The following is a 115,343-nucleotide window of genomic DNA, read 5'->3' as shown; positions in this document are numbered from 1 at the left end:
TCAGGCGCGCGCGGAATGAAGCTTCGCCGACAATGACGTCCAGCGGACCGTCGCTGTCACGCAGATGAAGCTTGGTCATCGGCGTGCCGGCTTTGAGAAGTTCCTCGACCAGCGGACGGTCGATAACGGTCTTCTGACGGCTCGTGATCTCCGGCGTGGGATGAACGCCTTCCTGTCCGAGGAAGGTTTTGCCGGAAAGCGTTCTGACGGCCTCTTCAAGATTGCGCTCGTTCTCCGCCGTCAGTTCGTCGATCTCCTTCTGCACGTCGGAAGCCCAGACCAGATCGCCCGCCACCAGCGAAGTGTCGCCTTCGTCGATGACGCGCAGCCGGTTGATCGGAGCGACTTTGCGCAGGATGACCTCGATGTGCTTGTTGTTGATGGAAACGCCCTGCGAACGATACACTTCCTGGATGCTGTCCACCAAGTATTTCTGCACGGCTTCCTGTCCCTCGACTTCGAGCAGCTGCTGAGGGTCGATGTAGCCGTCGGTGATCAGAGTATCCGCTTTGACTTCATCCCCCTCCTCCACCAGAATGCTTTGAGAGGCGGGAATATTGTAGGTAACCTTCTGCACGACGTCGCTGTCGTTAGGGGTGCCTTCGATGATGACCTTGCGCTTGCCCTCGAGCTCGCGCACTTCGGCCACTTTGCCGTTGAGCCCGGCCAGATAGGAGACCTTCTTGGGGCGGCGGGCTTCGAAAAGCTGTTCGATGCGAGGAAGCCCCTGGGTGATGTCCTCTCCGGAAATGCGCACGCCGCCGGTGTGGAACGTGCGCATCGTCAGCTGAGTGCCGGGCTCGCCGATGGACTGCGCCGCGACGACGCCGACCGCTTCGCCGATGTTGACCATCTTGCGGCTGGACAGATCGACGCCATAACACTTCTGGCAGATGCCGTAAGGCGACTCGCAGCTTAACGGGCTGCGAACCCAGATGTGCTCGCGAAGGTTCTCGATTTCAAGGGCCTTGTCCGGCGAGATCAGTTCGTTTTTGCTGATAATACGTTCACCGCTGACGGGATCGTCGATGTCTTCAAGGCTGGTGCGCCCGGCAATGCGTTCGCTCAGCGGGATGACGACCTTGCCGTCGCTCTTCATCGGCTCGATCTTGATGCCCTTGCTGGTGTGACAGTCTTCCTCGAGGACGATGATGTCCTGGGCGACGTCGACCAGACGGCGGGTCAGATATCCCGACTTGGCGGTGCGCAGAGCCGTATCGGCCAGCCCCTTGCGGGCGCCGTGCGTGGAAATGAAGTACTCCAGCATGTTCATGCCTTCGCGGAAGTTCGTGGTGATGGGATAATCGATGATGCGCCCCGTCGGATCGGCCATCAGGCCGCGGATGCCGGCCATCTGCGCCAGCTGCCCTCTGCTGCCTCGGGCGCCGGACTCGACCATCATGCGGATAGGGTTGGTAACAGCCATGTGATCCATGATGGAGTCGCCGATCTTGCCGGCCGCGCCGGACCACAGATCTTCCTTCTGACGCAGATATTCGTCTTCGGTGAGAATGCCCATCTCGTATTGGTCGCGAATGCGTCCGTCGACGTCCAGCGACTCATTGACGAGCTGCTGCTTCTCGGGCGGGATGACGATCGCCTGCATCTGGAAGCTTAGGCCGCTGAGACAGGCCCAGTGATAGCCGAGGTTCTTGATGGAGTCGAGCGTGTCGACCATCTCGATGTGGCTAAGATAATCGTACGCCTTGTCGAGCATGGCGCTGAGGTCTTTCTTGCCCATCTGGAAGTTGACGAAGCGCAGGCGCGGGTTGAGGTGCAGGTTGAACAAAGCGCGTCCGGGCGAAGTGATCAGCCACTTGCGAGTCTTGGGATCGAGGAAATCGCCGTCCTCCATGCCTTTTTTGGTGAGCGGCTTCCATTCGGGATCCCAGCGCAGATAGATGCGCGTGTTGACGTGCACCGCTCCGTGATCGAGAGCGGTCATCACGTCGTCGAGACTGTCGTAGTAAGTGTTCTCCCCCTTGAGGCCGGAGACCATGTTGGTGATGTAGTACACGCCGAGCAGGATATCCTGGGTGGGCGAAACGATCGGCTTGCCGCTGGCGGGCGAAAGCAGATTGTTGGCGGCCAGCATGAGCATACGCGCTTCGGTCTGGGCTTCGATGGACAGCGGCACGTGAACGGCCATCTGGTCTCCGTCGAAGTCGGCATTGAAGGCCGTGCAGGCCATGGGATGGAGGCGGATGGCCTTGCCTTCCATGAGGATCGGTTCGAAAGCCTGAATGCCCAGACGGTGCAGCGTCGGGGCGCGGTTGAGCATGACGGGATGGTCCTTGATGATCTCTTCGAGGATGCCCCAGATCTCTTCGTTGCCGCGCTCGATCATGCGCTTGCCGTTTTTGACGTTGGTGGCGATGCCCTTCTCGACCATCTTCTGGATGACGAACGGCTTGAACAGCTCCAGCGCCATCTGCTTGGGCAGGCCGCACTGATAGAGGCGCAGGAAGGGACCGATGGCGATGACGGAACGGCCGGAATAATCGACGCGCTTGCCCAACAGGTTCTGGCGGAAGCGTCCTTTCTTGCCGCGCAGCAGGTCGGTGAGACTCTTGAGGGGCCGGTTGCCGGCGCCGAGCACGGCTTTGCCCATGCGGCCGTTGTCGATCAGGGCGTCGACGGATTCCTGAAGCATGCGCTTTTCGTTGCGGATGATGATCTCGGGCGCCTTGAGTTCCTTCAGCTTGCTGAGGCGGTTGTTGCGGTTGATGACGCGGCGGTACAGATCGTTCAGGTCGGAGGTGGCGAAGCGGCCGCCGTCGAGCTGGACCATGGGACGCAGATCGGGCGGAATGACGGGCAGCACTTCGAGCACCATGGACTGGGGCGCGCAGTCGCCCTTACGGAAGTCTTCCACGACCTGAAGGCGTTTGACGATCTTGCGGCGCTTCTGTCCCGTCGTTTCGGAAAGTTCCTCGCGCAGCTCCTGGACGAGGTGGTTCAGATCCATGGCGCAGAGTTTTTCGCGCACGCCCTCGGCGCCGATGCCGGCCTTGAACTTGGGATCGTAGGCCGAGCACAGATGCTGTTCGCGCTCGATGATGATGTCGGAATCAGAGAACGGCGATTCGCCCTCGTCGATGACCAGGTAGCAGGGATCCTCGACGACGACGCTCTCGAGCTGCGAGGTGAAGCGGTGCGGATATTTTTCCTGGAACAGGGTGTGTTCCGACTGGGAAAGGATCTGTCCCTTGCCGTAGGGCAGACGGGTCACCGAGGTGACGATGTAGCTGTCCTGAGTGCCGGTCTTGCGGCGCTCGGCCTCCACTTCGCTGCCGCCGCGCAGGGCAGTCAGATCGGATTCGGGAATACTGTCGCCGGGCTTCCATTTCATCTCGCCTGCGGACTCGGCGGCGGGGCCTTCAGCCGTCAACACGGGGACTTCGTCGGCCGTGACGCCGTTGAGAGAAACGATCGTGTAGGCCGGCTCCGCCGAGAAGGATTCCTCCCCCCACTCCGACTGATAGCGGGCCAGTTGATTGGCGCTGATCACGTCGCCGACGGAAAGCGGCACGTCGTCGGTGGAAAGGATGCGGTACGCTTCTTCGGCCTTGAATTTCGGATCGTAATGGGCGTGGACGCGCATCTCTGATTCGGAGATCACGTCGTCCTTGGCGGCCAGGTCGGGACGCTTGCCCTCAATGACGACCTTGTACGCCGCCTCGCGCTTGCGCAGCGGTGCGAAATAGACCACGCGCTCCAGCATTTTGGTGGGCGTGCCCAGCAGCAGGCTGAGACGGCTGGGAATGCCGCGCAGATACCAGATGTGCACGACGGGAGCCGCCAGCTCGATATGCCCCATGCGCTCGCGGCGCACGCGGTTGTCGGTGACTTCGACGCCGCAGCGGTCGCAGACGACGCCCTTGAACTTGGGACCGCTCTTCTTGTATTTGCCGCAGGCGCACTCATAGCTTTTGGTCGGCCCGAAGATGCGCTCGCAGAAAAGGCCGTCGCGTTCGGGACGCAGCGTGCGGTAGTTGATCGTTTCGGGCTTTTTGACTTCGCCGTGGGACAGCTCCCGGATCTGGTCGGGGGTGGCCAGGCGCAGACGGATTCCGACGATTTCTTTATTCATAAGGAGAATCACTCCATTTCTATCCAATAAATGACGAAAAGACGAATACGGGACCGAAAAACGCTCGGAAGCGAAAGAGGCGGCAGCAGCGTCTCTCCCGCTCTTCTTTTTGCCGTTTACTCGTTCAGATTGGGCATTTCCTGAGTTTCGGGATCCGCCGCGTTTTCGCCGCCGGCGTTTTCTTCATCCGCATCCGGCAGCATCTCGGATTCTTCCTCGCCGTCGGATTCTTCAACGTCCCGTTCCGCCGGCTGACCGGGCAGATCCGCTTCGGCGGCGAACATCATGTCGTTGGCGGTAATGTTGTCGATGTCGCTGGGACGACGCGGGCCGTCGTCATCGTCGTCGATCGGCAGGGGACCGGACGTGCCGTCGCTGTAATCGATGGAAACGGTCAGGCCAAGCCCCTCCAGTTCCTTGACGAGAACCTTGAAGCTCTCGGGCACGCCCGGCTTGGTGAGGTTCTGCCCCTTGATGATCTTCTCGTAGGTCTTGAGGCGGCCGCGGATATCGTCGGACTTGACGGTGAGCATCTCCTGAAGCACATGCGCGGCGCCGTAGCCCTGCAGGGCCCAGACTTCCATCTCGCCGAAACGCTGGCCGCCGAACTGGGCCTTTCCGCCCAGAGGCTGCTGCGTGATCAGACTGTACGGCCCGACGGAACGGGCGTGCAGCTTGTCGTCGACGAGGTGGTTCAGCTTGAGCATGTACATGACGCCGACGGTGCTGGGCTCGGCCATCAGATCGCCGGTACGGCCGTCGCGCAGGCGGATCGTGCCGCCCGACGAGAGTTTGCCGCGCAGGTCGGGCTCGCGGTCGGAGATTTCCTGCAGCATCGTGTAGATCTCCTCTTCCGTGGCGCCCTCGAACACGGGAGTGCCGACGTGCCAGCCGTTCTTGAGGGCGACGAAACCGAGGATGACCTCGAGCACCTGGCCGAGGTTCATGCGGCTGGGAACGCCCAGCGGGTTGAGGCAGACGTCGACGGGCGTGCCGTCGGGAAGGTAGGGCATGTCCTCCACGGGGAGGATGCGGGAAACGACGCCCTTGTTGCCGTGACGTCCCGACATCTTGTCGCCGACGGTGATCTTGCGCCACTGGGCCACGTAGACTTTGATGACTTCGTTGACGCCGGGGCTGAGCGACTCGGGATTGTCGACGTGGTTGAGCCGCTTGACGGAGACGACTTTGCCGCGCGTGCCGTGAGGCAGGTGCAGCGACGTGTCGCGCACTTCGCCGGCCTTCTCGCCGAAAATGGCGCGCAGCAGCTTCTCCTCGGGGCTGTGGTCGGCTTCGCCCTTGGGCGTGACCTTGCCGACGAGGATGTCGCCGGGGTTGACCTCGGCGCCGATGCGCACCACGCCGTCTTCGTCGAGGTTGCGCAGCGCGTCTTCGCCGACGTTGGGAATGTCGCGGGTGATCTCTTCCGGCCCAAGCTTGGTGTCACGGGAGTCGATCTCGTACTCTTCGATGTGGATGGAAGAGAAATAATCTTCCTTGACGAGCTTTTCGCTGAGCAGGATCGCGTCCTCGTAGTTGTACCCTTCCCACGGCACGAACGCGATGAGCACGTTGCGCCCCAGCGCCAGCTCGCCGCCGTCGACGGACTGGCCGTCGGCGAGCAGTTCGTCGGCCTTTACCTTGTCGCCCACGTCGACTTTTGGACGCTGATGGATGATCGTGCCCTGATTGGAACGCAGGAACTTGTCGAGCTCGAATTCGTGGCGGCCGCCGCCGTCGTCGGTCACTTCGATACGGTCGGAATCGACGTAGGTGACGGAACCGTCGCAGGAGGAATAGACGCAGCAGCCGGAATCGCGGGCGACGCGCTCTTCGATGCCGGTGCCGACGAAAGGCGCTTTGGGCAGCAGCAGGGGCACCGCCTGGCGCTGCATGTTCGAGCCCATCAGGGCGCGGTTGGCGTCGTCGTGCTCGAGGAACGGGATCAGCGCGGCGGAAGCCGATACGACCTGCTTCGATGACACGTCGAGGAAATCCACCTGTTCGGGAGCGATCTTGACGATGTCGCCCTTGTAGCGGGCATATACGGCGTCTTCCGTCAAGCGTCCCGTTTCCGGATCGAAGGGCGTGTTGGCGCGGCCGACGTAATAGGTGTCCTCCTCGTCGGCGGACAGATAGACGATGTCTTCCGCCTTCATGGAGACCACGCCGTTTTTGACGGGACGGCGCGGCGTGATCAGGAAGCCGTACTCGTTGAGACGCGCGTAGGTTCCCAGCGAAGTCACCAGACCGATGTTCGGGCCTTCGGGCGTCTCGATGGGGCAGATGCGGCCGTAATGCGTATAGTGAACATCGCGGGCTTCGAATCCGGCGCGCTCGCGGCTCAATCCGCCGGGCCCCAGGGCCGAAAGGCGGCGGCGGTGCGTCAGCTCCGAGAGAGGATTGTTCTGATCCATGAACTGCGACAGCTGCCCCGAGCCGAAGAACTCGCGCAGGGCGGCCGCCAGCGGGCGCACGTTGATCAAATCGCGGGCCATGGCCTTGCTGAGGTCGGCCACCGTGGTCATGCGTTCCTTGGCGATACGCTCGAGGCGCAGCATGCCGATGCGCAGCTGGCTCTGCAGCAGTTCGCCGATGGAGCGGACGCGGCGGTTGCCGAGGTGGTCGATGTCGTCGACACGCTCCTCGCCGATCTCGGGGAAGGTCATGTCGTCGCGCTGCTCCTCCGTGTCGCGCAGAGCGACCAGCCCCTTGACGATGCGGATCAGATCGTCGAGCGTGAGCAGATATTCGTCCTTCTTCAGGTCCAGGCCGAGGCGGCGGTTCAGCTTGTAGCGGCCGACGCGCCCCAGCGTGTAGCGGCGCACGTCGAGGAACAGTTCGTCGAAGTATTCGCGCGCGCCCTCGATGCGCACGGGCTCGTTCGGCCTCATACGGCGCAAAATTTCCAGCAGGGCCTCGTCGGTGCTGTTGGTGTTCTCCTTCTCGAGAGCGGAGACGAAGATCGGCGCCACATTCCACACCTTGAGCGACGTGCGTCCCTGTTCCCAGAGCAGCTCGAGCCCGTCTTTGTCAAGTCGGGTCCCTTCGTGGAGCAGCACCTGCCCGCGGGAATCGGTGACCGACTCGGCCAGCAGGCGGCCGGCCGCTTCTTCCGTGACGATGTCCAGATCTTCCACGACGCCGCCGAACGCCTTGAGCAGTTCTTCGTTCGTCCCCAGGCCGAAGGCCTTGAGCAGCAGCGTGGCGGGCAGCTTGCGGCGGCTGTCGATGTTGACCGACAGCGAATCGCCGGTCATGACGAACTCCACCCAGGCGCCGCGCTCGGGAATGATCTTCGCCGAATAGTTCTGTGCGCCCGAGGCGCCGGGTTCGGACTTGAAGTACACGCCGGCGCTGCGGGCCAGCTGATTGACGACGACACGCTCGGTGCCGTTGATGATGAAAGTGCCGCGCGGGGTCATGACGGGGAAGTCGCCGAGGTAGATCTCCTCCTCGCGCACCTCCTGCAAACGATCGTTGTGCAGGCGCACTTTGGCCCTGATAGGACGGTGCCACGTGCAGTCGCGGCGCTTCGCTTCCTCCTGGGACATGGAAGGCTCGTCGATCTCGTAGCCTAGGAATTCAAGACGGAAACTGCCGTCGAAATTGCTGATCGGGGAAATTTCGTCGAGGAGCTCCTGAAGGCCTACGGGCTCGCGATCCTCCGGCGCCACGCCTTCCTGGAAAAAACTGCGGTAGGATTCGCGCTGGACTTCCACCATGTCGGGAAGCGGGATCACATCGTGCCCGCTGCCGAAAATCAGACGCTGACGCCCCTTGCTCACCGGAACAAACTCAGCCATGCGTGTTCAACCTCCACACATTCAGAATAAAAGTCTCACTAGAAAGAAAATTTCGACACGGATTTTTTCACTCTCGGCGTTCAGCGAACTTAAGTGGTTAATCCGTCGCTCACGGGCTTCGCCGCCGTTTACAAAAGGGGGTGAGCGCCGCGAAAAAAGCTGCGCAAAATACAAAAAGGGCTGCACCAAGCACCGCTTGATGCAGCCCTCGCGTATCGGTGACATTGCCATCCCCACAAAAAGGATGGTGCCCGAGGGGAGACTCGAACTCCCACAGGCTAGTGCCCACTAGAACCTGAATCTAGCGCGTCTACCAATTCCGCCACCCGGGCGTTTCTTGAACACGTGGTTATTATACAGATCTTTTCGATTTTGACAAGCCCCCAAAAACTTTTTCGCCGGGGTTTTCTCGAAAAAAATTTCCCTGAAATTCTTCAAGGTAAATGCAACCCAACATCCGGTACCCCGTTGCATTAAATCTGAATTAAAAGAAGCTTGCATTTAGTCTGAATTGATGAAAGACCTTTCTTACGAGACAACAGATCTCGGAAAGGAGTTCATCATCATGAACAAACATTTGACTCTGGCTGAAAGAAAAGCCATTGAAAGCGCCCTCAACCGGCGAGAATCTCTCAGAAGTATTGCCTCAACAGTTCTGAAGTCGCCGAGTACGATCTCCAGAGAGATCAGAAAACATGCAGAGACTGTCTTCAAAGGCTGTTATGGCCGGACAGCAAACTGCTGCCTTCACCGGTATGACTGCTCCGTTACTTCCCTTTGTAACACCTCTCCGAAATGCCGTTCACTGTGTTTCCGGTGCTCAAGATGTAATACGATGTGTCCTGACTTTAAGGAGGAGGTCTGCCCGCAGCTTTCGGTTCCTCCGTATGTCTGTAACGGCTGCCCCAACCGTCACCGCTGCACTTTAAAAAAACGGATCTATTCTGCTAAATCTGCAAATGACTCTTACGAGAAAACTTTGCATGAGGCTCGTGAAGGCTTCAATATCTCCGATGCCGAGCTTGCAGATATTGATTCTTTTTTCTCTCCTCTCATCAAACAGGGGCAGTCTCTCTATCATATTATCCGTAATAATCGAGATACTGTTCCCTGTTCTGAAAGTACCGCCAGACGGCTCCTGCTTTCGGGTATTTTAGAGGCACGGAAAATAGACTTGCCCCGAGCTGTCCGTTTTAAGAAGAGAAAGGGAAAAAGAAATAACATGAAGGTGGATAAAAAATGTCGTGAAGGCCGTACCTACAATGATTTTCTCTCTTTTTCGGAGAAACATCCGGACATGCTTATTACCGAAATCGACAGTGTCGTTGGCACCGCAGGAGGAAAAGTTCTTCTGACTGTCATCTTAAGAAACTGCAACTTTATGCTGGCTTTTTTGAGAGATAAAAATACTGCTCAATCTGTTGAGCAGATTTTTACAATGCTCTTCACTCTTCTGGGCAGGAAACGCTATAAGTCCATGTTTCAGGTCCTTCTTGCTGACAACGGTACAGAGTTTTCCAATCCGACGGCTATCGAAAAAGGTCCGGACGGAGAAAGAAAATCATATATGTTCTATTGCAATCCACAAGCACCGCAGGAAAAAACGAAGGTTGAAAATAATCATACTCTCATTCGAAGGATCCTTCCCAAGGGAACAACTTTCGACAATTTATCCCAAACTGATATCAACCTGATGATGTCTCATATAAACTCATACGGGAGGAAAAAATTTAACGGAAAATCTCCTGCAGAGATCTTTATCAACCTGTATGGCGAGGACGTATTGCATTTACTCGGACTCGAACTTATTCCGCCACAGGATATCTGTTTAAAGCGGACTCTTCTCGCCGGTAAATAACGGCTCCTTTTTAATTTCTTGATTGCATTAACTCTGATACTATTTCATTATAGTATAGCCAAAGTATCCGTACCTCAGTTATAATGCCCCCGAGGTGATGGAGAATGCCCGTAAAATACGAGATCACATCGGAACAGCAAGCGGAAATCGAAGCGGCGCGGAAAAAGAATCGCAACAAGAAGATCGAAGCCAAACTGAGAATCCTCAGCTTGCGCGCCGAAGGGAAAACCCTGAAAGAAATCAGCGAAATCACGGAATACCACTTCACGAACGTCAGCAAGATCATCTCGCAGTTTATCCATCGCGGTCTCTCGTATGTGCTGCAATGCCATTACCTCGGCAACCATCGGAACATGACCTATGAGCAGGAAGAAGCCGTACTTGCTCCTTACCTGGAGAAAGCCGGGAAAGGAGAAATCGTTTCGGTGGCGGAAATAGCCCAAGCCTATCAGACCGCGGTGGGACATACTATCAGTCCGACTCAGATTTACGCGGTCCTGAAACGTCATGGCTGGAGAAAAGTCATGCCGCGCAGCCGTCACCCCAGGAAAGCGAACGAGGAGGCCATCGAGGCCTCAAAAAAATTAACGCTCAAGTTCAGGAATTAAAAGAGTTATCCACAACAGGGAACGTCAGACTGATGGTTCAGGACGAAGCCGGCTTCGGCAGAATCAACACGCCCAAATACTGCTGGTGCAGGAAAGGCATTCGACCGAACGTTCCCTGCCTTCACATCCGCGAATACCGCTATGCTTACGGTGCCGTAGAGCCGCTTACGGGAGAAAGCCTCTTTCTGATCATGCCCAACTGCGACAGCGATTGCATGAACGTTTTCCTGCGGGAACTTTCACACCGATTTCCGGAAGACCATATTCTGCTCTGCTGTGACGGAGCTGCCTGGCACAAGTCCAAAGCGCTTCAGGTTCCTGCCAACATCACCCTGTTCCATATTCCCCCCTATACCCCCGAGATGAACCCCATTGAGCAGATCTGGAGAGAGCTGCGCTGTCAGGGCTTTCGAAACGAGATTTTTTCGACGCTTGAGAACGTTGTCGAGCGTCTGTGCCGCACGATCAGAAATCTCACCGCTCAGACCATAAGGAGTATTACCGCAAGACAATGGATTGTTAGGTGCTTTAAATGAGAAATAGTATGAACTGAAAATTTTGCTTTCAGTTGAGGATCACTTTTGTATGCACTTTTTTCGGACAATTTCCTCGTAACAGCTTTTCATCCCCTTGAATTTGTTCCGTTAGCGCAATCTTGATCGTTATTATGTGTTCGTAATGACTGCTTGCTGCTTTTGTCCTGTTAAAGTAAATGCAACCCCGTCGCATTTACTTTGACGAGGTTGCATTTACTCTGAAAATTTACCAAAAAATTTCCGGCTTCCGAACGGGAAGCCTGAAATTTTTTTTCGTCTCAGGCCAGCCCCGCAGCTCGGGAGATGCGATCGCGCAGCGCCCGGCCGATGCCGACGAGCGGCGGCCATTGAGCGACGATGGGCAGACCGTCTTTTTCCAGCTCGCGCAGCGCCGTGAAAAGGCCGTGGGCATACGCTGCGAAACTGTCGAAACGGATCTGGCGCGCGGGCTCTTCTTCCGCCGCCGCCACGCCCATGTACGTGAAACGCTCCGGCCAGGCGAACGCCGCGCCAGGCTCCCAGACGCGCACTTCCACCGCGGGCGCGTAATGGCGGTAACGGGTCCCCGGCGAGCGTTTGAGTTCGTTGACGCCGACGGGCAGCGCCACTTCGCCGAGAAATTCCCGCAACTCTTCCATGGCAACGCCGCCGGGGCGCAGCAACACCGGCACGGCGCCGCTCACGTCGAGCACGGTCGATTCGACGCCGACGCGGCACTCGCCCGCGTCGAGGATCATCGCCGCGGCAGAGCCGATGTCCTCGGCTACGGTCCGCGCGTTCGTGGGGCTGGGGCGGCCGCTGCGGTTGGCGCTCGGTCCGGCCACGGGCACGCCGCAGGCGGAGAAGAACGCCAGCGCCGCAGGATAATCGGGCATGCGGCAGCCGACCGTCGTCAGCCCGCCGCGCGCCTCCTTCGACACGCAGTCCCGAGCCGGCAGCACCAGCGTCAGCGGCCCCGGCCAAAAGCGCTCCATCAGCCGCCGGGCGCGAGCGTCGACATACGCCGCCGCCTCCACCGCTTCGGGGCTGGGGAAATGCAGGATCAGAGGATTGTCCGAAGGACGCCCTTTGGCGGCGTAAATTTTTTTCACCGCCTCGCCGTCCAGCGCGTTGCCGCCAAGTCCGTAGACCGTCTCGGTGGGAAAGGCCACCAGCTCGCCGGCGCGGATCAGCGCCGCGGCGCGGGCAATCACCGCCGGGTCGGGGTTCCAGAAATCGACGGGGACGATATTGTCATACGTTTTCAAGGTAAGCGCCGCCTTCGTACCGCGTCATGAACTCGCGGCGGTAAGCGCCGAAGCGCCCTTCGACGATGGCCTGCCGCGCGCCGGCCGCGAGCTGGACGAGGAAATGGATGTTGTGCCACGAGAGCAGCCGCACCGCCAGGATCTCGCCCGCCCGATAGAGGTGGCGCACGTAGGCGCGCGTGAAGTTGCGGCAGGCGTAGCAACCGCACTCGGGGTCGATGGGCGAAAAGTCCTCGGCGTAGCGCCGGTTTTTGACGTTCATCTTGCCTTCGCAGGTGAACGCGGTGCCGGTGCGGCCGTTGCGCGTCGGCAGCACGCAGTCGAACATGTCGACGCCGCGGGCGATGCCCTCGATCAGATTGGCGGGATGGCCGACGCCCATCAGATAGCGCGGCTTGCGCTCCGGCAGACGCGGCATCAAGGCGTCGAGGCAGCGGTACATCTCCGCGTGCGACTCGCCCACCGACAGACCGCCGATGGCGTAGCCGGGGAAGTCCATCCGCGCCAGTTCCTCGGCGCAGGCGGCGCGCAGGTCGTCGAACAGCGCTCCCTGCACGATGCCGAACTGCGCCTGACCGGCGCGGGTATGAGAGGCTTTGCAGCGCGCCGCCCAGCGCAGCGTGCGCTGCACCGCGGCCTGCGCCTGCTCTCGCGAACAGGGCAGCTTGACGCACTGGTCGAAGCACATGGCGATGTCGGCGCCCAGCTTCTCCTGAACCTGCGTGGCCAGCTCGGGCGTCATCAGATAGCGCGTGCCGTCCAGATGGGACTGGAATTCGACGCCGTCGTCCATGATCTTGTTGATGCCGGCCAGCGAGAACACCTGAAAGCCGCCGCTGTCGGTGAGGATGGGGCGATCCCAGTTCATGAAGCCGTGCAGCCCGCCGGCCTTGGCGATCAGGTCGGGACCGGGGCGCAAAAACAGATGGTAGGTGTTGGACAGGATGATCTTGGCGCCGATCCGCTTCAGCTCGTCGGGACTCATGGCCTTGACCGTGGCCTGCGTGCCCACGGGCATGAAAACCGGCGTGGGGATCACGCCGTGCGGCGTGACGAACTCGCCGGCGCGCGCCCCCGTCTCGGGATCCTGTGCGATCAATCGATACTCAAACACGTGCGGCTTCCTCCAGACCGAAAAATTCCATATTGTTGCGCCAGACCTGGGCGGTCAGTTCCTCCAGCGCCATGTTTTTCACTTCGGCCACCTTGCGGTAGACCAGCGGCACGCGCGACGGCTCGTTGACCGTGCCGCGGAACGGTTTCGGCGACATCCAGGGCGAATCGGTCTCGCACAGGATCGCTTCCGCCGGCAGCCCGCGCACGACGGCGCGGACGTCCTCCGCTTTGGCAAACGTCACCAGCCCCGTGACGCCGATCTTCCAGCCGCGGTCCAGCGCCCTGCGAGCGTCGTCCATGGAGCCGGTGAAGCAGTGCAACTCCGCCTTTTCCGGCGCGCGTTCCGCCGTCATCAGCGGCCAGAAATCGTCGTAGGCGTCGCGCACGTGGAAGACCACGGGCTTGTTCAGCGTCTTGGCGGCTTCCAACTGCTGCGCCAGCTTTTCGATCTGCACGGCGCGCGGCGACAGGTCGTAATAGTAGTCGAGGCCGATCTCGCCCCAGGCTTTCACTTCGGGAAGCGCGGCCATGTCCAGCAGCTCCCGCGGCAGTTCGCCCGCCGGCAGATCCTTGACTTCGTGCGGATGGATTCCGACCACGGGGAACAAACCGTACGGCTTGTACCGGCGGCAGATTTCCAGCGCCTCGGCGCTGTCGTCCAGCGTGCTGCCGATCACCGCCATGCGGACGACGCCCGCGCCCTTCGCCCGCTCCAGCCCCGCGGGAATGCCGCCGCGCAGCTCCGGCGAGTTGAGATGGCAGTGGCTGTCGACGTAGTTCATGATAAAACCTCCAGCCGGGCAAGCGCCCGTTCTTCCCAGCGATGCATGAAAGCCGTTTGTTCCGGCGTATGGAACCAATGTTCTCCTGTTTCCATCACCGTCACGCGGCCGCCCGAAGCCATCGCGAACTTTTCCACGGCGCCGCGGTCCGTCAATTCGTCACGGCCTGCCAAGAGAATTTCGCACGGCTGACGCCAGACGCTTGCCGGATGCTGCCGCGCGTATTCGTAATACGGCCATGAAAGCGCCTCCCCCGTCGCCGCGCGGACGATTTTTTCGCGGCGCAGACGCTCCTCGCTCACTCTGGCGCGTTGCATCATCCTGCGGATCAAACCGGCCATATCGAGCAGCGGCGAAACGAAAAGGACGCCGGACAGTTTCTCGTCGGCGCAAGCCAGCATGGCAAGCCACGCGCCGATGCTGACCGCGCGTAGGGCGACCGATTCCCACCGGCAACGCGCCCAGCGCGTCACCCTCTTAAGTTCCGGCACAGCATTCCAGGGCACAAGGCCGCTCCGCTCTCCGCGGCGCTCGCCGTGCCCCGGCAGATCGAGCGCCGCCGTCTGCCAGCCCCGGCTCGCCGCCAATCCCGAAAAATCGCGGCACTCTTCTTTGCAGCCGCCCCGACCGTGGATCATCAAAAACGCCTTTTCAGCCGCCTCTCCACGGATCAAAATGGGAATGCCGTCGATCTCGAGCCGTTCTTCTCTCATCCCCGCGTCCATCGTTCCATCCACTTCTTTTCATAAAATGTTCCACTCATGTTCAAGCTTACCCAGCGTCCCAAGGTCGCCAATGAAAGACGGCGGTTGGGCGGCTGGGAAGCCGATACCGTGTGCGGCACAATAGGGAAAGCCTGTCGTGCCGCTCTGGTCGACCGAAAGAGCCGTATGCTTCTGTGCCGCAAGGCGGAGAGCAAGACCGCCGACTGCGTCGCCAGGACCGTCATCGACCTGCTGAAAGACCCGCCGCATAAGAGCGTTGCCCCCGACCGTGGCTGCGAGTTCTCCAACTGCGAACAGATCAGCGCCGGTCTTGAAGGGATCAAGCTCTATTATCCCGAGCCGCATCAACCATGACGGAGAGGAACGAACGAGAACACCGACGGGCTTTTGAGGGGATATTTTCCCAATTAAAGAGGGGTGTTACGGAGATACCCGACGAAATCATCCAAATGTATGTCAACCGCTTAAACATTCGCCCGCGTAAATGTCTTGGCTGGAAATCTCCTGATAAGGTTTTCCACTCGACTTCGTTGCTCTTGGATCGAATATTCGCGCATCGAACATGCCCGGCTCGTCAAAACGCGCGGGCTACACCTTGGTCAGCGGCGCTTTGAAGCTGAGGCGGCGCGGCGTGGCGAGGCGGTCGAAGCGCACCGTGTAGCACAGTTCGCCCGCATCCGCTTCGACGATCACGCCGGGACCGAAAACCGGGTGCGTCACAGCCGTACCTAGCGGCAGCGCCTCGATCCGGCTGTCGCGGCGCAGCTGCTTTTCGCTCTCGGCGATGCGGTATCGGGCCTCTTCGATCAGGCCGGGACGCGGCGGCGTGACGTACTGCAGAAGTCCCTGGTCGATGTCGAGGATGAAGCGGCTCGGATAGCGCGGCGAACCGTCCAGCGTGCGGCCGTCGGCTTCCGTCAGGCAGAGGGCGTCGCGGGCGCGGGTCACGGCGACGAAGGCGAGGCGGCGCTCCTCCTCCATCGCGTGCAGCGTGCGCGTGCGGCGCGTCGGGAACACGCCTTCGTTCATGCCGCACAGGAACACGTGGGGAAATTCCAGTCCCTTGGCCGCGTGCACGGTCATGAAGCGCACCGTGTCGGCCGACTCGGTGCGGTCGCCGTCGGTGAACAGCGCCGCGCGGCGGAGGTAATCGGCGACGCCGCTTTCCTCGCCGCAGGTCGTCTCGTACTCGTGGACGGACTGTTTCAACTCGGCCAGATTGTCGAGGCGCTGCTGAGCTCCCTCGGTGCGCAGCATCGCTTCGTAGCCGCTTTCGTCGAGGAGTCCGGACAGCGCTTCCGACACGGGCAAGGCCGGGCCGGCGGCGGCAAACCGTTCGATCAGGCTCACGAAGGCGGCGGCGCGGGTGCCCTTGAAGATCTCCTCGTCCAGCGTCGCGGTCAGCGCCTCCCACAGCGAGCAGCCGCGAGACGCCGCCTGTTCTTCCAAAAAGGCCATGCGCCGCGCGCCCATGTTGCGCCGCGGCGCGTTGACCACGCGGCGGAAGGCGAGGTCGTCGCGGTAGGCGACCAGGCGCAGGTAGGCGAGCGCGTCCTTGATCTCGGCGCGGTCGTAGAACTGCACGCCGGCGTAGATCGTGTAGGGGATCTTCTCCTTCAAAAACGCCGCTTCCAGGCTGCGCGTCAGGTAATGGGCGCGATACAGCACCGCGCACGACTTGTAGGGCGCGTCCGCTTCGCGGAGCTTTTTGATCTCGGCGGCGATCCAGCGCGCCTCGTCCTCCGCCGTCTCGCCGTGGAAGCAGCGCACCGGGGCGCCGGGGGCGCGCACGGGGAGCAGGTCTTTTTTGACGCGCGTCTCGTTCTTGTCGATCAGGCTGTTGGCGGCCGCGAGGATCTGCGGCGTGGAGCGGTAATTTTCCATCATCATGATCGTGCGCGTGCCCGGGTGGCGGGCGTCGAAATCGAGCAGGTACCTGACGCTGGCGCCGCGCCAGGTGTAGATGGTCTGGTCGGGGTCGCCGACGACGAACAGGTTCTTGTGAAAGCCGCAAAGGGCTTCCATGAGGCGGTACTGGAGCCCGTCGATATCCTGGAACTCGTCGATCATGATATATTCGAGGCGCTGCTGCCACTTGCGGCGGATCTCGGGCTCGCGCTCGAAGATGTGCAGCGTGAAGACGATCAGGTCGTTGTAGTCGAGGCCGAAGCATTTCTTCTGCTGATAGAGATAGCCGTAAAACAAAATGTCCGACGGCTCCGCGGCTTCCTCGTACTTTTTGCGCAGCCGCTCCAGCGGCAGGGCGATCAGGTCGCGGCAGTACAGCGGTTCCTTGAAGAGCTTGCGGATCTCGAACATGTCGCGCGCCTCGGCGAAAGTCATGTCGCGCAGCGTCAGGCCGCGCTCGGCGTAAACGATCCTGAGGATGTCGTCGATGTCGGAGTTGTCGAGGACGATGAAGCTTTTCGGATACTGCACGGCGTGGCTGTCCTCCTGCAGGACGGAGACGCAGAAGCCGTGAAACGTGTTGACGTAGCCCGTGTCGTTGTCGCCGGTGAGCGCGTGGATGCGCTGGCGCATTTCGTTGGCCGACTTGTTGCTGAAGGTGACGCAGAGGATGTGCCCAGGCATCACGCCCAGCCCTTCCACCAGCCAGGCGAAGCGCCGCGACAGGGCGCGCGTCTTGCCCGATCCGGCGCCAGCGATGACGCGCACGTAACCTTCCGTCGCCGTCACGGCCTCGCGCTGGGCCGCGCTCAGCCCTTCGAGAATGTCTTCCAACGCCGCCGCCCCCTTTCTTCCACGAATACCAATCATCATACAGGAAGCGCCGAAGAAATCAAGGCGGCGGCAAAACGAAACGCGGCGGGAAGGAACCGCGCCCCATTTCGCGGCCGGTGGGATATAATGAAAAAAATCTTCGCGGAGGCCAAAGACATGATCCTGATCAGCGGAAAAAGTTATCTGCCGCTCAAGCGGCTTATGGATATCGTCGGATCGTTGGGGGCGCTGCTGATTTTTTCCCCGCTGATGATCCGGGTCGCGCTGCGGGTGAAAAGGGAGCTGGGCTCTCCCGTCGTCTTCGCTCAGCCGCGCCCGGGGCGCGGCGAAAAGATTTTTCTGAACTACAAGTTCCGTTCCATGCGCCAGGCCGTCGACGCTTCGGGACGCCCGCTGCCCGACCGGGAGCGCCTCACGCCGTTCGGCCGCTGGCTGCGCCGTTCGAGCCTCGACGAACTGCCCGAGCTGTGGAACGTCCTCAAGGGCGAGATGAGCCTCGTCGGGCCGCGTCCGCTGCTGGTCGATTTTTTACCGCTCTTCAGCGAAGAGGAAGCGCGCCGCCACTCCGTCCGCCCGGGCCTCACGGGACTGGCCCAGATCAACGGCCGCAACGCCATGAGCTGGGAAAAGCGCCTCCAGTACGATCTCGAATACGTCGACCGCCTCAGCCTGTGGCTCGACCTCAAGATCCTCTGGCGCACCGCCGCCGTCGTCCTGCGCCGCAACGGCATCGACGCCGGCGAAGGGGAAACGATCATCGCGCCGCCAACGGAGATCAAGCGGCCCCGCGCGCTCGAAAAGATCAAAGGCGCGAAGGATTGACCGCCATGAAAAAAATTCTCGTCGCCGGCGCCCGCAGCTTTGTGGGACGCTCTTTCGCCAGATGGCTGGAACGCTTCGGCGGCCGCTACCGGACCGACTTCGTCAGCCTGCGCGGCGCGGAGTGGCGCCGGCACAGCTTCGCCGGTTACGACGCCCTGATTCACTGCGCGGGGATCGCGCACCTGTCCGCCGCGCCCGACGAGTTTTATCGGCGCGTCAACCGCGACCTCGCCGAGGAGACCGCGCTCAAGGCGCGTCGCGAGGGCGTCGGACAGTTCGTCTTCATGAGCAGCATCGCCGTTTACGGCGACAGCGCGCCGCCGGGAGAGGAAAAAATCATCGCGGCCGGGACCGTCCCCGCGCCGTCGAACATTTACGGACAGTCAAAGCTGGAAGCCGAAGGGAGACTCGCCGCGCTCGCCGCGCCGGCGTTCAGGATCGCCGTCGTCCGCGCCCCTCTGATTTACGGCCCGGGCTGCGGGGGGAACTTTCCCGCGCTGATCGGATGCGCGCGCCGCCTGCCGCTTTTTCCCAAAGTGGAAAACCGCCGCAGCATGATCTATATCGGCAACCTCTGCGAACAGCTCCGCCTGATCGTCGACCGGGAGGACTCCGGCACGTTCTTCCCGCAAAACAGCGCTTATGTCGGCACTTCCGATCTGGTGCGCCGTCTGGGCGCGCTCCAGGGGCGGAACATCACTCTCACGAGACTTCTCAATCCCACGCTGTATTTTTTGCGCCGCTTCACGCCGGCGGTCGACAAGGCCTTCGGCTCTCTCTGCTACGCTCGGGAGTTAAGTCGATGCGAAGAGTACGATATCGTGCCGTTCGAGCAATCTCTCGTGGAAACGCTGAACGCATTCGAGAATTTACGATGAAAAAACTTCTTATTGCGACAACGATCCAAAGAACGCTGCGCGACTTCCTGCTTCCTTACGGCGATTATTTCCGCGCCCAAGGCTGGCAGGTCGACGCGATGGCCAACGCGCGCGATCCCTTTCCCGCCGCGGAAAGTCATTTCGATCGTTTTTACGCCGTCGACTGGGGACGCCGCCCTCTCGACCCGCATAATTTCGCGCGCGCCGCGCGCCGTACGCGAACTGGTCGCTCGCGAAAAATACGACATCGTTCACGTCCACACGCCCGTAGCGGCGTTCGTCGCCCGCTTCGCCCTGCGCGGCCTGCGCGCGGCGGGGCAGGTCAAGGTCGTGTACACCGCGCACGGCTTTCATTTCTTCAAGGGCAACTCGAAAATAAAAAACGGCCTGTTCATCGCCCTCGAGAAACTCGCCGGGCGCTGGACAGACCGTTTGGTCGTCATCAACCGCGAAGACTACGACGCCGCGCAGAAACACCGCATCGTTCCGCGCGAAAACGTCGCCTTGATGCCGGGGATCGGCGTCGATCTATCGCGATACAGCAGCGGCGCCGTCAGCGACGCGCAGGTCGCCGCCGCGCGCCGGGAAATGCAGCTGATGCCGCAGGAGCTCTACCTTCTCATGATCGCCGAGTTCAATCCCGGCAAACGCCACCGCGACGCCGTCAGGGCGCTCGCACGAATCGAGGAGCCGCGCCTTCATCTCGCCTTCGCCGGACAGGGGCCGCTGTTCGCGGAAACGCAAGCGCTGGCCCGCCGCTGCGGCGTCGAAAAACGCTGCCACTTCCTCGGCCAGCGCGACGACGTCCCCGCGCTGCTCAAAGGCGCGGCCGCCGCCGTGCTGCCCTCGGAACGCGAAGGTCTGCCCCGTTCGATACTGGAAGCCATGGCCATGGGCACGCCGGCGATCGGCGCCGACGTCCGCGGCACGCGCGACCTGCTCGCCGGCGGCTGCGGCACGCTCGTGCCCGTAGGCGACACGGAAGCGCTGGCACACGCGTTCCACGCCGTTTTCGGCGCGCCCGCGCCTTGCCGAGAGCACGTCAGACGGGCCTCGGAAAAGGTCAAAAACTACGCCATCGAACGCCTCCAAAAAATGCACGAACAACTCTACGCCGGACTTCTCTCTTCAGCTCCCGCGCCTCGGCAAAAGAAACGATAATTCCGTTCCGCGCTGTGCCGCCGCGACGGGGAGGGCAAGTTTCCCGGCGGGACGGGAACTAGGCGTCTTTCCCCCGCACGATCCGCCGCGCCGCATTATACAGATGGACTTTCCGCAGCACTCTCCCCAGCCCGCTCACCAGACGGGCGCCCGGCGGACGCCAGCTGCCCGCGAACCAGTGGACCGTAAAGGCGCCGGCAAAATTTTTTCCGTAATTTTCACCTTTCAGGGTCAGCGGGCAAAAGATCTCCTGCGGATAGATACACAGGCCGTCGTCAAGAAACTGCTTTCGATTGTTCAAAAGCACGCCGTACCGTTCCTGAAGGTCCCGCGTGATCAGTCCCGTATTCGGGGTCAGATCGGGAGCGCCGTTTTCATCGACGAAACGTTTCCGCACGTAGTCATCGAGCAATCCTTCGATCCACGGGTGTCCCGCCTCGGCTCCCATGATCCCGGTCACGGGACAGCCGGGACGCTCGAATCCAGTAAAAGCGCGATGCCGCAAAAAGCCATCGAGCGGCTTCAGCACCTCGACGTCGCTGTCCAGATAAACCCCGCCTTGATGATACAAGGCGTAAATCCGCAGAAAATCCGAGACGAAGGCCCATTTTTTCATGGCCGCCGCTTCCCGTGTAAACCGGAACGCGGAAAGGTCGAAATTCAGCTCGTTCCAAAGAACGATCCTGTAATCGGGCAGATATTTCTTCCATGAAGCAAGACACCGGCGTCCCAGCGCGGGGAATTTCTTTTCGCCGAACCAGCAGTAATGGATGATTTTGGGAATCGCCACGTCTTCTCACCCCTGACGCTGATTTTATACCACCTGAAACAGATAGAACTTGAGGTACTCGGTTTCCGGCACGCCCCAGAGGACGGGATGGTCGGGGGATTGGCCGCGGGCTTCGATCCGGCGCAGGCTGACTTTGGCGTCGGCGGCCGCGGCGGCCAGCGTTTGGCGGAACAGCTCGTCGGTCATGAAGTGGGAGCACGAGGCGGTGGCGAGGTAGCCGCCGCGGGGCAGCAGCCTCATGGCCTTGAGGTTGATCTCCTTGTAGCCGCGGGCGGCGTCGCGCACGCTGCGGCGCGATTTGGCGAAGGCAGGCGGGTCGAGGATGATCATGCCGTACTCGCCGCGGGCGCGGCAGGCCATGTCGGCGAGCAGGTCGAAGACGTCGGCGGCGACGAAGTCCACGCGGTCGAGGCAGCCGTTCAGCGCGGCGTTGCGGCGCGCCATCTCCAGAGCGCTCGCGGAAACGTCCACGGCGGTGACGTGCGCCGCGCCGCCCTTGACGGCGTTGAGCGCGAACGAGCCGGTGTGGGTGAAGCAGTCCAGCACGTTCAGACCGGCGCACAGGCGGGCCGCCGCAGCGCGGTTGAACTTCTGGTCGAGGAAGAAGCCCGTCTTCTGCCCCTCCACGAAGTCGACGTCGTAGAGCACGCCGTTCTCGCAGATGCGCGCCGTGCGGCGCCCGGCCAGCGAGCAGCCGTCCATGGCGAACTCGCCGCTGTGCCGCGGCAGGCCCTCAAGGTCGCGGATTACAGAATCGCTGCGCTCGTACAGGCCGCTGATCTTCTGCCCGCCCTCGCGCAGCAGCCGCACCAGCATGGGGAACAGCAGCTCTTTCAACTTGTCCATGCCGAGCGACAGCACTTCGGCCACCAGCACGTCGTCGAAGCGGTCCACGGTCAGGCCGGGAAAGTTGTCGGCGTCGCCGAAGATCAAACGGCAGCAGTCGTACTGATCGCCCATCACCGTTTTGCGGTAGTTCAGCGCGTAGCGCAGACGGCGCTCGAAGAAAGCGGCGTCGAAGCGGTCGTTGGCGTTGGCGGAGATGAGGCGGACGCGGATCTTGGAACGGTCGTTGACGAACCCCGTGCCGAGGTACGTTCCGCCGCGGCTCACCACGTCGACGAGATCGCCGGGGGCGTATTGTCCCCGAACGTCCGTGACCTCTTCGCCGTAGACCCACGGATGGCCGCTTTTGACGCTGCGCTCCGCCTTGGGCGTGACGGCGAAGCGCGGATAATGTCGTTCCTGTTTCATGATCGCACTCCTCGAAGATCGGCCCGAGCGGCCGCGATTTTTCGCCATTATACCATCATGCGAACCGGCTTTTGCGGCAAAAACAGGGGCGGACGGCCAAATTTTCCCGGTCGTCCGCCCCTGTTTTTCTTTTCGGAAAAGCTTCTCGTTCAGCGGGCCTCCATGCTTCTTTCCGGTTCGAGGATCTCGCGCACGATCAGATACATGAGATTGTGCAGGATCGACGGCTGCTGCCCGGGAGCGCGCAGCAGCTCTCCGCCGGCGCCGAACTGTTCTTCAAGAAGCAGAAAGACCTGACGCGATTCCGCCGCGCGCCCCGCCTGAGCCAGCACGTAAGCGCCCAGCGAAGCGGCCGCCAGCGACGCCTGTTCGCCTTCGACGAAACAGGTCGGCTCGGCGCGAAGCCTTTCCACCAGACGGTCCATGGAATGAAGCGGCACAAGGCCGCCGTCCAGCAGATTGGCCATGATCAACAGCGCGTCGAGAGAACCGTCCTGGCTGTCCACGTAACTGCGCTTGTCCACGTCGTAAGCCAGCCGCAGCGTCTGCGCGCCGCTCCCCGCCAGCAGGATGCCGAGACAGCGCTGCGCCACCGGCTCCCACTGGGAAGAAAAACTTTGCAGCTGCAGCAGCGCCTTCACGTCGACAGCGCCGAGGCTGAGACGGTGGCTGGGCTCGTAAATGCTGAAAATCCCGGACTCCCGTTCTTTCCACGAGGCGCCGTTGATCAGCACGTTGCGGTAGACGTTGAAGCGCAGCATGCGCCCCGCCGTTTTCAGCGCCCGCTCGCGGTAGTGCGGCTCGTCCCATCGTTCCGCCGCGTCGAGCAGCACGCGGCAGAACTGCAGGTCCGTCGCGGTGCGGTCCTCCCACGCTACCGGCTGCAAAGAAGCGTCCAGCTGCCGGTACAGCAGCATCAGCGGCGACTGGAAGTGCTTCACCGCCAAGCGGTAGAGCGCCTCAAAGCGCTCACGGTCGTTCTGCAGCAGACGCAGGCGCAGTTCGCGCACAAGCACTTCCGACGAATAAGTGCTGCCGCCGGGCCGATCGGGCAGCAGGCCGTTTTCGGAGCGGCACGCTTCCAACGCGCTCTCCACGGAGGCCTGCGACGGCGCGGCCGCGAAAGCGAGCGCCAGCAGAGCGCACGCCGCGATTTTCAGAAGACGCTTCTTTTTCACGACGGCGCCACCTCCGTATCGCTCAGAATTTTTTCAGCCGCGCCAAAATCAGCGGCACCAGGATCAGCGCGATCACCATGTTGGCGGCCATGAAGCTGCCGTTGTACAGCAGCGAGTAGACCAGCGGATGCGTGCCCGCCGGCGCGTAGGACGCGAAGAACACCACGCCCGAGGCCACATGGCAGACGATCCGCGCCGCCACGGCGACAAGGATGCCGGCGAAGACGTGTTCCCCGCCCAGCGCCGCCAGCCCCAGCGCCGCGTAGGCCAGCGGATAATCGAGCATCCCTTGCACGGGATGGACCACGTAGCCGCCCATCACGTACTGCAGAAGGCCGGCCACGGCGCCCGCGCCGATCCCCTTCAACAGTCCCCAGCGCATCGCGTACACCAGCAGCGGCACGATCTCCAGCGTCACCGAACCGCCCTGAGGCAGACGGAACAGCCTCAGCCGCGAGAACACCACCGCCAGCGCAATGCACAGCGCCGCCTCCACCACCGACTGCGTTTTGCTGCGTTGATACATCAAAAAGACCTCCCGTAAAATCAAAAGATTTACAGGGGACGGGAAAACCCGCACCTTCCCTGCACCGGTATGAACCGGATCAGGTTCCAAGGGTCGAGACCGTTTCGTCTCCTCTCAGCCGGATACGCCGACGCCCCCGGTTCCTGCTTTTATTATCATCGTTCCGGGCGGACGCGTCAAGACCGTCTCGCCGAAAGGCCCCCGGCTATGGTAGACTTGTGAAAACGAACGCGCCGTCCCAGCGGCACAAAAGGAGAAAAAGACGATGAGACCAGTTCTGTTCTTTGGGGAAGCGCTGATGGACCAGTTTTACGACGCCGCAGGCGAACTGCAAAGCTCCCTGCCCGGCGGTTCCGTGCTCAACGCCGCCGTCGGCGCGGCGCGGCTCGAACTACCGGCGGCCTTCTGCGGCGGCATCGGCGGCGACGAGGAAGGACGCGCGCTGCTGCGGCTGTTCGACCGCGAGCGCATCGACCACCGCTTCACCGTCTACAAAAAAGACCGCGCCACCGCCGCTGCGCAAGTGCGCCTCGCCACCTCGGGGCAACCGAACTTCGCCTTCCGCCGCGCGGGCTGCGCCGACGAATCCGTGACGCCCGACGACGTGGCAGAGATCGACCCGAACGACTTCAGCGGCCTGCACTGCGGCGGCGTCATGCTCGCCTCCGAACCGGGCGCGTCCGCGCAGGAAGCCTTGGCGGAAAAATTCTACGATGCCGGCGTTCCCGTGTCGTTCGATCTCAACGTCCGTCCCGCGCTGATCGCCGACAAGCAAAACTACTGCGAACGGGCGCTGAAATTCATGATCCGCCCGCAGCTCGTCAAATTCAGCCGCGACGACATCGAATGGTTCTTCCCCGGCGAGGACGTCAACGACAGCTTCGCCGCCATGCACCAGGCCCGCCGCGGCGCGCTCACCGTCCTCACCGCCGGCGCGCAAGGTTCGCTGATCGCTTCCGGCCAGGTCTGCGAGCGCCTCTTCGCCTACTCGGTCGCCGTCGCCGACACGACCGGCTGCGGCGACGGCTATGCCGCCGGTCTGCTGCGCGGCCTGTTCAGCCTGCCCGACGCCACCGCTTGGGACGAACTGACCGCGGAACAGGCGCGCTGGATCGGTTCCGGCGCTTCGGCCGTCGCCGCCCGCGTCTGCGAAAAGAGGGGCGCCATCGCCGCCATGCCCCGCTTCCGCGACATTTACGGCGCCAACGGCACGCATCAGTGAGCGTAAGGCGGCGAAGAACGCCAAGAAGAACGAAAAAGCGACAAACGGAAAAAGCCTGCCGATCGCTCGATCGGCAGGCTTTTTCGTGCGGACTGTTCTACGTGGAACAATCCCGATTTATCGTCAATTCTCATTTTTTCCCGCGCCGATGCGCAATATTTTCAACGACGCCTTTCCATTGAAAACCGGTATCAGAAATTCGGTTCGGGCCCCGTGCCGTGAGGCAGATCCCAGTCGCGGCACACACCTTTGGTGAACAGCAGATGGATGCAGGGCACGCCTTTTTCGAGAAAATCCATGATCAGGCCGCGATCCCACGTTTTCGGCTTTACCGGCCAGGGCGGCATGATCAGCCCGTGAGGCAGAACGGCGCCTTCTTCCATGCTGCGCCCAAGGCTCAGCCACGAACCGCCGCAGCTGATGAAGGCTGTGATGGGCTTTGCAGCGAAGAGCATCTGCCGGAAAGCCATGGACATGCGGAGATCTGCCGGGATCATGCAGGTTTCGCGGCGCTCGCTCATGAGCCGGCGCACGAGCGGCAGCACATCCTCATCGAGGACGTTCCGGCGCATGCGGTCGTCCATGCCGCCCGGCGTCAGCGCGTCGATCTTCACGTCCATGACGCCGCGTTCGCGCAGCGCGTCGAGCATCACCGGCACGGTGAACTGCGGCAGCGTGCCGCCATACATGGAAGCGCCGTAGGAGAGCACGAAGACCGTGTTCAGTTTCAGCGTTCGCGCCGCGCAGAGCGCGGCCATCGTGAAACCGGGGTAGGAACTGGTGGCGTTGATGCCGATCCAATCTCCTTCTCTGACGCCGGCGCGGATCAGATAGCCGGCCAGGGCCCCGGCCATTTCCGGCTGGGCGGCCGCGCGCTTGTCGTGCCAGCTGCCGGGGGTCGTGGCCAGCGCGGTGAACTCCTCGCCCACCAAGCCGGTACGATCGGGATCGAGGCGCACGTCGAAATCGGGCACGCGCCTCAACTTTTCTTCCCACAGCACCGCCTCGCAGCGGCGCATCAAATCGACCGCAGCGTTCTGCCTCGCGTCTTCGAAGGCGCAAGCGGAACGTGCCGCCAGCGCCAGAACCAAACACAAGAAAATTCTTTTCATCGTTCCCACCTTCATGACGTCGCGGCGCACGGACAATAAAAACTCAGAAACGGAGCGGCTGTTTCCGAGTTTTTTCTGTCGCGATCTTTCAATGGGCTCTTTTTCCAAAACGTTCCGCCTCGCGTTCGCACCACAGATACAGAGCGGCGCAGAGCGCAAAGAGCCCGGCGTAGAGGATCAGCACGGGCGAGTAACTGCCGGCGAGGCTGTAACCGAAGTTGATCAGCGGGTTGCCGACGGCGATGCCGGCGGACATGAGCGCGAAGAAAACGCCGATCATCGCCGTATACGCCCGAGCCCCCAGAAGATTCGTCACCAGCAGCGGCACCATGATGGTCTCCACCGGCATGGCAAAGCCCAGCAGCACGGCGAACGCGACGGCGGAAAGCTCGCCCGAGGCGCGGGAAAGCGTCAGCAGCGCGGCGACGCCGCACGCGCAGCTCGTCAGGAATACAGGCCGAAGCCCGAAACGGTCGTACAGCGCGCCCCAGAGGACCTTGGCCGCGCCCAGCACGATGAACATCAGCCCCGTCATCTGCCCGGCAAAGACGGGATCGAAACCGCGATCCACCAGATGCGCGGGAGCGATCGTATAGACAGGATTGCACAGCCAGCCGAGCACGAACACGATCGCGAACAGCGCGTAAAAACGGCCCGTACGGCGTAGCTCCGCAAGCGACGGTCCGGCGTCGGAAGGCTCTGCGCGCGCCTTTTGCAAAGCGGCGTTTTCCGGCCTGCGGCGCACGCGCACGAACAACGTCAGACCGAGGCCGATGCCCAGGATCAGGAACGAAGTCAAACGGTAGGAGAAACGCCAGCCGTTCTGCGCGATCCAGCGCGCCACGAGCACGTTGCCGAGGGCGCCGCCGATGCCGCTGGCAGCAAAAACAATGCCCAGCACGGTGCCTTTGCGCTCCGTGAACCAGTTGTCCACCAGATAAGAACAGGACGCGCTGGTGCACAGGGCCAGCGCGGTGCCCTGCAGGATGCCGCCGGCGTAAAACCCGGGCAGCGTGCTGGAAGACGAAAAGATGAAAAACGCCGCCGCGAGGAACAGAAAACCGGCGCCGACCGTCCGGCGGATGCCGATCTTCGTAAAAATTTTCAGCCACAGCAGATTGAAAATCGTCGTGAACAGATACCTCATGCTGAAGGTCAGGGAAAAATCGGCCCGGCTCAGGCCGAACTCCCGCGTCACCGGGGCAAGATACTGCCCGTTGGGAGCGTTGCCCAGCCCCATGGCTACAAACATGAACATAAAACTCACGGCCGCAATGACGTAACGATACGATGAATTCTTTTCCCCCGACTCCGCGTTTCGATTCATTTTCAGCCTCTTCCCCGCTTCGGGAGCGTGGCGCTCCCTTTTTTTCACAAACGGCTACAGCAGCACCATGCTCGCCACGGCGAAGTACAGCGCCAGCCCCAGCACGTCGACGATCGTGGCCAGCAGCGGCCCGGAGATCAGCGCCGGGTCGAAGCCGAGGCGTTTGACGACGAAGGGCATGAGCGCGCCGAGCAGGTCGGACGCCACGACCACGCAGATCATCGCCATGGCGACCACGAACGTGACCTGCGCGCCCGCGCCGATGAAAAGCGACCGTCCCGCCGCCAGCAGGGCCATGGCGCCGCCCAGCAGCAGGGCCGTGACCAATTCGCGCAGCAGCACCCGCCCCAGCACGCTGCTTTCCAGACGCCCCAGCCCCATCGAGCGGATGATCAGCACCGAGATCTGCGCGCCCACGTTGCCGCCCGTGTCGATCAGCAGCGGCACGAAGAACGAGAGCGCCAGCACCTGCGAGAGCATGTCCTCGTAGTTTTCCATGATGCCCGTGGTGAGGATGCCCGTCACCAGACAGAGCAGCAGGCAGGGGAAGCGCCGCAGCGCTTCGCCCCACAGACTGCCCTCGTCGTTGTCGCCGTAAAGTCCGCCGGCGTGGTGGAACAGCTCGGTGTTTTCGTCTTCCATGACGTCGAGCACGTCGTCGAAGGGCAGCGCGCCGAGGAGCCGCCCGTCCTTCACGACCGGCAGCACCTGCACGTCGTAGCGCGACATGATGCGCGCCGCCTCGGCGCGGTCCATTTCGGGCGGCACGGCGTGGCAGTCCTCTTCCGTGAGCTGCTCGACCTTCACTTCCGGCGCGGCGAGAACGAGGTCTTCCAGCGCCGCCGTGCCGGCGAAACGCTCGCCGTCGATGACGAAGCAGTGATAGACCAGATCCTTGCCCGGCGCGTCGCGCCGGATCTTGTCCAGCGCTCCGGCCACCGTGTCCCGCGGCGACAGGACCACGCCGTTGCCGCTCATGATGTAGCCGACGGAATCTTCCGGCCACTCTTTCTTGGGCTGCAAAAGCTTTTGCAGGTTCTTCGGCAGTTTTTCCAGCAACGGATGCTTTTGGCGCGAAGGCAGGGCGTTCAGCAGCTCCGGCAGCAGACGCTCCGGCAGCGACAGGAACAGCCCCCGCAGCTCGGGGATCGAAGCGCTGCTCAGCAGCTTCTGTTTTTCGCGGCGCGACAGGCCTTCGATCAGCACGGCCAGACGGGCCGGTTTCAAAATGCTGCACAGCGCCAGGCCGCTTCGCGGCGGCAGACGCAGCAGTTCCTCCTCCAGCACTTCCGGCGTCATGCCCCGGATCATCAGCCGGGCCTCGTCCAGGCGCCCCTGCTGCAGCAGCGTCTTCAGACGAGAACTGTATCCCATGCGGGCGGACATGGCGGGTCGTCCTCCCGATCCAAAACGCAGATTTTTTTCATGTTCGTCACCTCATCGCGGACACAGACCGCTCAACTCAGGCCGATAAAAACGCCGGCGAGCTCGAAATAGACGATCAGCCCGCAGACGTCGACGACCGTCGTGATCAGCGGCCCGGACATGATCGCCGGATCCAGCCTGACGGCGCGGGCCAGCAGCGGCAGCAGCGTCCCCGCCAGATTGCCCAGCAGTACGATCAGCGTTACCGCCGCCGCCACCGTCCAGGCCACGGCGGTTCCCGTGCCGATCATCCAGGCCCGCGCCATGCCCAACAGGCCCAGCGCGCTTCCGAGCAGAAGCCCGGTCATCGTCTCGCGCAGGATGATCCGCCCCAGGTCGCGCCACTGCACCTCTCCCACGGTCATGCCGCGGATCATCAGCGTCGCCGCCTGGGTGCCGGCGTTGCCGCCGGTGCCGATCAGCAGCGGCACGAAAAAAGTCAACGAAACGACGTGCTGCACGATCGGCGCGTAATGTTTGAGCACCGTCGACGTCAGCGCTTCGGCGACGATGCAGACGATCAGCCAGATGAAACGCTTGCGCGCGACGGTGAAAAGCCCGGCGTCGAGGTAATCTTCCTCGACCGGCTCGATGCCCGCCATGCGCTCGAAGTCTTCCGTAGCCTCCTCTTCGACGACGTCGAGAATGTCGTCGAAGGTGATAATTCCGACCAGGCGGTTTTCCTTGTCCACCACCGGCAACGTGTGCAGGTCGTAGCGGGAGATGATCTGTGCGGCTTCTTCCTGGTCGGCGGTGGTCGGCACGGAGACGGGGCCGCCGTCCATGATGTCGAGCACTTCCGTCTGCGGGTCGGCGAGGATCAGGTCCTCCAGCTCGACCATGCCGAGCAGGTGGCGTCCCTCGTCGGTGACGCAGCACGTGTAGATGGTCTCCTTGCTGCGCGCTTTCTGGCGGATGCGCACGAGCGCCGCTTCGGCCGTCATGTGCGCCTTGAGGTCGATGTACTCGGGCGTCATGATGCGGCCGGCGCTGTCCTGCGGATAGCCCAGCAGCGTGTTGGCCAGCTTTCGTTCCTCGGGCGACAGCTTCTGCAGCAGGCGCTTCACCGTGGTCGCCGGCAGCTCGTCGAACAGTTCCGTGCGGTCGTCGTCGGACATCTCCTCGATGATCTCTTTGACTTCGTCGTCCGTGGCGTGCTGCAAAAAGCGTTCCTGCTCCTCGATGTCCAGCAGCTCGAACACCTCGACGGCCAGATCTTTGGGCAGCAGGCGGAAATAAAATACCAGGCGGGCCGGCGGCAGATCGCGCTCCAGCCCTTCGGCGATGTCGATCGGTTCCATGTCGGAGAGCAGCTCTTTGGCCTCGCGGAAGCGCTTCCGGTCGATACAGTTCTCGATCTGCTCAAAAAGTTTGTTGCGTTCCAAAAAAAACACTCCTTTCGCGTTCCGGCAGCGGCGGCAGCCGACGCGAAAGGAACGTCAGAGCCGAGCGAAAACCGCCGGAGCTAGTGTGCCGAATCGTAAGGGGATACCGTCAGCGTGTTGGTCCATCGGTTTCCGACCGCCTCCTTCTCATGGAAACGCCCCGATACTATTTTTTGCTAAAAAGCGTCACCACGGTTTGCCGGGCGCCGCGAGGAAGTCCAGTCACTCAAAAGGAGCTCGACCGCTGCGCGGGGCGCGCAGCTCGCTTCGTGGATCTTCCTCGCAGCGCCCTTGTGTTTGGCCTTGTCATTGAGGAATAGTATGGCTCTTTTCAGGGCAACGTTTTATTATGATACACACTCGCAAAAAATGAATCAAGTGACCAAAAAGGATTTTTCACGCGCCCGCGTAAAAAAGGGACGGAGTGCGCAAAAAAAATCGCCCGGTCTTCGCGAGACCGGGCGATTTTTTTGCGCGCGCATGAAACGCGCTTATTCCCCTTCAACCGCAGCGGGCTGCGCGGCAGGCGCCGGAGGTTCTGCGGAAACCGAGGGGGCCTCCTCGGGCAGTTCCGGCGGCAGGAACTCCTCCACTTCGCCCGGTTTGGGGTCGAGCCATTCCTTCTGGAACGGCAGGCGGGCCGCCGTGCCTGTGTCCTTCCGGGTCGTACCGGTTTTGCGGTCGCCGGAGCTGGCAAAGGCGAAATCGGTCGTCATGCTCAGCGCCGACACCGGGCAGACGTCGTTGCACTGCGCGCAGAAACAGCAGCGATCGCCGTGCAGCATCACCTTGCGGGGCTTCTGCCCTTCGGTGTCGGGATCGAAGACGATGGCGCGCGCCGGACAGACCTTGGTGCACATGCCGCAGCCGATGCACTTGGCGCGGTCGTAATTCAGGCGCCCGCGGAAGCGCCCCCAACGCGGCACGGCGGGATTGAGAACGACTTTGCCCTCGGCCGCCGCCTGCAGCGCGCCGCTCATGGAATCGGGCATGCGCATGGCGGGGAAGGGACGGGTCAGGCAGTGCATAAAGAACTGACGGAGCACCGTCAGCGACATGGCGTTCAGCATTGCGGATCTCCTCCCTTTCCTTTAATGAAGCATGATCTCGACGGTGATCAGGATCATGCCGGCGAGGGACAGCAGTCCCACGTACCCCCAGTAGAAACGCGCGGCCTGCCAGATCTTGAGCCGTCCGAAGACGCTGCGCAGATACGTGACGCCGATCAGCGCCGCCGCCAGCACTTTCAGCCAGAACCAGAAGAAATCCACGACGTAGACCGCGGCTTTGGGCAGACTGCCGGCGAACAGCGAGCCGGGAAAGAACAGCCCCACGATCAGCGCCGAAAATGCCAGCGAGCGCACAGTGATCGACAGGTTGACCAGCGCCAGGTTGACGCCGCTGAACTCCACCGTCATGCCCTCGAGGATCTCCGTCTTGGCCTCGGCAATGTCCATCAGCCCCGTGCCGCTTTCGCCCGGAGTGATCATCAGCGCCGAGAAAAGGAAGCAGAGCAGGCCGATGAATCCGCTCCAGCCCACCATGCTCCACGGGCTGCTGACGTTGTACGTCGACAGCGCGAAAGGCGCGCCCGGCACGCCGGCCCGACTGGCCAGCCACGCGATCGAGGAGACGATGATCGCCGTGGGGATCTCGAAGCTCATCATCAGCACGATCTCGCGCTGAGCGCCGATCGTGGCGATCGGCGAACCGGAAGCGAAGGCCGCCATGGCCAGACTGATGCTCGACAGCGTGATCAGGTACAGCACGGTGATCATGTCGCCGCGGCCGGAAAGCACCGCCGGCACCGAGCCCATGGGGATGTACAAAAAGATCATCAGCCCCGCCGCCAGCGCGACTACCGGCGCGCCGTTGAAAATCCAGCCCACCGCGCGGCGCGGCGTGATGTTCTCCTTGCCGAGCAGCTTGAAGAAATCGTAAAATCCCTGCAGGAGGGGCGGCCCGAGACGACGCTGCATGCGGGCATGACCGATGCGGTCCAGCGCCTGGAAATACAACGCGAAGAGAACGACAAAGAGCGACAGCAGAAGCGCGAGGATGATTTTCAGAATCAGCATTGGCCCATCTTCCTCCTCAGGTCAGCCGTCTTCTCGCGGCTCATCTTCAAAAGTTCGTCCTTGGTGACCACGCCCTGACGGTTCGCCGCACGGTCGGTCAGCACCATGCGCTCCATGCAGGAGATGCACGGGTCGATGCTGTTGATGATCAGCGCCGCGTCGGCGATCTCGTTGCCGATGAACATCAGCGGCCAGGCCTGGGCGTTTGCGTAGGTGGGGGCGCGGACTTTCCACATGAAGACGTTCTCGTCGCCGGCTTTCAGCTCCACCACGTGCGTGACGTCGCCGCGGGGCGCCTCGATGCAGCCGTAGCCAAAGCCGCCGGCCGCCTTCAGTTTGGCCAGCCCGGCGACCGGCTTCGGAAACGCCGTGATCGGGCCTTCGGGCAGCCCCTCGAGGATGCTTTCGAGCAGATCGAGCGATTGATAGACCTCGAGCAGGCGCACGAGGAAACGGTCGAGCACGTCGCCGTGAACTTCGCCGAAATAGTCCTGAGGCACGATGGCCTTGACGGGAATGTCGCAGTACGCGTCGTAGGGCGACGACTCGCGCACGTCGGCGCGCACGCCGCTGCCGCGCGACGTCGGCCCGAGCGCGTCCAGACGCACGGCGTCGCCCGTGGGGAGCACGCCTACGTCGCGCAGACGGGCCTTGACCACCGGATCGTTGATCACGGCGTCGTAATATTCGTGGAACTCGCTGCGGTAATAAGCGATCATGTCGCGCACGACGCGGTCCACCTTCGGCGTCACGTCCCAGCGCACGCCGCCGATGGCCGTCACGGCGTAGTTGACGCGGTTGCCGGTGAGCGCTTCCAGGACGTCCATGACCTTTTCGCGCAGGGCCATGCCGAGGTGAAAGGCGCTGTCGAAACCGATCGAATAGCAGGCCACGCTCAGCCACAGGATGTGGGAGTGAACGCGCTCCAGTTCCAGCACCAGCGAGCGGATGTATTGACCGCGCACGGGCACCTGGACTTTGGCGGCGTCTTCCACGGCCTTGGCATAGGCGATGGAATGACTGAACGAACAGATGCCGCAGATCCGCTCGGCCAGAAAGATGACCTGGACGGGATTGCGCTCGCGGCTCATGAACTCGATGCCGCGATGGATCGCGCCGGGGCGGACCGTCGCGTCGACGATGCGTTCCCCCTCGATGTCGAGCCACGCCGTGACAGGTTCCTTGAGCCCCACGTGCGCGGGACCGATGGGAAGTTTATAGGTTTTGGTCATCACGGCACCTCCTAATCGAGCTCATTGATGACGCCCTTGCCCTCGGGGCCGGTCTCGTCGCGGCGCCAGGGCAGGATCGCGCGGTCCCAGCCGTCGGGCAGGAAGACGAGATCCGTGTTGGGCTGTCCGTCGTGAGCGACGCCGAGCATCTCGTTCATCTCGCGCTCGCTGAAACCGACGCCGGGATTGCGCCCGTGCAGCGACGGCATGACCAGGTCGGTCTCGGGCACGCGCACCGTGACCGTGACCGTCAGTTCCTTGCCGCGTCCTTCGCGGCGGAACAGCGAGAAGTGGTAGATCTGCCGGATCGCGTCGCCGTCGTCGTTGCCGCTGGTCACGTGAAAATGGGGAAAGTCCAGCTCACCGAGGGCGTCCACGAGATCGAGGAACCTCTCGCGCCTGACGGTAAGCAGCAGATGCCAGCGCGAATACTGGCATACGCCCTCTTTGTACTCGCGCAGCTCCGTTTCCGTCACGGCGTCGCCGAAACGGCTCTGAAGAAATTCGAGCGCTTCCTGAGGCGTTTTGTAATTCACATTTTTATCCGCGTAGATTTCCATCGACGTGGGATATTTTTTCGATTGCGCGCTTGCCAGCATGTCCATCGCGGATTACGCCCCCTCTCCCGCCGCGCTTTTGTCCAGCAGCGCGGCCCGCTTGGCTTCCAACAACGTGACCGCCTTGGCCACGCCCTCGATCAACGCTTCGGGGCGGATGGCGCAGCCGTGCACGTACACGTCTACGGGCACGATGCGATCCACGGGGCCGACGAGATTGTAGGATTTGAAGAACACGTCGCCGGACGTGGCGCAGTTGCCCACGGCGATGACCACCTTGGGGTCGGGGATCTGCGCGTAGATCTGGCGCAGCTTCGGCTCCATGAAGCGCGTCACCGGGCCGGTGACCAGAAGAACGTCGGCATGGCGCGGCGTGCCCGTCAGCTTCAGCCCGAGACGCTCGATGTCGTAACGGGGCGTCAGACTGGCGACGATTTCGATGTCGCAGCCGTTGCAGGAACCGCTGTTGAGCGTAAAAAACCACAGCGACTTGGGCAAGACCTGAAGATAATTTTCCAGCTTCATGACGGCAGCCTCCTAAACGAGCACAAACGTGAGAATCAGGGCGGCCGTGAACACGAACCAGCCCACGTACTCCGTAGCGATGCCGCGGTGCAGCACCGTCAGGTGGGAATAATAGCCCTTCAGCGCTTCGCGGAATCCCCAGTAGGAAGAGCTGGCCGGGACCGTAAAGACCTCCGCGTCGGGGATGACGTTGCCCGAATAGTAAATTTCGTCCTGGTCAGTCCCCTTCTTGTAATCGCTGCGTCCCATCCGGCGGATGAAAAGCGCCGCTCCCCCACGAAGAGGAACGCCAGGATCCACGCCCCCGCATCCCAGAAACCGGCGCCGGAGAAAATGCTGCCGAACATCACAAAGCACCTCCCATCACTGCCGCTCCGTAAGAGGCCTTGTCCACCAGAGCCTCCGCCGCCGGGCGCACCAGCGTGTTCACCGTCCACGAGGGGAACAGCGAAAGCACGAGAATCGCCGCCGCCAGCACCACCATGCCGGCGATCATCGACTTCGGCACCTCGCGGACCGCCGCGAACTGAGAGCGCTCGGGACCGAGGAACGCCGTCTGGTAGACCTTGACGAAGGAAGCCAGCGTCAGCACCGACGAGACCAGCGCCACCACCATCAGGAACGGATGGACCGCGTAGACGCTCTCGTAGATCATCCACTTGGAGACAAAACCGTTGAACGGCGGCAGGCCGGAAATAGCGGCCGCGGCGATCAGGAACAGCACGCTCGTGACCGGCATGCGCCGCGCCAAGCCGCCCATTTTGTCGAGATCGCGGCTGCCCGCGACGTAATACAGAGCGCCGGCGCAGAGGAACAGCAATCCCTTGTAAAGAATGTAGTTGATCATGTGATAAAGTCCGCCGGATACCGCCGCCAGGCCGTAATCGTTCATGGCCGTCGCGTCGCCCAAAGCCAGCAGCCCGACGCCGAACGCCGTGAGCATGTACCCCACCTGCGACACCGAGTGATAGCCCATCAGGCGTTTCACTTCGTGCTGCACCACCGCCATGGACACGCCGCCGAACATGGACAGGCAGCCCATGACGATCAGCGCCCAGGGCACCGCCGCCGAACCGATCGCCGTACCGTACAGCGAGAAGCAGAAGCGGCAGAGCACCACGAGCGAAGCCTGGCTGGTCGCCACCAGCATTACCGTCACGGAAGCGGGGGCCTCGGCGTAGGAATCGGGCATCCACATGTGCATCGGGAACGCGCCGCACTTCATGCCCAGCGCGACGAGAATGAAGACCAGCACCACTTTGCTGATCAGGTCGGGCTGCACGGCGCGGCTGAAAGCGGCCATGTTGAGCACGCCGTAACGCCCGTAGATGAACGCCAGCCCGATCAGCACCAGCTGGGCCGCCAGCTGCGACACCAGCATGTACTTGTAGGAAGCCTCGACCGACTCGGGACGGTCGCGCCAGAACGCGATCAGGCCGAAGGACGCCACCGAACTGATCTCGAGAAACACGAAAAAGTTGAACAGGTCGCCGGTCAGGATCATGCCCATCGTGCCGGCCGTCAACAGCAGAAACAGCGCGCTGTAAAACTCGAGCCCGGTGAATTTCTTCACGAATTTCAGGCCGTAGATCGTGCCCGCCAGCTGCGCCAGAGCCGCCGCGCAGGCCGCCAGCGCGTTGAACGCGTCGACTTCGAGGATGATGCGCACGGGAATGGCAAATCCCGAAGGCAACGAGATGTTCCACGAAGGCGCCCCCATCACGTAGATCTGCGTGCCCTGGACGAGCACGCGATGCAGCAGCGCGAAGACAACCAGCGTCACCAGCGCGGAGACGCACGTCACCCAACGGTTGCGCGCCTTGGCGCTCACCGCGGCGAAAAGCGGCGTCGCAAAAGCGGCCAAAAGAGGCAGAGCCAGCGCCAGCGCCGGAAGATGGTTCATCAGCCTCATCCTCTCAGCCTCCTGATCTCGCGCACGTCAAGCGTGCCGTAATGGCGGTACAGCATGACGATCAGCGACAGCATCAGCGCCGACGTCGCCAGCGCGATGACGATGGCCGTCAGCGTCAGCGCCTGAGGCGTAGGCAGCACAAAGTTCTCCGTGCCGGCCGGCATCAGGAACTTGACCGGGATATAACCGCCCTCGCGGTACCCCAGCACGATCAGGAACATGTTGGCAGCCGATTCCATCACGTCGATGGCAATGCCGATCTTGATCATGTTCGTCTCCAGCAGGACGCCGAGAAGGCCGATCAAGAAAAGCACGGCCACCACGAAATAAGGCAGATTAGCGCTGATCATGACCAGTCTCCTTTCCCATGCCGTCCTCCTGAACCGTGCCCAGACGAATGGCCCGGAACATCGTCATCAGAATCAGGCTCAGTCCGCCGGCGACTTCGATGCCGACGGCGATATCCATCAGCGCGACCGTGCCGGAAGGCGGCCACCAGGGCTTTACCGCCGCCAGTCGGTCGTGAGCTACCGCAGCCCAGTTCAGCATCATCGTGCCGTCCATCGCCCAGCCCAATCCCATCAGGCCGAAACCGATGAACATGAACAGCCCCAGGAACAGGCAGACTTTGTAAAAATTCTCGTTCAGCCACGCCGAGACGTAAGAGCTGCCCTGGGTGACCAGCATCAGCGCCAGGAACGTCGCGCAGATCGCGCCGCCCTGGAAGCCGCCGCCGGGCGTGATGTCGCCGTGGACGATCACATAGGCGCCGAAAGCCACCATGAACCACGCGTACATGTCGCAGGCCGTGCGCGCGATCACGGAAAGCGGGCGCATGCTCCTGCTCTTCATTGTTTTCTGCCCCCCTTGCGGAACAGCATCATCACCGAGAGAAGCGCCGCAAACAACACCGTCGACTCGCCGATCGTGTCGAAACCGCGGTAGTCGAAGACGATGGACGTGACCACGTTTTCGCACGACAGGTCCGCGCCGGCGCGGTCCAGATAGTGTTCGTCCACCGCGCGTCCTTCAGCCGAAGGCACGCCGAAAGGATGCAGCGACGAAACCGCGCCCATCAGCGCGCCGCCCATCACAATGGCCGCAATGACGAAAAGAATCCGCACGGATTTCATCGGCGTCCGCCTCCGTTTCCGCGATGCACGTAACCGATGCCCGTCAGGGCGATGATGAAGATCGCCGTGTCGAGGGCCGCGCCGATGCCCGCCTGAGCGATCGCCACGTCGGGCGCCTGAAGGATGTAAAACTCAAGCGCCAGCAGCAGACTGAAGGCCCCGGCACAGATCACCGAGCAAAGCAGGTCGCGGAACCAGACCGTGAAAAAGCCGGAAACCAGCAAAAGGATCAGAACTATAAAATGTAGCCAGTCCACGCTTACTCACGCTCCTTTTCCTGCGCCAGCTCGGCGGCTTCCTCTTCAAGCTCTTTTTTGCAGAAGCCGTCGAATTCGTCCACCACGGCAAACCGGGGTTTGATGCCGGAACGGTAGGCCGCGCGCGAAAGCACGTGAGCGCTCGTCGAATTGCCGATCAGCAGCCCGAACAGCGCCATAACGATATGAATGATCAGCACGGCAAACCGCAGCTCGCCGCCGGCGACGATCCTCGCTGCGCAGTAGACGATCACCGCCGCCGCGCAGAAAATCGTCCCCAGCGTGCTGCACTTGGTGGCGCCGTGCATGCGCATGTAGACGTCCTTGAAACGGTACAGCGAGATCACGCCGAGAGAGTTGACCAGCATGCCGAGAAACGCGAAAGGAACGATCAGCACGTACATGATCCAGCTCATGAGCGGCTCCTCCTCTCGATATAACGGGCCAGGAACATGGTCGCCACGAAGGACAGCCCGCCGTACACGATGGACAGGTCCACCAGGAGCACCGAATCGTAAGCGGCCGCCAGCAGGATCATGATCGCAATGACCAGCGAATTCATGGTATCCAGAGCTACGGCGCGGTCGGCGTCCGTCGGCCCCCAGACGATGCGCGCCACCGAGCCGAAGGCCAGCACGCCGAGAACCGCGGCCGCAAAACCAAAGAGCGAACGCGCAAACGTCATTGAGTCAGCCTCCTCGCCCAGGCGCCAAAGCTGCCGTAGATCATTTCCTCCGTCGGGCGCACGTCGGTCACGTTGATCCAATGGACGTACAGATCGCCGTTTTCAGGATCGATATCCACCGTCATGGTCCCCGGCGTCAGCGTGATCGAATCGGCCAGCACCGTCTGCCCCAGCCCGCTTTTCAGTCCCGAAGAGACCTTGACGATGCCGGGCTTCACCCGTCCCGTGACGATCCGCAGCGCCACGTCGATATTTGCCCTGATCAAGGCCCAAAGGAACGGCCCGAAGAAATAACAGATGAACAGCCCCCAGCGTTTCGGGCTCAGGCCTTCCCAGCCGTAGCGCCGTGAACGGTTCTTCCGTCCCAGCGACAGGTACAGGATCGCCGCCACCAGCAGCGCGATCGCGTACTCATAAGCGGGCAGCGCCTCCCCTGACCAGGAAAGAAGCAGATAGGTGATAAACGTAAGCACAAAGACAAACAAATCCCTGTTCCCCCCTCCAGCCAAAATCAACGTGCCGGCGCATGCCGGCCGGCTTTCCAGAAAAAACGCAGCGACGTGCGCCCTTTCAAAAATACCCACGGTCCGATCCGTACCGTCACTCACCAACGCTTGCCGCAACGAGCGCACTGGTAACTTGCGGCGCCTTCCGGCATAAAGAGCCCGCCATAAACGATTTTTCCCTCTTCCTTCTTCCGCGCCATGTCAAAGGGCAGATAACCATAGATGACATCTCTTATTTCTTTTGAGCCGCAGTAAGGACATCTCACCCAACTCACCACACTTTGAACAGAAAAAAACAGAATTACTTATTCATTATACGATAAAATTTACATTGTGCAGAGCTTCGCGAATAAAATACAATTTTTGTACAATACTCTTTTTTTGTCCGTCATTTCTCAGTATGGTTCCTCAAGATACTCGCAGATATGATGAAATTTTTGCAGATCATAGCATGATGCCATTCATTCGTGCCCTTCATCTCCGGGAATCCACCCGCGCCCGTCTCGGACGGTAAAAATCCAGGCGCCATATTTTCCGCCGCCGTCAGAATTTTCTGTCCGCTCCGGGGCCTCGGACAAGAAAAAGTGGAAGCGGCTTGCAGGACGAAAGCCGCTTCCACCTTTCTTTTGGCGAACCGCCGAAATCGAACGATTCGTCGACGATCAGATGCTATGCATGAAGTTCTCGAGCACGCGCTCGCACACCTCGCGATCGCTGTCGGAAATTTTCAGAGCCAACTTGCGGACGAGCTCTTTCTGGCGCTTGCGGTGTTCCTCGTAATAAGCGCGCCCTCTTTCGGAAAGGAGAATCTTGTAAGAACGGCGGTCGTTTTCGTTCCGGCAGCGTTCCACAAGTCCCATGACCTGAAGGCGGTCGATCATCACGGTCACCGTTCCCGTGGTCAGCTCCATGCGGTCGGCGATGTCCTTCATGCGGATGTCTTCATTGCGCCCGATCACGCAGATCGTACGCAGCTGCGGCGCGGACAGCCGCCCCAGCTTCGCCACCGACGCCTCCCAGCCGTAAAACCTCTCGCAGAACTCCACGAGGGTCGATGTCATCTTCTCCAGTGCTTCATCACTCATCATTTCCATATCCATTCCCTTCCAGCGCTTCAGAATTTTTAAGGCGCAAGCCTCGTGCAGCGATTTTTACGGGCGCTTATTTTAACACATAATTTTTTGATTTTCCACTGTCTCATTTATCCAGCGCCATGAAAATCCTTAAAGTCCTGCTTCTGTTCCATTTTACCTCATTTCATTAGCCATGGAAACTGACAACACGAGAATAAAACTAATAAATTGTCAAGCAGATTTCTCTTTTTGACAAAACAGCGCCGCGTCTGTCGCGGCGCCGCCATACTCTCGCCGGCCACGATCTTATACTAATTCTTGATAGAAAGTATTAACATAGTTTTCCGGGGGGTGCGGGGGAGATTCACAAAGCGAGCTGTGCAGACCGCGTAGTGGTCGAGTATGTCCAAGCGACTGAACTCCCCCGCAGCCCCCTTGCGTTCGGCCTTTTAATTAAGAAATAGTATTACTTTCGCCCGTGGCACAGCGAGCATAAAAAATGTTTCCCAGCAATCAATGTGACCAGCATCCCGGGGACATATCAGCCGCCAGGCGCTCCTTTTTCCGCAAAAATTCGGGTGGCTCGCGTCAGTTTTTCAAGCGACCTTCGTGAGTATTTTTTATTTCCCACAACTGCGCCGAAAGGTTGCGTCCGAGTCGTCCCCTGTCCTCTAACCGGTTTTGCCCCGCTATAATCATGCCCGCCCGTCAATAAAAACGCCCCGGCCTTTCGCAACAGGAAAGACCGGGACGCGTGTATGAGGGGAATGACTGTGCGTGCCTTTTAGTACAGCCAGTTGAGGACGAGCGGCGCCCAGAGGACGAAGACGACGGTCATGAGCACGCAAGGGAACCAGCCCATCTTGATGTACTCCTTCATCTTGAAGCCCGCCGCCGAATAGGCATAAGCGGGAGCAGGCGCGGCCATGGGCGTGGCGAAGCAGATGATCGAACCGACGCCGACGCCGGCGAGCACGAGGCGAGGATCCATGCCCAGCGACACGGCCATCGAGGCGGCGATGGGGCCGAACACGGCCCACACGGCCAGATTGCTCATGAACTGCGTGACGACCATCGAGATGACGGCGAACGCGGTAGCGAGCACGACGGGATTGGTCATCGAGGGGAACATCTGCTGGACGAGCCCAACCATCCACTCGCTGGTGCCGGAAACGTTGATCGCTGTGGCCAGAGGCAGGGTGCCGGCAACGAGGAACACGGTCTGCCAGCTGATCGACTGGAAGGCTTCCTTCTCAGTCAGGTAGCCCTTGCCCATGATGACGGCGGCGAAGAACAGGCTGACGAGGTAAGAAGCGATGATCTTCGTCATGCTGGCGACGACCATCAGGATGACGTTGAGAAAGAAGATCGTGACGATGACCTTTTCTTCCTTGGGCGCATAGCGTGCCGGCTTGGCCGCTTCGGCCACTTCGGCCACCGATTCGCTCTTCAGTTTCTGTCCGCGGCTCGTGAACAGGTAATAGGCGACAAGGATCAGCCACATCGGGAACTTGATGAACGTAAAGTCGAACAAGCCGTAGCGCAGCGGCGAGCCCGTCTGCTCAAGGTAGGAGTTGAACCACATGAAATAAGCGATCGAGCCGCCGATCGGGAACATCTGCACCGAGGCCCAGTTGCACACGTCGGCCGTGGGCTTGAAGAGCTTCTTCGGGTCCATGCCGGTATCCTTGCAGATCTCAAGAAGCAAAGGGCTGAGCAGAGCGATCGTGCCGCCGGCGCTGGTCATCATGCCGATCACGGAGCAAGCGATCAGCACCATCAGCGTGACGCGCACGGAGCTGCCCTGCGCGTTGCGGTTGACGAAGTGCTTGATCTTGTTGGTAAACGTCGTCTTGACGAACGCGCCGCCGATGATGAACAGGCCGTACCACGTGATAATCGTCGTATTGGCGAAACCGGCCCACGCCTGAGCGGGCTTGAGGATGCCGGTGGCCTGGAGGGCGACGGGGACCATCAGAGCCGTGAACGAGATGGGCAGCAGCTCGGCGAAGAAAGAAACGGACATGGCGGCAAGGATCGCCAGCAGCGTTGCGACTTGTGCGGTCATTGTACAAACAGATCCTTTCTATATTAAAGAATGTGATTGAAATCCGACACAGCGCTTATGCCCGGTCAGGCCAGTCCTTGAGCGCGTTGTAGAGGAAACGCCCCTTGATGAAGGCGGAATCTCCGCCCAGAGAGTCGACGATCGCAAACGCAAACGGCAGCGAGGTGCCCGGACCGCGGCTGGTGATCAAATGCCTGTCGTCGTCAAAAGCCACCGTGTCGGTCACGTAATTGGCGTCGGTAAAAAGCGGCTCCATCTTGGGACCGGGATAGGACGTGAGCGTCTTGCCCCTGCTCACGCCGGCGGCAGCCAGCACGGCAGGCGCAGCGCACATGGCGCACATGTACTTGTTCGGATCGCCCGCGTAATATCTCACAAGATCGAGCACGCGCTTATCGGCCTTCATCGTGTCGGCCGCGCCCCAGCCGCCCGGGAGCACCAGAGCGTCGTAATCCTTGTACGGCTCGACGTCCTCTCCCATCACCTTGTCGGCGAGGATGCGCACTTTGTGCTGTCCCGTGATGATCTCGCCCTCGATGCTCACGCCGTCGGTGTCGAAACCGGCGCGGCGCATCACGTCGATGATCTCGCTCACTTCGCCTTCCTCGCAGTTGTTGGCGAGGATGACGCAGACCTTCTTCGTCATTGCCGACGACCTCCTTTTTCAATATTTTCTGGCGAAAAGTATAGCGGTCAAAAATTTGAATTTCAATAAATTTACCGATGACGAAAACCGTTTCAGGAAATGAAAACGCGCCGCGAAAAAGCCTATTCAGAGCGGACGCGGGCACACAGCGAAAAAACAGCCTCGAACAGGATTACCTGCCTGTTCGAGGCTGTTTTCGCGTTTTTTTTCGGCCAATGCCTATTTCGCTTGCGCGGAATTCTTCAGATGCGCGTAACTCTGCGCGATCAGGTCAGCGGCGATCTGCAGCTGATACGGGTGCGACGCCTGATCCTGCTTCGATTTGAACGTGATCACGCAGTCGAGGTAATCGTTTTCGCGCACGAGCGGATTGCCCGTGACGAACCAGATCTTCGGGCGCTTGATGTTCGGATGGATACGGTTCTGACTGTACTTGTAGCCGAAGTAGATGCCGGAATAGCTGAAGATGATCACAAGGTCGTTCTCATCGGCTTTTTCCAGATAGTCGATCTGTTTTGAATAGCGCAGACTGGTGTTGACCAGCTTGCCGAGCATGAGCAGATTGGTCTGCAGGTTGAGCGCCGCGGTCGCCGCCTTGAGCGGACCGAAGACCGAAATTTTATCGAACTTTTCGATGTCGCGCGCCAGCAGCTCGATCATCCTCATGTCCAGACTGTCGCGCGCCAGCGCGATGGCGTCGATGACCGCGCCGATGTATTCCTTCTTCTGCGCGGCAGGCGAAGGGGCGTTCGAGGCGATCTCGAACTTGAGGTCCGTGTTGTTGATGAGGCGGCGCAGATCGGCAAAGTCAGTCAGGCCGATGTCGCGGCAGAAACGCGACACCGACGCGGTCGAAACGTAGCAGTCAGCGGCCAGCTCTTTGATCGACAGATCGCGCAGCTCGCCCATGTGCGTGAGGATGTAGGACGCGATCCGCGCGTTCGTCGCGTCCGACGGATGCTCCACCAGCTCGGCCAGCAGCAAAATCGGCAGTTTTCCGTAAAACACGATGTGCTCTCCCCTCTTCCTTAATCAAAATATCAGCACACAACCGAATCATGATTGTTCTTGATTTTACGCCTTTTCGGACCGCGCGGCGAAAAAGATCCACAGGATGCACAAAAAAGCAGCCGCAGGCGTATTCACGGTTCCCGCGGCTGCTTTTATTCCGATGGAGACTAAAACCCATACAGCTCAGCGGGATTGTCCACAAGCGCCAGCCTGCGCGCTCTCTCCGTGGGGAACCACGTCGCGATCAGCTCGGCCAGCTCAGTTTCGTCAGGCTTGACCTTTTCTGTGACATGCGGCCAGTCGCTGCCCCAGACGACGCGCTCGGGCGCGAACCCGGCCAGCTCAACGGCCGTGGCGGTAGCGTCGTTCCAGGGGCGGCCAGCGACGGTGTTCAGATAAGCGCCGGACAGTTTGACCCACGTGGCGCCGCGATCGATCATTTCGCAGATAAATCGATACGCGGGATCCTTGACGCCGAGAGCGGGGTCGAGACGACCCATGTGGTCGATGACCACTTTGCCTTTCAGCTTGCGGATCACGTCGGCATGCTCGAGGTACTGTTTCGCGCTCATGTGCAGCTGCATGTTCCAGCCCATGTCAGCGCAGCGTTCCGACAGCGGCGGACAGTCGTCGAACGAGACGACGGCGTTCTTGGGGTTCCACACGGAAAAGCGCAGTCCCTTGACGCCGCCGGCGTTGAGGCGTTCGAGCTCCGCGTCGGCGACAGAATGATTCACCACGGCGATGCCGACGGCGTCTTTCGCCCCGAATTTCTCGATCGCGTCGAGCAGACACGCGTTATCGGTGCCGAAGGGCTTGGCCTGGACGAAGACGGCACGGGGCAGCTTCAGCGCCGCGGCGACCGCCTTGTACTCCTCCACGGTGCCGCGCTGGGCCTCGGCCTTGCCGTCGTTGGGGAAGGCGGGGTCAATGATGTGCAGATGGGAATTGCACGCGTTTTCGGGCATGGCAAACGAGAAGGGGTGTTCTGAGCTGTTCATGGGGCAGCGCTCCTTTAACAAAATTTGTTACATTTTATTAAAGAAAGGCCGCTGTTGAAAAGCAAAACATATCTCCCCTCGTGCAAAATTTTCTTGCACCGCGGAAAGCGTTTTCGTTGAACTTTTCGCTGCTTACCATTAAGCTGTTTCCAGAATATTTTGCCTCTTGGCAACCAAAAGATGCCCCCATATAAAATTTATGTGCTTTTCTCTCATCTTCAATCGTGATAAATTTTGACTATCAATAAAGAGTCATTATCAGACGATCAGCGCGTGCTGCTTCTTAATCAATCGATCTAAAAATATGAAATGAAAGGAACGCCATCATAATGGGAAAGACTTGCATCGTAAAAATCATGGAGCGCGCGGCGGGCCGCCCGGTCCGGGTGGGCGAACGCGTCTGGTGCCGTGTGGACCTGGCGTCCGCCCGTGATTTCGGCGGCGCCAACTGCGTGCTCCAGTTTGAAAAGGAGATGGGCAAGGACGCCAAAGTCTGGGATCCGGACAAAGTCGCTTATACGTTCGACCTGCAGGCGCCGGCTCATTCAGAAAAGGTCGCCAACAATCAGAAGATCATCCGCGAGTTCGCCAAGCGACAAGGCATTCGACATCTTTTCGACGTGAATCACGGCGTCGGCCAACACGTCATGCTCGAAGCGGGCCTGATCAAGCCCGGCGACGTCGTGCTCGGCACCGACAGCCACATGAACCTGCTGGGCGGCGTCGGCGCTTTCGCGACCGGCGTCGGCAATTCGGACGTCGCCGCCTCCTACATCAACGGCACGGCATGGTTCAGAGTGCCCGAGACCATGAAGATCGAAGTGACCGGCTCGTTCCCAAGGGGCGTATGCATGCGTGACCTGCTGACGAGAATCGTCGGCGACCTCGGCGCCAACGGCATGGACTACCTCGCCGTCGAATTTACCGGCGAAACCATCGACAACGCCACGCTGGCCGAGCGCATCACCCTCTGCTCCATGGTCACGGAGATGAGCGGAAAAGTGCCTTTGATCATGCCCAGCGGCGAAGTGCTCGAATGGCTGGTCGAACGCGCCGGACGGGAAGTCGTCGAACGCGTCAAAACTCTTTCCGCCGATCCCGACGCCGAGTACTGCCAGGCGCTTCGCTACGACGTCAGCGCTTTGGAGCCGCTGGTCTCGTGCCCCGACGCTCCCGACAACGTCAAACCGGTCCGCGAAGTGGCCGGCGCCCATATCGACCAGGTGCATATCGGTTCCTGCTCCAACGGCCGCTACGAGGACATGAAAGCCGCCTACGACGTGCTGATGGCCGGCGGCGGCGCCGTCGATCCCGGAACGCGCGTGATCATCACGCCGAGCACCACGGAAGTGCAGCTCGAGTGCATCAAAAACGGGCTGGCCGCAGCCTTCCTCGAAGCCGGGATCGTCTTCACCAATCCCACCTGCGCCCTCTGCACCGCCGAACACTACGGCGCAATGCCCTCGGGCGACGTGGGCATCGCCACCAACAACCGCAATTTTATCGGCAAAGTCGGCAAAGGCAGCCACACCTACCTGACCAGCCCCATGACCGCCATGGCCAGCGCCGTCCGCGGCCGCATCACCGACCCCCGCGACATTCTCGGACAGGAGGAATGAACATGAGCAAACTGACCGGACGCGCCTGGGTTTTCGACGACAACGTCGACACCGACCTGATCTATCACAATAAATACCTGGCCGAGACCGACCCCAAGCAGATGCCCCAGTACGCCTTCGAATACTATCCCGGGCAGGAGAACTTCGCCAAAGAGGCAAGCCCGGGCGACTTCGTCGTCGCCGGCAAGAACTTCGGCTGCGGATCCAGCCGCGAGCACGCCGTCTATTGCCTCGAATACGCGGGAATCCCCTGCGTCCTCGCCGAAACCTGCTCGCGCATTTACTACCGCAACGCCATCAACAACGGCTATCCCGTGCTGTTCGTCAAAGGATTGTCCGACGCCATCCACAACGGCCGAATCAAAAACGGCGATCAGCTGGAAGTCGACCTCGACACCGGTTCGATCCGTGATCTGACCAGCAACCAGGAATTTCACGGTGACGCCGTCAGCGACCTCGAGCACGAGATCATGGAAGCGGGGGGATTGTTTGGGTATATGAAGAAGCAGGGGAAACATTGAAGAGTTAAAGACGCGCTTGATTAATGACATTTTCTCAAAGAGTTCATTTTACAGAGAACAATTCACAAGGATGATTCATATCATAATAGAAAATCGCTTTAATTTTCTGCGTCGTTTCATATTTTTTACGCTTGCGCTTTCAGATTTTCATGAACAAATCTGTTTCGCTCTTTAACTAGCGCATCCGCTCTAAAATGAGCCCATAATCTAACTGCAAAGGGAGAACAAAACAAGGACAGTGCCTGCTCAAAGAGGAGGAATTTTATGACGTGTATCGAAAAAATGTATGACATTTTAAATACAATTCATTTTGACGTCATACCTGCAGAAGTAAAATCAAAAGCTAAACTACTCTTAAGTGATTATTTGGGGGTTCTGATTGCCGGCTCACAAAAGACGGAAGCTCAACAACTTTTAGCGGCGTTACAAGGGAAAATACAATATCCTGAGGTTTTAGCTTGTTGGCTTGGTACAGTTTCTCGTTTATTAGATTTTGACGATGGACATCGTTATGCTATGGGACATCCAGGGGTTGTCGTTCAGTCTGCGACATTAGCGTGTGCTTATATAGCGCAACAAATTGATGGGAGCAAATACATTGAGGCTCTTGTACGTGGATATGAAATGTATTGTTACCTAGGACGCAGTGTTAATCCTTCAGCCTATACCAAGCGAGGCTTTGACTCCACCGCGATTAGCGGTGCATCAGCTGCTGCCGTTGTCGCTGCGCATATTCTGGATTTAGATAGTCAGAAGACAAAAAATGCAATTGCCCTTGCAGCAACTTTATGCGGTGGGTTAAATCAAGCTGCGATCGACGGCTCATCTCAAAAATATATCCTAGCGGGCTGGGCAGCACAGTTGGGTATCACTGCTGCACAAATGGCCCAAGCCGGAATTGATGGCCCAAGTCACGCATTAGAAGGGGAATTGGGGTTCTGCAATGCTTTTTCTCCCGAACCTAATTTCAATGTACTAAATAATCCTCAGTTAAGAAATGACATTCTACGCGTTTATACTAAGAAATTTTCTTGTGTGCGCAGGATCCATACCCAACTTGATTTACTTGAATCAATTCTTCATGACAATGATTTGACCGAAAAAGATATCGAGCGAATCACGGTATATGGCGGAGAATTTCTTCAACCGGCTGGCTTTTATGATCCTCAAAACCTCGCACAGGCACAAACTTGTATTCCCTATAATCTTGCCTTGCTTTTGCATTATGGACATGTCACTGAAGATGATGTTCGTTCAAATATTGGTAATACAATGATTTCGACCCTAGCAAAAAAAGTGACCGTAGAATTAGATCAAGAGTTTATCCTTCTTTCCCAAAAGGATAAAAGTCTATGGGGTGCTGCCAAGCTTTCAGTTATAACTCATACTGGGCGTACCTTTAGAGCAGAAGAGATTTACCCTAAGGGAGAATTCGAAAATCCGTTTACTGAAGATGATACCAAATCAAAATTTGATATCCTAGTGACTCCCGTATACGGGGTTGATCCCACTCAGGAATTATGGACATTTATCAGCAATATTGACAAGCAATGTCCTATTGATTTTTCAAAACTCCATATTTTAGACCAGACCATTAATGAGGAGTTAGTAAAGTGATGGATAATAAATTTGATATACTTTTAAAAAATGGACGAATTATTGATCCATCTCAAAACATTGACATGATCGGAGATATTGCCGTCAACAAAAAAAAGATAGCTTACCTGGGAGCACCGACACAAGCAAGTGCTAAAAAAACTTATGACATGTCAGGTTATATTATTTGTCCTGGTTTGATTGACATCCACACTCATATTAATTATCGCGGGCAAGCAAATGGGATGCCTGTCGATCTTGCCGATATACCCTATGAAGTCACCTATGCATTCGATGCCGGCAGCACAGGTATATCAGCCTACAAGGCTCTTTTGCAGATGCTTGCAAACTACGACACTCGTTCAAAGATCGCACTGAACGTCAGCCCCATTGGGTTAATCATGACAACCAAGGTCAATGAACCAGTTGATCCAGCATTGTGGGATATGGACGCATTTGAAGAAGCGATAGAATATGGTCAAGACCGAATCTGGGGTTTCAAGATTCGTATTAGGGCTTGTTTAAAAAACGTCAAAGTTGCCTAAATCGATCCAATCGCTTAAACTTTTCTCATGGAAGAGAGAAGATATGAACTGACCTCCAGCGAGTGGAATCGAATCAAGAGAATGCTGCCGCCCGAACACCCGAAATCAGGTCAACGTGGACGCCCGGCAAAATACGATAACCGCAGGATCATCAATGGGATTCTGTGGCTTGCCAGAAGTGGAGCGCCATGGAGAGATCTTCCGGAGCGTTACGGCAAATGGCAGGCAGTTTACGCACGTTTCAGGCTGTGGAAACAGCGGGGAATATTCGAGGCGATCTTTGCCGCCCTAAGCGCTGATGCCGACATGGAAAATCTCTCTATCGACTCCACGTCCTGCAAAGTACATCAAAGTGCCAACGGGAGAGGGAAAACCCCGGAAGGGGGAAAAAAGGGGCTCAAGCGATTGGCATGTCCAGAGGCGGCAAGAATACGAAAATTCATGCGATAGTAGATGGTTTAGGCAATCCGCTGGCGCTCCTGCTCAGTCCCGGCAATGACCACGATTCCCGCCATGCCGTGTCCTTGCTCGGGCAAGCGGAAATCAGAGGGAGCAACGTCATCGGCGATAAGGCTTACGGTTCGCAAGCCATCAGAGAGTACATTACTTCTCGGGAGGGAAGTTACACTATCCCGCCGAAGAGCGATAATCCCGAACCGTGGTTTATAGATGAGCATGTTTACAAGGAACGACACTTGGTTGAATGTTTCTTTCAGAAAATCAAATGGTTCCGTAGAATTTTCACCCGCTATGACAAACTTGACGCTTCGTTTTTCGCTTTTGTTCTTGTCGCTGCCAGTGTTATTTTATTGAAATAATACAAGCTGAAATGTTTTTTAAACAAGCCCTAGTAAAAACATTATCGGAGAGCAGGGATTATACCCTCTAGAAAAAACTATTGAACTCGCGGAACATTATGGGAAAAAAGTTATGATCCATGCAACCAATCCCCCTGAAGAAATGGGAACTGTCGCAGAGCTTCTGCGTCCTGGTGACATTCTTAGTCATATTTTCCATGGTACAGGACTACATTTGTATGCTACAGGTTCTATTGATAGAAAGATACGGGACTCACAAGATCGAGGAGTCATCATAGACGTATCGCCAGGTCAAGGTAATTTCTCGCTAGCGGTTGCTAAGCGTGCCATTGAGGACAAATTTTATCCTAACACACTCAGCACTGATTTAAACGCTAGTAACTGGAACAACCCTATGGTTTTCAGCCTTACTGCAGTCATGTCAAAATTTATGGCTCTCGGCATGTCTCTGAACGATGTTATTCGCACCACAACTGTTACAGCTGCAAAAGCAATGCAAGAAGTTGACCTTGGTACACTCAAACTTGGTACGACAGCTGATATCACAGCCCTTAAAATTATTCAAAAGAATGTTCTTTTCTTCGACAAATTTAACAATACACTTTATGGGGATCAAATTCTATCTGCTGTAATGACCATCGTAAATGGAAAGATTTTATACCAGTCCACAGAGACTCTGTGACCTGAGGTCCTAGCATGACTGGACTCGTACAACGGTTAGCAGATTTCCTCGTGGAACTACATTATAAAAACATTCCCAATAAGACGCTTGACTCAGCCAAACAGTGTATCCTCGATTCAACGGGCAATATGCTCTATGGTTGCTGCACCGCCGTCGGCGAAAAAGCAAAAGCACATATCAAGGCTTTTCCCGGCGACGCAAAAGGATCACTCGTCTTTGTTCCCGGAGGGGATTCTTTTCCCGCCGACGATGCCGCTTTCATCTCTACATTGATGGCGCGGTCGTCGGACTTAGACGATGGTCACCGTGTTGCTATGGGGCATCCCAGCAGTTTCCTCATTCCCGCCGTGATGACTTATGGTCAGGTTATGAACGCGAACGGCAAAGAGATGCTTACAGCCGTTATCGCCGGATATGAAACGTACATCCGGATCGGGGAAACAATCAACCCTTCTTCGTACCGTGAGCGCGGTTTTGAATCAACCAGCGTCACCGGTTCCGTAGCGTGTACAGCCGCGCTTGGTAAACTTTACAATCTTGATGCAGCCCAGATGAAGGACGCTCTTGGTCTCGCAGCAACATTCACAGGAGGGCTCATCGAATACCAAAATGATGGATCCATGGGGAAGGTGCTCAGCGGCGCTTGGGCGATCAGAAACGCCAAGATGTCTCTACAACTGGCGCTCAGCGGCTTTACGGGCCCGGAAGCGATATTCGAAGGGAAAAAAGGTTTCGCTCAGGCATTCTCCAACCATCCCAAACCGGAAAAAGCCGTAGCGGAGCTTGGCTCCGTCTTCAAAATCTCCGAAATCTACTTCAAAGCTCACGCCTGTATGCGCGGCCTCCACTGCGCTATCGACGCCGTTCTCGATCTGCGAGAAAGATTCCATTTGACTCCCGAGAACATAGATTCAATCATCGTCTACACCACGCCTTTTGTGGGGCGTTTGTCAAAACCCTGTCCTCGGACGGAGATTTCGGCACAGAACAGCCTCGAATTCACCATGGCTGTGGCGTTGAAAAATGGACACATCGCCAGCGAACGCGTACTGGCAGCTGCCATGAAACAATCTGACGTTTTTGCAACAGCTCAGAAAATAAAGCTCGTCATGGACCCAGAGGTCAGCGCCTTTGTGCAGGCTCATCCCAGCTGTTGGGGCTCAGTCCGGGTATCCGTGGGAACAAAGGACGGGCAAACACACGAGACGTTCGTCTCCTTGCCGCGGGGAGAAGCGGAGAACCCCTTCTCGTGGGAAGAACTGAAACAAAAATTCTGCCGAATGACGGAGAACACGCCTTACCAGCCTTACGCTTCGGAACTTGCTGAAAGGCTCGCCCATTTTGAAGAACTCTCAGCGCCTGGAAATCTTTATCATCCTTGGAACGAGAGCCGCATCACGCACAATCGACGCAGTTCTCACAAGAAAGGCCGATGAAAGAAATGTACCTCACCGAGAAATTCGCACGTTTTATTGCCGAAACAAACTATGAATCGCTTCCGGAAAGCGTCGTCTATCTGGCCAAGGAACGGATCATGGACACTCTCGGCGCTGCGGTCGCCGGGAGCATCAACTGGGATTATCGCGAACAGATCAAATTAGCCTGCAGGCATCTGGGAATCGGGAACTGCGGCGTCATCGGTTCAAATGAAAAAGTTTTTCCCGCCGCCCACGCCGCCATGATCGACGCGACGTACGCCCACGCCGTCGAGCTCGACGACGGACACAAAAACGCCGGCTGCCACGCCGGGGCAGTCATTGTTCCTACGGCGCTCGTGATGGGGAATGCGCTCGGGCGGACAGGCAAAGAGATCGTTGCCGCCGTGGCGATCGGGTATGAAATAACTTACCGTATCGCCGCCCACGTCAACCCGGCGCAGATCAACAAGGGATTCCACCCTTCGAGCAACTGCGGCGCCTATGGGGCCATGGCCGCGGCCGGCAAACTTCTCGCGCTCGACGCGAAACAGCTTGCCAACGGTCTTGGCCAGGCGGGGATGCTCGCCAGCGGCACGATGGAAGCGACGAAGTCGGGGCAGCGTTCGAAATGCGTGCAGGTCGGCAACGCCGCCTACAACGGCATCATGGCCGCCTATATCGCCCAGACCGGCATGGAGGGGTGTCTTTCAGCGCTGGAAGGTCCGAACGGCCTGTTCAACACTCAGTCGGAAAACGTCGATGTTGAAGCGGTCTGTCAAGGTCTCGGCACGGTCTGGTCGATCGGCGACACCTACAACAAGATGTATCCTTCCTGCCGCCATGCTCAGCCCGGCATTGAAGCGGTCCTCGACCTGGCGTCGGAAAATAATATCACTCCGGCACAGGTGGAAAGCATCTGGATCGGCACGCACAAAGTCGCCTATGAGCTGACAGGCACCATCACGGCGCCGCAAAATTCCGGCGAGGCCAAATTCAGCCTTGCTTACGGTTCTGCCGTGGCGCTTCGCGACCGCCGGTTCGGCGTTGTCGACCTGACGCCCCAGCACTACCGGGATCTGGAGCTTCTCGCTTTGGCCCGGAAAGTTACCTGCGTGATCGACCCCGACGTGCAGTCCGCGTTCCCCAAAAAGCGCGGGGCCAAGGTGAAGATCACGCTGAAAGACGGACGCGTTTTCGAAAAAGAGCTTTACGACCTGAAGGGCTCGCCCGGCAATCCCGTCGGCTGGAATGAACTGGAAGGCAAGTTCCGTTCGAATGCCGCTGCCGCACTGTCTGAAGAAAAGATCGGCGCGATCCTCTCTTTCATCGGCGCGTTCGAAAAACAGAACTCCGTGGAACCGCTCATGAATTTGCTGAACGAGGCTCCCGCTTAACGACTTATTTCTCAAACCCGGCGCAGTTTCTTTTTATCACTTCGATCAACTCACGCCCGTATTCCGGCAGGATTTTTCCCTCTTGAGTCACCAGAACCATATGGTTCAGCGCCTCGACGCCCTTGACGGGGAATACGTTCAGATGACGTTCGGGATCCGCCCGATTCATGCGCCGGATCAGCGGGATGTACATGGACCAACAGAAACTGGCGGCGTAGTCGCGGGCGGACATCATGAAATGCAGATCCAGCTGGGTCAGTTCCATGACGCAGTTCAGATGAAGGTTATGGGCCTGCAGATAAGAGTCCAGCATGATACGGCTGTTGAAGCTCTTACGGTTGAGGATAAAGGGAACGTGCTGGAACATCTTCAGATCGGCGCCTTCCGCCGCGAAGAGTTCCCGGCATTCCGGATACCGCTCCGGAAAGTACTGTTCAAGCATGTTGTCCGAAATGACCAGATAGATCCTTTCGTCCAGCAGCGGCTGAACGGTGAGCTGGCTGCGATTCACGAAGCTCTTGTTCATCAGCACGATGTCGAGCTCATTTTTGAGAACGCTTTCGGTCAACTGTTCGGAAGTGGCGTAACTGACCTCGAGAAGCACGTCGGGATAGATCTTTTTGAACTGCGACAGCAGATCGGGGAACAGGATCCGATAGCGTCCCTCGGTCGTTCCCAGACGAATGATTCCCCTTCTGGACTGACGGATGTCGTCGAGCTGGCTTTCCAGGTTCCTCTCGAGAAACTGGACTTGGCGCAGCATGTTCAGCATGGCTTCGCCGGCTACCGTCAATTTCAGCCTGGGAGAGCGTTCGAAAAACGTGACGCGGTATTCCTGCTCGAGGTTTTTCAGGTATTTGCTCAGACACTGATGGGAAATAAACAGCCGTTCCGCGGCGCGGGAGATGTTCTTCTCCTCGGCAAGAGTGATGAAATAGTTGTAATTGTTCAGCACGACGCTTCACCTCGCAAATAAAATTTGCACATTTCCACAAACATTCTATCTCAAAAATTGCGGATAAGAAAGGAAGTTTTACGATGGCCGACTACAAGCCCAACAGGAAAATTCCCTGCGTCTATATGCGCGGAGGCACGAGCAAGGCGGTGTTCTTTCGCGACGAGGACCTGCCGCAGGACGTGGCGGAACGCGACAAGGTGATTCTTTCCGCCTTCGGTTCGCCGGATCGCCGCCAGATCGACGGCATGGGCGGCGCCAACACGTCCACCAGCAAGGTCGCCGTGATCAAGAAGAGCAGCCGTCCCGGCATCGACGTGGATTACTCGTTCGGCCAGGTCGACGTGACGGCGCCGATCGTCGGCAAGACCATGAACTGCGGCAACATCTCATCCGCCGTCGGGCCGTACGCCATCGACGAAGGCCTGGTGAAAGCCGTCGAGCCCATGACGGAAGTTCACATCTTCAACACCAACACGCAGAAGGAAATCGTCGCCCAGGTTCCCGTCAAAGACGGCCGCGCCGTCACCGAAGGAGATTTCGCCATCGACGGCGTTCCCGGCACGGCCGCAAAAGTCACGCTCAAGTTCGTGGCGCCTCAGGGAGCGGCCTCCGGCAAGCTGCTGCCGACCGGGCATGTCAAAGACTCCATCACTGTCGACGGCACGACCTACGAGTACAGCTTCGTCGACGCCGCCAATCCCGTGATCTTCGTCCATCCAGAGGATTTCGGCGTCTCCGGCACCGAGATTCCGGCGGAGTTCAACGCTTTGCCGAACTGCCAGGAAATCTGCCGCGTCCTCGAGATCATCCGCGGCACCGGCGCCATCACGCTGGGCTTCGCCAAAGATCTCGAAGACGCCAGAAAGAACAGCCAGACGCTGCCCAAGATCGCTTTCGTACGCCGGCCCGTCGACTACACGGCCGGCAGCGGCAAGCCCATCTCCGCCGAAGATATCGACCTGGTCGGACGTTTATTCTCGGTCAACATGAAGATGATCGACGCTTACATGGGCACCGGCGCGATCTGCACCATCACCGCCGCCAACACTCCCGGCACGATCGTCAACGAGATCGTCTGCGGCCGCGGCAAGCGCCCCGACAATCACGCCGCGCACATCCGCATCGGCCATCCCTGGGGCGTCATGGATGCCTACGCCGATCTGAAAGACAACTCCGACGGCACTCATACCGTGCTGAGCGGCAATCTCGATCGCACGGCGCGCCGCATCATGGAAGGCTGGGTCTACGTCCGCGACTAAGTCCGTTCGAAGCAGTATGCTGTGCTATCCCCAAGATCGCCGTTGCTTTTGTACTGCTAAAGCAACGGCGATCTTCACAGTATTAGTATTTGTAAGCGAATAATTATTGTCTATAATGTTTTTCATGAGAGCTACCATTAGAGGAGGCTTAACTATGAACACTGTTATTCAGAACATACTTTCGCGTCGCAGTATACGCAACTATTCAGATACACCGGTTGAATTAGAACTTCTCCGAACGATTATCGACTGTGGCTTACATGCGCCAACTGGGCATAATACACAAAGGGTAAGGCTGTTTGTGCAGACAAAACATGAGTCTTTAGCAAGAATTAATGCTGTCATACAGCGCGAACTACTCGCACATAAATTGACAGAGAATGATATCATGGATTTTTCGGTCGCACGTGCAAAGGCACCTCATTACCATTTTATCTATCATGCACCGGTACTAATCTCTGCCGTAGCCCCTCGAGACAGGACAAATGGAATGGCTGAATGTGCGGCAGCTGTCGAAAACATGCTACTGGCTGCACATTCATTGGGACTTGGCGCATGTTGGATCAACCAACCACATTGGTTCACTGATGTGCCGGCTCTCCGTGCGCTTTTTGTGCCACTGGGACTTACGGATGATGAAGTAATCCTCGCCTCGCTGTGCGTAGGACATACGAACATAGATAATCCGCCGGTTCCATCACGCAAAGATGGCCGCATCCAGAGTGACATTTCGTTGTAAATTTTACAATAATAATTTTTAGAGCGAACCTTTTCGAGAATACTCGTCCGTTGAACAAAGCCCTTTTAAGGAGGTCTTTTGGGAATGAAAACAGCAAGCGCGGGCACGCTTGAATCGATGGATTGTCTGGTCACAGTGACCGAGGCAGCTCCCGGTTCCGGCCTCGTCGTCGAACTTGAAGGGAACGGCGTCAGCCGTTTCCGCTCCGCCATGGAAAAGGCCGTCAGGGACACGCTCGAAGCGCTGGGCGCCAACGACCTGACGGTGAACGTGAACGACCGCGGCGCGCTCGACGTGGTGCTCGAAGCGCGCGTCGAGACGGCCGTGAAGCGTCTGAGAGGTGAGAGATAATGCGCCGCACGATGCTCTATCTGCCCGGCAACAATCCCAATATGCTGGTGCGCGGTCATCTCTTCGGCTCCGACGGCATCGTCATGGACATGGAGGACGCCGTGGCGCTGTCCGAAAAGGACGCGGCCCGCGTCATGATCTCCAAATTTCTCCGGCGCGGCGACTTCGGCAGCGTGGAAGTGACGGTGCGCATCAACGGCGCCGACACCGAGTTCTGGAAGAAAGACCTCGAGGCCGTCGTTCCCTGCAAACGCCTCGACGGCATCCGCCTGCCCAAGGCCGACAGCCCGCAGGTCATCAAAGACGTGGACGAAGAGCTGAGCCGCCTCGAGGACAAATACGGCATCGCGCAGGGGCACATCAAGCTGTTCTGCATCCTCGAAACGGCCTACGGGATCTGGCATGCCTACGACGTCGCCATGGCTTCCAGGCGCGTGACCGCCATCCTGCCCGGCGGCGAAGATCTGGTCGCCGATCTGAAGACAAGCCGCACGCCCGAAGGCACCGAGCTGGAATGGTCGCGCCGCATGATCGTCATCGCCGCCCGCGCCGCCGGGGTGGACGCCATCGACCTGATGTTTCCCCGCGTCACCGACGACGAAGGTCTGCGCCGCGACGCCCAGTTTTCCAAGGATCTGGGGTTCGACGGCAAGAGCATCATCCATCCCAACCAGATCCCCGTCATCCACGAGATCTTCACGCCCTCGGAGAAGGAAATCGAAAAGGCGCAGCGCATCATCGCCGCGGCCGAGGACGCCCGCGCGCGCGGCCTCGGCACGGTGTCCGTGGACGGACGGATGGTCGACGTTCCCGTGGTCAAGCGCGCCCGTTACATTCTCGTCAAGGCCGGCCTGGAAAAGGAGGACGAATAGCCATGCCTCTCAACGCACTGGGACGGGACATCCCCGCCTTTATCGAAGGATACGGAAAAGTCAAACCCTATCGCGGCGCTTTCGCCCTTCAGCCGTCGGGCAACGTCGTCGGCCCGCGTCTGCGCGTCACCAACGCCGACCGCACCGACAAGGTGCTGCCCGACCTCAAAGCCGCCATCGCCGCGTCCGGCCTGAAAAGCGGCATGACCATTTCCTTCCACCATCATCTGCGCAACGGCGATTACGTGGTCAACCAGGTGATCGACGCCTGCGCGGAAATGGGAATCCGCGACCTGACCCTCTTTCCCACGGCGCTTTTCGGCGTGCACAAGCATCTGATCGATCATATCCAATCGGGCGTCGTCGCCCGCATCTGGGGATCCGTCAACGGCCCCATCGGCCAGATCGTCTCCGCGGGGGGGCTCGGGGAGCCCGCGGTGCTGCGCAGCCACGGCGGCCGGCCGCGCGCCATCATGTGCGGCGACGTGCATATCGACGTGGCTTTCATGGCCGCGCCGTCATGCGACCGTTACGGCAACATGAACGGCGTGCAGGGCCCCTCGGCCTGCGGGTCTTTGGGCTACGCCTTCACCGACTGTCAGTACGCCGACTGCGTCGTCGCCGTCACCGACAACCTCGTGCCCTATCCCAACGCGCCGATCTCGATCAACCAGACCTGCGCCGACTTCGTCGTCGCGGTCCCCAGCATCGGCGATCCCGCGGGCATCGTCTCCGGCACCACCAAGGTGACGAGAGATCCGCTGCGGCTGCTCATCGCCCGCTACGCCTCCAGACTGATCGAAGCGAGCCCGTACTTCCAAACCGGGATTTCCTTCCAGACCGGCGCCGGCGGCATCGCCCTCGCCGTGACGGCGTTCATGAAAGACGCCATGCTCAGGAAAGGCATCAAAGGCAGTTTCGGCCTGGGCGGCATCACCAGCTATTTCGTCGACCTGCTTCGCGAGGGGCTGGTCGACAAGCTGCTCGACGTGCAGTCCTTCGATCTCGGCGCGGTCAGATCCATCGCCGCGGATCCGCGGCACGTGGAAATTTCCGCCGACATGTACGCCAATCCATGGAACCGGGGAGCCGCGGTCAACATGCTCGACGTGGTCATTCTCGGCGCCACGGAAGTGGACCGCGACTTCAACGTCAACGTCAACACGGAAGCCGACGGCGCGCTGCTGCACGGCATCGGCGGCCATCAGGACACGGCGGCCAGCGCCAAACTGACGATCATCGCCCAGCCGCTGCTGCGCGGCCGCATCCCCTGCGTCACCGACACAGTCTACTCGGTGACGACGCCCGGCGAATGCGTCGACGCCGTCGTCACGGAGTACGGCATCACCGTCAATCCGCGCCGCGCCGACCTGGTCGAGGCGTGCCGGGGGATCCGTGACGTGCCGGTGATCTCCATGGACGAATTGGCCGACAAGGCCAGGCGGATGTCCGGCCCCATGGATCCCGTCGAGACCACCGACCGGATCGTCGGCGTCATCGAATGGCGCGACGGCACGGTCATCGACGTGGTGCGTCAGCTGAAGAAAAAATAAAATCGCATACAAAAAACGGAGCCGGTCGAGTTTCTCGGCCGACTCCGTTTTTTGTCCGGGCGCGACGTTTTTCCGCCGGCGCGGTTTTTGTTCGCGTCGTTGCGCTGCGGCATTCCAACGTTCTTGAAAAAATATCTTCGCCCCGATTGACAAAGCTTTGTTATAATACTATTTCATTATAGTATAGCCAAAGTATCCGTACCTCAGTTATAATGCACCCGAGGTGATGGAGAATGCCCGTAAAATACGAGATCACATCGGAACAGCAGGCGGAAATCGAAGCAGCGCGGAAAAAGAATCGCAACAAGAAGATCGAAGCCAAACTGAGAATCCTCAGCTTGCGCGCCGAAGGGAAAACCCTGAAAGAAATCAGCGAAATCACGGAATACCACTTCACGAACGTCAGCAAGATCATCTCGCAGTTTATCCATCGCGGTCTCTCGTATGTGCTGCAATGCCATTACCTCGGCAACCATCGGAACATGACCTATGAGCAGGAAGAAGCCGTACTTGCTCCTTACCTGGAGAAAGCCGGGAAAGGAGAAATCGTTTCGGTGGCGGAAATAGCCCAAGCCTATCAGACCGCGGTGGGACATACTATCAGTCCGACTCAGATTTACGCGGTCCTGAAACGTCATGGCTGGAGAAAAGTCATGCCGCGCAGCCGTCACCCCAGGAAAGCGAACGAGGAGGCCATCGAGGCCTCAAAAAAATTAACGCTCAAGTTCAGGAATTAAAAGAGTTATCCACAACAGGGAACGTCAGACTGATGTTTCAGGACGAAGCCGGCTTCGGCAGAATCAACACGCCCAAATACTGCTGGTGCAGGAAAGGCATTCGACCGAACGTTCCCTGCCTTCACATCCGCGAATACCGCTATGCTTACGGTGCCGTAGAGCCGCTTACGGGAGAAAGCCTCTTTCTGATCATGCCCAACTGCGACAGCGATTGCATGAACGTTTTCCTGCGGGAACTTTCACACCGATTTCCGGAAGACCATATTCTGCTCTGCTGTGACGGAGCTGCCTGGCACAAGTCCAAAGCGCTTCAGGTTCCTGCCAACATCACCCTGTTCCATATTCCCCCCTATACCCCCGAGATGAACCCCATTGAGCAGATCTGGAGAGAGCTGCGCTGTCAGGGCTTTCGAAACGAGATTTTTTCGACGCTTGAGAACGTTGTCGAGCGTCTGTGCCGCACGATCAGAAATCTCACCGCTCAGACCATAAGGAGTATTACCGCAAGACAATGGATTGTTAGGTGCTTTAAATGAGAAATAGTATAAGGTATAATTCTATTGTCATAAGATTTTCATTGTATACAAATTAGAACTTATTCAGCGACAAAAGGATGTTTAGGGAACCGCCGGTTCCCTTCACATAAAACACTCGATCGGGAGGGATTTTCCATGTCCAGCGCGGAGAAGAAAGCGCGAGAGAAGAGAAAGCCGACCACGTTCGAAGCGGTCTCAACGGTTGTTTTTCTGCTGCTGACGTTCGGCGCCGGCGCGCTGTGGGGGCTGAACTACGTGCCGCTGATGGTCGTGGTCGCCGCCTATTCGGCGCTGATCAGCTGGCGGTGCGGCTACACCTGGGACGAGATGGAATCGGCCGTGGGCAAACGCATCGGCCGTTCGGTGCCGGTGATCATGATTTTGCTGGCGATCGGCTTCATGCTGGGCGGGCTGATGTTCTCCGGCACGCTGCCGATGCTGATCTATTACGGATTGCAGGTGGTCTCGCCGCGCTGGATCGCGCTTTGCGCCTTTTTGCTCTGCTGCGTGTTCTCGACCGTGACCGGTACGTCCAACGGTTCGGCGTCCACGGCGGGACTGGCGATGATGGGGCTGGCCATGGCGATGCCGGACGTCAATCTGGGACTGGTGGCGGGAGCCTGCTACGCCGGTTCGCAGTTCGGCGACAAGCTTTCTCCTCTTTCCGACACGACGGTCCTGGCCTCGTTGACGACGGACAACGACATTTTCGATCACATCATCAACATGTCCAAGACGGTCGTTCCCGCGGCGCTGATCGCCATCGGCATTTACGTCTCCATCGGCATGAACTCCCCCGAGACGCCCGCGGTGGTCAGCAAGGATTCGGCGGCGCTGCTCGCGTCGCTGAGCGCCATGTTCAAGTTCCACTGGGTGCTGCTGATCCCGGTCGCGTTCCTGCTTTGGGGGTCTTTCACGAAGAAGCCCACCACGCTGGTGCTCTTCGGCGCCGGCTTCATCGCCGTCGTCATCGGCGTGCTCTACCAGGGATTCTCCGCCAAAGACGCCGTCAACGTGCTGTACGGCGGCTTCAATTCCAAAATGGTGCTGGCGGCGCATCCCGATTTCGACGTCGCGGCCATGAGCAAGGCGGCCAAGACGCTGCTCGAGCGCGGCGGCATCGCCGACATGAACAAGACGTTCGTCGCCACCTGGCTGTGCTTCTACTTCGCGGCCATCGCCGAGCAGTGCGGCTGTCTCGACGTGCTGCTGGATTCGCTGATGGGCTTCGTCAAGAGCACGGGCAGCCTGATCCTCACCACGGGAATCTCGATGGTGGTGCTGACGGCCGTCGGCGGTTCTTCCACGGTCTCGCTGCTGATCGGCGGCAGCATGTTCAAGTCCAAATACGAGGAGATGGGCGTCAACACGCTGAACCTGTCCCGCACGCTGGAGGACTTCGGCACGGGCACCTCGGGTTTCTTCCCCTGGACTTCGTCGGGGATCCTCTACGCCAGCGTGCTTTTCTCGTCGAGCACGACGTTCCTGCGCTACTCCTTCTTCAGCTGGATCGTCTGGCTCCTCGCCATTTTCTACGGTTTCACCGGCCTGGGGCTGCGCACGTCGCCGACCCGCAAGCAGCGTGAAAAAGCCGCCCGGCGCGCCGCCGCGCAGTAAAGGCGCGCGGAAATGTACTGCGACGTTCACATTCACACGGAAGCTTCGAGCGACTCGAAGACGACCATCGAAGACCAGCTCGACCGCGCCGTCAAACTGGGGATGAAGTACGTCTGCATCACCGACCACCAGGATTACGATTATCCTCAATGGCACAGCACCTACCAGCTGAACGAGAACGGCAACGTGGGCGCTTACGTCGAAAAACTGCTGAAAACGCGCGAAGCCTACAAAGGACGCATCGAGATGCTTTTGGGCATCGAGTTCGGCCTGCAGCCCCACCTGGCGGAAAAGCACAACAAAGTCTACGCCGACTACCCGTTCGACATGGTGATCGGCTCGACGCACATTTTCGAGGGGCGCGACACGGAGGACCAGACGCTTTACGAGGGGCGCAGCAAGGAAGCCTCGATCCGCGCCTACTTCGAAACAGAGCTGGAAAACCTGTCCGTCACCGACGGCTACGACACCGTCGGCCATCTGGATTACGTGCTGCGCGACATCCCCGGCAAGAACGAGGGCTTCGCTTACGCGCAGTACGCCGACCTGATCGACGCCATGCTGCTCACGGCGATCAGAAAGAACAAGGCCGTCGAGCTGAACACAAAATCTCTCGTCGTGGGCATGCGCGATTCCAGCCCCGGACGCGAGGTGTTCAAACGCTACCGCGAGCTGGGCGGCGAACTGGTCACGCTCGGTTCCGACGCGCACTTCCCGGAACGGATCGGCGCGTGCTTCGACATCGCCGGCGACATTCTCAAAGACGCGGGCTTCACATATTACTGCGTGTTCAAAAATCATCAGCCCGAGTTCCTGCCGCTGTGACGGAGGGATTTCCATGTACATCAAGCCGTTTAAAGTCGAAGAGTGGATCAACGCTCACGAACAGACCGCCAAATACAACATCTCCAGCACCGGCGTGGTCAACCTGACGCTGGACGGCCTGTTGGAACTGACGGGAACCGATCGGGAAGCGTTTCTCGGGGAGCTCTGCTCGCGCCGTCTGTCCTACGGCCACATCGGCGGTTCGCCGGGACTGCTGCAGGGCGTCTGCGGCCTGTACCGCACGCTGAAGCCCGCGGACGTGGTCCCCACGCACGGCGCCGCGGGCGCGAACCACCACGTCTTCTACACGCTCATCGAACCAGGCGACCGCGTGGTCAGCATCGTACCGACCTATCAGCAGCTCTATTCGATCCCCGAAGGCTATGGCGCCGACGTGAAGTGGCTCAAGCTCCGCAAGGAAGACGGCTTCCAGCCCGATCTCGACGAACTGGAACGTCTGGCCGCCCCCGGGACGAAGATGATCTGCATCATCAACCCCAACAATCCCTGCGGCTCCGTCATCTCCAACGAGGCGCTGCGCCGCGTCGTCGGCATCGCCCGCGCCGCGGGGGCCTGGCTACTCTGCGACGAATCCTACCGGCACCTGACGCAGAACGGCGAATGGATCGATTCGGTGGCCGATCTGTACGAAAAAGGCATCTCCACCAGCAGCACCTCGAAAGTGTTCTCCATGCCGGGGCTGCGCATGGGCTGGATCGCCTGCCGCGACCGCGATTTCGTCGCCTCCTGCCTGTCGCACCGCGACTACAACCTCGTCAGCTGTGGCAACCTCGACGACACCATCGCCGCGCTGGCGCTGAAACACGCCGGCACTCTGATCGAGCGCGGACAGCGCGTGATCCGCGACAATCTGCAGGTCGTCGAGGGCTGGGTGCAAAGCGAGCCGCACATCTCCTGGGTGAAGCCGCAGGGCGGCTCGATCACGCTGCTCTACTACGATTTCGACATGAACTCGTACGACTTCTGCCAGAAACTCTTCGACCGGACCGGAGTGTTCGTGTCCCCCGGCGACTGCTTCGAAATGCCCGGCTGCTTCCGCCTCGGCTACGCCGGCAACACCGCCGAGTACCTCAAGGCCGGCCTGGACGGCATCAGCCAGTTCATGAAGACGCTGGAATAGAATAGGACAGCTCCATAAAAATTCCCCTGAAAACGGATTCATCCGATTTCAGGGGAATTTTTTTGAAGCGAACCCTTGACCTCAGTACAGCCACGTGCAGCCGGAATCGGTGCCGTTCACCATTTTGCGGTAAGCGGCCAGCACGCCTTTGGCGGGATGGTCGGGCTTTGTGACGTTTTCAAGGCGGCGGGCGATCTCTTCGTCGCTGACTTCGAGATGGATGCTGCGCCGGTCGATGTCGATTTCGATCATGTCGCCGTCCTGGACCGCGGCGATGGGGCCGCCGTCCCAGGCTTCGGGCGTGACATGGCCGATGCAGGGGCCGCGGGTGGCGCCGGAATAGCGCCCGTCGGTAATCATCGCGCAGCTCTTGTGCAGTCCCATGCCGACGAGCATGGCGGCGGGAATGGACATTTCGCGCATGCCGGGGCCGCCTTTGGGGCCTTCGTACTTGATCACCAGCACGCAGCCGGGCTTGACGCTCCTGTCGATCATGCAGCGGCGCAGTTCTTCCTCGGACTCGAAGCACACGGCGGGGCCGCGGTGATGAAACATCTCCGGATCGACGCCGCTCTTCTTGACGATGCAGCCGCCGGGGGCGATGTTGCCGTAAAGCACGGCGAAACAGCCGTCGGGATAAAGCGGGGCGCTTTCGCTGTGGATGACCGCGGGATCGACCGCGCGGCTGAAACGGTCGAGCAGATCGCCCATGGTGCCGCCCATGGCCATTTTCGCCGCGCGGTCGAGGTGGCGTTCGATGGCCTTGAGCGTGGCGCCGACGCCGCCGGCTTTGTAGTAGTCGTAGATGTTGTACTTCGACGAGGGCTTGAACTTGGCGATGCAGGGCACGTCTCTCTGAATCGCGTCGAAGTCGCCGATGTCCAGCTTGATGCCCATCACTTTGGCCAGCGCGCAGACGTGCAGCTGGGCGTTCGTGGAACCACCGGTGGCGGCGATGTGGCGCAGGCCGTTTTTCAGGCTGCCTTCGCCGACGACGTCGCGGAAGCGCACGCCCTCCCGGGTCAGTTCGACGATGCGCTCCCCCACGTCGCGGGCCTGTTTGTACTTGCCCGACGAGCAGAACAGCATCGTGGTGCTGTCGATCGGGCAGACGCCGATCGCTTCGGCGAAGACGCCCATGGTGTTGGCCGTGCCGTACATGCTGCACGTGCCGCAGGAATGGCAGATCTTCTCGCGGTATTCGCTGAAGGTCTCCTCGCTGATCGCCCCGACGGCGCGTTCGCCGATGGACTCTTTCAGGTCGGGAGTGACGAAGGTGCGTTCCTGCGTCTCCCACGGCATCATGCTGCCGCAGGTCAAAAACAGCGTCGGCTTGTTCAGCGAGGCGGCGGCCATGAGCATGCCGGGGACGATCTTGTCGCAGCTGCACATGAACACGAGGCCGTCGAAGCCGTGCGCGTTCACCATCGCTTCGGCGCTGCCGGCGATCAGATCGCGCTGCGGCAGGATGTAGTGCATGCCATCGCCCTGGGCCATGCCGTCGCAGGGCGCCGGCACGTTGAACTCGGCGGGGACGCCGCCCGCGGCCCAGATGCCCTCTTTGACGAAATTCGCCAGATCTTTCAGCGGCCGATGCCCCGGGTTGACGTCAGCGTACGAATTGACGATGCCGATCACCGGCTTGTGCAGATCCTTGACGCGATAGCCGCAGGAATTCATCAGCCCCGCCCAATAGGCTTCCTGAGGATCGTCCGCGTCGCGTCCTTTCCATTGCCCCATCTGCGCTCCCCCCTTTTTGTTTCGCAAACGAGCGAAGGCGTTCGCATCGTTTGTTTCGATTATAAAATGATCCGTCTTAAAAGAAAACAATATTTAACACCGTTTATTACAAGTAAAAACTTGCCATCGTTCGACCGTTCTGGTAGCATCGTAAAAAACGCGCGGAGCGTGCCGGACAGAGCTCCGCCGCACGTTAACCGAGAGCGGATGTTCCACGTGGAACATTCGCGGGAAAGGAAGAACGGTCATGACCACAGGACAGGAAATGTTTTTGCTGGCGGCCCAGGAGCTGAGTTTTTCCCGCGCCGCCAAAAGGGCCTTCGTCACGCCGCAGTGCCTGAGCGACCACATCCGCCGGCTCGAAGAGCGGTACGGCGTGAAACTTTTCCACCGCCGTCCCCGGCTCGAACTGACGCGCGAAGGCCGGACGCTCCGGGATTATCTGAGCCGAATCGCCCAGCTGGAAGAGAACATGGCGCTCGAGATGGAAGACGTCAGCGCGGGCATGCGCGGCACCGTCCGCCTCGGCATCCCCCTCACGCGCGGTCGCATCTTCATCCCCCGGATCATGCCCGAATTCCAGCGCCGTTTTCCCCGCGTCGACGTGAAGATCGCGCTTCGCGACACCCGCGACCTGCAGAAGATGACGGTCGAGGGCACGCTCGACCTGTTCGTCGGCGTCGGCGCCGAACACAGCCCGCTGTTCCGGTTCGTGCCGATCGCCGCAGAGCCGCTCTACCTCGTCGTTCCCGAACCGCAGCTGAGCCGCGCGTTCCCCGACTGCGACGAGTCCGCCGCGGCAAAACTCCGCCGCAGCGGCGCCGACCTGACGCCGTTCGCCGACGTCCCCTTCGTTCAGGGCAACGACATGAGCACGACGACGCTGCTCGTGCGCGAGCTCTGGCAGAAAAGCGGCCTCAAGCCGAATCTGCACGTCGAGGTGAGCAACTTCGACATCATGCTCGACCTCTGCCGGCAGTGCGGCTGCGCGACCATCTGCTCCCGGGGCCAGCTGCACCGCCTGAAGGGACAAAAACGCCGCGAAAAACCGGGAGAACGCCTGCGCGTCTTCCCGCTCCGGGACAAAAACCGGCTCGCCGTCGAGCTGGTCACGCCGCGCAGCGCCCGCCCCGCCAAGTTCATCAGCGCTCTCGGGCAGATGCTCGTCGAGACCATGAAAAGCGAAGACGCCGCTCTCGAACAGTGGCTGCGCGCCGGCGAGCCGGGAACGAAAGCCGAAAAGACGGCTCTTCCACAGGAATGAAAAAAGTTCCCCGCCGGACGGCGGCGCCTTCGCGCCCTGTCCGGCGGGGAACTTTTTTCATTCGGAGAGAATTTTCGAAGATCTAAAGGCGCGGCCGGGCGTTTTCTACGCGTCGGCGTTGAAAACGTTCCAGTCCACCTTGCCGAATCTGGCGCAGGCCGCCATCGTGCCGACCATGTCGCCGGTGACGTTGCCGGTCGTATGGGGAATGTCGATCACGGGCCAGATCGCCGCCAGGATGGGGACGAGGCCAAGCGGCAGCCCCAGCGACTCGAAGAACACGGCGGACATAACGATCCCCGCGCCCTTTACGCCGGCGGCGCCGACCGCCAGCATGAGCCCCAGCAGAACGGTCTGCACGAGACGGAGCGGCGTGATCTCCACGCCGAAGATGTCGAAAGCGAAGACGGCGATCACGCCGAAAGCGGCGGCCATGCCGTTCATGTTCATCGTGTTGCCCAGCGGCAGCGAGAACCCGTAAACGCTCTCGTCGAGGCCGAGTTTTTCCTCGGCGATGTTCATCTCCATCGGCAGCGTCGCGGCGCTGGAAGTCGTCGTGGCGGCCACCAGCATGGCCGGAGCCACGTGCTTGAAGAAGCGCAGAGCGGGGACGTTCCAGATCTTCAGCGCCAGCGGATACACGACGAACATGCCCGCTAGGATCGCCGCGTAATCGGCGACGAAGAACTTGGCGATCGCCGTCATCATCTTGCCGCCGATCGTGCCCGCCACGCAGGCGACCAGCGCGCCGATGCCGTAGGGGGCGAAGCCCATGACGAACTCGGTGATCTTGATCATCACGTCGGCCATGTTGCGGAAAAAAGCGATCGCCGCGGGGACCCTGTCTTTCAGGTGCAGCAGCGCCACGCCCGTGATCAGCGCGAAGAAAATCACCTGGATCATGTTCATGTTGGCCATGGAAGCCACGGGATTCTCGGGGATCCAGTTGAGGATCGTGTCGATCGCCGAATACCTGCCGACCGTCACTTCCTTGACCACGGAGCCGAGCACGCCCTCGGCTCCCCTGCCGGGGCGGAGCGCAAGCGCCACGCCGGTGCCCATAGCGGCAAAAACGAGAGAAGACAAAAGGTAAAAGGCGACGATGAAACCGCCGATCTTTTTCAGGCTCCCGGGGCTCTCCATGCTGGTCACCCCGGCGACCAGAGTGAAGAACACCAGCGGCACGATCAGCATCTTGAGCAGGCGCAGGAACAGGTCGCCGACAGGCTTGATCACCGTCACGGCAGGGCCCCAGTAAATGCCGGCGGCGATACCGACGCACATCATGACGACGATCTTACGGGACATGGACAGCTTGGACCAAAAGTTCATAATACCCCTCCTTCTGCAAACTGCGATAAAACCGTTTCGTTCATCCGGACGCGACGATTTCTTTTACGGCCAAGAGTCATTCGACCGTGCAGCCCAGCTCCCCGAGCTTGGCGTCCACCCAGGGACGCGGGTATTCGCCCCTGAGAATGCCCGCCATGATCGTCGCTTCCTTCTCGACCACCGCGCGGGCAGCTTTGGCAAGATCCTCGGCCTCGCCGGGGCGGATCACCAGCACGCTGTCGGCGTCGCCCACCACGATGTCGCCGGGGGTGACGATCATGCCGCCCAGGGAAATGGGATAGTTGATCTCGCCGGGGCCGTTCTTGTACGGCCCGTTGGGCGTGACGCCGCGCGCGTAAACAGGCAGATCCATCCCGGCGATGGCGCCGGCGTCGCGCACCGCGCCGTCCACGACCACGCCGGCCACGCCGCGGACTTTGCAGTACGTCAGCATCAGCTCGCCGAAAATCGAGCGTTCCGTGCATCCGCCGGCGTCGATCATGAACACGTCGCCGGGCTGGGCCATGTCCATGGCCTTGTGGAACATCAGGTTGTCGCCTTCGGCGACCTTGACCGTAAAAGCCGTGCCCAGCAGCGGCGCCGCGTTCAGCGGACGAATCGCCGCGTCGACGGCGGCCATGCGGTTCATGCAGTCGTCGATGTTCGCCACAGGAACGCCGCGAAACAGTTCCACCAGTTCACGGGGCGGACGGGGAAAATCGGTACGGATCCGACAGCCAATCGTGCTCATGTTATTTTCTCAGCCCTTTCATCATTCTCGCGATGTTCTCCACGGCACGGCGCAGCTGCGCGTCGTCGGTCGCAAAGGAAAAACGCATCCAGCAGCCCTTTTCTTCCCCATAAGAAACGCCGGGCACGCCCACCACCTTGGCGTTGTTCAGGATATACTCGCCGCCCTGGTTCGAATCCATGCCGGGCAGATCGAATTTCGTCCAGGCATAAAAAGCCCCCTCAGGCATCTCGCAGTGCACGCCGGGAACGGCGTTCAGCCCGCCGACAAAAAAGTCGCGGCGCTCCTGATATGTGCGGCGCATCGCTTCGATCTCCTCGCCGCATTTAAAGGCCATCGCCGCGGCTTTCTGGATGAAGCCGCTCGTACAGGAGATCGTGTGCTGGAACAGTTTTCCCGCCACCTTGACGATCCCGGGAGAAGCCGCCATGTAGCCGATGCGCCAGCCCGTCATGGCGACGCATTTGGAAAAACCGTTGACCGTGACGACGCGCAGCGCAATGTCGGCGCAGGAGGCCGGGCTGATGTTCTCGTTTCCGTCGAAGAGGATCTTGTCGTACATCTCGTCGGACAGCAGCACGACGTCGGGGTGGCGGAGCATGAAGCCGCGCAGGATTTCCGCTTCGGGGCGCGTCAGCACCCGGCCGGTGGGATTGTTGGGATAATTGACAATGAGCAGGCGCGTTTTGCTCGTCACCTTCGCTTCCAGAGCCTCTTCGGTGATGCGGTAGCCCCCGTCGGGGTCGAGGGGGACCGCCACGGAAACGGCCGCAGCCGCCTGCGCGATGGCCGGATACGACACCCAGCCCGGCGTCAGGTACATGACCTCGTCGCCGGGATTCACCAGCGCACGCACAGCGGCGTAAATGGCGTACTTGCCGCCCGGCGTGACGATCACGCTGTCGGCGTCATAGCCGGCGCAGCCGTTCTCGGTACGGAGCTTGGCCGCAATCTTCTCGCGCAGCTCCGGCAGGCCGTTGCCCACGGTGTAGTGCGTATAGCCGGCGTTGATCTGACGGAACAGTTCGTCGCAGATCTTCTTCGGCGTATCGAAATCCGGTTCGCCTCCGGCCAGATCCACGATCTCCGCATCCACGGCTTTCAGCCTTTTCGCTTTGGCCATGGTCACCATCGAAGCCGACGGAACGATCGCAGCGATCTCCCGGTTCAAATTCAAAGACATATCCGACGGTAAATTTTCAGAGTAAATGCAACCTCGTCAAAGTAAATGCGACGGGGTTGCATTTACTTTGACAGGACAAAAGCAGCAAGCAGTCATTACGAACACATAATAACGATCAAGATTGCGCTAACGGAACAAATTCAAGGGGATGAAAAGCTGTTACGAGGAAATTGTCCGAAAAAAGTGCATACAAAAGTGATCCTCAACTGAAAGCAAAATTTTCAGTTCAGAGTTAATGCAATCAAGAAATTAAAAAGGAGCCGTTATTTACCGGCGAGAAGAGTCCGCTTTAAACAGATATCCTGTGGCGGAATAAGTTCGAGTCCGAGTAAATGCAATACATCCTCGCCATACAGGTTGATAAAGATCTCTGCAGGAGATTTTCCGTTAAATTTTTTCCTCCCGTATGAGTTTATATGAGACATCATCAGGTTGATATCAGTTTGGGATAAATTGTCGAAAGTTGTTCCCTTGGGAAGGATCCTTCGAATGAGAGTATGATTATTTTCAACCTTCGGTTTTTCCTGCGGTGCTTGTGGATTGCAATAGAACATATATGATTTTCTTTCTCCGTCCGGACCTTTTTCGATAGCCGTCGGATTGGAAAACTCTGTACCGTTGTCAGCAAGAAGGACCTGAAACATGGACTTATAGCGTTTCCTGCCCAGAAGAGTGAAGAGCATTGTAAAAATCTGCTCAACAGATTGAGCAGTATTTTTATCTCTCAAAAAAGCCAGCATAAAGTTGCAGTTTCTTAAGATGACAGTCAGAAGAACTTTTCCTCCTGCGGTGCCAACGACACTGTCGATTTCGGTAATAAGCATGTCCGGATGTTTCTCCGAAAAAGAGAGAAAATCATTGTAGGTACGGCCTTCACGACATTTTTTATCCACCTTCATGTTATTTCTTTTTCCCTTTCTCTTCTTAAAACGGACAGCTCGGGGCAAGTCTATTTTCCGTGCCTCTAAAATACCCGAAAGCAGGAGCCGTCTGGCGGTACTTTCAGAACAGGGAACAGTATCTCGATTATTACGGATAATATGATAGAGAGACTGCCCCTGTTTGATGAGAGGAGAGAAAAAAGAATCAATATCTGCAAGCTCGGCATCGGAGATATTGAAGCCTTCACGAGCCTCATGCAAAGTTTTCTCGTAAGAGTCATTTGCAGATTTAGCAGAATAGATCCGTTTTTTTAAAGTGCAGCGGTGACGGTTGGGGCAGCCGTTACAGACATACGGAGGAACCGAAAGCTGCGGGCAGACCTCCTCCTTAAAGTCAGGACACATCGTATTACATCTTGAGCACCGGAAACACAGTGAACGGCATTTCGGAGAGGTGTTACAAAGGGAAGTAACGGAGCAGTCATACCGGTGAAGGCAGCAGTTTGCTGTCCGGCCATAACAGCCTTTGAAGACAGTCTCTGCATGTTTTCTGATCTCTCTGGAGATCGTACTCGGCGACTTCAGAACTGTTGAGGCAATACTTCTGAGAGATTCTCGCCGGTTGAGGGCGCTTTCAATGGCTTTTCTTTCAGCCAGAGTCAAATGTTTGTTCATGATGATGAACTCCTTTCCGAGATCTGTTGTCTCGTAAGAAAGGTCTTTCATCAATTCAGACTAGGGCTTGTTTAAAAAACATTTCAGCTTGTATTATTTCAATAAAATAACACTGGCAGCGACAAGAACAAAAGCGAAAAACGAAGCGTCAAGTTTGTCATAGCGGGTGAAAATTCTACGGAACCATTTGATTTTCTGAAAGAAACATTCAACCAAGTGTCGTTCCTTGTAAACATGCTCATCTATAAACCACGGTTCGGGATTATCGCTCTTCGGCGGGATAGTGTAACTTCCCTCCCGAGAAGTAATGTACTCTCTGATGGCTTGCGAACCGTAAGCCTTATCGCCGATGACGTTGCTCCCTCTGATTTCCGCTTGCCCGAGCAAGGACACGGCATGGCGGGAATCGTGGTCATTGCCGGGACTGAGCAGGAGCGCCAGCGGATTGCCTAAACCATCTACTATCGCATGAATTTTCGTATTCTTGCCGCCTCTGGACATGCCAATCGCTTGAGCCCCTTTTTTCCCCCTTCCGGGGTTTTCCCTCTCCCGTTGGCACTTTGATGTACTTTGCAGGACGTGGAGTCGATAGAGAGATTTTCCATGTCGGCATCAGCGCTTAGGGCGGCAAAGATCGCCTCGAATATTCCCCGCTGTTTCCACAGCCTGAAACGTGCGTAAACTGCCTGCCATTTGCCGTAACGCTCCGGAAGATCTCTCCATGGCGCTCCACTTCTGGCAAGCCACAGAATCCCATTGATGATCCTGCGGTTATCGTATTTTGCCGGGCGTCCACGTTGACCTGATTTCGGGTGTTCGGGCGGCAGCATTCTCTTGATTCGATTCCACTCGCTGGAGGTCAGTTCATATCTTCTCTCTTCCATGAGAAAAGTTTAAGCGATTGGATCGATTTAGGCAACTTTGACGTTTTTTAAACAAGCCCTAAATGCAAGCTCCTTTTAATTCAGATTTAATGCAACGGGGTACCGGATGTTGCGTTGCATTTACCTTGAAGAATTTCAAGCCGACGCCTCCTTCATATATTATTATCATGTATCTTTTTATTTTTTTATGGTATCATTGGCTAATTACAACGTCCAACGAATAATTTTAATGTTTAATATCAATAAAATCACTATTTATTCCCCGGGGAGACAGGAGAATGGACTCTTTCGATATCGAACTTTTCCGCGCCATCATCAGCAGCCGCAGCATCACCCAGGCGTCGCAGGCGCTGCTGCTCTCGCAGTCCGCCATCAGCCAGAGACTTTTGCGCCTCGAACAGGAGCTGGGCATCAAACTGATCGATCGGCAGAAGGGAATCCGCCGCGTCGAAATCACGGCACAGGGCATGCGCTTTCTCGAACTGGCGGAAAAGTGGGAGAACAGCTATCAGGAAATCCTCCGCTTAAAGGACACGGAACCGGATCAGTCGCTGGTCATCGCCAGTCCGGACAGTTTGATCAACTTCGTGCTGGGACCTTTCTTGAAGCGGCTCCCGGGCCTCGGCTATTTTCCGCGCCTGCGCACCCAGCAGTCGCTGGAGATATACGACCTGGTCGACAACAAAGAAGCCGACGTCGGCTTCGTCTTTCGCGACGCCCGTTACGTCAACATCGTCACCCGCTCCGTCCTGCGCGAACCCATCTCCATGATCTGCCGCCCCGGCAGCCCCTGGAACGAACACGCCGTTCATCCGCAGCAGCTTCGCAAGCAGGACGAAATTTATCTCGCCTGGAGCCCAACCATCCAGCAGTGGCACGATTACTGGTGGAACCCGTCGACCCATCCCGTCGTCCACGTCGACACGCCGGCGGCGCTGCTGAATTACCTGGCGCCGGGGACATGGGCCATGTGCCCGGAATCCGTCGTCGCGGCCTATCGAGACACTCAGGAAATCGAGATCCACGCCTTTGCCGAAAACCCCCCGGACCGCGAATGCTTCCTCATCCTCCACAAATCGCCCGGCAGCGGGCGGACGAAGATGATCGCCCGCTTCGAACGGCATCTCGACGCGTTCCTGCGCACGCTTCCGTATCACGTATGAGCCCGCTTCGGCCGCCCGCCAGCCCTGACGAAAAGATCCCCGATCGGGGGACGCATTTTTTGCGCCTCCCCCGCTCGGGGATCCTGTCGTTCCGTTTTTCCTGTTTCGGCCGTTACTTCGCTTCCGCAGACGCCTGTTCCGCCTTGGCGGGGACTTCCGGCTTCTTCACCGTCACCGTGGGAAGGGCGGCGAACTTCGGCCTGCGCCTGTTCATCTCCTTCAGCACGGCGTCGGTGACGTCCAGCCTGGGCGCCGCGTCGAGCAGCAGCTGACGCGCCATCACCGCGTGGAACTTCGGATTCTTCTTCCGCCACGTTTCCACGGACGCCATCAGTTCCGACTGCAGCACCGACGTCACCGCCGCGCGTTCCACTTCCATCTGCCGTTCCAGCGCCGCCTGTCCCTGCGCGACCGCGTTCTGCGCCTCGGCCGTGTTCTCCTGGCCGCGGTACAGCGCCCGCAGGTCGTTATACCCTTTCTGGAGCACTTTCTGCACTGCCTCCAGATGGGCCCGTCCCAGCTTGCCGGGTTCGGACTGGACCAGGAGCTTTTCCGTGTCCACCACGGCGATCTCCGTGGCGGACGCCGCCGCGGACATAGCGAATGTCAGAAATAAAACTGCCGCCTGCATCAAACGTTTCACTGATAAAACCTCCTCGAATAAATGGCAAATTGATAGAAAATAAATAGAAACAGATAAAAAACGAACAAAGAAGAAGGGCGGAGCGAATAAGACTCCGCCCTTTTTCTCTGCATTGCCGGTCCTTTCTCTTTGCATTGCCGATACGGGGACCGGAACGTCGAGCCGAAACGCTATCTCCGTTTCGACGCCCGCAGCAGACGTTCCAGCTCGGCCATGCGTGCTTTCATTTCCGCCCGTTCATGGATCTCGCGGGTAAGCATAGCTTTCATCTCCGCGATCTCCTCGGCCTGATGGGAGTTGGTCTTCTCCATTGACGCCACCTGCGCCTGCAGCTGGGCGTTCTCCTTCTGCATCACGTAGACGCTGCTCATCGGGCCTTTGCGGTAACGTTCGGGGATCTGTTCCTTGTCTGCTTTCCTGCCGATCTTCCACGTCAGGCCGGCGTTGGCCATCGACTCGCCGTGGTGGGTGACGGACACTCCGGCGTGGACCATGAAGTCTTCTTTCACGTAGTGCGCCCAGCCGAGGGCCAGGGCGTATTCGCCTTTGTACGTTCCGAAGCCGGCCATGAGCTGGCTGGGTTCGAGCGGGTCGTACTGCATCGGTTTCAAGGCACTCAGGGCGGAGCCGAGCGCGCCGACGTTCTTGAGGTCGCGCCGCAGTTCGCCCATCTGGTTGTAGACGTTGCCGAAGTTGTTGTAGACTTTGCCGAACTGTTTGTCTACGGCGCTCAAGGCGTCGCCGACGGTGTTGTAGCTGCCGCCGTCCACGTACTTGAACTTGTAGGTGGGGGCGGAGACGGTGCCGTCGGGGTTGACGGAGGAGCCGCCGCCGAGGTGGGTGGCGAGGCTGCTCGAAGCCTTCCACAGCTGCGCTCCGTTGATGGCGTCGGTACTGGCCGCGCTCACGTCTCCGGCTTTGACGTTCTCGATTTTGTGGTGGGTTGCGTCGAAGCCTTGGGCGCTCACTTTGCCGGCAAAAACGGGCGCGTCGACGACGCTCACGGTGACGTCTTTGCCGTTATGGGGGCGGGTGACGGTGACGTTCCTGCCGTTTTTGAACTGGACGGTGTCGCCGTTGCCGATGGGGGTGGCGGTGTCTCCGTTGGTCTGGAGGTTCCAGGCGCCGCTGCCGCCGCTGCCATTGGCGATGGCGTCGAGGATGTCCTGGTGCAGGCCGATGGTGACGACGCCGCCGGCGGGGGTGGTGGTGACGTTGGTGACGATCTGGTTGGAGGCGCCGACGAACTGGATGTTGGGGGTCTGGTTCTGGGCAAGGGTGACGGTGTGGCTGTGGGGGGTGCTCGCTCCGTCGCTGACGCTGAACTTTGCGGAGATGTTGGTGATGGGCGCGGTGGTGGTGTTGATCAGGGTCTGGAGTTTGGCGGGGTCGAGGCCGACTCTGAGGGTGCGTCCGCTGACGGCGGTGGTGATGACGTCGCCTGTGGGGATGATGTCGAGGCGTTTGTGCGCGCTGTCGAGGAGGATGCCGGGGGCGCTTCCGTGGGGGTCGGCGCCGATGGTGTAGGTGGCGTTCTGTCCCGCGGCGAGGGCGGCGGCTTTCAGCTGGCCTTCGGTGGCGGCCTGTCCGGCGCGGGCGTTTTCGCCCCAGCCGGCGTCGAGGGTGGTGTTGCTCAAACCGGCGATGGTGCCTGTCGCGCCGTTGAGTTTGATTTCGTTCGCGCCACTTTTGACTGTGACGCTGGCGAACTCGGGGGTCTCGCTCATGACGAGGTCGAAGCCGTCGCCGGCGGCGTTCTTTTTCACGCCGAGGTTCTTGCCGGATGCGCCACTCGTCACGCTTGCCAGGCCGCCTTTGAGGTTCAGGGTCTGGCCGAGGGTGCGGTTGACGGCGCCGTCGTTGCCGGCGAAGTTCAATCCGCCGGACAGGGTGCCGGTGATGGTGGTGATGGCGGAGTTGTTGCTGATGTCGATGTTTTGACCGAGGTTGGGGTTGGCCGACACAGTCACTTTCGCGCCGTCGCTTCCGTCGGCCGCTACGGTCACGTCGATCTTGCCGGTTTCGCCTGCGAACTTGATGTTCTTTTTGGACGCACCACCGAGGGTAATGTCCTGTTTCGTTCCGGCTTCGTTGCTGACGGTGAAGCCGCCGGCGAGGTTCTGCACGGTGGTATTGCTGGCGATCTGGTTGTTGATGGCGGTGTTCAGGTTGGCGGTGTTGACTTTGTACTTCACGCCAGCCGTGCCAACTTCGGATTCGATGATGTTGCCGTCGCCGGCGAACGTGATGATTTCCGTTCCCGTTTTGTCGGCGGTAATGGTTTTCGTTCCGGTCCCGGTGTCGGCGATCTTGAATTTCGCTTCGACGTTATTAGGGCTTGTTTAAAAAACATTTCAGCTTGTATTATTTCAATAAAATAACACTGGCAGCGACAAGAACAAAAGCGAAAAACGAAGCGTCAAGTTTGTCATAGCGGGTGAAAATTCTACGGAACCATTTGATTTTCTGAAAGAAACATTCAACCAAGTGTCGTTCCTTGTAAACATGCTCATCTATAAACCACGGTTCGGGATTATCGCTCTTCGGCGGGATAGTGTAACTTCCCTCCCGAGAAGTAATGTACTCTCTGATGGCTTGCGAACCGTAAGCCTTATCGCCGATGACGTTGCTCCCTCTGATTTCCGCTTGCCCGAGCAAGGACACGGCATGGCGGGAATCGTGGTCATTGCCGGGACTGAGCAGGAGCGCCAGCGGATTGCCTAAACCATCTACTATCGCATGAATTTTCGTATTCTTGCCGCCTCTGGACATGCCAATCGCTTGAGCCCCTTTTTTCCCCCTTCCGGGGTTTTCCCTCTCCCGTTGGCACTTTGATGTACTTTGCAGGACGTGGAGTCGATAGAGAGATTTTCCATGTCGGCATCAGCGCTTAGGGCGGCAAAGATCGCCTCGAATATTCCCCGCTGTTTCCACAGCCTGAAACGTGCGTAAACTGCCTGCCATTTGCCGTAACGCTCCGGAAGATCTCTCCATGGCGCTCCACTTCTGGCAAGCCACAGAATCCCATTGATGATCCTGCGGTTATCGTATTTTGCCGGGCGTCCACGTTGACCTGATTTCGGGTGTTCGGGCGGCAGCATTCTCTTGATTCGATTCCACTCGCTGGAGGTCAGTTCATATCTTCTCTCTTCCATGAGAAAAGTTTAAGCGATTGGATCGATTTAGGCAACTTTGACGTTTTTTAAACAAGCCCTAATCACGGTGGAGCTGTTGTTGATGGTATTGCTCAGTGTCGAACCGTCCAGGCCGATGGTGAGGCCGCCCGCGTCGACTTTCGTGGTGACGCCGCCGGCGCCTGTGACCACCAGCGGAGTGGCGCTGTTGATCAACTTGCTGCCCGGTACGGCTTCCGCGTCCTTGATCGTCCAGTTCGCCGTTCCGCCGATGGCGCCGGTCAGGGCCGCGGTGTCGAGGCTGTACTTCACGCCGTCGGTGGTCATGGCGGACTTGATGTAGGTGCCGTCGCCTTCGAATTTGACGGTCGGTTCGGTGTCCTTGGCCAGCGTTACGGTCTTCTTCGTTCCCGTTTCCGCAGTCACGCCGAATTTGGCGCTGATGTTGGTGATCGGGGTCGTGGTCGCGTTGTTGATGTTGGTGATCACGCTGCCGGTGATGTTCTGGGCGAGTTTGGCCGTGTCGATGCCGTAGGTGACTTTGGTGCCGGTCAGGCCGACGGTCATGGTGTCGTCGGTCGTCGCGAACTCGATCGTCGGTTTGGCGCCGCCGAGGGCGACGTTCGACGTGGTGCTGCCGGCTTTCAGGTCGAAGCCGTCTTTCAACGCGTTGATGGCCGAATTGTTGGCGATGTTGAGGTTGGTTCCGAGGTTGGGGTCGGTCTTCACGGTGACGGTGGCGCCGTCGGAGGCGTTGGCTACTTCGACGAGGATTTTGTTGGCTTCGCCCTTGAACTGGATGTTCTTTTTGGACGCGCCGCCCAAAGTGATGTCCTGCTTCGTTCCGGCTTCGTTGCTGACGGTGAAGCCGCCGGCGAGGTTCTGCACGGTGGTGTTGTTGGTGATGGCGGTGTTCAGCGCCGTGGTGTTGAGGCTGTACTTCACGCCGTTCGCGGTCATCGCGGAGGTGATGTAGGCGCCGTCGCCTTCGAACTTGATGGTTTCCGTTCCGGTCTTGTCCGCGGTGATGGTTTTCGTTCCGGTCCCGGCGTCGGCGATCTTGAACTTTGCCTGTACGTTGGTGATCGGGGTGGAGCCGTTGTTGATGTTGGTGATCAGCTTGCTCTTGTCGATGCCGTAGGTGACTTTCGTCCCGGTCAGGTCGACGGTGACGGTGTCGTCGGCGCCCGCGAATTCCACGGTCGGGGCTGTCGCTCCGCCTAAGGCGACGTTGTTGGTCGTGCTGCCGGCTTTGAGGTCGAAGCCGCCTTGCAGTTTGGTGATGTTGCTGGTGTTGGTGGCGATGTTGGCGGTGTTTCCGCTCACGGTGTTGCTCAGGTTCGTCACGGTCGCGTTGTTGCTGATGTCGAGGTTTGTTCCGAGGTTGGCGTTGGCTGTCACGGTCACTTTTGCGCCGTCAGCCCCGTCGGCCGCTACGGTCACGTCGATCTTGTCGGTTTCGCCTTCGAACTTGATGTTCTTCTTGGTCGCGCCGCCGAGGGTGATGTCTTGTTTCGTTCCTGCGGCGTTGCTGACGGTGAAGCCGTTCTTGAGCGCGGTGATGTCGGTGCCGTGTTGGGTGACCGTGGTGTTGCTGTTCACCTGATTGTTGATCTGGCTGTTCAGCGCCGTTGTGTCGAGGCCGACGGTCAGTTTCTTGGCGGCGGCGTCGTAGGAGGTCTGGACGTAGTTGATGCCCGCGAACTCCAGGGTGTCGCCGGCCACGATCGGGCCTACGCTGCTACCGGATTTGACGTTGAAACCGGCTTTCAGGGCGGTGATGTCGGTGGTGTGCCCGTTTACCGTGGTGTTCAGACTGGTGATGGCACCGTTGTTGGCGATGTTGAGGTGAGTTCCGAGGTTCGGGTCGGTCTTCACGGTGACGGTGGCGCCGTCGGCGGCGCTCGCCACTTCGACGAGGATTTTGTTGGCTTCGCCTACGAACTGGATGTTCTTCTTGGTCGCGCCACCGAGGGTGATGGTCTGTTTGGTGCCGGCGGCGTTGCTGACGGTGAAGCCGCCTTTGAGGGCGTTGATGTCAGTGGTGTGTCCGGTGACGGTGGGGTTGGTGTTCACCTGGGCGTTGATCTGGCTGTTCAGCTTGGTCTGGTCGAGGGTGAAGTTCAGCCCGGCGGCGTTCACCACCGGTTTGATGTAAGCGTCTCCCTTGACCACCAGCGGGGTGCTGACGTCGATGACTTTGGAGCCGGGCGTCGGGGTCTGGCTGTCCTTGATGGTCCAGGTGGCGGCGCGCTTCAGCTGCGCCACGTTGACGGCGTCATCGTTGTCGGTCCCGGCCGCCACGCCGGTGATCTGGCGGGTAATGTTACCGGCCAGGTTGCCCACGGCGACGGCGTTGCGCGTGGAGATCCACGCCGCACCGCTCTGCCCGGCCCCCAGAAACGCCGCTTTCCCGGCGGCGGTATCCGCCATCGCCCCGCTGCCGAGGGCGACGGAATCGGCCCGCACGGCGCGCGCCCCCACGCCTACGGCGAAGGAATTCACCGCCGCGGTTTCGACGATGCCTCCCGACGCCGCCAGGGAGTTTATAGCCTTCGCCTGCGAACTTGAACCCATCGCGGTGGAATAGTTGCCCTCGGCAAGGGTATTGCTCCCCATCGCGGTGGAAGCGGCGCCAGTGGCGCGGGTCACGTTCCCCATCGCGATGGAAGCGTAGCCGGCGGTTTGGGCTTTGTACCCCATCGCGACGGAAGAACCTCCCTTGGCTTCGCTCTCAACCCCCATTGCGGTGGAAACGTTGCCGATGGCTTTGGACTTGCTCCCCATCGCGGTGGAAGACTCGCCCTCGGCACTGGTTTCGTTCCCCATCGCGGTGGCATAGCCGCCCTTGGCAACCGTTTTGAACCCGAGCGCGACGGAAATTTCGCCGGTGCTCTCGGCTTCTCTCCCTATCGCGATGGAACCTTCGTTGGTCGCTTTGGTATTCGTACCTATCGCATAGGAACTGTTGCCTTCGGCGCGGGCCACAAGCCCGAGAGCGAAGGAATTTTGCCCTTTGGCGTAGGACGACTGCCCCATTGCGATAGCGTTGACGCCGATCGCTTCGGCGCCCGCCCCTATCGCGGCAAGAGCGTGCAAGCCCACAGAAGGAGAGCCATTCGGGCCGATCTTCAGCTTTCCTCCCTCGACCCAGTCGACCCAGGCGCCGAAAGCGCTTCCCGTTCCCCCCAGCGCCAGCGCCAGAAGCAGGGCCGCCGCTTTTCGTCCGAAAGGCGGCTTCCGCCGTCCCGTAACTTTCACTTTCATCTTCATGACCTCCCCGAAATATGCGCCGCGCCGTTCCGCTTTTTCAGCGCTCCGTCCGGCGCGGCGCTTGTGGTAGCATACAATAAGCTACTCTGAGAACGTTCACAATCATATCGTACCCCCCCCGCGTAAAGATTACTTACTGTATGTATCGGTCTCCCCTCCGCAGCGGTCAGCGCCGCCGCGGTTCCCGCGGCGGTCGGCGGCTGCCGCGCCGGGGCCGGCGGATGCCGATGGAAACGGTCAAAATCAACAATCATTTTCAGAATTTATTTACCGAAAAACATCGTTAAAGACAGAAAACTTCATGAAAAACATCGGATCTCCGCCCGGCCCGCGCCGCGGAATTTCCCAGAGGTTTGTCGCGCGATATTTCAGTGAGGAAACATGATGGACCGCCCCCGCCGCCGTCCGCAGGGCGCAGGCGCCTTTTCGAAGGACCTGCGGCAAACGTCGATCCCCGATGGCCGTCGGTTTATCGGGGATCGCATTTTTCGCATTTATTCTTTCCCGCGCCTTTATGGCCGGCTCCGCTGAAAAGCGCTATAATCGGTATCAGTATGAAAATTCTTGCGATCCAGGGAGGTTTTTCCCGTGACGTTCGACGTGAAAAAGCAGTTCAGCAAGGCCGCGCTCGGCATCCGTCCCTCGCCGATCCGCGAAATGTTCCGGCTGATCCGCCGGCCCGGCATGATCAGTTTCGCCGGCGGCATGCCCGCGCCGGAAGCTTTCCCCGTGGAGGAGTTTTACGCCGGCGCGTCGATCCTGCGCGACGAAGGGCGCGACATCCTCCAGTACGGCGCCACCGAAGGCTATCCGCCGCTGCTGGACTTTCTCCGCGCCTGGATGGCGCCCCGCCTCGGGCGCGCCGTTTCGCGCGACGAGATCCTCGTCACTGCGGGCAGCTCGCAGGTCTGCGATCTGCTGATCCGCGCCACCGTCGACCGCGGCGATTACGTCGTCACCGAGGAGCCGACGTTCCTCGGCAACTCGCTGAACATGTACAATCAGGGGGCGAAGTTCATCACCGTGCCCTGCGACGGCGACGGCATGATGGTCGATCTGCTCCCGGAAAAACTGGACCGGGTCCTCGCCGCCGGGGGCAAGGTGCGTTTCGTTTACACGATCCCCAACTTCCACAATCCTTCGGGCGCGACGCTCTCGCTCGCACGCCGCCGCAGGCTCGTGGAGATCGCCCGCCGCTACGGTCTGATCATCATGGAGGACGACCCGTACGGCAGCGTGCGCTTCGAGGGCGAAGACCTGCCGACGCTCTACTCGCTCGACGGCGAGGGCTGCGTGCTGTACGCCGGCTCGTTCTCCAAGATCCTCGCGCCGGGCACGCGCGTGGGCTGGTGCGTCGGTCCGGCCGAGCTGATCCGCACGCTGGCGGTCTTCAAACAGGGAGCGGACACGAGCACCAGCATCGTGGCGCAGGCGCTGGTCTTCAAGTACTGCGCTTCGGGAGCGCTCGAGGCCAATCTGCCCGGGATCGTCGGCCACTACCGCCGCAAGCGCGACCTCATGGAAGCGGCGCTGCGCAGGCATCTGCCCCCGGGCGAAGCGGAATGGGGCACGCCGCACGGCGGCTTCTTCTACTGGATTACGACGCCGCGCATTGACGCCAGCGAACTGTTCGAAAGGGCGATCGCGCGCAACGTGGCTTTCGTCGTCGGCGGGCCGTTCTTCCCCAACGGCGGCGGCGAGCACAGTTTCAGAATGTGCTTCACTTTCGCCACGCCCGCGCAGATGGACGCCGGCGTCAAAGCCCTCGGCGAAGCGATGCGCGAGCTGCTGCCCGCAGCGTCGCGCTGAACGAACAACAACGAAAAACGCCTTTTCCACATCCGTGCGGTGGAAAAGGCGTTTTTCGTCATGAATACTATTTCTCAATTAAAATGCCGAATACAGAGGCGCTGCGGAGGAGATTCACAAAGCGAGCTGCGCAGACCGCGTAGCGGTCGAAATAGTCCTGAGCGACTGAACTCCTCCGCAGCGCCCGGGAAACTATGTTAATACTTTCTATCAAGAATTAGTACAAAATATTTCAGCGGCCGTAGGCCATGTCTTCGAAGCGCGTGTACTCGCGCAGGAAGACGAGCCTCACCTTGTCGGTGGGGCCGTTGCGGTTCTTGGCGATGTCGAGCGAAGCCGAGTTGTCGCTGCGGCCTTCCGGGTCTTTGGCGTAATAGCTCTCGCGGTACAGCAGCGCGACGAGGTCGGCGTCCTGTTCGATGGCGCCGGAATCGCGCAGGTCGGAGAGCTGCGGCGTCTTTTCGTTGCGGCTCTCGACGGCGCGCGACAGCTGCGACAGGGCGATGACGGGGACTTCCAGCTCGCGGGCGATGGCTTTGAGCCCGCGGGAGATCTCGGCCACTTCGTTCTGCTTGCTGTCCATGGCGCGGCTGGCGCTCATGAGCTGCAGGTAATCGACGACGATCAGCCCCAGTTCGCCGTGCTTGGCTTTGAAGCGGCGGGCCCGGGCTTTCAGTTCGATCGTGGAGAGGATGGAGCTGTCGTCGATGTACAGCGGCGCTTCGATGAGGATCGAGGCGGCGTCCTGAAGATCTTTCCAGTCGCCGCGCGCGAAGGAGCCGTTGACCAGTTCCTGCAGGTTCATGCGCGCTTCGGCGCCGAGCAGACGCAGGGCCAGCTGCTCGGCCCCCATCTCCAGGCTGAAGACGAGCACGGGCAGCTGGGCTTTGACGGCGACGTTGCGCGCGATGTTCATGGCCAGGGCCGTCTTTCCCATCGAGGGGCGGGCGGCGATGATGTTCAACGCGCCGCGCTGCAGGCCGCTGGTGAGACGGTCGATGCCGATGAAGCCGCTGGTGATGCCGGTGATGCCGGTGTCCTCGCGGTTGAAGGCTTCTTCGATCTTGTTGAAGGTGGAAGGCATGACGTCGCGCAGGCTTTTGAAGTTGGCCTCGTTGCGCTGGCGCGAAACTTCGAAGACGAAGCGCTCGGCGTCCTCGAGCAGTTCGCTGAGGTCCTTGCTCTCGTCGTAGCCCATGCGCACGATGGCGTTGCCGGCGCTGATGAGGCGGCGGTGGATGGCTTTGTCGCGCACGATGCGGGCGTGGTAGGCGGCGTTGGCCGCCGTGGGCACGCTGTCGATGACGGCGGCGAGGAACGCCTGCCCGCCCAGTTTCTCCAGCAGGCCGCGGTTCTGCAGCTCGGCGCTGAGCGTGAGCATGTCCACGGGACGGCTGGTCTTGACCATGTCCGCGATCACGTTGAAGACGTCGCGGTAGTTCAGGTCGTAAAAATCCTCCGGCGACAGGAACTCGGTGACGTCGACCAGCGCCTCGCGGTCGAGCAGGCAGGCGCCGAGGACCGCCCGTTCGGCGTCGAGATTGCTCGGCGGCAGGCGGTCGAAGATCTCGTCAGGCACGACGCTACTGCTGCCCTTCCACGGACAGCGTCATGGCGCACTCGACGCCCGGATAGAGCTTCAGCGTCAGCGCATAAGCCCCCAGCGCCTTGACGGCGCCGTCGATCTTGACGTTTTTCTTGTCGAGCTTCACGCCGTACTGAGCTTCCAAAGCTTCGGCGACCTGCGCGGCGGTGACGCTGCCGAACAGGCGTCCGCCCTCGCCGGCGCCGACGCTCATTTTGACGACCTTGCCGGCGATCTTCGATTTCACGGCTTCGGCTTCGGCAGTGAGCCTCGAGTCGCGGCGCTCGGCCGCGGCGGTCTTGTCCTTGAGGATGTTGACGTTCTGCGCGGTGCCCTCCACGGCGAGGGCGCGCGGGAACAGGAAATTGCGGGCATAGCCGTCGGAAACTTCGACGACGGCGTCCTTTTTGCCGAGCTTGCGCACATCTTCCTTGAGAATGACTTTCATGAACGATCGCCTCCAAAACGATATCTTATATTCCAGCACATGTCGATAATCCCCGCGAAAGTCGCGAGCTGCGACAGGAACGGGACGACCGCAAGCGTCACGAGTACGACGTTGCGGACGATGCGGGGCAGGCCGCGGCGGTCCATGTACCACGCCGCCAGGGACATGCCCTGAATCAGGAACAGCGTGCGCACGAGCAGATCGAGATTGAGCCCGACGCGGATGAGAAAGCCCGCCTGCGCCGGATAGCTCGCGCCGGCCCACGTGCACAGCAGCCCGACGAGGAAAGCCCACATCAGGCTGGAGGGGAAACGCCAGCGGCTGAAGGGCGGCAGCTTGGGCAGTTCGACGCGGTCGAGACGCCCGAGCACGTGCCCGGTGATCCAGTAGCAGGCGGCGCTGTCGATCACGGCCACGAGGATGAGAACGGCGGGGACGATCAGCGGCATGATCTTCATGGTCGCTTCGAGCTGCGCTCTGACGGCGGCCGACAGTTCGGCGCCGACGGGCAGCTTCAGCATCATGTCCATCATCTGCTGGGCGCCGCTCATGTCGAGGTTCATCGGGTTGAGCCCGGTGACGTAAAAGAGGAGGACGGCCATGATCAGCTTGCAGCCCAGCGAGACGAGCGAGCTCCAGCCCAGGATCTCGACGGCGGACCGCTTCAGCTCGATGATGCGCCCCATGCTCAGCCCCATCAGGGCGAAGCCGAGCGCGTAGGACAGCGCGGCGATCGGGCCGCCCCAAAGCAGCACCAGCGCGGAGCCGACGATCAGCGACGCAAAACCGAGCCGCAGGTCGTGGCGCATTTCCAGGATCACCAGGGGGACCGGGCTGAGCAAAGCCAGGAGCAGCCCCAGAACGGGGATGTCCGCCCCAACGTACAGAATGACCGACAGCCCCGTGAGGAGCGCCGATTCCACCAGGCCGCGCGCCTGTGTCATGTCCATTTTCCCCCTTCTATGATGGCAGGCTGAACGGAGCAGCCGCGTTTTTCACGGATTGTGTAAAAAAAGAGAGAGGAAGACAAGCATCCTCTCTCTGTGCGTGCGTATGATTACTCGGCGGTATAGGGCAGAAGGGCCATGAAACGAGCGCGCTTCACGGCGACCGTCAGCTGACGCTGATGCTTGGCGCAGTTGCCCGTGACGCGGCGGGGAATGATCTTGCCGCGCTCGCTGACGTACTTCTTCAGGCGCTCCACATCCTTGTAATCCACCTCGTCGAGCTTGTCAACGCAGAAAAAGCAAACCTTCGGACGGCGCTTGCCGCCTCTCTTTCTCATCGGACCGGAAAAGGGCATCGGGAAAAACCTCCTTCGCAAAAAACAAACCAGGGGCGCGCCCCCGTTCAATGCTCCGCAGCGCCCGCGGCGCGCGGAGCGCGGACTTTAAAAGGGAATGTCGGCTTCGTCCTCGGGCGGCGCAACGCTGGCCGCGCCCGAATCGAGCTCGGAGATATCCATGGGGAAACTGTCGTTGGCGCCGAAGCCGCCGTCGTTTTGCGACGGCGCGGCATCGCGGTAACTTCTCGGCGCGCTGCCGCGGGCCGACTGATAGGAACCGCCGCCCTGGCTCTGGAAAGAACCGCCGCCGTCCTGCCCTCCGTAAGGCGCAGATCCGCCGCTGTCGTCGCGGCGTCCGCCCACGAACTGGAAGTTGTCGGCCACGATCTCGGTGACGTAGCGTTTCTCGCCGGTCTTCGCCTCGTAGGAACGCACGTTGATGCGTCCCTCCACCAGGATGCCGCCGCCCTTTTTCAGGTAGCGTTCGCAGACTTCGGCACCTTTGCCCCAGACGACGACGGGGATAAAGCAGACTTCCTCGCGCATTTCGCCGTTCTGGTCTTTCCAGCTGCGGTTGACGGCCACGGAAAACGACGCCACGGCGCGCTGCGTGGCGGTGTAACGGATCTCCGGATCGCGGGCCACGTTGCCCATGATAATAGCTCTGTTATACCCTCGCATCGGAAGACACCTGCCTACTTTCCGTCCGCCGCGACGTTGAGATGACGAACGATAAGCGGACGTAGGCTGAGAACGCGGTTAAGCTCCTTGAGCTGATCGGGGTCGATCTTGAACTCGACGACGACGTAAATGCCCTCGGTCAGCTTCTTGATCTCGTAAGCGAGACGCCGCTTGCCCCAAACGTCGGTCTTCGCGACCTCGCCGCCGAGTTTGACGACGAGCTCCTCGATAGCCTTGACTTCCACGCTGTGGTCCTCGACGGTGGGATCGATGATCACCATCATTTCGTATGAACGTACCACGCGCAACACCTCCTCCCTCTGGACTGTCGGCCCCTCATGGGGCAGGGAACTACAACTAGCGATTATACATTACTTGCTCACGCCGCGCAAGCGGATCTTTTTCGTCTCCGCGGGTGGGCGGGCGGCGGCCGCTCCGTCGCAAAAGTCCGCCGCCTGAGATTTTCTCGGACGGCGGACTTTTTCAGAATGTCATTTTTAAAACACGCCGGTCCATTTCATGACCAGCTGAGCGATGACCGCGGAACCGACGAACGTGCCCACCAGGGCGATGAGCGTGGTCAGGACGATGGCGATGCCCTGTTCCTTAAAAGTCTTCAGATCCTTGCCGGCGGCGATGCCGGAATAGGCCAAGATCGGCGTGCACAGCGGCAGCAGATAGATTTTGCCGACCGCCCTGTTGACGAAATCGGCGCAGGGGAGCAGCCCCGGCCACGTCACCAGGATCCCGATGAACGTGATGTACAGGACTGCGGGAAACTTCACGCGCGGGGCGGCGGCCTTCATGCCCTGATAGATCAGCTGCGCCAGCACGATGATGCCCAGGAAGATCAGCAGTCCGGGAGCGGCTTCGAGCGGCCTGACCACTCTGGCGGGATCGTTCAGCCTCAGCGTGTAGACATAGTTGCAGAACGCCGCCACGACGCCGGATACGATCCAGCCTTTCGTAAGCATCCACATTCTGGTCATGACGATCGCCTCCTCAGCTTTCCTCGATGTCTTCCGCTTCGATCTTTGCTTCCGCTTCGCCAAGGTCAGGCAGAGGCTGCGCGGGGATTCCCATGCCGCGGATCCCGGCGCACTTTTCGTACAGCCAGTTCGTCATGGGCAGCGTCAGAAGCAGATTCATCAGCATGCCGTCGGCGTTCGTCAGCGCCTGGGAAGTGTAGGCGTACTGGCCATCTCGGGAAACTCGATTTGCAGGGCGCCAAGCGAGGCGGACATCATCGAAGCGGAACCGACGCCGCAGGCGGCTCCCAGCGCGTACGGATGGAACAGGCCGGAACGGGCGCAGAGAGAAGCCATCAGTCCGAAGAAAATCGTGCCCAGCACGGTGCCGGTCACATAACCGCCCATGACGCCGATCCCCTCGTCGCTGTCCAGGCCGTACAGCTCGCCGATAATGGCGATGGTGCCTTCGCGCGACGTGGAGACGGTGCAGCCGATGGCGGCCCGGTTCATCTTGAACAGAAAGACGGCGACCGGCACGCCGAGAATCGCCGTGCCCATGTTGCCGAACTCCTGAAGGATCAAAGCCAGCGCCGTGCCGCCGAGTTTGCCTTCCGTATAAATTTTATAAAGCCCGGGAGCGATGCCGGAAGCGACCTTCGCCGTCAGGAACATGACCGAGATCGTGGTATAGGCCGAGGCCTGCTTCATCGTTTCCAGCGAAAGGAGCTTCCACGCTCCCATGACGATGCCGATGGCCATGGCGTACAGCATCGGGAACAGGCTGAAACCGACCGCCGGCGTGATCTGGAACTTTCTTACGCCGAGAGCCTCGGCGGCCAGCGCAATGACGACGCACAGCGCATGCACTTTCCAATCCTTGAAAAAATCCCGCATTCTTTTCACCCCGTCACGTAAAATTTTGCCGCCCTCTCGCGCTCATTTCATGTTGACCCACGTGTCGATGTATTCCCGCTTGGTCATTTGAGGCTTGAAATCCGCCTTGATCTTCAGGCCGATCTGGGCGCCGTCGGCCAGCAGGTCGATCACCGTCATCGTCAGCGCCTTGGCGGCGACGATATACGCCAGATCCTTGTCGACGATATGGTAGTCCTTGCTGTGCGCCACCCCGGCCGCGCCGCCGATATAGGCGTGGACCACGGGCATCAGCGCCGCCACGTCGGCCGCGTCCGTGCTGCCGCCGCTGTGAGGCGTGGAACGTCCGACGGCGTCTTCCCCCAAGAGCTGAACAAGGTTAGCGTACATCACGTCCTGAAGCGCGCCGCACGGCTTCATCGGCAGGTAGCCCGGCACCTCGTCGATGATCGTTTCCGCCCCCACGGCGTCGCCGCCGGCTTTCAGCGCGCGGTTGACTTTTCGCGAAGCGTCCAGGATCGCCTCGACGGAGGCGCCGCGCACGTAAGTTTCGATGCGCACGTCCGCCGGAACGACGTTGACGGTGTCGCCGCCCTTGGTGACGATGGGATGGACGCGGATATGGTCCTCGTCGCGGAACGTCTCGCGCTGCGCGTCGATGGCGACGAGGCCGATCTTGGCCGCGTTGAGCGCGTTGACGCCGTTGTGGGGCGAGCCGCCGGCATGGGCCGCCTTGCCGGCGTAAAAGATTTCCTTGCTGACGAATCCGTTCGACGTGCCGCCGACGTTGGCCTTGACCGGCGTCTCCTGCTCGCCCTCGGTCGGCGTGGTGTGCTGCATGACCATCATGTCGACGTCGTCCATCAGGCCGCGGTAAATGAACTCCTGCTTGCCGCCGAACATTTTGATCTTGCCTTCGCGGCGCAGCCGGCCGCGGTAGCCCATCTCGATGAATTCCTCGGCGGGCACGGCCATCAGCGCCACGTCGCCGCTCAGCTCGTCCATGACGCGGCGGTCGTGCAGCGCGTAGGCCACGCCGGACAGCGCCGCGATCATGCAGTGATGGCCGCACATGTGCGCGGCCCCCGTGCGAGGATCGGCGAAGGGGCTGTCGGGCACGCCGAGCGCGTCCAGCTCGCCCATCACGGCAAGCTTCAGCTTCCTTTCCCTGCCGCGGACCTGGGCGATCACGCCCGTGATGCACTGTTCGTCGGCCGTCGGGTACCCCAGAGATTCGAAAACTCCTTTGATCTTCGCCGCCGTCTTGAACTCCTTCCAGCCCGTCTCCGGCTCGGCGAAAACGCTGTCGCCCAGCGCCGTGATTTGCTCGCGGTGTGCGTCGATGATCCCGCACGCCAGGTCTTTCAGTTCCTGCTTCGTCATGGAATTCAATCCCCTTTCCTCACGAGTTCAGTGAACGCGATCTTCCGCTGCGCGCACTTCAGCCGGACCGATTTTCGTTTCATCCCCTCTTGAACCATATATCATTGTGATCCCGTCGTCATGCGCAATAAATAAATCGCGTTGGGCCATATTATATCTACGAAAATATTTTTGTAAAGAGCTAATATTTTTTGATCGTCGATTTTTATATAATACTGATTTTCTACGCGTCTCCAGCGCTGCGGAAAGGGCGCGAAGCGATAGGGCTTTTAACGAAAACCGCGTATGATGAGGGCCCAAAAAAAATCCTGAACGTCTCTCGCACGTTCAGGATTTTTTTGGGCCCTTATGTCCGATCGCAAAGGGAAATTCTATTTTGATTCCGTCGCCGTTTTTTTATCGTCCGGGACTTCCCCTTCGATCTTATAAATCTCTTCGCCGCCGAAGGCCATGTTCAGCTTGTCCCGCGCGATCCAGGCCTGGCCTTCCTCGGTCTTGAAAAATTCCACGCGGTCGCGCAGGCGATTGAGCTTGTCCTGCGCCTGACGCAGCGCTTCGACCTTTTCTTCCATCAGTTCGTCCATGCGCCGCTGCCGGCGAAGTTCGTTGAGCGCCGACGTGACGAGCATCGCCGCCGCCATGACGACCATCGCCCAAAAGGCCACCCAGCGCAGTTTCATGGCTACATCTTTTCGGGCGCGCTGATGCCGAGCAGGCGCAAGGCGTTGGCGATCACCGTGCGGATGGCGGCGATCATAAGCAGATGACTGTCCCGAAGCGCGCCGGATTCCTCGAGGATGCGGCTGCCGTTGTTGTAATACGAATGAAAATCGCCCGCCAGCTCGTGAACGTAGGTGACGATGCGGTGGGGTTCGAGGTCGGCCGCGGCCCGAGCCACTTCGTCGGGGAACTGGGCCAGCTTGGTGAACAGGCGTTTTTCCTCGGGCGTGGCGATGGCGTCGGGATCGAAGGCCGAGACGGCGGGCACGGCGATCCCCCTCTCGGCGGCCTTCTGCAGGATGCTGCACAGGCGGGCGTGAGCGTACTGCACGTAATAGACGGGATTGTCCGCCGACTGGCTTTTAGCCAGTTCGAGATCGAAGTCGAGATGGCTGTCACTGCGGCGCATCAGGAAATAATAGCGCGCGGCGTCGACGCCGACTTCCCTCACCACTTCCTGCAGCTCCACGAACTGGCCGCTGCGCGTGGACATCTTCACCTGCTCGCCGTCGCGCAGCAGGTTGACGAACTGGATCAGCAGGATCGTGAACTTTTTCGGATCGTAGCCCAGCGCTTCGATGGCGGCCTTCATGCGCGGCACGTAACCGTGATGGTCGGCCCCCACACGTCGACGACGCGCTCGAAGCCGCGGTCGAACTTCTCCTTGTGATAGGCGATGTCCGACGTGAAGTAGGTGGGCACTCCGTTGGAGCGCATCAGCACGCGGTCCTTGTCGTCGCCGTACTCCGTGCTGCGGAACCAGAGCGCCTCGTCCTGCTCGTAGAGGTGGCCTCGCTCCTTCAGCGTCCGCACGGCGGCCGGCACGAGATCGCGGTCGTACAGCGACTTCTCGGAGAAAAAGTTGTCGAACGTGACGCCGAACTCGCCCAGTTCGTCCTTGATCTGCTCGAGGATGCGCCCGGCCGCGTAAGTTTTGAAGAACGGCAGCGACGTTTCGAGCGGCTGGTCGAGGAACTCTTCGCCCCGGGCGTCGACCACTTCCTGAGCGATGTCGTAGATGTAGCGCCCTTTGTAGGACTCCTCGGGGAAAGGGAACTTCTCGGGATGGCCGAGCAGTTCGAAATAGCGCGACTGCGTGGAACGCCCGAGGATGTTCATCTGCAGGCCGGCGTCGTTGACGTAGTATTCCTTCTCCACGCTCCAGCCCGCGAAGGCGAGGATGTTGCCCGTCACGTCGCCGACCGCGGCGCCGCGGCCGTGACCGACGTGCAGCGGCCCGGTGGGATTGGCGCTGACGAACTCGACCTGCGCTTTCCGCCCTTTGCCGAGATCGACGCGCCCGTAATCGCCGCCGGCCGCCAGCACGTCGCGGACGATGTCGCCCATCCACAGATTCGACAGATAGAAATTGATGAAGCCGGGACCGGCCACTTCGACGCGGCGGATGTGCTTGTCCGAGCCGATGCGGCGCACGATGTCCCCGGCCAGGTCGCGCGGTTTGCAGCCCAGCAGCTTGCAGTTCTGCATGGCGGCGTTCGTCGCCCAGTCGCCGTGGTTCTCCTGCTTGGGGCGCTCGAAGTGGAGCTCGCCCAGCGAAGCGGGATCCTGCCCTTTTTCCTTTGCGATCGCTTCAAGGGCTCCCCAAACAAGAGCCTTCAGCGCACTCGTGTTCTCTGACATAATAATTTATACTCCCATCGTTTTATGCACTTTTACTTCGAGCGGCCGGCAGGCATCAAGGCCAGGCTGGTGGTTTTCCAGGTGCCCCACGTTTCGATCACGCGTTTGAAGCCGTCCAGATACGGCACGTCGACCCGCATAGAGGACTGGATCAGCTTTTCTTCGCCTTCAAGCTGATTCTTGCGCTGATTGATGCGGTACTGGCTCGCGTAGCTGCTGACCATGCTCCCCTGCTCCATTTTGAGCGGCGCGCCCATGGAACGGTAGCCCTTGGGAAGCTGCACGCGGTAGGACTGCTCCACCACGAAGGGATATTTCAGCACGGCGCTGCTGCCCACGTCAAGAAGACGCATCATCGGGCCGGGAGCGATCGAGGGCAGGCCGATCATCAGGCCCTGCTGCCCTTCGATGCCGGACCTTGCCCTCACGGGCAGAACCAGTTTGAAGCCCTGGCTGCCCAGCGGCGAGATGTCGAGGTCCCCATCGAGGTCGATCCAGCCTTCGAGGCCGGGGAACAGCGAATAGATCTGATCCTTGCGCCCGTCCGCCAGCGACTCGTACGTTTCGACCCAATTGTTGCGCACGCGGATATCGACCGTGCCGGAGACGATGCAGTCGGCGTCGACGTCAAGGTTCCAGGCGATGGAAAGGCGGTTTTTCTCCAGGCGGGTGCCGCCGACCGAATGGCGGCGAAGTTTCTTCGCGCCGGCGGCGTACAGCGTCTTGCCGCGCAGCGATACGGGCAGCTTGCCTGGCTCCCCCGGCTGTCCGGGCACGTAGTACCAGCTTTTTTGGCGCCCGGCTCGCCGAGCAGAAACACCGGATGGGTCAGAGCCGGCGCGCAGGAGATGGATTCGCGGTCCTGCGGCAGGACGTGCTGGAACCAGACTTCGGCCTTCCAGCCCTGCTTCTGCAGCCAGGACGCCAGAAGGTACATGGACTCCCACGTGGTCCAAGGACCGCCGGCGGGGATCATCCGGGGACTGCGCCACGTGCCGCGCCCGGGAAGCCGGTCGGCGCTGCGCCAGAACTTCTCGATGCTTTTCAGAACGTCGTCGCGGGAACTGCCTTCGCCGACCACATACTTCGCGGGCAAATCGGGCCAGCGGCGCTCTTCCAGATCGTGCATCATGGCCACGGCCGTAGCGGGGCCGGTCGCCAGGCTGAAGACCACGTAAGGGTCGGAGCTTTCGAGCATGCCGCGCATGCCGCGGTTGGCCGGCTGTTTGAAGTAGAACCAGCCGTAGCGGCGGAACGTCTGGTCCACGTCGATCGTGGGAACCGCGTTGGTGCTCGACTCCCAGTCCAGCGCCTGTTCCTTGGCGATGCGGATCTGCACGCTGCCCTCCCACGTGGGATATTCGGAACCGAGCCAGGCGATGTCTTCCATCACGTTCGGCTCGGCGAAGATCTGGCGATAGCTGAGCACGAGCACGTAAACGTCGTCCATCTTCGGGAATTTGACGAGAAGCCGTCCGTGCTCGGCCAGTTCATCCCGGTCATAAGAAAGGTCGTGCAGAAGCTTCGCCGTGCCGGGATCGAAGATCGCCGCCTGTTCGAGTTCGATATGTCCGCCGTTGGGAGCGACGAGCTGGTCCTGAAGCCAGCCGAGGCGCGCGGTCGCTCCGCAGAGGATCACATAGGACGTGCTTTTGACGGCACGTCCCTGGGGATCCTGCGTGTAGAGCTGTTTCCGGCTCCAAATCACCGCGGGCTCGGCGCCCCGGTACTCCTCGAGCGTAGGACAATCCTGCACCATTTTGGCGATGTCCGCCGAAGTCAGGGGCAGCGCCAAAGACGCCGCCGGCAGGCAGAGCGCCAAAAACAACGCAAGAGCAAACTTTTTCATGACCGCCTCCTAGAGGTTTCTGCCGCAGCAGTTTTTGTACTTCTTGCCGCTGCCGCAGGGGCAGGGATCGTTGCGTCCGACTTTCTTGACGCGCACCGGTTGGGGGCGTTCGCCGCCCGTATTGTAGTTCGCAAAGTAGCTGCCGCGCGAGTTCTGCGGGTTGAAGCCCAGGTCCTCGGCCGCCGCCTTCGACGGCGCGGGGGCGGAGCCGCGGTGTTCCCTCATCGCGGCGGGCGCGGCGCGGCGCAGGCGGTCTTCGTCGGAGACGATGGCGACGCGGAAGAACAGCTGCGTGATCTGCTCGCGCACGTGGGCCATGGTCTCCTGAAACAGGTTGAAGGACTCGAACTGATACTCCATGAGCGGGTCCTTCTGCCCGACGGCGCGCAGGCCGATGCCCTGGCGCAGCACGTCCATGCCGAGCAGATGCTCTTTCCAGGCGCCGTCGAGCACGTGCAGGGCGATGAAGCGGAACAGCCCTTCGGCCACGGCCGGCTCGAGCTTGTCGACCCGCTCGTCGAAGCGGGCGGAAACCTCTTCCTTCATCTTTTCGGCGGCGGGCATGACGTTGCGGCGGTCGTCGGCTCCGGCCAGCGCCTTCTCGATGCCCGGCCAGTAAATGCCGCGCAGCTTGTTGGCGGCGTAAACGGGATTGGCTTCCTTGTCCTCGGGGAAGGCCGCGTCGATGATGTCGTCAACGTTGCTGACGGCGATCTCCCGGGCGTGCTCGAGGATCTCCGGATCGCCGAGGATGGTCGAGCGCTCGGCGTAGACGGCCTCGCGCTGCTGATTCATGACGTTGTCGTAGAGCAGCAGCTGGCGGCGCACGTCATAGTGCATCATTTCCACTTTCTTCTGGGCGTTCTCGATGGCGCGGGTCAGCAGCGGATGCTCGATGGATTCGCCTTTCTCCATGCCGAGCTTGTCGAGCATGCCGCCGATGCGGTCCGAACCGAACAGCCGCAGCAAATCGTCCTCGAGGGACAGATAAAAGCGCGAGCTGCCGGGATCGCCCTGACGGCCGGCGCGGCCGCGCAGCTGATTGTCGATGCGGCGCGACTCGTGGCGCTCGGTGCCGAGGATGCAGAGGCCGCCCAGTTCGAGCACTTTTTCCTTTTCGGCGGCGCAGAGGACCTTCATCTGCTCGAGGATGGCCACGCACTTCTCCGCGTCCTTGGCGGGATCGAGATTTTTGGCGCGGTACTCCTCGCGGGCGAGGAAATCGGGATTGCCGCCCAGCAGGATGTCGGTGCCGCGGCCGGCCATGTTGGTGGCGACGGTGACGGCGTTGAAGCGGCCGGCCTGAGCGACGATGGCCGATTCCTTCTCGTGGTAGCGGGCGTTCAGCACCTGATGGGGAATGCGGCGAGCGCGCAACAGCCTGCTGACGTGCTCGGAAACCGCCACGGAAACGGTGCCGACCAGCACGGGGCGGCCGGCGGCGTGGATCTTCTCGATCTCTTCGACCACGGCCGCGAATTTCTCGTCCATGGTGCGGTAGACCTGATCCGGCCAGTCCTTGCGGATCACCGGTTTGTTGGTGGGGATGACGACGACGCCGAGATGATAGATGTCCTTGAACTCCTCGGCCTCGGTGGCGGCGGTTCCGGTCATGCCGGCCAGCTTCTTGTACATCCTGAAGTAGTTCTGGATCGTGATGGTGGCGAGAGTCTGGCTCTCCTTGCCGACTTTGACGTGTTCCTTGGCCTCGATGGCCTGGTGCAGTCCGTCCGAGAAGCGGCGGCCGAACATCAGGCGGCCGCGGAACTCGTCGACGATGACGATCTCGCCGTCCTTGATGACGTAATGCACGTCTTTCTTGAACAGATAATGGGCCTTGAGCGCCTGATTGATCTTGTGGGCCATGTCGGCGTGCGCCATGTCGGAGAACAGGCCGGGCGTCTTGAGGAGCTGCTCGCACTTGGCGATGCCCTTCGAGGTGAGCACGACGGTCTTTTCCTTTTCGTCGACGACGAAATCGCCGTCCGGCTCGGGACGGTCCTTGTCGTCGAGCAGAAAGCTGTGCACTTCGATCTCGTTGGGGTCCTTGAACACGCCCTTGAGCTGCGTGGCGATCTGATCGGCCTTCATGTAGGCGCCGGTGTCGTCCTCGGAAGGGCCGGAGATGATCAGCGGCGTGCGGGCTTCGTCGATGAGGATGGAGTCCACTTCGTCGACGATGCAGTAGGAATGCCCGCGCTGCACCATCTCGTCGGCCTGGAGGACCATGTTGTCGCGCAGGTAGTCGAAGCCGAACTCGCTGTTCGTGCCGTAGGTGATGTCGGCCCGGTAGGCTTTTTTGCGCTCTTCGGGATCCATGAAGGCGTAGATCACGGCCACGCTCAGCCCCATGGCGGCGTACAGCGGCGCCATCCAGTTGGCGTCGCGGCGGGCCAGATAGTCGTTGACGGTGACCACGTGCACGCCCTCGCCCTTGTAGGCGTTGAGGATCACGGCGATCGGCGCGACCAGCGTCTTGCCTTCGCCGGTCTTCATCTCGGCGATGTTGGCGTCGTTCAGGGCCATGGCGCCGATCAGCTGCACGTCGAAGGGACGCAGCCCCAGCTTGCGCTTCGCTTCTTCGCGGGCCATCGCGAAAACTTCCGCCAGATGCCCGTCAAGCCCGGCGCCGTTCTGAATGTCGGCCTTGATCTCCAGGGCGCGGCCCAGGATCTGCTCGTCGCTCAAGGCCTGGATCCTCGGCTCGAGCGCGTTGATCTCCTCGACCTTCCTGCGGTAGCGCTTCAGGGCGTTTTCGTTGGGATCGAGCCCCATGGCGCGTTTCAGTGATTCGAACATAAACCTTCCACCTCTCGTAAAAAAACCGGGTGACGCGAGTCCGGAATATATTTTTTCACAAAGGCCGCACGGGCGGCCTTGGCATTTACGAAATCAATCAGCGTCGGTGATCAGTTCCCAGCCGTTGGCCACGTAGACCACGCCCGACCAGACGGTGAGCACGATGCTGAAATACATCACATAGATCGCATAGGGAATCCTGAAGATCATCATCACGATGGCGACAATCTGAGAAACGGTCTTCAACTTGCCGAGCCGGGACGCGGCGATGACCTGCCCCTCGGCGGCGGCCACCATGCGCAGGCCGCTGACCATGAAATCGCGGGCGACGATGACCATCACCATCCAGCCGCTGAGGCGGTGCAGCTCCAGCAGCGCGATCAGGGCGGCCATGACCAGCACCTTGTCGCTGAGCGGGTCGATGAATTTGCCGAGATTGGTGATCAGCCCCTTCTTGCGCGCGATGTAGCCGTCGACGGTATCGGTCAGCGCCGCAATAATAAAGACCAGACCGGCCAGCAGGTCGCTGTAGGTCAGGTCAAGGCCGTAAGCGCTGAGAAAAGGAATGCCCCGGCCGATGCGCGTGTACAGCAGCAGAACCATCACGAACGGAGCCAAAAAAATGCGCGACAGGCTCAAGAGATTGGGAACGTTCAGAGAACGCATAGCAGGACTCTCTCTCCTTTTCGCCGCAGGAAAAGCCGCGGCGATGTTTTTGTCGGTGTAACCGGTTCATTATCTCACATAAAGACCGATCTGTGCGCATCGAGCACGGAAGATTTCACTTCTTCGGGGCGTTCTTCTCCTCTTTCTTTTCGCCGGCTGCTTCCGGCTGCCCGGCGCGGGAGACCAGTTTGGCGATTTCCCGCTGAAAGCTGGAAAGGTCGGTGAACTCGCGATACACCGAAGCGAAGCGCACGTAAGCCACTTTGTTGATCTCGGCCAGCTCTTTCATGACCAGTTCGCCGATCGCCATGCTGGAAACTTCGTCGCCGCTTTCGCGCAGGCGCGCTTCGATACGGGCGGCCACGTCCTCGATGGTGTCGAGGGAAACGGGAAGGCGCTCGCAGGCGCGGCTGATGCCGCGGACCAGCTTGCTGCGGTCGAAGGCCTCGCGGCGCCCGTCTTTCTTGGAGATCCACAGCACTTTTCGCTCTTCCACGCGCTCGTAGGTCGTGAAGCGGAACCCGCAGGCCGTGCACTCGCGGCGGCGGCGGATCGTGCGTCCCTCTTCGGCGGTGCGCGTTTCCATCACGCGAGTCTCCATGGAACCACACTGAGGGCATCTCATCGATTCTGACAACTCCTTTCCTTCGATCAATCGATCAAGAACGAGTATCAATGCCTTCAAAAAAAACGGATCCGGAGGAAAACTCCAGACCCGTTTCACGCAATACTCAACCTTGCAGGACGCGCATCACAACGTCCTTGACAAGCGCGCCGTCAGCCTGGCCTTTCAGCCGGGGCATGACAGCCTTCATCACTCTGCCCATGTCCTTGGGCGCAGCAGCGCCGATCTCGGCGGCCGTTTCGCGCACGAGCGTCTCCACTTCTTCGGCGCTGAGCTGGGCGGGAAGGTAGGCGTCAAGAACTTCGATCTCGGCGAGCTCGCTTTCGGCGCGGTCGCCCGCGCCCGCCGCCTTGTACTGCTCCGCCGCTTCCCGGCGCTGCTTCACCAGACGGCCGACGAGGGAAATCACGTCGTCGTCGGTCAGTTCGTAGCTGACGCCCTTGTCGGCCTGAAACTTCTGAAGCTCGGCCTTGAGCATGCGGAACACGGAAAGCTCGAGCTCCCGGTGCTCTTTCATGGCCGTCTTCAGATCGGCGGAAACCCGATCGGTCAAAGTGCTCACGGCTGCTTACCCCCTGACTTTTCTGCGAGAGAGTTCCTGGCGCTTGCGCTTTCTCGCCTCGCTGGGTTTCTCGTAGTGTTCTTTCTTCCGGGCCTCGCGAAGGACTCCCGCTTTGGAGACGTCTCTCTTAAAACGACGAAGGACGTCTTCGATCGATTCGTTGTCTTTTCTAACGACTGTCGTCAAAACAATTCCCTCCTTTCTGTTCCACCTGCATCAAACTTTTAACCCGGGGGCCATTGGAGCCCTCGCCCCGCTAGTAAATGGATATGAAGGTGGGGGACTGTCTGACCAGCAGATTCGCCGCAGTTGACGACGAGCCGGTATCCGCCGGACACGCCGAGCTTCGCCGCCGTCGCCTTGACGGCCGGCATCAGCCGGCTCCAGAGGGCGGGATCCTGCACCTCGTCGGCAGAACCGACATGCTCCTTCGGCACGATCAGCACGTGAACGGGCGCCTGCGGCCTGATGTCGCGAAAAGCCAAGGCATTCTCGTCCTCGTACACGATCTCCGCGGGAAGCCGCTTCTGCACGATCGCGCAAAATGGACAGGATTCCATCGTCGTCACCTCGCATAGCGATTATTTTATCACTCTTGAACTGCTTCCGACAATAGGCAATTATCGACAGCCGGTCTTTTTCTTCCTAACGGCCCCAAAGAACCCCGTTTTTGCTCGATATCACCGTCATTTTCCGCAGTTCGTCATAAATACTTTCCCTCTCGGGACGGAATTCAAAATAGCCGCGCGTATATCCCTGCGCATGGCCGCGCTGTCTCCCTTCGAAAAGCACTTCCACTGCGCGCCCGATCCAGCGCCGCGCCTCCGCGGCCAAACATTCCCGTCCCGCTTTTTTCAGGCGTTCGGCGCGGGCGAGCGCGATCTCCGCCGGGATCTGTCCGGGCATGGCCGCCGCCGGCGTGCCGGGGCGCGGCGAATAACGGAAGCCGTGCACGCGGCCGACGCGCGCCGCCTCAAGCAGCGCCAGCGTGTTTTCGAAGGCCGTCTCGCTCTCGCCGGGGAACGCGCACATCACGTCGGTGGAGATGTGCAGGTCGCTTCCCAGCGCCTCGCGAAGACGCTCGACCAGCTTCAGATAATCCGCGGCCGTGTGCCCGCGCCCCATGCGGCGCAGGATCTCGTCGTCGCCGGACTGCACGGGCAGATGAAGATGGCGGCAGAACCGCGGCGACTGCGCCAGCGCCTCGAGCAGATCGTCGCCGATGGAAAACGGCTCCAGAGAACCGAAACGCAGGCGCTTTATTCCCTCGATTTTGTCAAGTTCGCGGATCAGGGCCGCAAAGGATTCGCCGCTGTCGCGGCCGAAAAGCCCCAGATGCACGCCCGTCAGGATCAGCTCGAACTGCCCGGCCGCCGCGCAGCGGCGCGCTTCGGCAAGAATGTCGGCTGCGGACCGACTGACCGAGGGCCCGCGCAGGACGGGGACGATGCAGTACGTGCAGCGGTGGTCGCAGCCGTCCTGCACCTTCACGAACGCGCGCCCGAAATAGGGGGAGCGTTCCAGTTCCAGCGCGTCCCACTTCCGCCCCATCTCGCCCCGCACGGCTTCAAAGGGGCGCTTATGCCCCGCCAGCCATTGCGCGACGCGGCCGGGCAGTTCGCTCTTGAGGCGGTTGCCGATCAGCAGATCGACGCCCATCGCCGCGGCTTTTTTCTCGCCGACGCCCTGCGCCCAGCAGCCGCACACGGCGACGCAGACGTTTTTTCCCGCGCGGCGGCAGCGGTTGATCAGCTGGCGGCTCTTGCGGTCGGCCGCGCCTGTCACCGAACAGGTCACGATCACGGCCGCGTCGTACGGCGGCTCGTCCACGATCAGCGCGCCGCGGCGCTGAAACGCCGAGGCCAGCGCTTCCGCCTCGGCGAGGTTCGTGCGGCAACCCAGCGCCTGAACGGTGACGCGACGCCCCCGCAGCGGCTCAGAGCCTGGCGACGGCAAGACCGCACCAGTCGTCCAGCCGCACTTCGTCGACGAGGCGCAAGCCGTTTTCCGCAAGCTTTTCCTTGAACTTCTCGCCCTCTTCGACGACCAGCCCCGAGAAGATCGCCCGCCCGCCGGGGTTGAGCGCGCCCGCCACGTCGGGCAGCATGGCCAGGTTCGGCTCGTAAAGGATGTTGGCCAGCAGCAGGTCGACTTTATGTTCAAAGCCCTTGAGCAGATCGCCAACGGCGATGTCGAGTTTCTCCTCGGCGATGCCGTTCAGTTCCAGAGTGTTGCGCACCGCCTCGTGCACGACGGACGGATCGAGGTCGCGGGCGTAGGCGCGCTCCGCTCCCATCTTCAGCGCCGCGATGGAAAGGATCGCCGTGCCGCAGCCGATGTCGGCCACCACGTCGCCCGGCTTCAGCCAGCGCTCCATCAGCGTCAGCACCGCCTGCGTGCTCTGATGGTAGCCCGTGCCGAACGCCGAGCCGGGATAGATGAAGATGGGCAGACGGCCGGGATCTTCCTTGCCGGCGTGCCACGGCGCCATGACGACCAGCTTCTCGCCCACGTTCAGCGGCGGGAAGGCATCCATCCACTCCGTGTTCCAGGCGCGGTTCTCCACCCGCCCCATGTCCTTGATCTCGATCTCGCGCCACGGTTCCAGGTACGGCTGCAGCATCTTCAGCCATTCGCCCAGATCCTGATTGGCGCGGTAATAAACCTGCAGGTCGACGGCGTCGCCCTCGTTCGTCACCGTCGAGCCGAGGCAGCCCGTGCTCTCCGCCGCCGAGCTGAGCACGTCTTCCAGCCCCGCCGGCCCGCGCAGCGTGATGTACCACCAGAAGTTGTCGTTGTGTTCCATTCTCCCGCCTCCTGCCCTGAAAAAATCCCCTAAAACATTATAACAAAAACACCGTCAAAGGACAGCAGTTACTCTTGCAAGACGACAAAATACGAGTCCACAAAAAAAGGATGAAATTCTTCAAGGTAAATGCAACGCAACATCCGGTACCCCGTTGCATTAAATCTGAATTAAAAGAAGCTTGCATTTAGTCTGAATTGATGAAAGACCTTTCTTACGAGACAACAGATCTCGGAAAGGAGTTCATCATCATGAACAAACATTTGACTCTGGCTGAAAGAAAAGCCATTGAAAGCGCCCTCAACCGGCGAGAATCTCTCAGAAGTATTGCCTCAACAGTTCTGAAGTCGCCGAGTACGATCTCCAGAGAGATCAGAAAACATGCAGAGACTGTCTTCAAAGGCTGTTATGGCCGGACAGCAAACTGCTGCCTTCACCGGTATGACTGCTCCGTTACTTCCCTTTGTAACACCTCTCCGAAATGCCGTTCACTGTGTTTCCGGTGCTCAAGATGTAATACGATGTGTCCTGACTTTAAGGAGGAGGTCTGCCCGCAGCTTTCGGTTCCTCCGTATGTCTGTAACGGCTGCCCCAACCGTCACCGCTGCACTTTAAAAAACGGATCTATTCTGCTAAATCTGCAAATGACTCTTACGAGAAAACTTTGCATGAGGCTCGTGAAGGCTTCAATATCTCCGATGCCGAGCTTGCAGATATTGATTCTTTTTTCTCTCCTCTCATCAAACAGGGGCAGTCTCTCTATCATATTATCCGTAATAATCGAGATACTGTTCCCTGTTCTGAAAGTACCGCCAGACGGCTCCTGCTTTCGGGTATTTTAGAGGCACGGAAAATAGACTTGCCCCGAGCTGTCCGTTTTAAGAAGAGAAAGGGAAAAAGAAATAACATGAAGGTGGATAAAAAATGTCGTGAAGGCCGTACCTACAATGATTTTCTCTCTTTTTCGGAGAAACATCCGGACATGCTTATTACCGAAATCGACAGTGTCGTTGGCACCGCAGGAGGAAAAGTTCTTCTGACTGTCATCTTAAGAAACTGCAACTTTATGCTGGCTTTTTTGAGAGATAAAAATACTGCTCAATCTGTTGAGCAGATTTTTACAATGCTCTTCACTCTTCTGGGCAGGAAACGCTATAAGTCCATGTTTCAGGTCCTTCTTGCTGACAACGGTACAGAGTTTTCCAATCCGACGGCTATCGAAAAAGGTCTGGACGGAGAAAGAAAATCATATATGTTCTATTGCAATCCACAAGCACCGCAGGAAAAACCGAAGGTTGAAAATAATCATACTCTCATTCGAAGGATCCTTCCCAAGGGAACAACTTTCGACAATTTATCCCAAACTGATATCAACCTGATGATGTCTCATATAAACTCATACGGGAGGAAAAAATTTAACGGAAAATCTCCTGCAGAGATCTTTATCAACCTGTATGGCGAGGATGTATTGCATTTACTCGGACTCGAACTTATTCCGCCACAGGATATCTGTTTAAAGCGGACTCTTCTCGCCGGTAAATAACGGCTCCTTTTTAATTTCTTGATTGCATTAACTCTGAACTGAAAATTTTGCTTTCAGTTGAGGATCACTTTTGTATGCACTTTTTTCGGACAATTTCCTCGTAACAGCTTTTCATCCCCTTGAATTTGTTCCGTTAGCGCAATCTTGATCGTTATTATGTGTTCGTAATGACTGCTTGCTGCTTTTGTCCTGTCAAAGTAAATGCAACCCCGTCGCATTTACTTTGACGAGGTTGCATTTACTCTGAAAATTTACCGTTTATTTCTTTTTCGCGCCTTTCTTTTTGGCGGCGGTTTTCTTGTTGCCGAAGAGTTTGTCGAACAGGCCTTCCTTTTCGCCGGTAGCGACGTCCATTTCCTCGGCGAGCTGTTTTACCAGCTCGGCGGCGCGCTCGGAGAGAACGCTGCCTTTGGGGACGTCGACGGTGACGTGCAGGAACAGGTCGCCGCGGCTGGAGCCGCGCAGGCGGGGCATGCCCTTGCCTTTGACGCGGATGGTCTGGCCGGGGGCGGTCCCCTCGGGGATGTCGAAGGGAACGTCGCCGTCGATCAGGGTGCCGACGGTCGACGGGCCGCCCATGACGGCGAGCGGGAAGGGGATGGAGACGGTGCGGTGCAGGTCGTTGCCGTCGCGCTGGAACAGCGGATGGTCCTTGACCTGCATGACGATGTACAGGTCGCCGGGAGGGCCGCCGTTGGCGCCCAGTTCGCCGGCGCCGGGAACGCGCAGGCGCGTGCCGGTGTCGACGCCGGGCTGGATCTTGATCTCCTGCTCGCGGCGGCGGTGGATGCGGCCTTCGCCGCCGCACTCGGTGCAGGCTTTTTCCACCACGGTGCCGCGGCCGCCGCAGGTGGGGCAGGTGCTGACGCTGAGCGTGTCGCCGAAGAGGGTGCGCACGCGGGTACGGACCTCGCCGGCGCCGTGGCAGGTGGGACATTCCCGCGGTTCGTGCCCCGGCTCGGAGCCGCTGCCGTGACAATGGTCGCAAGGTTCCCAGCGGGGAATGGCGACTTTCTTCGCCACGCCGGTCGCCGCTTCTTCGAGGGTGATGGAAAGGACCATCTGCAGGTCGCTGCCGCGGGCAGGGGCGTTGGGGCGCGAACGGGGACCGCCGAAGCCGCCGAACATGCTGCCGAAAAGGTCGCCGAAGATGTCCTCGGGGCCGGCGCCGGCAAAGGGATTGCCGGCGTCGTCGGCGGTGCCGAAGCGGTCGTAACGCTGTCGTTTTTCCTGATTGCCGAGGACGGAAAAAGCCTCGTTGATCTCCTTGTATTTCTGTTCCGCTTCGGGATCGTCAGGATGAGTGTCGGGGTGGCAGTCGCGGACTTTCAGGCGAAAGGCGCGCTTGATCTCGTCCGCCGTCGCGTCGTGGGCGACGCCAAGAACTTCGTAGTAGTCCCGATGCGTTCCAGCCATTGCCTACGCCCGATTATTCGCTGAATTCAGCGTCGACCGTGTCGCCGTCTTTCTTGGTGTCGTTGTTGCCGCCGGCTTCGTTTTTATCCGCGCCGCCGGGGTTCTGCCGGGCGTTCTGCTGATAGAGGCGCACGCCGATGGGCTGCATGGCGGTGTTCAGCGCCTCGACGGCTTTCTTGATGGCTTCGGGATCGGCGCCGTCCTTGGCCTTTTTCAGCTCGTCGATCTTGGCGTTGACGGCGCCCTTCTCCTCGGGCGTGACTTTGTCGCCGAGGTCCTTGAGGGTCTTTTCGGACTGGTAGATGATCGAATCGGCCATGTTCTTGGCTTCGATCAGCTCTTTCTTCTTGGTGTCTTCGGCTTCGTGCGCCTCGGCTTCGGCTTTCATCTTCTCGATCTGGTCCTTGGTGAGGCTGGAAGACTGGATGGTGATCTTCTGCTCCTTGCCGGTGCCCTTGTCCTTTGCGGAGACGTTGAGGATGCCGTTGACGTCGATGTTGAAGGTCACTTCGATCTGCGGGATACCGCGGGGCGCGGGGGCGATGCCGTCGAGCGAGAAGGTGCCGAGCAGCACGTTGTCGGCAGCCATGGAACGCTCGCCCTGAAGGACTTTGATCTCGACGGAGGGCTGATTGTCGGCTGCGGTCGAGAAGACCTGGCTCTTGGACACGGGGATGGCCGTGTTGCGCTCGATGATGCGGGTGCACACGCCGCCGAGGGTCTCGATGCCCAGCGACAGGGGCGCGACGTCGACGAGGACGATGTTCTTGTCGGTGTCGCCGCTCATGATCGCGCCCTGGATGGCCGCGCCGGAAGCGACGCATTCGTCGGGGTTGATGCCCTTGGTGGGTTCCTTGCCGAGCAGCTCTTTGACCTTGGCCTGCACGGCGGGCATACGGGACGAGCCGCCGACGAGCAGGATCTTGTCGATCTGCGAGGCGTTCAGGCCGGAGTCGGAAAGGGCGTTCTTGACGGGAGCGACAACGCGCTGAAGAAGGTCGGCGGCGAGGTCCTCGAATTTGGCGCGGCTGAGTTTCATCTCCAGGTGCTTGGGGCCGGTGGCGTCGGCGGTGATGAACGGCAGCGAGATCGTGGTCTCCATCATCGACGACAGTTCGATCTTGGCTTTTTCGGCGGCCTCGCGCAGGCGCTGCATGGCCATTTTGTCGGCGGACAGGTCGATGCCCTGATCTTTCTTGAACTCGGCGACCATCCACTGCACGATCTTCATGTCCCAGTCGTCGCCGCCCAGATGGTTGTCGCCGCGCGTGGCGAGGACTTCGAACACGCCGTCGCCGACGTCGAGCAGCGAAACGTCGAAGGTGCCGCCGCCGAGATCGAAGACGAGGATCTTATGGTCGCCGCTCTTGTTCTCGCCGTAAGCCAGCGCCGCGGCCGTGGGCTCGTTGATGATGCGCAGCACGTCCAGCCCGGCGATGGCGCCGGCGTCCTTGGTGGCCTGGCGCTGGGCGTCGGTGAAGTACGCGGGCACGGTGATGACGGCCTTCTTCACTTCGGAGCCGAGGTAATCCTCGGCGTCGTGCTTCATCTTCTGCAGGATCATGGCGCTGATCTCCTGGGGCGTGTACTTCTTGCCCTCGATGGTGACGGTATAATCGCTGCCCATGTGGCGCTTGATGGACATGATGGTGTTGTCGGCGTTGACGATCGCCTGACGTTTGGCAAGCTGCCCGACGAGGCGCTCGCCTTCCTTGGTGAACGCCACGACGGAGGGCGTGGTGCGCGCGCCTTCGCTGTTGGGGATGATCGTGACGTTCTCGCCTTCCATCACGGCGATGCAGCTGTTGGTGGTGCCAAGATCGATACCTACGACTTTGCTCATAATGAATCACCTCATGAAAAATTTTGTTCCGTTTTTATATATCGCTGCGGCCTTTCCCGCTTATTCCCCTGTTACTGCGGTTCCCCGTTCCCTTCCGGCTCGTTTTCGGCGTAACGGCCGACCATGACCAGCGCCGGACGGATGACCTTCTCGGCCATCTGAAAGCCCTTGCGCACGACCGTGTGGACGAGCCCGTCCTGAGATCTGTCGCTTACGGGGACCATGCCCATGGCGTCGTGCTCCGCGGGGGAAAACGGTTTGCCCGCGGGATCCAGCTCCGTCACGCCAAGATCTTTGAGCGCGTCGGCGAACTGCTGCCGGACCATGCGCACGCCTTCCTTGATCGAGGCGGGATCGGCCTCGGCCGAATCGAGGGCGCGTTCAAGGTTGTCGAACACGGGCAGCATGGCGAGAATGGCGCGCTCGCTGCCGTAGGCCTTGAGCCGCTTCATCTCGCGTTCGGCCCAGTTGCGGTAGTTGATGCCGTCGGCCTGCGCGCGGGCGGCGAGTTCGCGCATCTGCTGATACTGCGCCGTCAGCTCGTCGATTTTCCGCTGCGTCTCGTCCGCGGGCGTTTCCGCCTCGGGCGCGCTCTGGTTCTCGGGGCGCTCTTCCGCTGCGGGGTTCTCCGCCGTCGTTTTTTTCAAATCGTCTTCCATATCATGGCTCCTCCTTCTCGGTCACGGGACGGTTCAGTCCGTTCAGGACGGCCTCCAGCACCGCGATCGAGTTCTCGTAATTCATGCGCAGCGGTCCCACCAACCCCACTACGGCCCTGCGCCCGCCGCCGGTGGCGGTGGACATCATGACCGAACAGTTCTGCATGGCGGGGCGCTCGTTCTCGTCGCCGATGGTCACTTTCAGTCCCTCGGAAGCGGCGTAATCGGAAATGAAGTCTTCCAGATCCTCGCGCGTGTCCATCAGCGAAGAGATGGCCTGGATGCGGCCCCGCCGCTCGTCGGACGCCTCTCCGCCGTCGGAGATGAAAACTTCGCGCATGCCGCCGGTGGAAAGGGTCAGGCCGTCGCCGCTCATCATCTCGTCGATGGCGATAAAGATATCTTCGACGTCCTGCCAGCGTTCGGCCATCGCCCTCGAAAGATACTCGAGCAGCTCGCCGCGCGCGCTGTTCCACGGCACTCCGCCCGCGGCGTGATCGATCACCGCGGCCAACTGCTCCAGCTGCTCCTGCGTCACGTCGGGGGAAACGCGCACGCGGCTGTGATGCACCGCGCCGTTTTCCACCACCAGCAGGATCAGCAGGATCTCCGGCGCCAGCCGGATGAAATCGGCCTTGCGCAGCTTCAGCCCTTCGAGCGCGGAAACGGCGGCGACGCTGAAACAGCGCGTGAAGCGTCCCAAAAAGCGGGCCGCTTCGGCCAGACGCTCGTCCAGACTCTGCAGCTGATCCGCGACCTGATGCACCCAACGGCTGATTTCCGGCGGGGGCGACGAAGGCCGGTGCAGGATCGAATTGACGTAGACCCGGTAGGCCATGGAAGTGGGAAGGCGTCCCGCCGACGAGTGGGGCTGAGTGAAATAGCCCATCTCCTCGAGATCGGACATTTCGTTGCGGATCGTCGCCGCGCTGTGGCTCTTGAGGAACTTGCGCGAAATCGTGCGCGATCCCACCGGTTCGCCGGTCTTGATGTACTCGTACACCACGGCGAAAACTATCTCGAGCTGCCGTTCTGTAAGCACGGCCTCGCACCTCCTTCCATGTTATTAGCACTCAATTAAAAGGAGTGCTAATGCATCTATTACGCATGAGAGAATAGCAGGAAGTAGATTTAATGTCAAGTCTGGTCAGACATATTTTTTATTTGTTCAAACAAATGATCAAAACACACACGGTCGCAGGGCTCGAAATACCCTGAACGTTCTTTCCATGGAACGCGATCCGCGCGTGATGTTTTCCATGAAAAAAGCTTGATGATCCCGGAATCATCAAGCTTTTCGCCCCGCCTCGCGCGGATTCTTCTGCGGCGCGGCGGCGATTTTTCGTTATGTGGGCGCGGAGGCTCATTCCGCCAGATGGCAGGCGACGCGCCGCCCGCTTTCGAGGCGGCGCAGCGGCGGCGTTTCCGCAAAGCATCGTTTTTGGGCCAGAGGACAACGCGTGTGAAAAACGCAGCCGCGGAACGCGTCATCGTGCAGCGGCGGCTCGCCGCGCAGCGCCGGCCGGGAACGCCCCGTTTCCTTGTAATCGGGGACCGAGTCGAAAAGCGCGCGTGTGTAGGGATGCAAAGGACGGGCGAAGAGTTCGTCCGTCGCCGCTTCCTCCACCAGCGTTCCCACGTACATGACGCCGATGCGGTGAGACATGACGCGCACTACGCCGATGTCGTGCGAGATGAACAGCATGGTCAGCTTCATGCGCCGCTGAAGTTCCAGCAGCGTGTTCAGCACCTGCGCCTGAATGGAAACGTCCAACGCCGAGACGGGTTCGTCGCACACCACAACGCGAGGTTCGACGATCAGCGCGCGGGCGATGCCCAACCGTTGCAGCTGGCCGCCGGAAAGCTCGTGCGGCCAACGAAAGTAATATTCCTCCGAAAGGCCGACGCCCCGCATCGCCGCAACAATCTTTTCGCAGCGCTGCGACCGGTTTCCCATACGCTGCGCAAGCAGCGGCTCTTCGAGCAGTTCGCCGACGCGCTTGCGGGGATTCAGCGACGAGAGCGTGTTTTGAAAAACCATTTGCAGATCGCGCCGCAGCGTTCGGAACTGGCGGTCGGAAAGCCGCGTCAGATCCCTGCCCTTATAAAGGACTTCGCCGCCGTCGGGTTTAACCAATCCCAAAATCGAGCGCGCCAGCGTGCTCTTGCCGCAGCCCGACTCTCCCACGAGGCCATAGGTCTCGCTGCGCTCCAGATCGAGCGAGACGTCGGCCAGCGCTTTCTGCCAGCCGCGCGGCGGCAGGAATTTGCCCCAGAGTCCGTAAATCGGATACGACTTCCGCAGATTTCTGATCTGCACGACGGCGTTCATAGGCAGTTCCTTTCCGAGGCAGCGTACTTCCAGCACTTCACTCGGTGCCCCGGCGCCGGTTCGACCATGGGCGGTTCGGCGCTGCGGCAGCGCTCGTCCGCCTCCGGACAGCGCGTGCAGAAACGGCAGCCAGCCGGCGTCCGATACGGCGAAGGCACGGTGCCGGCAATCGTCGGCAGGGGGCCGCCGCGCCGCGAGTCAAGATGGGGCGCGCACTGCAGAAGCCCGCGCGTGTAGGGATTGAGCGGGCGCGAAAAGAGCTCGGCGGCAGGAGCTTCTTCGAGAATCTGGCCGAGGTACATAACGTGCACGCTGTGACAAAGCTGCGCGATCGCTCCCAGATTGTGGGAAATAAAGAGCACCGACATGCCCAGCTCGCGGTTCAGGCCTGCCAAAAGCTCGAGAATCTGCTGCTGCACCGTCGCGTCAAGAGCCGTCGTCGGCTCGTCGGCGATGAGCAGCTCGGGCTCGCAGCACAGCGCCATGGCGATCATCACGCGCTGCTGCATGCCGCCGGAAAGTTCGAAAGGATACTTGCGCAGGCACGCCTCCGGCGCGGCGATGCCTGTCCGCGCCAGAAGCTCGGCACAGCGGCGGCGGGCCTCGATTTTCAAACAGTCCCGGTGCAGCGTCAGCACCTCCGTCATCTGACGGGCCACCGTATGTACGGGACTCAGCGACGTCATCGGATCCTGAAAGATCACGGCAATGCGGCTGCCGCGCAGACGACGCATTTCAGCCTCCGGCAGCCTGAGAAGATCCTGTCCCGCGAAAAGGATCTCCCCTTCGCAGCTTTGCGTCGAGTCGTAAGCGCCCAGCCGCAGGATCGACTGCGACATCACGCTCTTGCCCGAGCCCGATTCGCCCGCCACGCCGGCGATCTCTCCGCGCGCGATGGACAGATCCACGCCGTCCACAGCGACAAGTTCGCGACCCCGTTCAGGAAATTTTACTTTCAGGCCGCGAATCTGCAGAAAAGGTTCGCGCGCCTTCCATCGTTTCGCCGTCATTTTTTCCTCACTCGGCTTTCCGTGAGCGGATCAAGATAATCACGCAACCCGTCGCCCAAAAGATTCAGACTGAGCACGCAGAACACGGCGGCGGCGCTTGGAAAGACGATCGTCCATGGCGCGCGCTGAAGCACCTGACGACTTTCCTGAAGAATATTGCCCCAACTCGCCGCCGGCGCCGGAATTCCCGCGCCGAGAAAACTCAGCGAAGCTTCGTCGATGATCGCCTGCGCGAAAATAAACGACAACTGCACGGCGAGCGGCGAAACGACCCCAGGCAAGATCAGCCTCCAGAGAATTGCCGCGCTGCCGGCCCCCTGCACCTTCGCCGCCTCGACATAAAGCTGCTGCTTCACAACAAGCGCACGGCTGCGCACCACCCGCGCCACGCCCGGCGTGTAAACCGCTGTCAGAGCGAGCGCCACGTTCCAGCTTCCCGTCCCCAGCGCCGCCATCAAAGCGATGGCCAGCAGAATCCCCGGGATAGCCGTCAAACCGTCGCAAAGGCGCATCAGCACTCCGTCGAGCGCCCTGAAATAACTGGCGCAGAGCCCCAGCGCCGCGCCGCAGAGCCCCGAAAAAAACGCGACCCAAGCCCCCACGCTCAGCGACACCCGCGCGCCATAGACAACGCGAATGAAGAGATCGCGCCCGAAGCGGTCCGTTCCGAAAAGGTGACGCGCCGAAGGCGGCTGAAGCCGCTCCGTTACCGCCATGACATTGGGATCAAGAGCGCATAGCTCCGGAACAAGGAAAGCCGTCAGCAGTACCGCGGCGCAACCGCAAATCCCGGCAAGCAGCGCCGTGTTGGCGAACAAACGTTCCCGCTCCCGCCGCCGCGCTTCCGCCAGAATCACCTCGCCGCCGCGAAAAGAAATCCTTCGTCCGCTCCAAAACACGGCAAGCCCCCCTACCGTCGTCCCAACTGAATACGAGGATCCACAAACGCACACAGCAGATCCACCGCCAGATTGACAAGCACGTAAATCAACGCGACAAAAAGCGCCACGCCTTGAATCACAAAGACATCGCGCCGGCTGATCGCCCCCATCGTCAGCATCCCCAGCCCGGGAATGCCGAAAATCGTCTCGGTGACGATCGTGCCCGTCAGCAGACTGCCGAAAGACTGCCCAGCCACAGTCAACACTGTGGGGGCGGCGTTTTTCAGCCCATAAACCAGCAGTACCGCCGTTTCGCTCAGCCCTTTGGCGCGCGCCGTGCGAATGTAGCCGCTGTGCAGCACGTCAAGCAGCGCCGAACGCGACATGCGCGTGATGTAAGCCGCTTGCACCATTCCCAGCGAAAGCGCCGGCAGCAGCAAATAACGCAAATGCTCCGCGAGCCCCCGGCTGAGCGGCGCATACCCCGCCACCGGCAGCCAGCGCAGCGACAGCCCGAAAAACAGCATCAGAAAAAAACTCAGCAGGAACCCCGGCATCGCCGTCCCCAGCAACGACGCAGACACCGTCGCCGCGTCAAAGAACGTGCCGTGCCGATACGCTGCGGCGATGCCCAGCGGCAGCGCGATCAGCAGCGCGACGCACTGCGCCAAGACGGCAAGGCTCAGAGTCGGCCCGAAATATTCGCGCAACGCCGACAGGACCGGCATACGCAGAAAGAAAGACTGGCCCCAGTCACCTCGCAGCGCCCGCACAAGCCAGTCGGCATACTGCGTCAGAAACGGACGGTCAAAGCCGAGCTCCGCATTCAGGGCGGCAACCGCCGAAGGTTCGGCCTCCAGCCCTAACAGAGCCGTCGCCGGGCCGCCGGGAATCAGATAAACCACGAGGAACACCGCCGCCGACACGACAAAAAGCGTTGGGATCAACGCCCAGATTCGCCTGCATACATAGGAGAGCATCCCCTTGTCGCTCCCTTCTCTACTGAGTCTTCGTTAAAAAGGGCACAGTTTCTCCGGTCTTTTTAGAGCGCCAGCGGCGCGTCGAAAACTGCGCGAAATCGCGCGACGCACGTTCTTTGCGGCACGGTCGCCAGCGCGGCATTTTCAATGATGCTTTTTCATCGAAAATCAATATCAAAAAATACGCCGCCCCTCCACAAAAAAGCGGCGAGAAATTCCCCGCCGCCCGTAAAAATCTTCGATTATCCGCGCCGCTATTTCGTGACGCGCGCGTTCCAGTACAGCGCAAATCGCTGCAGATCCACGCCTTCCGTGCGCGCGCTCTCGCCGAACACGTCGCTGTAATGACCGAAGACGATGGCCGCGCCGTATTCATAGAGAAAACGCTGCAATTCCGCCCAGGCTTTCGAAGCCTCTTCAGGGGAAGCGGCGCGTCGGATCGCGGCGATCCCCCCGGGAACCTCGGGGACATCGAGCCCAGCCCAGTTCTTCATCAGCACCGCCAGCTGCACTGGCGTCATGTTGTAACCGTTGCTCGTAATGAAAAGGCTAAATTTGTCGGGATCAGAGCGACGCTCCATGAACGTGGCGAAGTCGTAGCTTTGCACCTCGGCGTTGATGCCCGCCTTCCGCAGCTGGTCGTGCACCGCCAGCGTGGCGTTGTACATCTCCGCGTAGTCGGCCGTCGTCACCAGCACGATCTTTTCATTCTCGTACCCGGCCTCCGCCAGAAGTTTTTTCGCCTTTTCGGGATTGTTCTGATTGTAGTATTCCCTGCCCGCATCGCTGCCCCACAAAGCGTCGTCGGGATTGCACCAGCCCGGGTCGAGAATGTACAGATCGGGTTCACCGTAGCTGGCCAGCATGACGTCGCTGCAGTTCATCGCCGCCAAAATGGCCTGACGCATCTTCCGGTTTGCCATGATGCCCTTGGTCGTGTTGAGGAACATGTTCAGCGTGCCGGACGTCTTCGCGCGGAGCTTCAGCGTCGTGTCGCCGGCCAGTTCGGCATAGCGATCCGCAGGGAAGTCTTCCACCACGTCGAACTGCCCTGTCTGCAGCCCCGCAACGCGCGTCGCCGGATCGACCACCACGCGGAAACAAAGCCTCTCCGTCAAAGCGCCCTTTCTGCCGGCAAAACCCGACGACTCGACGGCCGGCTGCCGATAACCGTCATAGCGCTCGAGCAGCACGTACTGATCCTGCTTCCACTCCTTCAGCCGATACGGGCCGGTGCCCACGCAGGCGGAAAGTCCCTTGCCCGCGGCAGCTTCTTCGGCCAGGGCGCGGGGATAGACGGCCGCGAACTGAACAGGGGCAGCCAGCACCGAGAGCGCGTCGCCGTAAGCCTCGGGCATCGTCATCGTCACCGTGTAATCGCCGTCGGCCGTAAAGACCGTGTCGCCCAGAAGCGCTTTGGCCTTGCCGGAAGCGCCGAGCCAGTGCACCATCGACGCCGTCACGTCTGCGGCCTTCATCTCCTGGCCGTTGTGGAACTTTACGCCGCGGCGCAATTTGATCGTATAAACCTTGCCGTCGGCACTGACATCGTAGGACTCGGCCAGCACCGCCGTCGGTTCGTGGCGCGCGTTCATGGCGAACAGAGGCTCGTAGATATGCGAACCGATGGCGCCGACGATATTGGAGTTCACACTGTGCGGTTCCAACGACGGCGGGTTTGCCGTGATCGCGATGTTCATTTCCTCGCGATATTCCGTCGCCAACGCCCCGCCCGGCAGAACAAACGCGCCGCACAACAGCGCCGCCAAAGCCAAAATGCCGTATGCTTTCTTCATCACTGGACCATCCTTTTTCCGTAAAATTCCCGAAATCATTCTTTCAGGATCGATAATAAATATTATTCTAAATGAGTATAACACAAATTACAGCGTTCCTTCCCTCTGAAAATATCCCTGTCTAAAATATTTCTCCGCTCCTTTTTGCATATACGGCCGGCTTTTCTGCATGACGTGGGCGTGGATAAAAAAATTCTGCGAACCGCAAAAACGGTTCGCAGAATTTTTTCGTCCGGATCGCAAAAGCTAGAAGTTCTCGGCGATGTACTTGTAAGCGGACATGCCGGCTTCGGCGCCATCGGCGGCGGCGGTGATGACCTGGCGCAGGGGCGTGTCGCGCACGTCGCCGGCGACGAGGATGCCGGGGACGCTGGTTTCCATGTTGCTGTTGGCCACGACCCAGCCGCCCTTTTCGGTGCACTTGACGAGATCCTTGACGAGCTCGTTGTTGGGCTCGGTGCCGACGAACATGAACACGAACTCGACGGGCAGGTCGCTGATCTCGCCGGTCTTGACGTTCTTGAGCACGACCTTCTGCACGAAGTCGCCGTCGCCCTCGATCGACTCGACGACCGAGCTGTAGACGGGCTGGACTTTAGGATTCTTGAGCATGCGCTCGACGGCCATCTCGTCGGCGCGGAACTGGTCGCGGCGATGGATGATGTAGACTTTATTGGCGAACTGGGTCAGGTAGCAGCCCTCTTCGACGGCCGTGTTGCCGCCGCCGACCACGGCCACGTCGACGCCTTCGGTAAAGGCGGCGTCGCAGGTCGCGCAGTAGCTCACGCCTTTGCCGGTG

Annotated in this window: 107 protein-coding genes, 1 tRNA gene and 1 riboswitch (2 of these 109 cut by a window edge); of the genes, 30 read left to right on the top strand and 78 right to left on the bottom strand. The window is 59.9% G+C overall.

Annotation, left to right across the window (positions count from 1 at the left end; genetic code table 11):
• The 3 genes from rpoC to RAH42_RS04005 form a co-directional block, all read right to left on the bottom strand.
• Positions 1-4,093, bottom strand: the 5' portion of a protein-coding gene (gene rpoC, locus RAH42_RS04015; RefSeq protein ID WP_078017088.1) for a DNA-directed RNA polymerase subunit beta'. The gene continues 1,037 nt to the left of window position 1, outside the view; 4,093 of the gene's 5,130 nt are visible here — the first part of the coding sequence; it begins with the start codon at positions 4,091-4,093; the stop codon falls past the left edge of the window.
• A 116-nt stretch (positions 4,094-4,209) separates the two neighbouring features.
• Positions 4,210-7,899 carry a DNA-directed RNA polymerase subunit beta gene (gene rpoB, locus RAH42_RS04010; RefSeq protein ID WP_078017089.1) on the bottom strand — a complete coding sequence of 1,230 codons (3,690 nt, stop codon included), beginning with the start codon at positions 7,897-7,899 and terminating at the stop codon, positions 4,210-4,212.
• A 245-nt stretch (positions 7,900-8,144) separates the two neighbouring features.
• A tRNA-Leu gene (locus tag RAH42_RS04005) sits at positions 8,145-8,231 on the bottom strand.
• Positions 8,232-8,734: 503 nt separating this feature from the next.
• On the opposite strand from RAH42_RS04005, the gene RAH42_RS04000 reads away from it, so the two are divergent.
• The 3 genes from RAH42_RS04000 to RAH42_RS03990 all read left to right on the top strand — a co-directional run bounded on the left by RAH42_RS04000 (position 8,735) and on the right by RAH42_RS03990 (position 10,901).
• A complete protein-coding gene (locus RAH42_RS04000) occupies positions 8,735-9,757 on the top strand; it encodes an IS30 family transposase (protein WP_317539115.1) in 1,023 nt (340 codons plus the stop codon).
• A gap of 104 nt (positions 9,758-9,861) precedes the next feature.
• Complete coding sequence (locus RAH42_RS03995) at positions 9,862-10,365, top strand: winged helix-turn-helix domain-containing protein (RefSeq protein WP_317539175.1); 504 nt, start codon at positions 9,862-9,864, stop codon at positions 10,363-10,365.
• Between the two features lie 32 nt (positions 10,366-10,397).
• Positions 10,398-10,901 carry an IS630 family transposase gene (locus RAH42_RS03990; protein WP_317540008.1) on the top strand — a complete coding sequence of 168 codons (504 nt, stop codon included), beginning with the start codon at positions 10,398-10,400 and terminating at the stop codon, positions 10,899-10,901.
• A 278-nt stretch (positions 10,902-11,179) separates the two neighbouring features.
• Here the strand turns inward: RAH42_RS03990 and RAH42_RS03985 are convergent, their stop codons facing one another.
• The 4 genes from RAH42_RS03985 to RAH42_RS03970 are packed head-to-tail and all read right to left on the bottom strand — an operon-like array spanning position 11,180 to position 14,771.
• Positions 11,180-12,148, bottom strand: a complete 969-nt coding sequence (locus RAH42_RS03985; protein ID WP_078016364.1) for an L-threonylcarbamoyladenylate synthase — start codon at positions 12,146-12,148, stop codon at positions 11,180-11,182.
• Entirely contained in the window at positions 12,135-13,262 is a 1,128-nt protein-coding gene (gene tgt / locus RAH42_RS03980) for a tRNA guanosine(34) transglycosylase Tgt (protein WP_078016363.1), read from the bottom strand. Before tgt ends, RAH42_RS03985 begins: the two co-directional genes overlap by 14 nt.
• Positions 13,255-14,046 (bottom strand): TatD family hydrolase, encoded by a 792-nt coding sequence (locus RAH42_RS03975; protein WP_078016362.1) that lies wholly within the window; start codon positions 14,044-14,046, stop codon positions 13,255-13,257. Before RAH42_RS03975 ends, tgt begins: the two co-directional genes overlap by 8 nt.
• On the bottom strand, positions 14,043-14,771 hold the full coding sequence (locus RAH42_RS03970) for an alpha/beta hydrolase (RefSeq protein WP_317540007.1): 729 nt from the start codon (positions 14,769-14,771) through the stop codon (positions 14,043-14,045). The genes RAH42_RS03975 and RAH42_RS03970 overlap by 4 nt, the downstream gene beginning before the upstream one ends.
• A gap of 36 nt (positions 14,772-14,807) precedes the next feature.
• On the opposite strand from RAH42_RS03970, the gene RAH42_RS03965 reads away from it, so the two are divergent.
• On the top strand, positions 14,808-15,125 hold the full coding sequence (locus tag RAH42_RS03965; RefSeq protein ID WP_143521780.1) for an IS30 family transposase: 318 nt from the start codon (positions 14,808-14,810) through the stop codon (positions 15,123-15,125).
• Positions 15,126-15,359: 234 nt separating this feature from the next.
• Here the strand turns inward: RAH42_RS03965 and RAH42_RS03960 are convergent, their stop codons facing one another.
• Entirely contained in the window at positions 15,360-17,513 is a 2,154-nt protein-coding gene (locus tag RAH42_RS03960; RefSeq protein ID WP_317540006.1) for a 3'-5' exonuclease, read from the bottom strand.
• Positions 17,514-17,639: 126 nt separating this feature from the next.
• Here RAH42_RS03960 and RAH42_RS03955 point away from each other — a divergent pair, with 126 nt between their 5' ends.
• Genes RAH42_RS03955 through RAH42_RS03945 form a run of 3 tightly spaced genes read left to right on the top strand, consistent with a single transcriptional unit; the run spans position 17,640 to position 20,374 of the window.
• A complete protein-coding gene (locus RAH42_RS03955; RefSeq protein ID WP_274703149.1) occupies positions 17,640-18,335 on the top strand; it encodes a sugar transferase in 696 nt (231 codons plus the stop codon).
• A 5-nt stretch (positions 18,336-18,340) separates the two neighbouring features.
• The gene (locus RAH42_RS03950; protein WP_078016366.1) at positions 18,341-19,213 is read left to right on the top strand and encodes an NAD-dependent epimerase/dehydratase family protein; all 873 of its coding nucleotides are present in this window, start codon (positions 18,341-18,343) and stop codon (positions 19,211-19,213) included.
• A 12-nt stretch (positions 19,214-19,225) separates the two neighbouring features.
• The gene (locus RAH42_RS03945) at positions 19,226-20,374 is read left to right on the top strand and encodes a glycosyltransferase (protein WP_317540005.1); all 1,149 of its coding nucleotides are present in this window, start codon (positions 19,226-19,228) and stop codon (positions 20,372-20,374) included.
• Between the two features lie 58 nt (positions 20,375-20,432).
• On the opposite strand, the gene RAH42_RS03940 is transcribed toward RAH42_RS03945, so the two are convergent.
• From RAH42_RS03940 to thiT, 4 genes are all read right to left on the bottom strand, one after another.
• Positions 20,433-21,164: a glycosyltransferase gene (locus RAH42_RS03940; RefSeq protein WP_078016358.1), complete on the bottom strand. Its 732-nt coding sequence runs from the start codon at positions 21,162-21,164 to the stop codon at positions 20,433-20,435.
• Between the two features lie 24 nt (positions 21,165-21,188).
• On the bottom strand, positions 21,189-22,418 hold the full coding sequence (locus RAH42_RS03935) for a class I SAM-dependent rRNA methyltransferase (RefSeq protein ID WP_078016357.1): 1,230 nt from the start codon (positions 22,416-22,418) through the stop codon (positions 21,189-21,191).
• 149 nt (positions 22,419-22,567) lie between these two features.
• A complete protein-coding gene (locus tag RAH42_RS03930) occupies positions 22,568-23,596 on the bottom strand; it encodes a hypothetical protein (RefSeq protein ID WP_078016356.1) in 1,029 nt (342 codons plus the stop codon).
• Positions 23,597-23,618: 22 nt separating this feature from the next.
• Positions 23,619-24,122 (bottom strand): energy-coupled thiamine transporter ThiT, encoded by a 504-nt coding sequence (gene thiT / locus RAH42_RS03925; protein WP_078016355.1) that lies wholly within the window; start codon positions 24,120-24,122, stop codon positions 23,619-23,621.
• Positions 24,123-24,160: 38 nt separating this feature from the next.
• Positions 24,161-24,270, bottom strand: a riboswitch (TPP riboswitch).
• A gap of 117 nt (positions 24,271-24,387) precedes the next feature.
• Between thiT and RAH42_RS03920 the strand changes: the two genes are divergently transcribed.
• On the top strand, positions 24,388-25,344 hold the full coding sequence (locus tag RAH42_RS03920) for a carbohydrate kinase (protein WP_078016354.1): 957 nt from the start codon (positions 24,388-24,390) through the stop codon (positions 25,342-25,344).
• Positions 25,345-25,535: 191 nt separating this feature from the next.
• On the opposite strand, the gene pgsW is transcribed toward RAH42_RS03920, so the two are convergent.
• The 23 genes from pgsW to RAH42_RS03805 form a co-directional block, all read right to left on the bottom strand.
• Positions 25,536-26,441 carry a poly-gamma-glutamate system protein gene (gene pgsW / locus RAH42_RS03915; protein WP_317540004.1) on the bottom strand — a complete coding sequence of 302 codons (906 nt, stop codon included), beginning with the start codon at positions 26,439-26,441 and terminating at the stop codon, positions 25,536-25,538.
• Between the two features lie 103 nt (positions 26,442-26,544).
• Positions 26,545-27,783, bottom strand: coding sequence for an MFS transporter (locus RAH42_RS03910; RefSeq protein ID WP_078016352.1), 1,239 nt, complete (start codon positions 27,781-27,783; stop codon positions 26,545-26,547).
• A gap of 54 nt (positions 27,784-27,837) precedes the next feature.
• Positions 27,838-29,169 carry a magnesium transporter gene (gene mgtE, locus RAH42_RS03905; protein ID WP_078016351.1) on the bottom strand — a complete coding sequence of 444 codons (1,332 nt, stop codon included), beginning with the start codon at positions 29,167-29,169 and terminating at the stop codon, positions 27,838-27,840.
• A 71-nt stretch (positions 29,170-29,240) separates the two neighbouring features.
• Entirely contained in the window at positions 29,241-30,602 is a 1,362-nt protein-coding gene (mgtE, locus tag RAH42_RS03900; RefSeq protein ID WP_317540003.1) for a magnesium transporter, read from the bottom strand.
• Positions 30,603-31,084: 482 nt separating this feature from the next.
• Positions 31,085-31,663 carry a 4Fe-4S dicluster domain-containing protein gene (locus tag RAH42_RS03895; protein WP_078016349.1) on the bottom strand — a complete coding sequence of 193 codons (579 nt, stop codon included), beginning with the start codon at positions 31,661-31,663 and terminating at the stop codon, positions 31,085-31,087.
• Positions 31,664-31,684: 21 nt separating this feature from the next.
• Positions 31,685-32,671: a complex I subunit 1 family protein gene (locus RAH42_RS03890; RefSeq protein WP_078016348.1), complete on the bottom strand. Its 987-nt coding sequence runs from the start codon at positions 32,669-32,671 to the stop codon at positions 31,685-31,687.
• A complete protein-coding gene (locus RAH42_RS03885) occupies positions 32,665-33,903 on the bottom strand; it encodes a nickel-dependent hydrogenase large subunit (RefSeq protein WP_154528446.1) in 1,239 nt (412 codons plus the stop codon). The genes RAH42_RS03890 and RAH42_RS03885 overlap by 7 nt, the downstream gene beginning before the upstream one ends.
• 11 nt (positions 33,904-33,914) lie before the next feature.
• A complete protein-coding gene (locus tag RAH42_RS03880) occupies positions 33,915-34,508 on the bottom strand; it encodes an NADH-quinone oxidoreductase subunit C (protein WP_078016346.1) in 594 nt (197 codons plus the stop codon).
• 6 nt (positions 34,509-34,514) lie between these two features.
• Positions 34,515-34,985, bottom strand: a complete 471-nt coding sequence (locus RAH42_RS03875) for an NADH-quinone oxidoreductase subunit B family protein (RefSeq protein ID WP_317540002.1) — start codon at positions 34,983-34,985, stop codon at positions 34,515-34,517.
• Positions 34,986-34,997: 12 nt separating this feature from the next.
• Positions 34,998-35,285 carry a hydrogenase gene (locus tag RAH42_RS03870; RefSeq protein WP_317540001.1) on the bottom strand — a complete coding sequence of 96 codons (288 nt, stop codon included), beginning with the start codon at positions 35,283-35,285 and terminating at the stop codon, positions 34,998-35,000.
• A gap of 46 nt (positions 35,286-35,331) precedes the next feature.
• Positions 35,332-36,897: a proton-conducting transporter membrane subunit gene (locus RAH42_RS03865; RefSeq protein ID WP_078016343.1), complete on the bottom strand. Its 1,566-nt coding sequence runs from the start codon at positions 36,895-36,897 to the stop codon at positions 35,332-35,334.
• Positions 36,894-37,247: a cation:proton antiporter subunit C gene (locus RAH42_RS03860; RefSeq protein WP_009164176.1), complete on the bottom strand. Its 354-nt coding sequence runs from the start codon at positions 37,245-37,247 to the stop codon at positions 36,894-36,896. Before RAH42_RS03860 ends, RAH42_RS03865 begins: the two co-directional genes overlap by 4 nt.
• On the bottom strand, positions 37,234-37,749 hold the full coding sequence (locus RAH42_RS03855; RefSeq protein WP_078016342.1) for an MnhB domain-containing protein: 516 nt from the start codon (positions 37,747-37,749) through the stop codon (positions 37,234-37,236). Before RAH42_RS03855 ends, RAH42_RS03860 begins: the two co-directional genes overlap by 14 nt.
• Complete coding sequence (gene mbhE, locus RAH42_RS03850) at positions 37,746-38,030, bottom strand: hydrogen gas-evolving membrane-bound hydrogenase subunit E (protein ID WP_078016341.1); 285 nt, start codon at positions 38,028-38,030, stop codon at positions 37,746-37,748. The genes RAH42_RS03855 and mbhE overlap by 4 nt, the downstream gene beginning before the upstream one ends.
• The gene (locus RAH42_RS03845) at positions 38,027-38,287 is read right to left on the bottom strand and encodes a hydrogenase subunit MbhD domain-containing protein (RefSeq protein WP_078016340.1); all 261 of its coding nucleotides are present in this window, start codon (positions 38,285-38,287) and stop codon (positions 38,027-38,029) included. The genes mbhE and RAH42_RS03845 overlap by 4 nt, the downstream gene beginning before the upstream one ends.
• A 2-nt stretch (positions 38,288-38,289) precedes the next feature.
• Positions 38,290-38,703: a monovalent cation/H(+) antiporter subunit G gene (gene mnhG / locus RAH42_RS03840; protein ID WP_078016339.1), complete on the bottom strand. Its 414-nt coding sequence runs from the start codon at positions 38,701-38,703 to the stop codon at positions 38,290-38,292.
• Positions 38,700-38,972: a monovalent cation/H+ antiporter complex subunit F gene (locus tag RAH42_RS03835; protein WP_009164171.1), complete on the bottom strand. Its 273-nt coding sequence runs from the start codon at positions 38,970-38,972 to the stop codon at positions 38,700-38,702. The genes mnhG and RAH42_RS03835 overlap by 4 nt, the downstream gene beginning before the upstream one ends.
• Entirely contained in the window at positions 38,969-39,445 is a 477-nt protein-coding gene (locus tag RAH42_RS03830) for a Na+/H+ antiporter subunit E (protein ID WP_240496143.1), read from the bottom strand. Before RAH42_RS03830 ends, RAH42_RS03835 begins: the two co-directional genes overlap by 4 nt.
• Positions 39,446-40,140: 695 nt before the next feature.
• Positions 40,141-40,539 carry a MarR family transcriptional regulator gene (locus RAH42_RS03825; protein WP_317540000.1) on the bottom strand — a complete coding sequence of 133 codons (399 nt, stop codon included), beginning with the start codon at positions 40,537-40,539 and terminating at the stop codon, positions 40,141-40,143.
• Positions 40,540-41,335: 796 nt separating this feature from the next.
• Entirely contained in the window at positions 41,336-42,619 is a 1,284-nt protein-coding gene (locus RAH42_RS03820) for an SLC13 family permease (RefSeq protein WP_078016337.1), read from the bottom strand.
• A 55-nt stretch (positions 42,620-42,674) separates the two neighbouring features.
• Entirely contained in the window at positions 42,675-43,265 is a 591-nt protein-coding gene (locus RAH42_RS03815; RefSeq protein ID WP_078016336.1) for a DJ-1/PfpI family protein, read from the bottom strand.
• A 219-nt stretch (positions 43,266-43,484) separates the two neighbouring features.
• Positions 43,485-44,273, bottom strand: coding sequence for a MurR/RpiR family transcriptional regulator (locus RAH42_RS03810; protein WP_078016335.1), 789 nt, complete (start codon positions 44,271-44,273; stop codon positions 43,485-43,487).
• A gap of 170 nt (positions 44,274-44,443) precedes the next feature.
• The gene (locus RAH42_RS03805; protein WP_078016334.1) at positions 44,444-45,277 is read right to left on the bottom strand and encodes an amidohydrolase family protein; all 834 of its coding nucleotides are present in this window, start codon (positions 45,275-45,277) and stop codon (positions 44,444-44,446) included.
• Between the two features lie 329 nt (positions 45,278-45,606).
• On the opposite strand from RAH42_RS03805, the gene RAH42_RS03800 reads away from it, so the two are divergent.
• From RAH42_RS03800 to RAH42_RS03765, 8 genes are all read left to right on the top strand, one after another.
• Positions 45,607-46,896 (top strand): aconitase/3-isopropylmalate dehydratase large subunit family protein, encoded by a 1,290-nt coding sequence (locus RAH42_RS03800; protein ID WP_078016333.1) that lies wholly within the window; start codon positions 45,607-45,609, stop codon positions 46,894-46,896.
• Positions 46,897-46,898: 2 nt separating this feature from the next.
• Entirely contained in the window at positions 46,899-47,417 is a 519-nt protein-coding gene (gene leuD / locus RAH42_RS03795; protein ID WP_240496141.1) for a 3-isopropylmalate dehydratase small subunit, read from the top strand.
• Between the two features lie 264 nt (positions 47,418-47,681).
• Positions 47,682-49,034 (top strand): MmgE/PrpD family protein, encoded by a 1,353-nt coding sequence (locus RAH42_RS03790; protein WP_078016331.1) that lies wholly within the window; start codon positions 47,682-47,684, stop codon positions 49,032-49,034.
• The gene (locus RAH42_RS03785) at positions 49,034-49,558 is read left to right on the top strand and encodes a hypothetical protein (RefSeq protein WP_317539999.1); all 525 of its coding nucleotides are present in this window, start codon (positions 49,034-49,036) and stop codon (positions 49,556-49,558) included. Before RAH42_RS03790 ends, RAH42_RS03785 begins: the two co-directional genes overlap by 1 nt.
• Before the next feature lie 27 nt (positions 49,559-49,585).
• A protein-coding gene (locus RAH42_RS03780) for an IS5 family transposase (protein WP_317539161.1) occupies positions 49,586-50,376 on the top strand; the annotation gives its coding sequence in 2 pieces (ribosomal slippage) (positions 49,586-49,954 and positions 49,957-50,376; 789 coding nt in all).
• A gap of 40 nt (positions 50,377-50,416) precedes the next feature.
• Complete coding sequence (locus RAH42_RS03775) at positions 50,417-51,058, top strand: amidohydrolase family protein (RefSeq protein ID WP_317540242.1); 642 nt, start codon at positions 50,417-50,419, stop codon at positions 51,056-51,058.
• A gap of 14 nt (positions 51,059-51,072) precedes the next feature.
• Entirely contained in the window at positions 51,073-52,494 is a 1,422-nt protein-coding gene (locus tag RAH42_RS03770; protein WP_317539998.1) for an MmgE/PrpD family protein, read from the top strand.
• Entirely contained in the window at positions 52,491-53,870 is a 1,380-nt protein-coding gene (locus RAH42_RS03765) for an MmgE/PrpD family protein (protein WP_317539997.1), read from the top strand. Before RAH42_RS03770 ends, RAH42_RS03765 begins: the two co-directional genes overlap by 4 nt.
• A gap of 4 nt (positions 53,871-53,874) precedes the next feature.
• On the opposite strand, the gene RAH42_RS03760 is transcribed toward RAH42_RS03765, so the two are convergent.
• Positions 53,875-54,825 carry a LysR family transcriptional regulator gene (locus RAH42_RS03760; RefSeq protein ID WP_078016327.1) on the bottom strand — a complete coding sequence of 317 codons (951 nt, stop codon included), beginning with the start codon at positions 54,823-54,825 and terminating at the stop codon, positions 53,875-53,877.
• Positions 54,826-54,908: 83 nt separating this feature from the next.
• Here RAH42_RS03760 and RAH42_RS03755 point away from each other — a divergent pair, with 83 nt between their 5' ends.
• From RAH42_RS03755 to RAH42_RS03710, 10 genes are all read left to right on the top strand, one after another.
• Positions 54,909-56,087, top strand: a complete 1,179-nt coding sequence (locus RAH42_RS03755; RefSeq protein WP_078016326.1) for a PrpF domain-containing protein — start codon at positions 54,909-54,911, stop codon at positions 56,085-56,087.
• 154 nt (positions 56,088-56,241) lie between these two features.
• The gene (locus RAH42_RS03750) at positions 56,242-56,826 is read left to right on the top strand and encodes a nitroreductase family protein (protein WP_317539996.1); all 585 of its coding nucleotides are present in this window, start codon (positions 56,242-56,244) and stop codon (positions 56,824-56,826) included.
• An 84-nt stretch (positions 56,827-56,910) separates the two neighbouring features.
• Positions 56,911-57,177, top strand: a complete 267-nt coding sequence (gene citD / locus RAH42_RS03745) for a citrate lyase acyl carrier protein (RefSeq protein ID WP_078016324.1) — start codon at positions 56,911-56,913, stop codon at positions 57,175-57,177.
• Positions 57,177-58,049: an aldolase/citrate lyase family protein gene (locus RAH42_RS03740; RefSeq protein ID WP_078016323.1), complete on the top strand. Its 873-nt coding sequence runs from the start codon at positions 57,177-57,179 to the stop codon at positions 58,047-58,049. The genes citD and RAH42_RS03740 overlap by 1 nt, the downstream gene beginning before the upstream one ends.
• 2 nt (positions 58,050-58,051) lie before the next feature.
• Positions 58,052-59,602: a citrate lyase subunit alpha gene (gene citF / locus RAH42_RS03735; RefSeq protein ID WP_078016322.1), complete on the top strand. Its 1,551-nt coding sequence runs from the start codon at positions 58,052-58,054 to the stop codon at positions 59,600-59,602.
• 233 nt (positions 59,603-59,835) lie between these two features.
• Entirely contained in the window at positions 59,836-60,339 is a 504-nt protein-coding gene (locus tag RAH42_RS03730; protein ID WP_317539175.1) for a winged helix-turn-helix domain-containing protein, read from the top strand.
• 32 nt (positions 60,340-60,371) lie between these two features.
• Positions 60,372-60,875 (top strand): IS630 family transposase, encoded by a 504-nt coding sequence (locus RAH42_RS03725; RefSeq protein WP_317539662.1) that lies wholly within the window; start codon positions 60,372-60,374, stop codon positions 60,873-60,875.
• Between the two features lie 135 nt (positions 60,876-61,010).
• Complete coding sequence (locus RAH42_RS03720; protein ID WP_078016321.1) at positions 61,011-62,492, top strand: Na+/H+ antiporter NhaC family protein; 1,482 nt, start codon at positions 61,011-61,013, stop codon at positions 62,490-62,492.
• Between the two features lie 12 nt (positions 62,493-62,504).
• Entirely contained in the window at positions 62,505-63,317 is an 813-nt protein-coding gene (locus RAH42_RS03715) for a histidinol-phosphatase HisJ family protein (protein ID WP_078016320.1), read from the top strand.
• Positions 63,318-63,330: 13 nt separating this feature from the next.
• Positions 63,331-64,458 carry an aminotransferase gene (locus tag RAH42_RS03710; protein ID WP_078016319.1) on the top strand — a complete coding sequence of 376 codons (1,128 nt, stop codon included), beginning with the start codon at positions 63,331-63,333 and terminating at the stop codon, positions 64,456-64,458.
• 81 nt (positions 64,459-64,539) lie between these two features.
• Here RAH42_RS03710 and ilvD read toward each other — a convergent pair whose 3' ends face one another.
• Positions 64,540-66,198 (bottom strand): dihydroxy-acid dehydratase, encoded by a 1,659-nt coding sequence (ilvD, locus tag RAH42_RS03705; RefSeq protein WP_078016318.1) that lies wholly within the window; start codon positions 66,196-66,198, stop codon positions 64,540-64,542.
• Positions 66,199-66,445: 247 nt separating this feature from the next.
• On the opposite strand from ilvD, the gene RAH42_RS03700 reads away from it, so the two are divergent.
• Positions 66,446-67,462: a LysR family transcriptional regulator gene (locus tag RAH42_RS03700; protein WP_078016317.1), complete on the top strand. Its 1,017-nt coding sequence runs from the start codon at positions 66,446-66,448 to the stop codon at positions 67,460-67,462.
• Positions 67,463-67,567: 105 nt separating this feature from the next.
• Here the strand turns inward: RAH42_RS03700 and RAH42_RS03695 are convergent, their stop codons facing one another.
• The 5 genes from RAH42_RS03695 to RAH42_RS03675 all read right to left on the bottom strand — a co-directional run bounded on the left by RAH42_RS03695 (position 67,568) and on the right by RAH42_RS03675 (position 73,168).
• Positions 67,568-68,794, bottom strand: a complete 1,227-nt coding sequence (locus RAH42_RS03695; RefSeq protein ID WP_078016316.1) for a dicarboxylate/amino acid:cation symporter — start codon at positions 68,792-68,794, stop codon at positions 67,568-67,570.
• A gap of 76 nt (positions 68,795-68,870) precedes the next feature.
• Positions 68,871-69,545 (bottom strand): RraA family protein, encoded by a 675-nt coding sequence (locus RAH42_RS03690; protein ID WP_317539995.1) that lies wholly within the window; start codon positions 69,543-69,545, stop codon positions 68,871-68,873.
• Between the two features lies 1 nt (position 69,546).
• Positions 69,547-70,728: a pyridoxal phosphate-dependent aminotransferase gene (locus RAH42_RS03685; protein ID WP_317539994.1), complete on the bottom strand. Its 1,182-nt coding sequence runs from the start codon at positions 70,726-70,728 to the stop codon at positions 69,547-69,549.
• A 263-nt stretch (positions 70,729-70,991) separates the two neighbouring features.
• Positions 70,992-72,014 (bottom strand): IS30 family transposase, encoded by a 1,023-nt coding sequence (locus RAH42_RS03680; RefSeq protein ID WP_317539177.1) that lies wholly within the window; start codon positions 72,012-72,014, stop codon positions 70,992-70,994.
• A gap of 363 nt (positions 72,015-72,377) precedes the next feature.
• Positions 72,378-73,168, bottom strand: a protein-coding gene (locus RAH42_RS03675; RefSeq protein WP_317539161.1) for an IS5 family transposase whose coding sequence is annotated in 2 segments (ribosomal slippage) — positions 72,378-72,797 and positions 72,800-73,168 — 789 coding nt in all. Because the reading frame shifts where the segments join, the coding sequence is not laid out codon by codon here.
• Between the two features lie 278 nt (positions 73,169-73,446).
• On the opposite strand from RAH42_RS03675, the gene RAH42_RS03670 reads away from it, so the two are divergent.
• Positions 73,447-74,331 carry a LysR family transcriptional regulator gene (locus tag RAH42_RS03670; protein WP_078016313.1) on the top strand — a complete coding sequence of 295 codons (885 nt, stop codon included), beginning with the start codon at positions 73,447-73,449 and terminating at the stop codon, positions 74,329-74,331.
• A 112-nt stretch (positions 74,332-74,443) separates the two neighbouring features.
• On the opposite strand, the gene RAH42_RS03665 is transcribed toward RAH42_RS03670, so the two are convergent.
• The 4 genes from RAH42_RS03665 to RAH42_RS03650 all read right to left on the bottom strand — a co-directional run bounded on the left by RAH42_RS03665 (position 74,444) and on the right by RAH42_RS03650 (position 81,375).
• Complete coding sequence (locus tag RAH42_RS03665) at positions 74,444-74,974, bottom strand: OmpH family outer membrane protein (RefSeq protein ID WP_078015453.1); 531 nt, start codon at positions 74,972-74,974, stop codon at positions 74,444-74,446.
• Positions 74,975-75,144: 170 nt separating this feature from the next.
• On the bottom strand, positions 75,145-77,169 hold the full coding sequence (locus RAH42_RS03660; protein WP_317539993.1) for a YadA-like family protein: 2,025 nt from the start codon (positions 77,167-77,169) through the stop codon (positions 75,145-75,147).
• A 169-nt stretch (positions 77,170-77,338) separates the two neighbouring features.
• A protein-coding gene (locus RAH42_RS03655; RefSeq protein ID WP_317539161.1) for an IS5 family transposase occupies positions 77,339-78,129 on the bottom strand; the annotation gives its coding sequence in 2 pieces (ribosomal slippage) (positions 77,339-77,758 and positions 77,761-78,129; 789 coding nt in all).
• Between the two features lie 27 nt (positions 78,130-78,156).
• The gene (locus tag RAH42_RS03650; RefSeq protein WP_317539992.1) at positions 78,157-81,375 is read right to left on the bottom strand and encodes a hypothetical protein; all 3,219 of its coding nucleotides are present in this window, start codon (positions 81,373-81,375) and stop codon (positions 78,157-78,159) included.
• A 594-nt stretch (positions 81,376-81,969) separates the two neighbouring features.
• On the opposite strand from RAH42_RS03650, the gene RAH42_RS03645 reads away from it, so the two are divergent.
• The gene (locus RAH42_RS03645; protein ID WP_317539991.1) at positions 81,970-83,190 is read left to right on the top strand and encodes a PLP-dependent aminotransferase family protein; all 1,221 of its coding nucleotides are present in this window, start codon (positions 81,970-81,972) and stop codon (positions 83,188-83,190) included.
• A 232-nt stretch (positions 83,191-83,422) separates the two neighbouring features.
• On the opposite strand, the gene dnaB is transcribed toward RAH42_RS03645, so the two are convergent.
• The 22 genes from dnaB to RAH42_RS03535 form a co-directional block, all read right to left on the bottom strand.
• Positions 83,423-84,769 (bottom strand): replicative DNA helicase, encoded by a 1,347-nt coding sequence (gene dnaB, locus RAH42_RS03640; protein ID WP_078017020.1) that lies wholly within the window; start codon positions 84,767-84,769, stop codon positions 83,423-83,425.
• Positions 84,770-84,773: 4 nt separating this feature from the next.
• The gene (rplI, locus tag RAH42_RS03635; RefSeq protein WP_317539990.1) at positions 84,774-85,223 is read right to left on the bottom strand and encodes a 50S ribosomal protein L9; all 450 of its coding nucleotides are present in this window, start codon (positions 85,221-85,223) and stop codon (positions 84,774-84,776) included.
• Positions 85,220-86,167, bottom strand: coding sequence for a YybS family protein (locus RAH42_RS03630; RefSeq protein ID WP_168170119.1), 948 nt, complete (start codon positions 86,165-86,167; stop codon positions 85,220-85,222). The genes rplI and RAH42_RS03630 overlap by 4 nt, the downstream gene beginning before the upstream one ends.
• A 113-nt stretch (positions 86,168-86,280) precedes the next feature.
• Positions 86,281-86,526, bottom strand: a complete 246-nt coding sequence (gene rpsR, locus RAH42_RS03625) for a 30S ribosomal protein S18 (RefSeq protein ID WP_078017023.1) — start codon at positions 86,524-86,526, stop codon at positions 86,281-86,283.
• An 87-nt stretch (positions 86,527-86,613) separates the two neighbouring features.
• Positions 86,614-87,189, bottom strand: coding sequence for a single-stranded DNA-binding protein (ssb, locus tag RAH42_RS03620; RefSeq protein ID WP_078017024.1), 576 nt, complete (start codon positions 87,187-87,189; stop codon positions 86,614-86,616).
• Positions 87,190-87,203: 14 nt separating this feature from the next.
• Complete coding sequence (rpsF, locus tag RAH42_RS03615) at positions 87,204-87,491, bottom strand: 30S ribosomal protein S6 (RefSeq protein WP_078017025.1); 288 nt, start codon at positions 87,489-87,491, stop codon at positions 87,204-87,206.
• Positions 87,492-87,686: 195 nt separating this feature from the next.
• Positions 87,687-88,178 carry a hypothetical protein gene (locus tag RAH42_RS03610; RefSeq protein ID WP_078017026.1) on the bottom strand — a complete coding sequence of 164 codons (492 nt, stop codon included), beginning with the start codon at positions 88,176-88,178 and terminating at the stop codon, positions 87,687-87,689.
• A gap of 13 nt (positions 88,179-88,191) precedes the next feature.
• Positions 88,192-88,344, bottom strand: coding sequence for a hypothetical protein (locus RAH42_RS03605; RefSeq protein ID WP_317539989.1), 153 nt, complete (start codon positions 88,342-88,344; stop codon positions 88,192-88,194).
• A gap of 14 nt (positions 88,345-88,358) precedes the next feature.
• Positions 88,359-89,054 (bottom strand): DUF3100 domain-containing protein, encoded by a 696-nt coding sequence (locus RAH42_RS03600; RefSeq protein WP_317539988.1) that lies wholly within the window; start codon positions 89,052-89,054, stop codon positions 88,359-88,361.
• Between the two features lie 42 nt (positions 89,055-89,096).
• Positions 89,097-90,416, bottom strand: coding sequence for an amidohydrolase (locus tag RAH42_RS03595; protein WP_078017028.1), 1,320 nt, complete (start codon positions 90,414-90,416; stop codon positions 89,097-89,099).
• 371 nt (positions 90,417-90,787) lie between these two features.
• Positions 90,788-91,096 carry a hypothetical protein gene (locus RAH42_RS03590; RefSeq protein WP_078017030.1) on the bottom strand — a complete coding sequence of 103 codons (309 nt, stop codon included), beginning with the start codon at positions 91,094-91,096 and terminating at the stop codon, positions 90,788-90,790.
• 2 nt (positions 91,097-91,098) lie between these two features.
• Complete coding sequence (locus tag RAH42_RS03585) at positions 91,099-91,761, bottom strand: DALR anticodon-binding domain-containing protein (RefSeq protein WP_317539987.1); 663 nt, start codon at positions 91,759-91,761, stop codon at positions 91,099-91,101.
• On the bottom strand, positions 91,725-92,777 hold the full coding sequence (locus tag RAH42_RS03580) for an arginine--tRNA ligase (RefSeq protein WP_317539986.1): 1,053 nt from the start codon (positions 92,775-92,777) through the stop codon (positions 91,725-91,727). Before RAH42_RS03580 ends, RAH42_RS03585 begins: the two co-directional genes overlap by 37 nt.
• 424 nt (positions 92,778-93,201) lie before the next feature.
• On the bottom strand, positions 93,202-94,626 hold the full coding sequence (locus RAH42_RS03575; RefSeq protein ID WP_317539985.1) for a hypothetical protein: 1,425 nt from the start codon (positions 94,624-94,626) through the stop codon (positions 93,202-93,204).
• A 9-nt stretch (positions 94,627-94,635) separates the two neighbouring features.
• On the bottom strand, positions 94,636-97,425 hold the full coding sequence (gene secA, locus RAH42_RS03570; protein WP_317539984.1) for a preprotein translocase subunit SecA: 2,790 nt from the start codon (positions 97,423-97,425) through the stop codon (positions 94,636-94,638).
• A 93-nt stretch (positions 97,426-97,518) separates the two neighbouring features.
• Complete coding sequence (gene pgsA, locus RAH42_RS03565; RefSeq protein ID WP_078017034.1) at positions 97,519-98,091, bottom strand: CDP-diacylglycerol--glycerol-3-phosphate 3-phosphatidyltransferase; 573 nt, start codon at positions 98,089-98,091, stop codon at positions 97,519-97,521.
• Between the two features lie 115 nt (positions 98,092-98,206).
• Positions 98,207-98,716 carry a transcriptional regulator NrdR gene (gene nrdR, locus RAH42_RS03560; RefSeq protein ID WP_078017035.1) on the bottom strand — a complete coding sequence of 170 codons (510 nt, stop codon included), beginning with the start codon at positions 98,714-98,716 and terminating at the stop codon, positions 98,207-98,209.
• Positions 98,717-98,822: 106 nt separating this feature from the next.
• Positions 98,823-99,278, bottom strand: a complete 456-nt coding sequence (locus RAH42_RS03555; protein ID WP_078017036.1) for a GatB/YqeY domain-containing protein — start codon at positions 99,276-99,278, stop codon at positions 98,823-98,825.
• A 6-nt stretch (positions 99,279-99,284) separates the two neighbouring features.
• Positions 99,285-99,464 (bottom strand): 30S ribosomal protein S21, encoded by a 180-nt coding sequence (rpsU, locus tag RAH42_RS03550; protein ID WP_009165205.1) that lies wholly within the window; start codon positions 99,462-99,464, stop codon positions 99,285-99,287.
• A gap of 38 nt (positions 99,465-99,502) precedes the next feature.
• Positions 99,503-99,838, bottom strand: a complete 336-nt coding sequence (locus tag RAH42_RS03545) for a histidine triad nucleotide-binding protein (RefSeq protein ID WP_078017037.1) — start codon at positions 99,836-99,838, stop codon at positions 99,503-99,505.
• An 85-nt stretch (positions 99,839-99,923) separates the two neighbouring features.
• On the bottom strand, positions 99,924-101,234 hold the full coding sequence (locus tag RAH42_RS03540) for a MiaB/RimO family radical SAM methylthiotransferase (RefSeq protein ID WP_078017038.1): 1,311 nt from the start codon (positions 101,232-101,234) through the stop codon (positions 99,924-99,926).
• Complete coding sequence (locus RAH42_RS03535) at positions 101,215-102,084, bottom strand: 50S ribosomal protein L11 methyltransferase (RefSeq protein ID WP_078017039.1); 870 nt, start codon at positions 102,082-102,084, stop codon at positions 101,215-101,217. The genes RAH42_RS03540 and RAH42_RS03535 overlap by 20 nt, the downstream gene beginning before the upstream one ends.
• A gap of 586 nt (positions 102,085-102,670) precedes the next feature.
• Between RAH42_RS03535 and RAH42_RS03530 the strand changes: the two genes are divergently transcribed.
• Complete coding sequence (locus RAH42_RS03530) at positions 102,671-103,627, top strand: IS30 family transposase (RefSeq protein ID WP_317540241.1); 957 nt, start codon at positions 102,671-102,673, stop codon at positions 103,625-103,627.
• A 258-nt stretch (positions 103,628-103,885) separates the two neighbouring features.
• Here RAH42_RS03530 and dnaJ read toward each other — a convergent pair whose 3' ends face one another.
• The 10 genes from dnaJ to RAH42_RS03480 all read right to left on the bottom strand — a co-directional run.
• Positions 103,886-105,043, bottom strand: a complete 1,158-nt coding sequence (gene dnaJ, locus RAH42_RS03525; protein WP_296428753.1) for a molecular chaperone DnaJ — start codon at positions 105,041-105,043, stop codon at positions 103,886-103,888.
• A 13-nt stretch (positions 105,044-105,056) separates the two neighbouring features.
• Complete coding sequence (gene dnaK / locus RAH42_RS03520; RefSeq protein WP_317539983.1) at positions 105,057-106,886, bottom strand: molecular chaperone DnaK; 1,830 nt, start codon at positions 106,884-106,886, stop codon at positions 105,057-105,059.
• Positions 106,887-106,957: 71 nt separating this feature from the next.
• Entirely contained in the window at positions 106,958-107,545 is a 588-nt protein-coding gene (locus RAH42_RS03515) for a nucleotide exchange factor GrpE (protein ID WP_120372290.1), read from the bottom strand.
• Between the two features lies 1 nt (position 107,546).
• On the bottom strand, positions 107,547-108,587 hold the full coding sequence (hrcA, locus tag RAH42_RS03510; protein WP_078016889.1) for a heat-inducible transcriptional repressor HrcA: 1,041 nt from the start codon (positions 108,585-108,587) through the stop codon (positions 107,547-107,549).
• A 321-nt stretch (positions 108,588-108,908) separates the two neighbouring features.
• Positions 108,909-109,877 carry an oligopeptide/dipeptide ABC transporter ATP-binding protein gene (locus RAH42_RS03505; RefSeq protein ID WP_317539982.1) on the bottom strand — a complete coding sequence of 323 codons (969 nt, stop codon included), beginning with the start codon at positions 109,875-109,877 and terminating at the stop codon, positions 108,909-108,911.
• Entirely contained in the window at positions 109,874-110,887 is a 1,014-nt protein-coding gene (locus tag RAH42_RS03500; RefSeq protein ID WP_317539981.1) for an ABC transporter ATP-binding protein, read from the bottom strand. The genes RAH42_RS03505 and RAH42_RS03500 overlap by 4 nt, the downstream gene beginning before the upstream one ends.
• Positions 110,884-111,786 carry an ABC transporter permease gene (locus RAH42_RS03495; protein ID WP_317539980.1) on the bottom strand — a complete coding sequence of 301 codons (903 nt, stop codon included), beginning with the start codon at positions 111,784-111,786 and terminating at the stop codon, positions 110,884-110,886. Before RAH42_RS03495 ends, RAH42_RS03500 begins: the two co-directional genes overlap by 4 nt.
• Positions 111,787-111,797: 11 nt before the next feature.
• Complete coding sequence (locus RAH42_RS03490) at positions 111,798-112,748, bottom strand: ABC transporter permease (RefSeq protein ID WP_317539979.1); 951 nt, start codon at positions 112,746-112,748, stop codon at positions 111,798-111,800.
• A gap of 254 nt (positions 112,749-113,002) precedes the next feature.
• Complete coding sequence (locus RAH42_RS03485; RefSeq protein WP_317539978.1) at positions 113,003-114,544, bottom strand: ABC transporter substrate-binding protein; 1,542 nt, start codon at positions 114,542-114,544, stop codon at positions 113,003-113,005.
• Positions 114,545-114,790: 246 nt separating this feature from the next.
• On the bottom strand, positions 114,791-115,343 hold the 3' portion of the coding sequence (locus RAH42_RS03480; RefSeq protein WP_078016883.1) for an FAD-dependent oxidoreductase. 371 nt of this gene lie beyond the right edge of the window; only the last 553 of its 924 coding nucleotides appear in the window; its start codon lies off the right edge, out of view; it ends in the stop codon at positions 114,791-114,793.

This window comes from Pyramidobacter sp. YE332, assembly GCF_033060595.1.
Classification (GTDB): Bacteria; Synergistota; Synergistia; order Synergistales; family Dethiosulfovibrionaceae; genus Pyramidobacter.
The sequence above is the reverse complement of the archived record's forward strand: the minus strand, read 5'-3'. Positions and strand labels throughout refer to the sequence as shown.

What these genes read in the sequence shown, in the direction of transcription:
- rpoB (WP_078017089.1), bottom strand. Translation starts at nt 7,899, where the DNA reads ATGGCTGAGTTTGTTCCGGTGAGCAAGGGGCGTCAGCGTCTGATTTTC.
- RAH42_RS04000 (WP_317539115.1), top strand. Translation starts at nt 8,735, where the DNA reads ATGTGTCCTGACTTTAAGGAGGAGGTCTGCCCGCAGCTTTCGGTTCCT.
- RAH42_RS03995 (WP_317539175.1), top strand. Translation starts at nt 9,862, where the DNA reads ATGCCCGTAAAATACGAGATCACATCGGAACAGCAAGCGGAAATCGAA.
- RAH42_RS03990 (WP_317540008.1), top strand. Translation starts at nt 10,398, where the DNA reads ATGGTTCAGGACGAAGCCGGCTTCGGCAGAATCAACACGCCCAAATAC.
- RAH42_RS03975 (WP_078016362.1), bottom strand. Translation starts at nt 14,046, where the DNA reads ATGAACTACGTCGACAGCCACTGCCATCTCAACTCGCCGGAGCTGCGC.
- RAH42_RS03970 (WP_317540007.1), bottom strand. Translation starts at nt 14,771, where the DNA reads ATGGACGCGGGGATGAGAGAAGAACGGCTCGAGATCGACGGCATTCCC.
- RAH42_RS03965 (WP_143521780.1), top strand. Translation starts at nt 14,808, where the DNA reads ATGTTCAAGCTTACCCAGCGTCCCAAGGTCGCCAATGAAAGACGGCGG.
- RAH42_RS03955 (WP_274703149.1), top strand. Translation starts at nt 17,640, where the DNA reads ATGAAAAAAATCTTCGCGGAGGCCAAAGACATGATCCTGATCAGCGGA.
- RAH42_RS03950 (WP_078016366.1), top strand. Translation starts at nt 18,341, where the DNA reads ATGAAAAAAATTCTCGTCGCCGGCGCCCGCAGCTTTGTGGGACGCTCT.
- RAH42_RS03935 (WP_078016357.1), bottom strand. Translation starts at nt 22,418, where the DNA reads ATGAAACAGGAACGACATTATCCGCGCTTCGCCGTCACGCCCAAGGCG.
- thiT (WP_078016355.1), bottom strand. Translation starts at nt 24,122, where the DNA reads ATGTATCAACGCAGCAAAACGCAGTCGGTGGTGGAGGCGGCGCTGTGC.
- RAH42_RS03920 (WP_078016354.1), top strand. Translation starts at nt 24,388, where the DNA reads ATGAGACCAGTTCTGTTCTTTGGGGAAGCGCTGATGGACCAGTTTTAC.
- RAH42_RS03910 (WP_078016352.1), bottom strand. Translation starts at nt 27,783, where the DNA reads ATGAATCGAAACGCGGAGTCGGGGGAAAAGAATTCATCGTATCGTTAC.
- mgtE (WP_078016351.1), bottom strand. Translation starts at nt 29,169, where the DNA reads ATGTCCGCCCGCATGGGATACAGTTCTCGTCTGAAGACGCTGCTGCAG.
- RAH42_RS03895 (WP_078016349.1), bottom strand. Translation starts at nt 31,663, where the DNA reads ATGCTGAACGCCATGTCGCTGACGGTGCTCCGTCAGTTCTTTATGCAC.
- RAH42_RS03890 (WP_078016348.1), bottom strand. Translation starts at nt 32,671, where the DNA reads ATGCTGATTCTGAAAATCATCCTCGCGCTTCTGCTGTCGCTCTTTGTC.
- RAH42_RS03885 (WP_154528446.1), bottom strand. Translation starts at nt 33,903, where the DNA reads ATGACCAAAACCTATAAACTTCCCATCGGTCCCGCGCACGTGGGGCTC.
- RAH42_RS03880 (WP_078016346.1), bottom strand. Translation starts at nt 34,508, where the DNA reads ATGGACATGCTGGCAAGCGCGCAATCGAAAAAATATCCCACGTCGATG.
- RAH42_RS03875 (WP_317540002.1), bottom strand. Translation starts at nt 34,985, where the DNA reads ATGAAGCTGGAAAATTATCTTCAGGTCTTGCCCAAGTCGCTGTGGTTT.
- RAH42_RS03865 (WP_078016343.1), bottom strand. Translation starts at nt 36,897, where the DNA reads ATGAGGCTGATGAACCATCTTCCGGCGCTGGCGCTGGCTCTGCCTCTT.
- RAH42_RS03860 (WP_009164176.1), bottom strand. Translation starts at nt 37,247, where the DNA reads ATGATCAGCGCTAATCTGCCTTATTTCGTGGTGGCCGTGCTTTTCTTG.
- RAH42_RS03855 (WP_078016342.1), bottom strand. Translation starts at nt 37,749, where the DNA reads ATGAAGAGCAGGAGCATGCGCCCGCTTTCCGTGATCGCGCGCACGGCC.
- mbhE (WP_078016341.1), bottom strand. Translation starts at nt 38,030, where the DNA reads ATGAAATCCGTGCGGATTCTTTTCGTCATTGCGGCCATTGTGATGGGC.
- mnhG (WP_078016339.1), bottom strand. Translation starts at nt 38,703, where the DNA reads ATGAGCTGGATCATGTACGTGCTGATCGTTCCTTTCGCGTTTCTCGGC.
- RAH42_RS03835 (WP_009164171.1), bottom strand. Translation starts at nt 38,972, where the DNA reads ATGACGTTTGCGCGTTCGCTCTTTGGTTTTGCGGCCGCGGTTCTCGGC.
- RAH42_RS03825 (WP_317540000.1), bottom strand. Translation starts at nt 40,539, where the DNA reads ATGACATCGACCCTCGTGGAGTTCTGCGAGAGGTTTTACGGCTGGGAG.
- RAH42_RS03820 (WP_078016337.1), bottom strand. Translation starts at nt 42,619, where the DNA reads ATGACCGCACAAGTCGCAACGCTGCTGGCGATCCTTGCCGCCATGTCC.
- RAH42_RS03815 (WP_078016336.1), bottom strand. Translation starts at nt 43,265, where the DNA reads ATGACGAAGAAGGTCTGCGTCATCCTCGCCAACAACTGCGAGGAAGGC.
- RAH42_RS03805 (WP_078016334.1), bottom strand. Translation starts at nt 45,277, where the DNA reads ATGAACAGCTCAGAACACCCCTTCTCGTTTGCCATGCCCGAAAACGCG.
- RAH42_RS03800 (WP_078016333.1), top strand. Translation starts at nt 45,607, where the DNA reads ATGGGAAAGACTTGCATCGTAAAAATCATGGAGCGCGCGGCGGGCCGC.
- leuD (WP_240496141.1), top strand. Translation starts at nt 46,899, where the DNA reads ATGAGCAAACTGACCGGACGCGCCTGGGTTTTCGACGACAACGTCGAC.
- RAH42_RS03790 (WP_078016331.1), top strand. Translation starts at nt 47,682, where the DNA reads ATGACGTGTATCGAAAAAATGTATGACATTTTAAATACAATTCATTTT.
- RAH42_RS03785 (WP_317539999.1), top strand. Translation starts at nt 49,034, where the DNA reads ATGGATAATAAATTTGATATACTTTTAAAAAATGGACGAATTATTGAT.
- RAH42_RS03770 (WP_317539998.1), top strand. Translation starts at nt 51,073, where the DNA reads ATGACTGGACTCGTACAACGGTTAGCAGATTTCCTCGTGGAACTACAT.
- RAH42_RS03765 (WP_317539997.1), top strand. Translation starts at nt 52,491, where the DNA reads ATGAAAGAAATGTACCTCACCGAGAAATTCGCACGTTTTATTGCCGAA.
- RAH42_RS03755 (WP_078016326.1), top strand. Translation starts at nt 54,909, where the DNA reads ATGGCCGACTACAAGCCCAACAGGAAAATTCCCTGCGTCTATATGCGC.
- RAH42_RS03750 (WP_317539996.1), top strand. Translation starts at nt 56,242, where the DNA reads ATGAACACTGTTATTCAGAACATACTTTCGCGTCGCAGTATACGCAAC.
- citD (WP_078016324.1), top strand. Translation starts at nt 56,911, where the DNA reads ATGAAAACAGCAAGCGCGGGCACGCTTGAATCGATGGATTGTCTGGTC.
- RAH42_RS03740 (WP_078016323.1), top strand. Translation starts at nt 57,177, where the DNA reads ATGCGCCGCACGATGCTCTATCTGCCCGGCAACAATCCCAATATGCTG.
- citF (WP_078016322.1), top strand. Translation starts at nt 58,052, where the DNA reads ATGCCTCTCAACGCACTGGGACGGGACATCCCCGCCTTTATCGAAGGA.
- RAH42_RS03730 (WP_317539175.1), top strand. Translation starts at nt 59,836, where the DNA reads ATGCCCGTAAAATACGAGATCACATCGGAACAGCAGGCGGAAATCGAA.
- RAH42_RS03725 (WP_317539662.1), top strand. Translation starts at nt 60,372, where the DNA reads ATGTTTCAGGACGAAGCCGGCTTCGGCAGAATCAACACGCCCAAATAC.
- RAH42_RS03720 (WP_078016321.1), top strand. Translation starts at nt 61,011, where the DNA reads ATGTCCAGCGCGGAGAAGAAAGCGCGAGAGAAGAGAAAGCCGACCACG.
- RAH42_RS03715 (WP_078016320.1), top strand. Translation starts at nt 62,505, where the DNA reads ATGTACTGCGACGTTCACATTCACACGGAAGCTTCGAGCGACTCGAAG.
- RAH42_RS03710 (WP_078016319.1), top strand. Translation starts at nt 63,331, where the DNA reads ATGTACATCAAGCCGTTTAAAGTCGAAGAGTGGATCAACGCTCACGAA.
- ilvD (WP_078016318.1), bottom strand. Translation starts at nt 66,198, where the DNA reads ATGGGGCAATGGAAAGGACGCGACGCGGACGATCCTCAGGAAGCCTAT.
- RAH42_RS03700 (WP_078016317.1), top strand. Translation starts at nt 66,446, where the DNA reads ATGACCACAGGACAGGAAATGTTTTTGCTGGCGGCCCAGGAGCTGAGT.
- RAH42_RS03695 (WP_078016316.1), bottom strand. Translation starts at nt 68,794, where the DNA reads ATGAACTTTTGGTCCAAGCTGTCCATGTCCCGTAAGATCGTCGTCATG.
- RAH42_RS03690 (WP_317539995.1), bottom strand. Translation starts at nt 69,545, where the DNA reads ATGAGCACGATTGGCTGTCGGATCCGTACCGATTTTCCCCGTCCGCCC.
- RAH42_RS03685 (WP_317539994.1), bottom strand. Translation starts at nt 70,728, where the DNA reads ATGTCTTTGAATTTGAACCGGGAGATCGCTGCGATCGTTCCGTCGGCT.
- RAH42_RS03680 (WP_317539177.1), bottom strand. Translation starts at nt 72,014, where the DNA reads ATGTGTCCTGACTTTAAGGAGGAGGTCTGCCCGCAGCTTTCGGTTCCT.
- RAH42_RS03670 (WP_078016313.1), top strand. Translation starts at nt 73,447, where the DNA reads ATGGACTCTTTCGATATCGAACTTTTCCGCGCCATCATCAGCAGCCGC.
- RAH42_RS03650 (WP_317539992.1), bottom strand. Translation starts at nt 81,375, where the DNA reads ATGAAAGTGAAAGTTACGGGACGGCGGAAGCCGCCTTTCGGACGAAAA.
- rplI (WP_317539990.1), bottom strand. Translation starts at nt 85,223, where the DNA reads ATGAAAGTCATTCTCAAGGAAGATGTGCGCAAGCTCGGCAAAAAGGAC.
- RAH42_RS03630 (WP_168170119.1), bottom strand. Translation starts at nt 86,167, where the DNA reads ATGACACAGGCGCGCGGCCTGGTGGAATCGGCGCTCCTCACGGGGCTG.
- rpsR (WP_078017023.1), bottom strand. Translation starts at nt 86,526, where the DNA reads ATGCCCTTTTCCGGTCCGATGAGAAAGAGAGGCGGCAAGCGCCGTCCG.
- ssb (WP_078017024.1), bottom strand. Translation starts at nt 87,189, where the DNA reads ATGCGAGGGTATAACAGAGCTATTATCATGGGCAACGTGGCCCGCGAT.
- RAH42_RS03610 (WP_078017026.1), bottom strand. Translation starts at nt 88,178, where the DNA reads ATGACCAGAATGTGGATGCTTACGAAAGGCTGGATCGTATCCGGCGTC.
- RAH42_RS03605 (WP_317539989.1), bottom strand. Translation starts at nt 88,344, where the DNA reads ATGCTGATGAATCTGCTTCTGACGCTGCCCATGACGAACTGGCTGTAC.
- RAH42_RS03600 (WP_317539988.1), bottom strand. Translation starts at nt 89,054, where the DNA reads ATGCGGGATTTTTTCAAGGATTGGAAAGTGCATGCGCTGTGCGTCGTC.
- RAH42_RS03595 (WP_078017028.1), bottom strand. Translation starts at nt 90,416, where the DNA reads ATGACGAAGCAGGAACTGAAAGACCTGGCGTGCGGGATCATCGACGCA.
- RAH42_RS03590 (WP_078017030.1), bottom strand. Translation starts at nt 91,096, where the DNA reads ATGAAACTGCGCTGGGTGGCCTTTTGGGCGATGGTCGTCATGGCGGCG.
- RAH42_RS03580 (WP_317539986.1), bottom strand. Translation starts at nt 92,777, where the DNA reads ATGTCAGAGAACACGAGTGCGCTGAAGGCTCTTGTTTGGGGAGCCCTT.
- RAH42_RS03575 (WP_317539985.1), bottom strand. Translation starts at nt 94,626, where the DNA reads ATGAAAAAGTTTGCTCTTGCGTTGTTTTTGGCGCTCTGCCTGCCGGCG.
- secA (WP_317539984.1), bottom strand. Translation starts at nt 97,425, where the DNA reads ATGTTCGAATCACTGAAACGCGCCATGGGGCTCGATCCCAACGAAAAC.
- pgsA (WP_078017034.1), bottom strand. Translation starts at nt 98,091, where the DNA reads ATGCGTTCTCTGAACGTTCCCAATCTCTTGAGCCTGTCGCGCATTTTT.
- nrdR (WP_078017035.1), bottom strand. Translation starts at nt 98,716, where the DNA reads ATGAGATGCCCTCAGTGTGGTTCCATGGAGACTCGCGTGATGGAAACG.
- RAH42_RS03545 (WP_078017037.1), bottom strand. Translation starts at nt 99,838, where the DNA reads ATGGAATCCTGTCCATTTTGCGCGATCGTGCAGAAGCGGCTTCCCGCG.
- RAH42_RS03535 (WP_078017039.1), bottom strand. Translation starts at nt 102,084, where the DNA reads ATGGAACACAACGACAACTTCTGGTGGTACATCACGCTGCGCGGGCCG.
- dnaJ (WP_296428753.1), bottom strand. Translation starts at nt 105,043, where the DNA reads ATGGCTGGAACGCATCGGGACTACTACGAAGTTCTTGGCGTCGCCCAC.
- dnaK (WP_317539983.1), bottom strand. Translation starts at nt 106,886, where the DNA reads ATGAGCAAAGTCGTAGGTATCGATCTTGGCACCACCAACAGCTGCATC.
- RAH42_RS03515 (WP_120372290.1), bottom strand. Translation starts at nt 107,545, where the DNA reads ATGGAAGACGATTTGAAAAAAACGACGGCGGAGAACCCCGCAGCGGAA.
- RAH42_RS03505 (WP_317539982.1), bottom strand. Translation starts at nt 109,877, where the DNA reads ATGAACGCCGTCGTGCAGATCAGAAATCTGCGGAAGTCGTATCCGATT.
- RAH42_RS03500 (WP_317539981.1), bottom strand. Translation starts at nt 110,887, where the DNA reads ATGACGGCGAAACGATGGAAGGCGCGCGAACCTTTTCTGCAGATTCGC.
- RAH42_RS03490 (WP_317539979.1), bottom strand. Translation starts at nt 112,748, where the DNA reads ATGCTCTCCTATGTATGCAGGCGAATCTGGGCGTTGATCCCAACGCTT.
- RAH42_RS03485 (WP_317539978.1), bottom strand. Translation starts at nt 114,544, where the DNA reads ATGAAGAAAGCATACGGCATTTTGGCTTTGGCGGCGCTGTTGTGCGGC.